Source organism: Pseudomonas sp. WS 5503 (assembly GCF_012985385.1).
In the GTDB taxonomy this organism is placed as follows: domain Bacteria; phylum Pseudomonadota; class Gammaproteobacteria; order Pseudomonadales; family Pseudomonadaceae; genus Aquipseudomonas; species Aquipseudomonas paracarnis.
This window is the reverse complement of sequence record NZ_JAAQWI010000009.1, coordinates 115,344-228,145: the sequence shown is the minus strand read 5'-3', so window position 1 is coordinate 228,145 and position 112,802 is coordinate 115,344. Positions and strand designations below refer to the sequence as shown.

Annotated in this window: 108 protein-coding genes, 2 tRNA genes and 6 pseudogenes (2 of these 116 cut by a window edge); 55 read left to right on the top strand and 61 right to left on the bottom strand. The window is 58.7% G+C overall.

From position 1 onward, the window contains the following. The 14 genes and pseudogenes from HBO10_RS22780 to HBO10_RS22715 all read right to left on the bottom strand — a co-directional run. On the bottom strand, positions 1-703 hold the 5' portion of the coding sequence (locus HBO10_RS22780; RefSeq protein WP_034127562.1) for a PIG-L family deacetylase. It extends 56 nt beyond the left edge of the window; the window shows 703 of its 759 coding nt (coding positions 1-703); the start codon lies at positions 701-703; its stop codon lies beyond the left edge, outside the window. Then, complete coding sequence (locus tag HBO10_RS22775) at positions 700-1,698, bottom strand: acyl-CoA dehydrogenase family protein (protein ID WP_034127561.1); 999 nt, start codon at positions 1,696-1,698, stop codon at positions 700-702. The genes HBO10_RS22780 and HBO10_RS22775 overlap by 4 nt, the downstream gene beginning before the upstream one ends. Position 1,699: 1 nt before the next feature. Then, a complete protein-coding gene (gene glgX / locus HBO10_RS22770) occupies positions 1,700-3,859 on the bottom strand; it encodes a glycogen debranching protein GlgX (RefSeq protein WP_034127560.1) in 2,160 nt (719 codons plus the stop codon). A 121-nt stretch (positions 3,860-3,980) separates the two neighbouring features. Continuing rightward, positions 3,981-4,250 (bottom strand): DUF2934 domain-containing protein, encoded by a 270-nt coding sequence (locus HBO10_RS22765; RefSeq protein ID WP_003191595.1) that lies wholly within the window; start codon positions 4,248-4,250, stop codon positions 3,981-3,983. 23 nt (positions 4,251-4,273) lie between these two features. Further along, complete coding sequence (locus HBO10_RS22760; protein WP_034127559.1) at positions 4,274-7,024, bottom strand: malto-oligosyltrehalose synthase; 2,751 nt, start codon at positions 7,022-7,024, stop codon at positions 4,274-4,276. Continuing rightward, positions 7,021-9,105: a 4-alpha-glucanotransferase gene (gene malQ / locus HBO10_RS22755; protein WP_034127558.1), complete on the bottom strand. Its 2,085-nt coding sequence runs from the start codon at positions 9,103-9,105 to the stop codon at positions 7,021-7,023. The genes HBO10_RS22760 and malQ overlap by 4 nt, the downstream gene beginning before the upstream one ends. Then, complete coding sequence (gene treZ, locus HBO10_RS22750) at positions 9,102-10,847, bottom strand: malto-oligosyltrehalose trehalohydrolase (RefSeq protein WP_034127557.1); 1,746 nt, start codon at positions 10,845-10,847, stop codon at positions 9,102-9,104. The genes malQ and treZ overlap by 4 nt, the downstream gene beginning before the upstream one ends. A 31-nt stretch (positions 10,848-10,878) precedes the next feature. After that, positions 10,879-12,435, bottom strand: a complete 1,557-nt coding sequence (gene glgA / locus HBO10_RS22745) for a glycogen synthase GlgA (RefSeq protein WP_073521523.1) — start codon at positions 12,433-12,435, stop codon at positions 10,879-10,881. Between the two features lie 456 nt (positions 12,436-12,891). Then, positions 12,892-13,845, bottom strand: coding sequence for a D-2-hydroxyacid dehydrogenase family protein (locus HBO10_RS22740; RefSeq protein ID WP_034127555.1), 954 nt, complete (start codon positions 13,843-13,845; stop codon positions 12,892-12,894). Between the two features lie 25 nt (positions 13,846-13,870). Next, positions 13,871-14,872 carry an alpha/beta hydrolase gene (locus HBO10_RS22735; protein WP_169922113.1) on the bottom strand — a complete coding sequence of 334 codons (1,002 nt, stop codon included), beginning with the start codon at positions 14,870-14,872 and terminating at the stop codon, positions 13,871-13,873. 45 nt (positions 14,873-14,917) lie between these two features. After that, positions 14,918-15,361, bottom strand: a complete 444-nt coding sequence (locus HBO10_RS22730) for a YqaA family protein (protein ID WP_034127553.1) — start codon at positions 15,359-15,361, stop codon at positions 14,918-14,920. Between the two features lie 3 nt (positions 15,362-15,364). Continuing rightward, a complete protein-coding gene (locus HBO10_RS22725) occupies positions 15,365-15,811 on the bottom strand; it encodes a DUF411 domain-containing protein (protein WP_034127552.1) in 447 nt (148 codons plus the stop codon). A 93-nt stretch (positions 15,812-15,904) separates the two neighbouring features. After that, positions 15,905-16,363, bottom strand: coding sequence for an SRPBCC family protein (locus HBO10_RS22720; RefSeq protein ID WP_034127551.1), 459 nt, complete (start codon positions 16,361-16,363; stop codon positions 15,905-15,907). Between the two features lie 133 nt (positions 16,364-16,496). Further along, a pseudogene (locus tag HBO10_RS22715) lies at positions 16,497-17,492 on the bottom strand (aldo/keto reductase). 116 nt (positions 17,493-17,608) lie between these two features. On the opposite strand from HBO10_RS22715, the gene HBO10_RS22710 reads away from it, so the two are divergent. After that, a complete protein-coding gene (locus tag HBO10_RS22710) occupies positions 17,609-18,520 on the top strand; it encodes a LysR family transcriptional regulator (RefSeq protein WP_034127550.1) in 912 nt (303 codons plus the stop codon). Here the strand turns inward: HBO10_RS22710 and HBO10_RS22705 are convergent. Further along, complete coding sequence (locus HBO10_RS22705) at positions 18,517-19,422, bottom strand: AraC family transcriptional regulator (RefSeq protein WP_034127549.1); 906 nt, start codon at positions 19,420-19,422, stop codon at positions 18,517-18,519. The genes HBO10_RS22710 and HBO10_RS22705 overlap by 4 nt on opposite strands. A 103-nt stretch (positions 19,423-19,525) precedes the next feature. Between HBO10_RS22705 and HBO10_RS22700 the strand changes: the two genes are divergently transcribed. The 5 genes and pseudogenes from HBO10_RS22700 to HBO10_RS22680 all read left to right on the top strand — a co-directional run bounded on the left by HBO10_RS22700 (position 19,526) and on the right by HBO10_RS22680 (position 23,930). Continuing rightward, a complete protein-coding gene (locus HBO10_RS22700; protein WP_034127548.1) occupies positions 19,526-20,086 on the top strand; it encodes a carboxymuconolactone decarboxylase family protein in 561 nt (186 codons plus the stop codon). A gap of 39 nt (positions 20,087-20,125) precedes the next feature. After that, a complete protein-coding gene (locus HBO10_RS22695) occupies positions 20,126-21,187 on the top strand; it encodes an acyl-CoA dehydrogenase family protein (protein WP_034127547.1) in 1,062 nt (353 codons plus the stop codon). Continuing rightward, on the top strand, positions 21,184-21,987 hold the full coding sequence (locus tag HBO10_RS22690) for an ABC transporter ATP-binding protein (RefSeq protein ID WP_034127546.1): 804 nt from the start codon (positions 21,184-21,186) through the stop codon (positions 21,985-21,987). Before HBO10_RS22695 ends, HBO10_RS22690 begins: the two co-directional genes overlap by 4 nt. After that, positions 21,974-23,173 carry an ABC transporter substrate-binding protein gene (locus HBO10_RS22685; protein ID WP_034127545.1) on the top strand — a complete coding sequence of 400 codons (1,200 nt, stop codon included), beginning with the start codon at positions 21,974-21,976 and terminating at the stop codon, positions 23,171-23,173. Before HBO10_RS22690 ends, HBO10_RS22685 begins: the two co-directional genes overlap by 14 nt. Continuing rightward, a pseudogene (locus tag HBO10_RS22680) lies at positions 23,170-23,930 on the top strand (ABC transporter permease). The gene HBO10_RS22685 and the pseudogene HBO10_RS22680 overlap by 4 nt, the downstream one beginning before the upstream one ends. A gap of 122 nt (positions 23,931-24,052) precedes the next feature. On the opposite strand, the gene HBO10_RS31430 reads toward HBO10_RS22680, so the two are convergent. Beyond that, positions 24,053-24,184, bottom strand: coding sequence for a hypothetical protein (locus HBO10_RS31430; RefSeq protein ID WP_254914091.1), 132 nt, complete (start codon positions 24,182-24,184; stop codon positions 24,053-24,055). 174 nt (positions 24,185-24,358) lie between these two features. Between HBO10_RS31430 and HBO10_RS22675 the strand changes: the two genes are divergently transcribed. Continuing rightward, positions 24,359-24,553: a hypothetical protein gene (locus tag HBO10_RS22675; RefSeq protein ID WP_014718591.1), complete on the top strand. Its 195-nt coding sequence runs from the start codon at positions 24,359-24,361 to the stop codon at positions 24,551-24,553. A gap of 10 nt (positions 24,554-24,563) precedes the next feature. Here HBO10_RS22675 and HBO10_RS22670 read toward each other — a convergent pair whose 3' ends face one another. After that, positions 24,564-24,944, bottom strand: coding sequence for a hypothetical protein (locus tag HBO10_RS22670; RefSeq protein ID WP_034127544.1), 381 nt, complete (start codon positions 24,942-24,944; stop codon positions 24,564-24,566). Between the two features lie 238 nt (positions 24,945-25,182). On the opposite strand from HBO10_RS22670, the gene HBO10_RS22665 reads away from it, so the two are divergent. The 3 genes from HBO10_RS22665 to HBO10_RS22655 all read left to right on the top strand — a co-directional run bounded on the left by HBO10_RS22665 (position 25,183) and on the right by HBO10_RS22655 (position 30,569). Next, a complete protein-coding gene (locus tag HBO10_RS22665; protein WP_034127543.1) occupies positions 25,183-27,462 on the top strand; it encodes an acylase in 2,280 nt (759 codons plus the stop codon). A 214-nt stretch (positions 27,463-27,676) separates the two neighbouring features. Beyond that, positions 27,677-27,750, top strand: a tRNA-Cys gene (locus HBO10_RS22660). A 392-nt stretch (positions 27,751-28,142) separates the two neighbouring features. Then, positions 28,143-30,569 carry a DUF4062 domain-containing protein gene (locus HBO10_RS22655; protein ID WP_161793217.1) on the top strand — a complete coding sequence of 809 codons (2,427 nt, stop codon included), beginning with the start codon at positions 28,143-28,145 and terminating at the stop codon, positions 30,567-30,569. A gap of 88 nt (positions 30,570-30,657) precedes the next feature. On the opposite strand, the pseudogene HBO10_RS31425 reads toward HBO10_RS22655, so the two are convergent. Both HBO10_RS31425 and HBO10_RS22650 read right to left on the bottom strand, forming a co-directional pair. Next, positions 30,658-30,882: pseudogene (locus tag HBO10_RS31425) on the bottom strand (integrase); the annotation flags it as partial. A 48-nt stretch (positions 30,883-30,930) separates the two neighbouring features. After that, positions 30,931-31,101: pseudogene (locus HBO10_RS22650) on the bottom strand (transposase domain-containing protein); the annotation flags it as partial. Between the two features lie 85 nt (positions 31,102-31,186). Between HBO10_RS22650 and tnpB the strand changes: the two are divergent. Together tnpB and HBO10_RS22640 are read left to right on the top strand one after the other, a co-directional pair. Beyond that, a complete protein-coding gene (tnpB, locus tag HBO10_RS22645; RefSeq protein ID WP_034127541.1) occupies positions 31,187-31,546 on the top strand; it encodes an IS66 family insertion sequence element accessory protein TnpB in 360 nt (119 codons plus the stop codon). Between the two features lie 18 nt (positions 31,547-31,564). Beyond that, on the top strand, positions 31,565-33,097 hold the full coding sequence (locus tag HBO10_RS22640) for an IS66 family transposase (RefSeq protein WP_034127540.1): 1,533 nt from the start codon (positions 31,565-31,567) through the stop codon (positions 33,095-33,097). 331 nt (positions 33,098-33,428) lie between these two features. Here HBO10_RS22640 and HBO10_RS22635 read toward each other — a convergent pair whose 3' ends face one another. Both HBO10_RS22635 and HBO10_RS22630 read right to left on the bottom strand, forming a co-directional pair. Next, the gene (locus HBO10_RS22635; RefSeq protein WP_169922112.1) at positions 33,429-36,875 is read right to left on the bottom strand and encodes a hypothetical protein; all 3,447 of its coding nucleotides are present in this window, start codon (positions 36,873-36,875) and stop codon (positions 33,429-33,431) included. A gap of 30 nt (positions 36,876-36,905) precedes the next feature. Beyond that, positions 36,906-37,094, bottom strand: a complete 189-nt coding sequence (locus HBO10_RS22630; protein ID WP_034127538.1) for a hypothetical protein — start codon at positions 37,092-37,094, stop codon at positions 36,906-36,908. Between the two features lie 496 nt (positions 37,095-37,590). Here HBO10_RS22630 and HBO10_RS22625 point away from each other — a divergent pair, with 496 nt between their 5' ends. Both HBO10_RS22625 and HBO10_RS22620 read left to right on the top strand, forming a co-directional pair. Further along, complete coding sequence (locus tag HBO10_RS22625; RefSeq protein WP_052199970.1) at positions 37,591-37,860, top strand: hypothetical protein; 270 nt, start codon at positions 37,591-37,593, stop codon at positions 37,858-37,860. A 76-nt stretch (positions 37,861-37,936) separates the two neighbouring features. After that, positions 37,937-38,197 (top strand): hypothetical protein, encoded by a 261-nt coding sequence (locus tag HBO10_RS22620; RefSeq protein ID WP_052199969.1) that lies wholly within the window; start codon positions 37,937-37,939, stop codon positions 38,195-38,197. A 225-nt stretch (positions 38,198-38,422) separates the two neighbouring features. Here the strand turns inward: HBO10_RS22620 and HBO10_RS22615 are convergent, their stop codons facing one another. Beyond that, the gene (locus HBO10_RS22615) at positions 38,423-38,935 is read right to left on the bottom strand and encodes a hypothetical protein (protein ID WP_034127537.1); all 513 of its coding nucleotides are present in this window, start codon (positions 38,933-38,935) and stop codon (positions 38,423-38,425) included. 429 nt (positions 38,936-39,364) lie between these two features. On the opposite strand from HBO10_RS22615, the gene HBO10_RS22610 reads away from it, so the two are divergent. Then, positions 39,365-39,970: a DUF4145 domain-containing protein gene (locus HBO10_RS22610; protein ID WP_034127536.1), complete on the top strand. Its 606-nt coding sequence runs from the start codon at positions 39,365-39,367 to the stop codon at positions 39,968-39,970. A gap of 740 nt (positions 39,971-40,710) precedes the next feature. Beyond that, a complete protein-coding gene (locus tag HBO10_RS22605; RefSeq protein ID WP_230633855.1) occupies positions 40,711-41,430 on the top strand; it encodes an META and DUF4377 domain-containing protein in 720 nt (239 codons plus the stop codon). A 437-nt stretch (positions 41,431-41,867) separates the two neighbouring features. Here the strand turns inward: HBO10_RS22605 and HBO10_RS22600 are convergent, their stop codons facing one another. After that, positions 41,868-42,809 (bottom strand): aromatic alcohol reductase, encoded by a 942-nt coding sequence (locus HBO10_RS22600; protein ID WP_034127534.1) that lies wholly within the window; start codon positions 42,807-42,809, stop codon positions 41,868-41,870. Between the two features lie 96 nt (positions 42,810-42,905). Here HBO10_RS22600 and HBO10_RS22595 point away from each other — a divergent pair, with 96 nt between their 5' ends. The 4 genes from HBO10_RS22595 (at position 42,906) to HBO10_RS22575 (ending at position 46,966) form a co-directional block, all read left to right on the top strand. Further along, positions 42,906-43,355: a helix-turn-helix domain-containing protein gene (locus HBO10_RS22595; protein WP_034127533.1), complete on the top strand. Its 450-nt coding sequence runs from the start codon at positions 42,906-42,908 to the stop codon at positions 43,353-43,355. Between the two features lie 122 nt (positions 43,356-43,477). Next, entirely contained in the window at positions 43,478-44,086 is a 609-nt protein-coding gene (locus tag HBO10_RS22590) for a LysE family translocator (protein ID WP_034127532.1), read from the top strand. A 944-nt stretch (positions 44,087-45,030) separates the two neighbouring features. After that, positions 45,031-46,014: a GlxA family transcriptional regulator gene (locus HBO10_RS22580; RefSeq protein ID WP_052199968.1), complete on the top strand. Its 984-nt coding sequence runs from the start codon at positions 45,031-45,033 to the stop codon at positions 46,012-46,014. A gap of 37 nt (positions 46,015-46,051) precedes the next feature. Next, positions 46,052-46,966, top strand: coding sequence for an ADP-ribosylglycohydrolase family protein (locus HBO10_RS22575; protein ID WP_034127530.1), 915 nt, complete (start codon positions 46,052-46,054; stop codon positions 46,964-46,966). Positions 46,967-46,969: 3 nt separating this feature from the next. Here the strand turns inward: HBO10_RS22575 and HBO10_RS22570 are convergent, their stop codons facing one another. The 5 genes from HBO10_RS22570 to HBO10_RS22550 all read right to left on the bottom strand — a co-directional run bounded on the left by HBO10_RS22570 (position 46,970) and on the right by HBO10_RS22550 (position 53,502). Further along, positions 46,970-48,217, bottom strand: coding sequence for an FAD-dependent oxidoreductase (locus HBO10_RS22570; RefSeq protein ID WP_034127617.1), 1,248 nt, complete (start codon positions 48,215-48,217; stop codon positions 46,970-46,972). A 2-nt stretch (positions 48,218-48,219) separates the two neighbouring features. Continuing rightward, positions 48,220-49,791 (bottom strand): aldehyde dehydrogenase (NADP(+)), encoded by a 1,572-nt coding sequence (locus tag HBO10_RS22565; RefSeq protein ID WP_034127529.1) that lies wholly within the window; start codon positions 49,789-49,791, stop codon positions 48,220-48,222. A 162-nt stretch (positions 49,792-49,953) separates the two neighbouring features. Next, positions 49,954-50,901, bottom strand: coding sequence for a dihydrodipicolinate synthase family protein (locus tag HBO10_RS22560; RefSeq protein WP_034127528.1), 948 nt, complete (start codon positions 50,899-50,901; stop codon positions 49,954-49,956). A 37-nt stretch (positions 50,902-50,938) separates the two neighbouring features. Then, positions 50,939-51,865 carry a 4-hydroxyproline epimerase gene (locus tag HBO10_RS22555; protein ID WP_034127527.1) on the bottom strand — a complete coding sequence of 309 codons (927 nt, stop codon included), beginning with the start codon at positions 51,863-51,865 and terminating at the stop codon, positions 50,939-50,941. An 11-nt stretch (positions 51,866-51,876) separates the two neighbouring features. Next, positions 51,877-53,502, bottom strand: a complete 1,626-nt coding sequence (locus tag HBO10_RS22550) for an APC family permease (protein ID WP_034127526.1) — start codon at positions 53,500-53,502, stop codon at positions 51,877-51,879. A 187-nt stretch (positions 53,503-53,689) separates the two neighbouring features. Here HBO10_RS22550 and HBO10_RS22545 point away from each other — a divergent pair, with 187 nt between their 5' ends. Then, the gene (locus HBO10_RS22545; RefSeq protein WP_034127525.1) at positions 53,690-54,499 is read left to right on the top strand and encodes an AraC family transcriptional regulator; all 810 of its coding nucleotides are present in this window, start codon (positions 53,690-53,692) and stop codon (positions 54,497-54,499) included. A gap of 153 nt (positions 54,500-54,652) precedes the next feature. Next, positions 54,653-56,716, top strand: a complete 2,064-nt coding sequence (gene treS / locus HBO10_RS22540; protein ID WP_034127524.1) for a maltose alpha-D-glucosyltransferase — start codon at positions 54,653-54,655, stop codon at positions 56,714-56,716. A gap of 163 nt (positions 56,717-56,879) precedes the next feature. Here treS and HBO10_RS22535 read toward each other — a convergent pair whose 3' ends face one another. Beyond that, positions 56,880-57,308: a glycine zipper domain-containing protein gene (locus tag HBO10_RS22535; RefSeq protein ID WP_034127523.1), complete on the bottom strand. Its 429-nt coding sequence runs from the start codon at positions 57,306-57,308 to the stop codon at positions 56,880-56,882. 227 nt (positions 57,309-57,535) lie between these two features. Here HBO10_RS22535 and HBO10_RS22530 point away from each other — a divergent pair, with 227 nt between their 5' ends. After that, the gene (locus HBO10_RS22530; RefSeq protein ID WP_003191546.1) at positions 57,536-57,994 is read left to right on the top strand and encodes an Hsp20 family protein; all 459 of its coding nucleotides are present in this window, start codon (positions 57,536-57,538) and stop codon (positions 57,992-57,994) included. Positions 57,995-58,060: 66 nt separating this feature from the next. Here HBO10_RS22530 and HBO10_RS22525 read toward each other — a convergent pair whose 3' ends face one another. Continuing rightward, positions 58,061-58,957: a LysR family transcriptional regulator gene (locus HBO10_RS22525; RefSeq protein WP_034127522.1), complete on the bottom strand. Its 897-nt coding sequence runs from the start codon at positions 58,955-58,957 to the stop codon at positions 58,061-58,063. 242 nt (positions 58,958-59,199) lie between these two features. Between HBO10_RS22525 and HBO10_RS22520 the strand changes: the two are divergent. The 9 genes and pseudogenes from HBO10_RS22520 to HBO10_RS22480 all read left to right on the top strand — a co-directional run. Continuing rightward, positions 59,200-59,286 (top strand): annotated as a pseudogene (locus HBO10_RS22520) (hydrolase); the annotation flags it as partial. A gap of 63 nt (positions 59,287-59,349) precedes the next feature. Next, a complete protein-coding gene (gene ycaC / locus HBO10_RS22515) occupies positions 59,350-59,976 on the top strand; it encodes an isochorismate family cysteine hydrolase YcaC (RefSeq protein WP_003191542.1) in 627 nt (208 codons plus the stop codon). A 423-nt stretch (positions 59,977-60,399) separates the two neighbouring features. Continuing rightward, complete coding sequence (gene pstS / locus HBO10_RS22510; RefSeq protein ID WP_034127521.1) at positions 60,400-61,431, top strand: phosphate ABC transporter substrate-binding protein PstS; 1,032 nt, start codon at positions 60,400-60,402, stop codon at positions 61,429-61,431. Between the two features lie 74 nt (positions 61,432-61,505). Beyond that, positions 61,506-62,471 carry a phosphate ABC transporter permease subunit PstC gene (gene pstC, locus HBO10_RS22505; RefSeq protein ID WP_003191517.1) on the top strand — a complete coding sequence of 322 codons (966 nt, stop codon included), beginning with the start codon at positions 61,506-61,508 and terminating at the stop codon, positions 62,469-62,471. Then, positions 62,471-63,364, top strand: coding sequence for a phosphate ABC transporter permease PstA (gene pstA, locus HBO10_RS22500; RefSeq protein WP_003191515.1), 894 nt, complete (start codon positions 62,471-62,473; stop codon positions 63,362-63,364). Before pstC ends, pstA begins: the two co-directional genes overlap by 1 nt. 76 nt (positions 63,365-63,440) lie before the next feature. After that, complete coding sequence (gene pstB, locus HBO10_RS22495) at positions 63,441-64,202, top strand: phosphate ABC transporter ATP-binding protein PstB (RefSeq protein ID WP_019817112.1); 762 nt, start codon at positions 63,441-63,443, stop codon at positions 64,200-64,202. A 56-nt stretch (positions 64,203-64,258) separates the two neighbouring features. Continuing rightward, the gene (locus HBO10_RS22490; RefSeq protein WP_034127520.1) at positions 64,259-64,957 is read left to right on the top strand and encodes a hypothetical protein; all 699 of its coding nucleotides are present in this window, start codon (positions 64,259-64,261) and stop codon (positions 64,955-64,957) included. After that, positions 64,957-65,574, top strand: a complete 618-nt coding sequence (locus HBO10_RS22485; protein ID WP_034127519.1) for a hypothetical protein — start codon at positions 64,957-64,959, stop codon at positions 65,572-65,574. The genes HBO10_RS22490 and HBO10_RS22485 overlap by 1 nt, the downstream gene beginning before the upstream one ends. Before the next feature lie 370 nt (positions 65,575-65,944). Beyond that, positions 65,945-67,804, top strand: a complete 1,860-nt coding sequence (locus tag HBO10_RS22480) for a calcium-binding protein (RefSeq protein WP_034127518.1) — start codon at positions 65,945-65,947, stop codon at positions 67,802-67,804. A gap of 154 nt (positions 67,805-67,958) precedes the next feature. On the opposite strand, the gene HBO10_RS22475 is transcribed toward HBO10_RS22480, so the two are convergent. Beyond that, positions 67,959-68,426: a MerR family transcriptional regulator gene (locus HBO10_RS22475; RefSeq protein WP_230633854.1), complete on the bottom strand. Its 468-nt coding sequence runs from the start codon at positions 68,424-68,426 to the stop codon at positions 67,959-67,961. Between the two features lie 94 nt (positions 68,427-68,520). On the opposite strand from HBO10_RS22475, the gene HBO10_RS22470 reads away from it, so the two are divergent. Further along, the gene (locus HBO10_RS22470) at positions 68,521-69,159 is read left to right on the top strand and encodes an NAD(P)H-dependent oxidoreductase (RefSeq protein WP_034127517.1); all 639 of its coding nucleotides are present in this window, start codon (positions 68,521-68,523) and stop codon (positions 69,157-69,159) included. Here the strand turns inward: HBO10_RS22470 and HBO10_RS31420 are convergent. Continuing rightward, positions 69,156-69,371, bottom strand: a pseudogene (locus HBO10_RS31420) (hypothetical protein); the annotation flags it as partial. The gene HBO10_RS22470 and the pseudogene HBO10_RS31420 overlap by 4 nt on opposite strands. A 136-nt stretch (positions 69,372-69,507) precedes the next feature. On the opposite strand from HBO10_RS31420, the gene HBO10_RS22460 reads away from it, so the two are divergent. Both HBO10_RS22460 and HBO10_RS22455 read left to right on the top strand, forming a co-directional pair. Continuing rightward, a complete protein-coding gene (locus tag HBO10_RS22460; RefSeq protein ID WP_230633853.1) occupies positions 69,508-69,879 on the top strand; it encodes a hypothetical protein in 372 nt (123 codons plus the stop codon). A gap of 176 nt (positions 69,880-70,055) precedes the next feature. Then, entirely contained in the window at positions 70,056-70,262 is a 207-nt protein-coding gene (locus HBO10_RS22455; RefSeq protein WP_034127516.1) for a hypothetical protein, read from the top strand. A gap of 7 nt (positions 70,263-70,269) precedes the next feature. Here the strand turns inward: HBO10_RS22455 and HBO10_RS22450 are convergent, their stop codons facing one another. Then, the gene (locus HBO10_RS22450; RefSeq protein WP_034127614.1) at positions 70,270-70,797 is read right to left on the bottom strand and encodes a GNAT family N-acetyltransferase; all 528 of its coding nucleotides are present in this window, start codon (positions 70,795-70,797) and stop codon (positions 70,270-70,272) included. Between the two features lie 248 nt (positions 70,798-71,045). After that, positions 71,046-71,132 (bottom strand) — tRNA-Leu (locus HBO10_RS22445). A gap of 223 nt (positions 71,133-71,355) precedes the next feature. Between HBO10_RS22445 and HBO10_RS22440 the strand changes: the two genes are divergently transcribed. Further along, positions 71,356-71,832: a hypothetical protein gene (locus HBO10_RS22440; RefSeq protein ID WP_034127515.1), complete on the top strand. Its 477-nt coding sequence runs from the start codon at positions 71,356-71,358 to the stop codon at positions 71,830-71,832. 136 nt (positions 71,833-71,968) lie between these two features. On the opposite strand, the gene HBO10_RS22435 is transcribed toward HBO10_RS22440, so the two are convergent. Beyond that, the gene (locus tag HBO10_RS22435; protein ID WP_034127514.1) at positions 71,969-72,496 is read right to left on the bottom strand and encodes a DinB family protein; all 528 of its coding nucleotides are present in this window, start codon (positions 72,494-72,496) and stop codon (positions 71,969-71,971) included. A 124-nt stretch (positions 72,497-72,620) separates the two neighbouring features. Here HBO10_RS22435 and HBO10_RS22430 point away from each other — a divergent pair, with 124 nt between their 5' ends. Next, positions 72,621-73,319 (top strand): tellurite resistance TerB family protein, encoded by a 699-nt coding sequence (locus tag HBO10_RS22430; RefSeq protein ID WP_034127613.1) that lies wholly within the window; start codon positions 72,621-72,623, stop codon positions 73,317-73,319. Here HBO10_RS22430 and HBO10_RS22425 read toward each other — a convergent pair. From HBO10_RS22425 to HBO10_RS22390, 8 genes are all read right to left on the bottom strand, one after another. Next, on the bottom strand, positions 73,316-74,128 hold the full coding sequence (locus HBO10_RS22425; protein WP_034127513.1) for a hypothetical protein: 813 nt from the start codon (positions 74,126-74,128) through the stop codon (positions 73,316-73,318). The two genes, HBO10_RS22430 and HBO10_RS22425, sit on opposite strands and share 4 nt — an antisense overlap. Before the next feature lie 18 nt (positions 74,129-74,146). Continuing rightward, positions 74,147-74,494, bottom strand: a complete 348-nt coding sequence (locus tag HBO10_RS22420) for a DUF2493 domain-containing protein (RefSeq protein WP_003191350.1) — start codon at positions 74,492-74,494, stop codon at positions 74,147-74,149. 64 nt (positions 74,495-74,558) lie between these two features. Further along, positions 74,559-77,273 carry a magnesium-translocating P-type ATPase gene (mgtA, locus tag HBO10_RS22415; RefSeq protein ID WP_034127512.1) on the bottom strand — a complete coding sequence of 905 codons (2,715 nt, stop codon included), beginning with the start codon at positions 77,271-77,273 and terminating at the stop codon, positions 74,559-74,561. A gap of 236 nt (positions 77,274-77,509) precedes the next feature. Then, positions 77,510-77,803, bottom strand: coding sequence for a hypothetical protein (locus HBO10_RS22410; protein WP_169922110.1), 294 nt, complete (start codon positions 77,801-77,803; stop codon positions 77,510-77,512). Between the two features lie 318 nt (positions 77,804-78,121). Next, positions 78,122-78,733: a LysE family transporter gene (locus HBO10_RS22405; protein WP_034127510.1), complete on the bottom strand. Its 612-nt coding sequence runs from the start codon at positions 78,731-78,733 to the stop codon at positions 78,122-78,124. A 284-nt stretch (positions 78,734-79,017) separates the two neighbouring features. Continuing rightward, entirely contained in the window at positions 79,018-79,500 is a 483-nt protein-coding gene (locus HBO10_RS22400; protein ID WP_034127509.1) for an arsenate reductase ArsC, read from the bottom strand. Positions 79,501-79,511: 11 nt separating this feature from the next. Beyond that, a complete protein-coding gene (locus HBO10_RS22395; RefSeq protein ID WP_034127508.1) occupies positions 79,512-80,795 on the bottom strand; it encodes an arsenic transporter in 1,284 nt (427 codons plus the stop codon). A gap of 19 nt (positions 80,796-80,814) precedes the next feature. After that, positions 80,815-81,171 carry a metalloregulator ArsR/SmtB family transcription factor gene (locus HBO10_RS22390; RefSeq protein ID WP_034127507.1) on the bottom strand — a complete coding sequence of 119 codons (357 nt, stop codon included), beginning with the start codon at positions 81,169-81,171 and terminating at the stop codon, positions 80,815-80,817. Positions 81,172-81,348: 177 nt separating this feature from the next. Between HBO10_RS22390 and HBO10_RS22385 the strand changes: the two genes are divergently transcribed. The 4 genes from HBO10_RS22385 to HBO10_RS22370 all read left to right on the top strand — a co-directional run bounded on the left by HBO10_RS22385 (position 81,349) and on the right by HBO10_RS22370 (position 83,165). Continuing rightward, positions 81,349-81,564 (top strand): hypothetical protein, encoded by a 216-nt coding sequence (locus HBO10_RS22385; protein WP_003191339.1) that lies wholly within the window; start codon positions 81,349-81,351, stop codon positions 81,562-81,564. 71 nt (positions 81,565-81,635) lie between these two features. Beyond that, positions 81,636-82,331, top strand: a complete 696-nt coding sequence (locus tag HBO10_RS22380; RefSeq protein ID WP_034127506.1) for an AzlC family ABC transporter permease — start codon at positions 81,636-81,638, stop codon at positions 82,329-82,331. Beyond that, the gene (locus HBO10_RS22375) at positions 82,328-82,639 is read left to right on the top strand and encodes an AzlD domain-containing protein (RefSeq protein WP_014718527.1); all 312 of its coding nucleotides are present in this window, start codon (positions 82,328-82,330) and stop codon (positions 82,637-82,639) included. The genes HBO10_RS22380 and HBO10_RS22375 overlap by 4 nt, the downstream gene beginning before the upstream one ends. Before the next feature lie 172 nt (positions 82,640-82,811). Continuing rightward, positions 82,812-83,165 (top strand): hypothetical protein, encoded by a 354-nt coding sequence (locus HBO10_RS22370; protein WP_003191336.1) that lies wholly within the window; start codon positions 82,812-82,814, stop codon positions 83,163-83,165. Between the two features lie 148 nt (positions 83,166-83,313). Here HBO10_RS22370 and HBO10_RS22365 read toward each other — a convergent pair whose 3' ends face one another. The 11 genes from HBO10_RS22365 to HBO10_RS22315 all read right to left on the bottom strand — a co-directional run bounded on the left by HBO10_RS22365 (position 83,314) and on the right by HBO10_RS22315 (position 93,051). After that, positions 83,314-84,018: a YoaK family protein gene (locus tag HBO10_RS22365; protein WP_034127505.1), complete on the bottom strand. Its 705-nt coding sequence runs from the start codon at positions 84,016-84,018 to the stop codon at positions 83,314-83,316. A 69-nt stretch (positions 84,019-84,087) separates the two neighbouring features. After that, positions 84,088-85,722 (bottom strand): ABC-F family ATP-binding cassette domain-containing protein, encoded by a 1,635-nt coding sequence (locus HBO10_RS22360; protein WP_034127612.1) that lies wholly within the window; start codon positions 85,720-85,722, stop codon positions 84,088-84,090. A gap of 123 nt (positions 85,723-85,845) precedes the next feature. After that, complete coding sequence (locus HBO10_RS22355) at positions 85,846-86,895, bottom strand: DNA topoisomerase IB (RefSeq protein ID WP_034127504.1); 1,050 nt, start codon at positions 86,893-86,895, stop codon at positions 85,846-85,848. A 74-nt stretch (positions 86,896-86,969) separates the two neighbouring features. Continuing rightward, positions 86,970-88,049 (bottom strand): molybdenum ABC transporter ATP-binding protein, encoded by a 1,080-nt coding sequence (gene modC / locus HBO10_RS22350; protein ID WP_034127503.1) that lies wholly within the window; start codon positions 88,047-88,049, stop codon positions 86,970-86,972. Between the two features lie 5 nt (positions 88,050-88,054). Further along, positions 88,055-88,735, bottom strand: a complete 681-nt coding sequence (gene modB, locus HBO10_RS22345) for a molybdate ABC transporter permease subunit (RefSeq protein WP_034127502.1) — start codon at positions 88,733-88,735, stop codon at positions 88,055-88,057. After that, positions 88,736-89,488 carry a molybdate ABC transporter substrate-binding protein gene (gene modA, locus HBO10_RS22340; RefSeq protein WP_034127501.1) on the bottom strand — a complete coding sequence of 251 codons (753 nt, stop codon included), beginning with the start codon at positions 89,486-89,488 and terminating at the stop codon, positions 88,736-88,738. A gap of 112 nt (positions 89,489-89,600) precedes the next feature. Beyond that, positions 89,601-90,665: a nitronate monooxygenase gene (locus HBO10_RS22335; protein WP_034127500.1), complete on the bottom strand. Its 1,065-nt coding sequence runs from the start codon at positions 90,663-90,665 to the stop codon at positions 89,601-89,603. Between the two features lie 71 nt (positions 90,666-90,736). Further along, a complete protein-coding gene (gene ada / locus HBO10_RS22330) occupies positions 90,737-91,810 on the bottom strand; it encodes a bifunctional DNA-binding transcriptional regulator/O6-methylguanine-DNA methyltransferase Ada (protein ID WP_034127499.1) in 1,074 nt (357 codons plus the stop codon). A gap of 75 nt (positions 91,811-91,885) precedes the next feature. Then, positions 91,886-92,551 (bottom strand): DNA oxidative demethylase AlkB, encoded by a 666-nt coding sequence (gene alkB / locus HBO10_RS22325; RefSeq protein ID WP_034127498.1) that lies wholly within the window; start codon positions 92,549-92,551, stop codon positions 91,886-91,888. Positions 92,552-92,554: 3 nt separating this feature from the next. After that, positions 92,555-92,722 carry a hypothetical protein gene (locus HBO10_RS22320; RefSeq protein ID WP_096144616.1) on the bottom strand — a complete coding sequence of 56 codons (168 nt, stop codon included), beginning with the start codon at positions 92,720-92,722 and terminating at the stop codon, positions 92,555-92,557. Positions 92,723-92,748: 26 nt separating this feature from the next. Then, on the bottom strand, positions 92,749-93,051 hold the full coding sequence (locus tag HBO10_RS22315; protein WP_003191319.1) for a DUF1883 domain-containing protein: 303 nt from the start codon (positions 93,049-93,051) through the stop codon (positions 92,749-92,751). Between the two features lie 212 nt (positions 93,052-93,263). Here HBO10_RS22315 and HBO10_RS22310 point away from each other — a divergent pair, with 212 nt between their 5' ends. Together HBO10_RS22310 and HBO10_RS22305 are read left to right on the top strand one after the other, a co-directional pair. Beyond that, entirely contained in the window at positions 93,264-93,614 is a 351-nt protein-coding gene (locus HBO10_RS22310; RefSeq protein WP_003191317.1) for a hypothetical protein, read from the top strand. 145 nt (positions 93,615-93,759) lie between these two features. After that, on the top strand, positions 93,760-93,990 hold the full coding sequence (locus tag HBO10_RS22305) for a hypothetical protein (RefSeq protein WP_034127497.1): 231 nt from the start codon (positions 93,760-93,762) through the stop codon (positions 93,988-93,990). A gap of 5 nt (positions 93,991-93,995) precedes the next feature. Here the strand turns inward: HBO10_RS22305 and HBO10_RS22300 are convergent, their stop codons facing one another. Then, a complete protein-coding gene (locus HBO10_RS22300; protein WP_054898427.1) occupies positions 93,996-94,277 on the bottom strand; it encodes a hypothetical protein in 282 nt (93 codons plus the stop codon). Between the two features lie 140 nt (positions 94,278-94,417). Next, positions 94,418-94,603 (bottom strand): hypothetical protein, encoded by a 186-nt coding sequence (locus HBO10_RS22295; RefSeq protein WP_034127495.1) that lies wholly within the window; start codon positions 94,601-94,603, stop codon positions 94,418-94,420. Between the two features lie 311 nt (positions 94,604-94,914). Between HBO10_RS22295 and galU the strand changes: the two genes are divergently transcribed. After that, positions 94,915-95,754: a UTP--glucose-1-phosphate uridylyltransferase GalU gene (galU, locus tag HBO10_RS22290; RefSeq protein WP_003173830.1), complete on the top strand. Its 840-nt coding sequence runs from the start codon at positions 94,915-94,917 to the stop codon at positions 95,752-95,754. Between the two features lie 105 nt (positions 95,755-95,859). Further along, positions 95,860-97,218: a glutathione-disulfide reductase gene (gorA, locus tag HBO10_RS22285; protein WP_034127494.1), complete on the top strand. Its 1,359-nt coding sequence runs from the start codon at positions 95,860-95,862 to the stop codon at positions 97,216-97,218. On the opposite strand, the gene HBO10_RS22280 is transcribed toward gorA, so the two are convergent. Beyond that, entirely contained in the window at positions 97,219-98,226 is a 1,008-nt protein-coding gene (locus HBO10_RS22280; RefSeq protein WP_034127493.1) for a DNA-binding protein, read from the bottom strand. It abuts the gene before it with no gap. 170 nt (positions 98,227-98,396) lie between these two features. Between HBO10_RS22280 and HBO10_RS22275 the strand changes: the two genes are divergently transcribed. From HBO10_RS22275 to ahpF, 3 genes are all read left to right on the top strand, one after another. After that, positions 98,397-99,329 carry a site-specific integrase gene (locus HBO10_RS22275; protein WP_034127492.1) on the top strand — a complete coding sequence of 311 codons (933 nt, stop codon included), beginning with the start codon at positions 98,397-98,399 and terminating at the stop codon, positions 99,327-99,329. A 133-nt stretch (positions 99,330-99,462) separates the two neighbouring features. Beyond that, entirely contained in the window at positions 99,463-100,026 is a 564-nt protein-coding gene (gene ahpC / locus HBO10_RS22270) for an alkyl hydroperoxide reductase subunit C (RefSeq protein WP_003191303.1), read from the top strand. A 130-nt stretch (positions 100,027-100,156) separates the two neighbouring features. Next, entirely contained in the window at positions 100,157-101,722 is a 1,566-nt protein-coding gene (gene ahpF, locus HBO10_RS22265; RefSeq protein WP_034127491.1) for an alkyl hydroperoxide reductase subunit F, read from the top strand. Between the two features lie 132 nt (positions 101,723-101,854). Here the strand turns inward: ahpF and gloA are convergent, their stop codons facing one another. Then, positions 101,855-102,376, bottom strand: a complete 522-nt coding sequence (gene gloA / locus HBO10_RS22260) for a lactoylglutathione lyase (protein ID WP_003191301.1) — start codon at positions 102,374-102,376, stop codon at positions 101,855-101,857. Between the two features lie 178 nt (positions 102,377-102,554). Here gloA and HBO10_RS22255 point away from each other — a divergent pair, with 178 nt between their 5' ends. After that, positions 102,555-103,091, top strand: coding sequence for a DUF4946 domain-containing protein (locus tag HBO10_RS22255; RefSeq protein ID WP_034127490.1), 537 nt, complete (start codon positions 102,555-102,557; stop codon positions 103,089-103,091). Between the two features lie 111 nt (positions 103,092-103,202). Here HBO10_RS22255 and HBO10_RS22250 read toward each other — a convergent pair whose 3' ends face one another. Then, entirely contained in the window at positions 103,203-103,568 is a 366-nt protein-coding gene (locus tag HBO10_RS22250) for a histone-like nucleoid-structuring protein, MvaT/MvaU family (RefSeq protein WP_014718508.1), read from the bottom strand. A gap of 194 nt (positions 103,569-103,762) precedes the next feature. Beyond that, positions 103,763-105,307, bottom strand: a complete 1,545-nt coding sequence (locus tag HBO10_RS22245) for an EAL domain-containing protein (protein WP_034127489.1) — start codon at positions 105,305-105,307, stop codon at positions 103,763-103,765. A 295-nt stretch (positions 105,308-105,602) separates the two neighbouring features. Between HBO10_RS22245 and HBO10_RS22240 the strand changes: the two genes are divergently transcribed. Genes HBO10_RS22240 through HBO10_RS22220 form a run of 5 tightly spaced genes read left to right on the top strand, consistent with a single transcriptional unit; the run spans position 105,603 to position 111,428 of the window. Beyond that, on the top strand, positions 105,603-106,163 hold the full coding sequence (locus tag HBO10_RS22240) for a fimbrial protein (protein ID WP_034127488.1): 561 nt from the start codon (positions 105,603-105,605) through the stop codon (positions 106,161-106,163). Positions 106,164-106,208: 45 nt separating this feature from the next. Further along, positions 106,209-106,991, top strand: coding sequence for a molecular chaperone (locus HBO10_RS22235; protein ID WP_034127487.1), 783 nt, complete (start codon positions 106,209-106,211; stop codon positions 106,989-106,991). 2 nt (positions 106,992-106,993) lie between these two features. Continuing rightward, positions 106,994-109,615 (top strand): fimbria/pilus outer membrane usher protein, encoded by a 2,622-nt coding sequence (locus HBO10_RS22230; RefSeq protein ID WP_052199967.1) that lies wholly within the window; start codon positions 106,994-106,996, stop codon positions 109,613-109,615. Next, positions 109,615-110,364: a fimbria/pilus periplasmic chaperone gene (locus HBO10_RS22225; protein WP_034127486.1), complete on the top strand. Its 750-nt coding sequence runs from the start codon at positions 109,615-109,617 to the stop codon at positions 110,362-110,364. Before HBO10_RS22230 ends, HBO10_RS22225 begins: the two co-directional genes overlap by 1 nt. Before the next feature lie 47 nt (positions 110,365-110,411). Continuing rightward, complete coding sequence (locus HBO10_RS22220) at positions 110,412-111,428, top strand: fimbrial protein (protein ID WP_152612722.1); 1,017 nt, start codon at positions 110,412-110,414, stop codon at positions 111,426-111,428. Here HBO10_RS22220 and HBO10_RS22215 read toward each other — a convergent pair. Continuing rightward, on the bottom strand, positions 111,419-112,306 hold the full coding sequence (locus HBO10_RS22215) for a LysR substrate-binding domain-containing protein (protein WP_034127485.1): 888 nt from the start codon (positions 112,304-112,306) through the stop codon (positions 111,419-111,421). The two genes, HBO10_RS22220 and HBO10_RS22215, sit on opposite strands and share 10 nt — an antisense overlap. A 77-nt stretch (positions 112,307-112,383) precedes the next feature. Between HBO10_RS22215 and HBO10_RS22210 the strand changes: the two genes are divergently transcribed. Then, positions 112,384-112,802, top strand: partial view of an EamA family transporter gene (locus HBO10_RS22210; protein WP_034127484.1) — the start only. Its footprint extends 502 nt past the window's final position; the window shows 419 of its 921 coding nt (coding positions 1-419); it begins with the start codon at positions 112,384-112,386; its stop codon lies off the right edge, out of view.

Sequence of the window (112,802 nt, the reverse complement as noted above, 5' to 3'; positions counted from 1 at the left end):
GCACCGGAGGCAGGCCGATTTGCGGGTCGCCCTCCAACTGGCTGGCGAAGGCGTGGATCGCATGGCGTTTGCGTGCCACTTGCTCGGCGGTCAGCGGGATCTTGCGCGCCCGATGCCAGGGCACCTTGTGGTCTTCGGCGGTGGCCCAGTGCCAGGTCCACACCGGTAGTTCACACAGCACTGCACCGACGGCCTTGGCTGCCTTGGCGCTGGCGCGGCCCACAGCTTCATGGTCGCAATGCCCATCCTCGCACCACGTGGCGAACACCACATCGTTAGGCTTGAGGTGGCGCTGGATAAATTCGCAGAGCTGGGCTTCGCGCTCGGCCACATGGCTGTCGGCAAACCCGCCGCGCAGCCATTTCAAACTGTGCAGCGGCAAGCCAAGGCGATGCAAAGCCTGGGCCGATTCCTGCGGACGCACCACACTCAGACGCTCCACTGGCCAGCGCCGGGAGCCAGGGTGGCTGGCGCTGCCATCGGTGACGGAGATCAACTGGATAGGGCGCTCCAGCGCAGCCAGCCCTTGCAGCAGACCACCACTGCCCAGCACCTCGTCATCCGGATGCGGGGCGACGATCACCGCTCGATGCCCTGGCGGCACCAACTGCGCCACACTGATGTGCTGCAATTCGGCCAATCGTGCGCTGTTTTGCCAGTGACTCAACGGCGTGCCCTGGCCAACAATCGGATTGGGCCTCATAGCGCCCACCTCCCTGTGGGCTCGCCGGCAACCTGCTCACCGAGGGCGGCCAAGTCGCGTTCGGCATGACTTTGCCGCACATATACCGGTAAATCGGCCATCAACTGGGCAAAGTGCGGGTCCTTGCAATACGGCCCGGCGCCGACCGCACGGCCCACATGCTGGATCACTTGCTCGACGGTGTCCTCGATACAGGCGCGCGTCTGTTGCGCCAGTTGTCGCGCATCGGCGCGAGGCTGGCGGTCGATCTGCGCGGCGCTGGCGCGTAACACGCAGGCGGCGCTGTTCAAGGCGCTGTCGACCGCGCCGAGGTGGGCCAGTGCATGGGGCTCCGCACGCTTGGCACATTGGGCGCGCAGCACTTCACCCAGGCGTTGCGCCGCGCCGTACCAGCACGCGGCAATGCCGATCCCACCGTGCCAGAAGCCCGGACGGGACAGATAGTCGCCCGGACCGCCCACGGCAATTCCCCTCGCGGCGCTGAACAGGATGTCGACGCTACCGGTCGCCGCCATGCCCACCGCCTTCCACCCCTCATCCGTCACCCTGATGCCCGGTTGATCCATCGCCACGGCCACCAATTGCTGGCGATCCTCCTCGTCCCAGGCCGTCAGCAAACCATGGCTGACCACCGCCGCACCGGAACACCAGGCTTTGCGCCCCTCGACGAGCAGCCGCTGGCCGTCGCGACGCACGCGCAACTTGGCCGTCGGCGGCTCGGCCGCCCACATGCCCCAGGTGCTGCCCAGCGGCGGCAAGGGGCTGTCGAGTTCGGCAATGATCGCCAGGGCATCGGTATGGCCTTCGAACAACTTGCACAGGCGCAGGTCATGCCCGGCCACCTGGGCCAATTGGCTCAAGCGGGACAGGGTCTGGCCGCTGCCCGGCAACGGCAGTTGATCAAGGCCTTCTTCTTGAAGGGCCCTCAGGGCATTACCCAGGGCTTGCGTGTCGGCATAGCCCCGGTAGCCCTGAAGGAAACCGTGCAACGCCATTTCACACCTCGCCTTCGTGCTGCAGTTCAAACAGCAGCAGCGAGCGAGCGGTGACCGCGTACTCATGCTCGAAATCAAAGCGTTCCTGGCCACGCACAGCCGGGTCGTTGGTGTCGAGCAGGCATGTCCAGAACTCGCCCTCCGGCACCGGCGGCAGGCGGAAATTGACCAGGTCGTGATGGGCGTTGACCACCAGCAGCAACGTGGCGTCGGCCCCGGCACGACGAATCCCGGTTTCCTGGGCGCGGCCATCCATCAACATGCCCAGGCAGCGGCCCTGGCTGTCTTCCCATTGCTCGGTAGTCATTTCGTTGCCATCCGGCGCCAGCCAGGTGACGTCCTTCACGCCGATGTCTTCGTTGTAGTCGCCCACCAGGAAGCGCCCACGCCGCAGGATCGGGTACGCCAGACGCAGCTTGATCAGGCGCTTGACGAACTTGAGCAGGGCCTTGCCGTCATCGTCCAGATCCCAGTTGACCCAGCCGATCTCGCTGTCCTGGCAATAGGCGTTGTTGTTGCCGTGCTGAGTGCGAGCGAACTCGTCCCCGGCGACGATCATTGGCGTGCCCTGGGCCAGCAGCAAAGTGGCGAAGAAGTTGCGCATCTGGCGCAGGCGCAGCGCGTTGATCTCCGGGTCGTCGGTAGGGCCTTCGACGCCGTGGTTCCAGGACAGGTTGTTATTGCTGCCGTCCTGGTTGTTCTCGTCGTTGGCCTCGTTGTGTTTGTCGTTGTACGACACCAGGTCGTGCAGGGTGAAGCCGTCGTGGGCGGTGATGAAGTTCACCGAGCTGTACGGTCTGCGCCCGCGGTGATTGAACATCTCGCCCGAGGCGGTCATGCGCCCGGCGAAGTCTGCGAGTTGGCCGTCGTCGCCTTTCCAGAACGCACGCACGGTGTCGCGGAAGCGGTCGTTCCATTCCACCCAGCCTGGTGGGAAGTTGCCCACCTGGTAGCCACCGGGGCCGCAATCCCAGGGTTCGGCGATGAGCTTCAACTGGCGCAGCACCGGGTCCTGGCGGCACGCCACGAGGAAACTGTGGCGCTCATCGAACCCGTCGCGGTATCGCCCGAGGATGGTCGCCAGGTCGAAGCGGAAGCCGTCCACGTGCATCTCGGTGGCCCAGTAACGCAGGGAGTCGGTGACCATTTGCAGCACGCACGGGTGGCTCAGATCCAGGGTATTGCCGGTGCCGGAATCGTTGATGTAGAAGCGCTTGTCGTCGGGCATCAGGCGATAGTAGGAGGCGTTGTCGATGCCGCGCATCGACAGGGTCGGGCCGCGCTCGTTGCCTTCGGCGGTGTGGTTGTAGACCACGTCCAGAATCACTTCCAGCTTCTGCTCATGCAGGTGCGCGACCATCTCCTTGAATTCGGCGATCTTGCCGCTGGCCAGGTAGCGTGGGTCGGGGGCAAAGAACGCAATGCTGTTGTAGCCCCAGTAGTTGGTCATGCCTTTTTCCAGCAGATGCTGGTCGTTGACGAAGGCGTGCACGGGCAACAGCTCGACCGAGGAAATGCCCAGTTGGCGAATATGCTTGAGCACGTCATCTTCCATCAGACCGGCGCAGGTGCCCCGCACCGACTCGCCGACCGAAGGATGACGCATGCTGATGCCGCGCAGGTGGGTTTCGTAGATGATCGTGCGGTCCCACGGCACTCGTACCGGTTGGTCGTTGCCCCAGGTGTGCGCCGGGTCGATGACCTTGCACTTGGGCACGAAGGGCGCACTGTCGCGTTCATCGAAACTGAGGTCGTCGTCCGGGTGGCCGATGGTGTAGCCAAACAGCGCTTCGGACCATTTGAGTTCGCCCACCAGTTGCTTGGCGTAGGGGTCAATCAGCAGCTTGTTGTGGTTGAAGCGATGACCATTGGCCGGGTCATACGGGCCGTAGACACGGTAGCCGTAAATCAGCCCGGGGTGGGCATCGGGCAGGTAACCATGAAAAATCTCGTCGGTGTATTCGGGCAGTTCGATGCGTTCCAGCTCGACCTCGCCGGTATCGTCAAACAGGCACAGCTCCACCTTGGTGGCGTTGGCGGAAAACAGCGCAAAATTCACACCCAGGCCATCCCAGGTGGCGCCGAGGGGGAAGGGCAAACCTTCACGGATCCGCGACGGCTCATGAACCGGCGTCGCTGTGGTGTTGTCGGGTTTGCTCATCGAGTTGCTCCTGCAAAAGGTCTTTTTTCGGGCCGAACGCCGCCGTACTGACGGTGCTTCAGCGCATGGCTTGGACGGAAAAGGGCCTGCAGCGCGCAATGCGTGCTGCAGGCCCGAGAAATCATGGGGCGGGCGGTTTGGGCTTCTTCGGGGCGGCGGGTTTCTTCGCCGCAGGTTTGGCGGCGGCAGGCGCAGCAGGTTTGGGCTTTGCCGCAGCCTTGGGCGCGGTTTTCGGCTTGGCGGCCGGTTTAGGCTTGCTCGGCGTCAGCGCCTCGGCTTCCGCCAGCTTGCGCGCCATCTCCCAGTGGCGATCGTGGGCGCCATCGGGCTTGCCTTCAGACTCCCAGATCTGATGCGCCAGTTCGCGAATGCGTTTGTCTTCTTTACTCATCACAAACTCCTCACAGAAAATTTTCAGCTTTCTTGATTATCAGGATTGATAAAGACATTGACCGGGAGATCCCCCAGGGCAGCGCTGATCAACAGCTCCTTGTTGGGTGTGACTACGCCCGTTTGAAAAAGTCCCTTCCAGTTTTGTGCAGGGGCGGCGAACGGTAATTTCACCCGAGTATCGCCCCAAACCTGCGCATTGATCTGGGGAAACATCCCGTTTTCAAGCAACGGATAAGACCAGCGCGGCACCACCACCAGTAACTGCTTGCCTTGATGTTCACGGTAGAACGCAACCACGCGCTCAGCGTGCTGGCCCACCACTTCCAAAGGCGTATAGCTGCCATGGCGCAGCAGCTCGGGGCAGGCTTTACGCAGGCCCAGTACCTGGGCGATCACTGCCTGTTTGATACGCCCGTCGCGCCAGTTGAACAACAGTTCGCCGATGTCCGGTGGTGCCTGCAATGCACGTTGCCGCGCAGCGAAGTCCACCGGGCGCCGGTTGTCGGGGTCGACCAGGCTGAAGTCCCAGAACTCATCGCCCTGGTAAATATCCGGCACACCCGGCACGGTCAGATGAAGCAAGGTTTGCGCCAGCCCATTCAGGGCGCCGGCGGGGGCGATGGCCTGCGCAGCACTGTCCAACGCACTGCGCAGCGGCGCACCGGCCTCACTGAGCAGCAAGCGCTTGAGGAACGCTTCCACCGCCTGTTCGTAAGCCTCGTTGGGCGCGCTCCAACTGCTCTGCAACTTGGCCTCGCGCAGGGCTTTTTGCTGCCACTGCCACAGGCGTTGCTGGTACGCCTCCAGATCGGGGTTGGGCTCCAGCGGCCAACTGCCCAGCAGCACCTGATAGAGAATCAGCTCATCACCCGCCGAGGGGGTATCGGCGCTCTCCCGCAAGGGCTCGGCCAGGCGGCGCCATTGCTCGACCTGTTCGGCATACCAGGGGGCGCACTCGCTGAGCACCGCCAGGCGCGCACGGGTGTCTTCGCCGCGTTTGTGGTCGTGGGTAGCGGTGGCCAGCAGGTTGCCGGGAAAGGTCTTCAGGCGCTGTTGATTTGCCGCATGGAAATCTGCCAACGGCGCACTGAATTGCTCGGTGCTGAAGCCCACATCGTTGCGCGACAACAACACCGCCGAACGGTAGAACGCGGTGTCTTCCACAGCCTTGGCGGCGGCGGGCGAGGTCAGTTGCTGGAAGCGCACGCAGGCATGCTTGAGCATCTTGCGCGCGCGGCCTACCGGGCGATTGCGCCAGGGCTGGCCACCCAACCATTGCTCCAGGTGGTCGAGCACCGGCCAGTCGCCTTCGTTGAGGGTACTGCGTGCACCCTCCATGGCATGCTGGAACACCTTGTCGTCGGCCGCACTGCGGCCCTTGGCGCTGATATAGGTGCGGTACACCGGGAAATGCACGATCAGTTCCTGCAAGGCCCGGCGGATGGCACCCAGGGTCAGGTCGCGGGTCATCACGTCATCGCGGGCCACTTGCAGTAGCGCCTGGGCTACGCTTTCGAAGTCGCCGCCCAACGAACCATTGAGGATCTGCTGGCGCGCCAGCCGCGCTTCTTCGCCGAAGGCTGAGGGCCGCTCGCTGTGACGCGTCCACATTTCGGCCAGCGGTGCAAAACCTTCGGGATGGTGTTGCAGCAATGACAACTGGTTCATGAACTCGTAGCCGGTGGTGCCATCTACCTGCCAGTCTTCACGCAGGGTTTCACCTTCGCCAAGGATCTTTTCGACAAAGATGGGCAAGTGGCGCTGGGGTGACAGCGCGTCTACGCGGCGGCGCAATTTGCGGCAATAACCACGCGGGTCGGCCAGGCCATCGATATGGTCGATGCGCAGCCCGTCGACCAGCCCCGCGCTGATCAGCTCGAAAATCTTGCCATGGGTGGCTTCGAACACCGCTGCGCGTTCGACCCGCAGGCCGCCCAGCTCATTGACGTCGAAGAAGCGCCGCCAGTTGATGTCGTCTGCGGCTGTGCGCCAACTGGCCAGGCGATAGGTCTGTTGTTCGAGCAGGTGATGCAGGCGCTCGAAACCCTCGGGCTGGCGACTGTCGAATGCGGTTAGGCGTTGTTCAATAGCGGATAGCAGCTCGCTGGCGCGTTCGGCCAGGGCTTGTTTGAGCTCGGTGGCTTCGGCGTAGGCGTCGTGCTGATAGGCGAGGGCGGCGAAACGTTCGGCCAGCGATTTGAGTAACTCGTCGCTACCCAGAATCAAGCCGTAGTCCCTGGGGCAAATCGGAAAACGGTGTTCGTAATGCTCGACGTAGAAACTCCCCTGAGTGGCATCGAACTTGAGCGCCAGCGTGCCGTTCTGCAAGGCTTCGCCGTAATCGCTGCCGAGGAAGGGCATCAGCAACTGGCCCTTGAGCAGCGGGTCGGGGGAGTGCCACTGGATGTCGAAGAACTCGCTATAGGGACTCAGGCGGCCCCATTCCAGCAGGTCCAGCCACCAAGGGTTATCCGCGCCGCCCACGGCCATATGGTTGGAGACGATATCGAGGATCAAACCCATGTCGTGCTCACGCAGCGCGGCGACCAGGCGACGCAAAGCCGCTTCGCCCCCCAGTTCCGGGTTGACCCGGGTCGGGTCGACCACATCGTAGCCGTGCATGGAGCCGGCGCGGGCGCTTAACAGTGGTGAAGCATACAGGTGGCTGATGCCCAGTTGGGCAAAGTACGGCACCAGTGGCACCGCGTCATCGAGGGTAAAATCTTTATGAAATTGCAGGCGCTGGGTGGCGCGCAGGGGCAGTGCGTTCATCGGTCACGCTCATAGGCTTGGTTGCGCGCCACGGCCAGCAGTTCGAGGCGACGCGCGGCGCTGTCATTGTCGAGCAGGCTGGCGGCTTCGCCGGGCAAGCGGCGGCGCCAATTGGGGTGGGTGTCGAGGGTGCCCGGCAGGTTGGCTTGCTCCTCGATGCCCAATGCATCTTCCAAGGGCAACAACACCAGTGGCGCACGGGTATGGCCCAGGTAGCGCACGCTGGCGTCGATCATATGGTCGGTGTCGTTGCGGATCTCATCGATGAAGTTCTGCGGGTCCTGGCTCAAGGCTTGGCGCAGTGCCTGGCGTTCGCGCAGGCGGTGTTCGCTCCATTGGTCCACGGTGGGCGCATCGATCAGGCCCAGCTGGATATTCCATTCGATATCGCGGCTGTGCCACCAGCCATTGAGGGTCGGCAAGTCGTGGGTACTGGTGGTGGCCAAGGCGTTGTCGGGCCAATCGAGGATGGGCTTGAACTGGCCGTCATGGTTCTGTTCGAACAGCAGCACACGCATGCCCAGGATCGAACGGGCGCTGAGCTTTTCGCGCAGGCCTTCGGGCACGGTGCCCAGGTCTTCACCGAGGACGATGGCCTGGTGGCGGTGCGATTCCAGGGCGAGCAAACGCAGCAGGTCGTCCACCGGGTAATACAAGTAGGCACCTTCGCGGGGGGACGCGCCCAGAGGGATCACCCACAGACGTTGCAGGCCCATCACATGGTCGATGCGCAAGCCGCCGGCATGGGCGAAGTTGGCCCGCAGCATTTCGATAAAGGCGCGATAGCCATTGCGCTTGAGGCCCTCAGGGGAAAAGGCAGAGATGCCCCAGCCTTGCCCTGCGCGGTTGAGAATGTCCGGTGGCGCGCCGACGGTGAGGTCGGCCAGCAGTTCATCCTGGCGACTCCAGGCCTGGCTGCCGCCGCCGTCGGCGCCCACCGCCAGGTCGGCGATCAGGCCGATGCCCATGCCGCTGCCACGGGCGGCCTGTTGTGCGCGCTCAAGGCTGCGGGCAATCAGCCATTGGGTGAAGGCGAAATAGCCGATTTCGTCGCGGTTGTCCTCAGCGAACTGCGCCAGGGCCGGGCTCTGTGGCGTACGCCAGGCTTCGGGCCATCGGCGCCAGTCCAGGTCCTCACCCGCGGCAGCGCGCTGGGCCTGTATAGCTTCGAAGCGGCAGTGGTTTTCCAGGGCTTCGCCGCCGGCCTGGCGGAAGCTTTGAAAGTCGGCATGCTGGGGATGCGCGCCGTGGCGGAAGTCTTCATACAGTGTGCGCAGCAGGCGTTGCTTGGCCTTGGCGGCGGCCGGCCAGTCGATCAGCGTGAGCTGTTCCAGGGCATGCAACTCCTCAGCCAACCCGGCAGCTTCGATGGCGTTGCGCACCTCACGTTCACCAAGGATGCACGCCGGCGAAGCATACAGGCTGTTGAGAAACAGGCGGCTGGAGGGTGAATAGGGGCTGAATCGCTCAGTGTCGGCGCTGAACATCGCGTGCATCGGGCTGATTGCCACGGCGTCGGCGCCGCGTTCGGCGGCGGAACGCACCAGGTGCTCCAGAGCCAGGGTGTCGCCAAAACCGCCATCGCCCAGGCGGCGCAAGGCATAGAGTTGGGCGCTGAGGCCCCAGGCGCGAGCGGGTTGGCTGTCGACCGCGTCGGCCACGCTGTAGCAGTGGCTGGGCGCGACGGCCAGGGTGAAGGTTTGCCCGTCGATATGCACCTGGTGGTAGCCGAGGGCAATCACGCCGGGCAATACGGCCTCGCCGTCCAGGCGCAGCTCCAGGGTTTCGCCGCCTTCCAGGTTGACGCGACACGAGGTGTCCGGGGCGAAATAGCGTGCCAGGTCCAGGCCCGCACCGCTGTCGGTGGTCATCAAGGGCGGCAGGTGCCGGTCCTGCTGCGCCTGCTCAAGTTGCAGCAGGCTCGCGTCGATTTCGGCATCGCTGTCGGCCGGGTGCCCCAGCCCTTTGAGGACGGCGCGCAGGGCATCAGGCTTTACATGTTGCGGGCGACCGTTGGCATCGATCCAATCGACGGCCAGGCCCGCGCGGCTGGCGAGAATTTCCAGGTTCGCTTCGCTCAAAGAATGTCTCCAACAGGGGATAAGCAAACGCGTGCGCTCAAGGGCGGTAAGTGCGCACCTTGCGGGGCAGGCGTTTGGAAAATAATCGGGTGGGGTGCCGGATGATCCAGGGGCTGTTCACTCAGGTTCAGGTCGATCTGCAGCACACGGCCGTTGCCCAGGCGCCAGCGCGCGGTGACGGCATGGTCAGCCAGCACGTGCGCGCCCAGGGCGACGGTGCCGGGCAAGTGTGGCACCACGTGCACGTGACGCAGGCTCAGCAGGTGGCGGTAGAGCTGGGTGTGGTCGTTCTCGACGAAAGAGGGCACCGACTGTAAAAAGGTTTGCAGCGCGTTGGGGTCGGGGATGCGCTGGCGTTGCTTGGGGTCGTGAAACGCCGCGAAGTCGGCAAATTCATTGCGCCGCCCCTCACGCACCGCCTCGGCCAGTTCGCCATGATGGTCGGTGAAAAACAGGAACGGCTCGGCGGCATTCACCTCGTCGCCCATGAACAACATCGGGATCATGGGGCACAGCAACAGTAGGGCGGTCGCGGCGCTCAGTGCCTGGGGCGAACACAGCTGGTGCAGGCGTTCGCCGAGGGCGCGGTTGCCGACCTGGTCGTGGTTCTGCAGGAACGCGACGAAGGCGCTGGGGGGCAGATCCGCACTGGGTTCGCCGCGCGCATGGCCATGGCGTGTCGTCTCGCCCTGGTAGATGAACCCCTCGGCCAGGCAGCGCGCCAGCTTGGCGGTAGGCTGCTCGGCAAAGTCGCTGTAGTAGGCGTCGGTTTCACCGGTGAGCAGCACGTGCAGCACGTTATGAAAGTCGTCATTCCATTGGGCGTCGAAATCGTGCTGCAACAGGCTGGCCTGGTTCAGTTCGTTTTCCAGCATCAGCCACACGTGGCGCCCGCCGTCCACCTGCTGGCGTACCCGTTGTGCCAGTTCCTGCAGAAACCCAGGGTTGTCGATGGCGTGCACGGCATCCAGGCGCAGGCCGTCGAAGCGGTATTCGAGCAGCCACATCAAGGCGTTGTCGAGGAAGAAATCCCGCACTTCACGACGCTCGAAATCAATGCCGGCGCCCCAGGGCGTGTGCACGTCCTCCTGGAAGAAACCCTGGGCGTACTGGCCCAGGTAATTGCCGTCGGGGCCGAAGTGGTTGTAGACCACATCGAGGATCACGGCCAAACCGTGGCCGTGGGCACTGTCGATCAGCTGCTTGAGTTGCTCGGGAGTGCCGTAGGTAGCGTGGGGCGCATAGGGCAGCACGCCGTCATAGCCCCAATTGCGTTCGCCGGGAAATTGCGCCAAAGGCATCAATTCAATCGCGGTGACGCCTAGTTCGGCCAGGCGGGGCAGGTGTTTCTCGACGGCAGCGTAGCCGCCCATGGCGCCGACGTGGAGCTCGTAGATCACCGCCGTGTGCCACGGGCGACCCTGCCACTGGCTGTGGCGCCATTCATAGGCGAGGGGGTCGACTACTCGGCTCCACCCATGCACGTCCAGCGCCTGGGCCCTGGAGGCGGGGTCGGGCACTGTGTTTTCGCCATCGATGTTAAAACGGTAAAGCGTGCCGGCAGGGCACGCGATTTCGACTTCAAACCAACCACCGGCCTGGGGCAGCATGACGATGGTTTTACCCTGTTCCAATTCAACGCTGACATAAAATGCGTCTGGCGCCCATAACGCAAAGCGCGTGCGGTGCGCGTCCAGCATGATTGCGCCGTGGGGCCAGGTTTCCAGAGTCCTTGACGGCATCTATGAAGACCTCCCTTAGTTGTTCCAGTCGCTACTTGTTCGATTTCCCCAGGGCCTTGGCCACCAGTTGTTCGTAGAGTTCGGCGTAGGGTTCCACGGCCTGGCACCAGTTGAACGGCTGGGTCATGGCACGGCTGCGCATGGCATTGAGCAGACCGGGGAAGGCGAACACCTTGAAGGCGCGGCGCAGCGCCTCTTCGTAGCTTTGCACCGTGGATTCATTGAACAGGAACCCGGTGACGCCATCCTCAATGGTGTCCGCCAGCCCGCCGGTGTTACGCGCCACCGGCAACGAGCCGAAGCGTTGCGCGTACATCTGGCTCAGCCCGCAGGGCTCATAGCGTGACGGCATCAGCAGGAAATCGCTGCCGGCGAACATGCGGCGCGCATCGGTCTCGTTGAAGCCAATGCGTACGCCCACCTGGCCCGGGAAGCGCAGTGCCAATTCGCGCATGGCCTGCTCTTCTTCCGGCTCGCCACGGCCGATGATCGCAATCTGGCCGCCGTTTTCGACGATGAAACCGGCGACGGCTTCGGTGAGGTCCAGGCCTTTCTGGTAGACCAGGCGCGAGACCACAGCAAACAGCGGACCACTGGATGGCTGCAGCTCAAACAGCTCGCGCACGTGCGCGGCGTTGATGGCTTTGCCTTCCCAATCGCCGATATTGAAGTTGTGGGTGAGGTGCGTGTCGGTGGAGGTTTCCCAGCTTTCGTCGATGCCGTTGGGAATGCCGCTGAGCAGGCCTTGCTGGGTCTTGCTGGCGAGGAAGCCATCCAGGCCACAACCGAATTCCGGGGTGGTGATCTCCTGGGCGTAAGTGGCGCTCACGGTGGTGATATGGCTGGAATACGCCATGCCCGCCTTGAGAAACGACATCTTGCCGTAGAACTCCATGCCTTCCTGTTGCAGGGCGTGGGGCGGAATGCCCAACTCAGGCGTCGAGGCCAGGCTGACCACACCCTGGTAGGCCAGGTTATGAATGGTGAACAGAGTTGGCGTACGTGACCCACGCCAGTGCATATACGCGGGGGCCAGGCCCGCAGGCCAGTCGTGGGCGTGCACCAGGTCTGGGCACCAGTGGATTTGTGCAAGGTTGGCGGCAATGTCCGCGGCAGCCAAGCCCAGGCGGGCAAAGCGAATATGGTTGTCCGGCCAGTCGCGGCCGTTGTTGGCGCCGTAGGGCGTGCCTTCGCGCTCATACAGTTCGGGGCAGATCAGCACATAGATGACCAGGCCGTCCTTGAGGTCCATGCGCCCGATCTTGCACGGTGGCAACGCGGCATGGCCACCCAGTTCACCGACGATATGAATCGGGTTATCGCTTTCCATCACTTGCGGGTAACCCGGAATCAGCACCCTCACGTCATGCAGGTGCGCCATGGCGCGGGGCAGGGCCGCGGAGACGTCGCCCAGGCCGCCGGTTTTCACCAAGTCCGCGAACTCGGAAGTGACAAACAAGACTTTCTTTCGATTCGGATTCTGACTCACGACCGGCCGCACAGTGTTGGGCAGGTCGGCCAAAGACTTTGGCCCTCCTGCCGGCTGACTAAAACGCTCTCCCTGAGTATCTACTGCGGCACTGATCATAATGCACTCCCATCTGTTGGTTGGCTAATGGCCCGCTGCCATCAGCTCCGAGTGACCGCATCCTGCGGCCAGGCACACAAGCGCTATACAAGCTGGCAAGGCGTATGCCAGTTGCAACGTCGGCTAAAAAAGATTGGATGAGCGGGCATTCGGCCTGAAGCGCGCGTGCTCGCCCTTACCTAAAACTTGACCAGCGGCAGGTTTCGAAAGTTTAGATTTTTTGCGGGGTTTTTGTTTTGGAACGGACCCATCGGTCATGAGTCTAGGACAGATCCCAGCGCCTGCTGGGTTTTCATGCAGATTTTGTAGGACAAAAAACTTTTAACGATATGCTCCTGTGGCGAGGGAGCTTGCTCCCGCTGGGGCGCGTAGCGGCCCCAAAATTTTGGGAGCGCTGCGCACTCCAGCGGGAGCAAGCTCCCTCGCCACAGGGGGGGGGTGCACTTTAATGGTGCGTCAGGCGAGCGCGCGAATGGGCACACCCTCGGCCCAGGCTTGGATATCTTCGATCATCTGCTGATAGAACTGCCGGTAATTCTGCTCGCTCACATACCCCACGTGTGGCGTAGCCAGCACATTGGGCAAGCGGCGAAACGGGTGGTAAGCCGGCAGCGGCTCCTCGGCAAACACATCCAGCGCCGCCCCGGCCAGGCGTCCGCTGCGCAATGCTTGCAGCAGTGCCTGCTCGTCCACAATCGGCCCGCGTGCGGTATTTACCAGGCGCGCTGTGGGCTTCATCCAGCCCAACGCTTGCGCATCCACCAGACCACGGCTGCGCTCGCTGAGCACCAGATGGATGGTCAGAATATCCGCCTGCTCAAACAGCTCGCGCTTGCTGACCCAGGTCACCCCCGATTCAGCCGCGCGCTCCGGTGTGAGGTTTTCACTCCAGGCAATCACCCGCATGCCAAACACCTGGGCGAACCTTGCGACTTTCTGGCCAATGCTGCCCAGCCCCAGGACGCCCAATGTCTTGCCGTGCAGGTCGCCGCCCAGGCCGACCTGCCATCCGCCCGCCCGCAGCGAGTTGGCTTCGGCGAGCAGGTTGCGTGTAGAGGCCATGATCAAGGCCCAGGTCAGCTCCGGAGCTGCGTGTTTATAGCTGTCGGTGCCGCATACCTGGATGCCCAGGGCCTTGGCTGCGGGAAGGTCGATGGCCGCATTGCGCATGCCGCCGGTCACCAGCAATTTGAGCTGGGGCAGCCCTTGCAGCAGGGCTTTGTCAAAGGTTGAGCGTTCGCGCATGAGGCAAATCACCTCGAATCCTTTCAAGCGCTCGATCATGGTGGCGGTATCGGCGGGGTAGTCGTGGAGAAAATGCACCTTGCCCACGCTGTCCAGCGCCGACCAATTTGCCACGTCGCTGGCCACGTTTTGCCAATCATCCATCACTGCGATCTGTATCGACATGCACGCGGGCCTCGAAAAGTGGCAATTAAAGGGCGTTCAACCCGTGCAACAGGGCTTTATGAAACTGTTCCGGCTCTTCCATCTGGGGCGCATGGCCCAGGCCGGGGAACTCCACCAACGTGGCGCGGGGAATCAGCTTGGCCACCTGCTTGCCCAGTACCTCGTAATGACCAATTTTGGCCTTGACCGCCGCCGGCGCCACATCTTTGCCGATGGCGGTAGTGTCGCTGGTGCCGATCAGCAGCAGGGTGGGCACCTGCAAGTCCTTGAACTCGTAGTACACCGGTTGGGTGAAGATCATGTCGTAAATCAGCGCCGAGTTCCAGGCAACCTGAAGATGCCCCGGGCCTTGGTTCAGGCCGGCGAGCATGTCTACCCAGCGCTCGTACTCGGGTTTCCAGCGCCCAACGTAATAGGTGTTTCGCTCGTAGTTGCGTACACCGTCGGCGCTCAGTTTCAGCTCGCGCTGGTACCACTGGTCGACGCTCTGGTAGGGCACGCCGAGGGCTTTCCAGTCTTCCAGGCCAATGGGGTTCACAAGCCCCAACTGTTCGGTTTGCTGGGGGGACATCAGCGCATAGCGTGTGGCGAGCATGCCGCCGGTGGAATGGCCGATCACCGTGGCCTTTTGAATGCCGAGCTTTTCCAACAGTTGATGGGTGTTGGTCGCCAGTTGCTGGAAGCTGTACTGGTAGTGGTCGGGCTTGCTGGAGGTGCAAAAACCAATCTGGTCCGGGGCGATGACGCGGTAACCTGCGTCACTGAGCGCCTTGATCGAACCCTCCCAGGTAGCGCCGCAAAAATTCTTGCCGTGCATCAGCACCACGCTGCGGCCGTTTGGAGTGCCGGAGGCGGGGACGTCCATGTAGCCCATTTGCAGGGATTTGCCCTGGGATTGGAAGGCAAAATGATTCAAAGGGTAGGGGTATGCAAAGCCCTGCAACTCAGGGCCGTAGGTGTCAGCTAACACGGGCGCCGTGCTGACCGAAAACAAACCGGCTACGCATAATGTACGGATAAAAGGCATGGGTTTTGGCTCCGAGACAGATGCCCGGATGCTCTTTGCCCGCGATTAACGGGGGATTAACGCCCACTGCAACGTCAGCGCTGCGATTACGCCATAGCGCAGGCTTTTCGCCAGGGTTACCAGCAGTAGAAAACGCCACAACGGCTCACGCATCACCCCAGCCACCAACGTCAGCGGATCACCAATGATTGGCACCCAACTGAGCAACAACGTCCAGTGCCCCCAGCGTGCGTAATGGCTGCGAGCCTTGTCCAGCTGATTGGCGCTCACCGGGAACCAGCGTCGCTCTTTGAAGCGCTCGACCGAGCGCCCCAGCAGCCAATTGACCAGCGAGCCCAGCACATTACCCAGGGTGGCGATGCCCAGCAGCAGCCAAAGGTTGTTATGCCCGCTGAGCAGCAGGCCGACCAGCACAGCTTCCGACTGCAGGGGCAATAACGTCGCGGCGCCAAATGCCGCGCCGAACAGCCCCAGGTACCCCATCAACACCGGTCAGTGAGCCGGGTAGTCCGCTACCACCACGTCTTCGCCGTCGCGGGTCAGGCCAATGATTTGATACGCCTCGCTGCGTCCGTCTACTTCCATGCCTGGCGAGCCCAATGGCATGCCCGGTGCGGCAAGGCCCAGCAGGTCGTTGCGCTTGCGCAGAGCCAGGACCTGCTCGGCGGGTACGTGGCCTTCGACGAACTTGCCGTCGATCACCGCGGTGTGGCAGGAGCCAAGGCGTGGCGCCACGCCCAAGCGTTGTTTCACCGCGCTCATGTCGGCTTCAACGTGATCGTTGACCTTGAAACCGTTGCTCTCCAAGTGGCTGATCCACTTCTTGCAGCAGCCGCAGTTGGCGTCGCGGTGTACATCGATGGGGATCAGTTCGGCGGCCTGGGCCAGGGTGGTGGTAAACAGGGCACTGAGCAGGGCCAGTCGCAATGGGGTTTTCATCGTGGGTCTCACTGAAGGCGCGGCAATAAGCCGGGCATTCTCCCTGCTTTTGCCGGCATGTTTGCAATGTGACGTCGTGGTAATGTTTCTAAATTATACGAACCCCGGATTGTCCAGCCGCTGCTTGAGCCGGTCCAACGCAATTGACGACAACGCGACCATGCGCTCATGCAAAGACGCCAGTTGCAGTTCAGTCTCGTAAGTCAGCACCCGTTTGAACAGGGTGCCGCCCTGATGAGCGCGCAAGCAGTAATGGATGCAACCGTCAACCGCCAGGGAGGTGAACACGGTCTTGAACTCGCTGGGGCGGCGGGCGATTTGTACGCGGTAACTCATGGGGACGCGTATGCCCAGCAGGTCGATGATTTCGGTAAAACGCGTGCCGACCGGTAATGAGCCGGTGGTGCCGGTATCGGCGCTGAGGGAGGTGGGGTGCCACTCGTGCCAGCGGTCGGGCTGGGTCACATAGTCATAAACCGCCTCGATCGGCGCCTGGATGAAGCGTTCCTGACTGATCTGCTCCAAGCGGACCGAATGCTCAGTCGCGTGCATGACACACCTCCTGTGTGGCGGTTTTTACACTAGGAGTTGTGAGAATAGTCTGACTCCCATGCTTTGCACGAGAGTCGGCAGAGCGTTGATCAATCCCGCTGAGAACGGCCCCCACAAGGGTTTCCAGCAGACGCTAGATATCCAGCATGGCCAGCACTTCCTTGGGGTAACGCAGGCCTGCGGTTGCATCGGCAGGGAAGATCGCATCCAGCGCAGCCAGTTCGTCAGCGCTGAGAGAAATCGACAGCGCCTCCACATTCTCTTGCAGATAGGTGCGCCGCTTGGTGCCGGGAATCGGGATGATGTAATCGCCTTGGGCCAATACCCAGGCCAGCGCCAGTTACCCGGCCGTGACACCTTTGTCTGCCGCCAGGCTCTTGACCTGTTCTACCAGCAGCAGGTTTTTCGCAAAGTTCTCCCCCTGAAAGCGCGGGCTGAAGCGTCGGTAATCATCGGCGCCGAAATCATCCGGGCTCTTCAAGGCGCCGGTGAGAAAACCTCGGCCCAACGGGCTGTACGGCACAAACGCGATGCCCAGGCGCTGGCAGGCAGCGAGGCAACCATTGTCTTGCTGGTCGCGGCTCCACAGCGAATATTCACTTTGCAGGGCGCTAATGGGATGGACCTTATGCGCCCGTTCCAGAGTAGCGGCGGACGCCTCGCTCAGGCCCAGATAGCGCACTTTGCCCTGTTTCACCAGGTCGGCCATGGCGCCGACCGTTTCTTCGATGGCCACGTCGGGGTCGATACGGTGCTGGTAGTACAGGTCCAGCGTATCCACCCCCAGGCGTTGCAAGGTGCCGTCGATGGCGTTGCGGATATACTCGGGCCGGCCATTCACCCCGCGCACTACGGGGTTGGCAGGGTCGCGCACAATCCCGAATTTACTGGCCAGGAACACTTGGTCGCGCTTGCCGGCAATAGCCTTGCCGATCAGTTGCTCATTGGTGTGCGGGCCGTACATGTCCGCGGTATCGAGAAAGTTGACGCCCAACTCCAGGGCGCGGTGCAAGGTTGCGGTGGCTTCGGTGGTATCGGTGCCGGGCGTGTAGAAATCGGTCATGCCCATGCAGCCAAGGCCGATGGCAGACACATGCGGGCCGTTTTTACCGAGTTGTCGAGTGTGCATAGGGAAGCTCCTTGTGATGAGGGGCCCATTGTTACCCTTGAAAAAATGCAGATAAACCCGCTAAAAGTGCTATCACTGTTCGTAATATCTAAACAATTCCCCGCGGGAGCATTTTCTTGGATCGTTTTAACGCCATGCGCGTGTTCACTCGGATTGTTGAATTGGGCGGGTTTGCCAAGGCCGCCGACAGCCTGCAATTGCCACGCGCCTCCGTGACGATCCTGATCAAGCAACTGGAGGCCCATCTCGGCGTGCAACTGTTGCAGCGCACCACGCGCCACGTCAGCCCGACCCTGGATGGCGCGGCGTACTACCAACGTTGCGTGCAATTGCTGACTGATCTTGAGGAAACCGAGGCGGTGTTCTCCACGCGGCGCCAGAACCCCCGGGGCACATTGAGCATCGATATGCCCTCAGGCATTGGGAGCTTGATTGTGATTCCGGCCTTGCCAACGTTCACCGCGCTGTACCCACAGATCGAGTTGGAGATCGGCCTCAATGACCGGCCAGTGGATCTGATTCGCGAAGGCGTCGATTGCGTGTTGCGCGGTGGTCCGGCCCTGGATGAATCGCTGGTGGCGCGCCCCTTGGCGATGATGGAACAACTGACCCTGGCCAGCCCCGCGTACCTTGAACGCATGGGCACGCCCACTTGCCTGGAGCAGTTGGCGGGTCACCAAATGGTCGAGTACGTGTCCAGCGCCAGCGGTAAACGTTTTGGCCTGGAATTTCTGCTGGGCAGCGAGTTGCATCCGATCAACCTGCCGAAAGTGGTTGCCGTGAACAGCTCTGCCGGTTACTTCGCTGCGTGCGAAGCCGGCTACGGGCTGATCCAGGCACCTCGTTATCACGCCCTGCGCCAACTGGCCGAGGGCACGCTGGTGCAGGTGCTCCCTGATGTGGCAGTGCCGAAGATGGCGCTGACTGCGTTGTACCCGCCTCATCGGCAGTTGTCGCAGCGGGTGAGGGTGTTCGTCGATTGGCTGGTGCAGTTGTGCGCTCGGCCCGGCACCGGCTTACAAGGCTAGGCTTGCGCCCTGCGATAGGCACCAGGCTGTTGCCCGGTGACTTTATGGAAGGCTCGGGTAAACGCCGCCACCGATTGATACCCGGCCGCCAGCGAAACCTCGGCCACGGTCTGGTCCGCCTTGAGCAACCCACAGGCGTGGCGCATGCGGATCATCAGCAGTACTTGCCCGGGCGACTGCCCACACAGTTCGCTGAAGCGCTTGAAAAACGCCGAGCGCGACAACCCGGTACAGGCCGCCATGCTTTCCAGGCTCCAGGGCTCGGCCGGGCGGGCGATCAATTGTTCCAGCAAATGCGCAAACGCCGGTGCCCGGCCCAGCGCCGCCAAGCCGCCAAGCTCGGTGTTGTCGAGTACTTGCTGGCGCAGCACATACAGGAACAGCAGGTGGCACAGGCGCTCAAGCAGCGCGGAAGAGGGCGCTGGGGTGCGTGCGCATTCTTGCAGGATCAATTCGAACAGGTTGCGTGCAGCCATCAGCGACGGGGCGCCGGCGCGCAGGATGATCCAGCTGGGCAGGGTGTCGACAATCAGCGTCGACAATCCGGATTGGAAGTGAAAGAAACCGCAGACTAATCCTACGCCGTCCGTGGCCGTGCTATCGAGAGGCAGCATGGAGCGGCGTGGGCACTGCTGGGCGCCGGCCGCCGTGGCTTGGCCGGAAAGCCTGAAGGCAAAGTCACGCAGCAGGAACACCGCGTCACCATTGTTCAGGTGTTGGGGCGTTGGATCACCGTCGATATGCAGCCAGCATTCGCCTTGCACAATCAAGTGGAAGCTCGCCTGCGCCAGGCCATGGGTGCTCGCGTGCCAGTCACCGCAATAACGGCCGACGTGAAACAGGCTGGTGTTGAGTTCGAGGCTATCTAATAACCAATCGACAAGTACATCGGACGAATTCATCTAATGGAAAGACTCAAGAGCAAGTAATCGCTACTTTAGCCTATTGAGCGCTTTTTTTAGAACCAACAGACTGGGGCATTCAAACCCAACAGGAGTCCACTTCATGTCCCGTGTACCGTTGCTCACGCCTGAAACCGCACCGGAAGCCGCCAAGCCCTTTCTGGAAAACGCGCTGAAAGGCTCGGGTTTTATCCCTAACCTACTGGGCGTACTGGCCAACGCACCGGCTGCGCTGGAAACCTACATCACCGTCTCCGGCTTGAATGCCAAGGCCGAGCTGAGCCTGGCCGACCGTGAAGTGGTGCAACTGATTTCCGCTACTACCCACGGTTGTGATTTCTGCGTCGCTGGCCACACGGCGGTTGCCCGCAACAAAGCCAAGTTGCCCGAGGAGGTGATCGAGGCCTTGCGCCGCCGGGGTGAGTTGCCTGACGCGCGCTATGAGACACTTGCCGCGTTTACCCGTGAAGTGATCGCCACCCGTGGGGATGTGAGTGACGCGGGCTTTGAGGCGTTCCGCGCCGCTGGCTACACCGACGGCCACGCGCTGGAAGTCATCCTGGGTGTCAGCCTGGCAACCCTGTGCAACTTCGCCAACGTGTTTGCCCGCACCCCGCTGAACCCGGAGCTGGCGCAATACCGTTGGGAAAAACCGGCCAACTGATTCGGCGTTGGCCCACCTGCTGTAAAAGGAGAGACATGAATGCTTGACCCAATCTTGAGCCGTTGGCTCGATGTTCAAGCGCAGGCCCTGGACGTGGGCAGTTGCGATCCACAGGAAGTGCTGCCACGGCTGGCAGAAGCCAATATTCTGAGAATCGGCGTGCCCACCCACCTGGGCGGCCTGGGCGGCGATGTGGCGGGTGCGGTCGAGGCCATCGCCAATGTGGCCAGCCATTCCCTGGCTGCGGCGTTTGTGTGCTGGGGCCAGCGCTCGTTTATCGAGTACCTGCTGCAGAGCCCCAATCAGCGCTTGCGCGAGCAACTGATGCCAGACCTGCTCAGCGGCAAGTTGGCCGGCGCCACCGGGCTGTCGAATGCGATGAAGTTCCTGTCGGGTATCGAGACGTTGCAGATCAGCGCCGAGCCCAACGACCACGGTTGGATCCTCAACGGTCGCCTGCACTGGGTGACCAACTTGCGCAAGAATGGCTTTGTCGCTGCGGCGGCCATCGAGCATGCCGGGGGCGGCGCGCCATTTATCCTGGCCATTCCGGATTCGGTGGCCGGGTTGCAGCGCTCCCGTGACCTGGAGCTGCTCGGGCTGCAATCGAGCAACACCGCAGCGCTGGGCCTGGAAGGCGTGGAGCTGAGTCGCGAGTGGTTGTTGCACGAGGATGCGCGCAAGTTTTTACCGGCGGTACGCCCGGCGTTTCTAGGCTTGCAGTGCGGTATGTCGATTGGTTTGGCACGGCGTTCCCTGGCTGAAGTAGCCCACCATTTGGGCGCCAGTCGTACCGTGTTGCGCGACGAGCTGGAAGCCCTGCGCGCAACGCTGGATCATCTGGTCAGCGAGCTTAAAAAGGGGCTGTTGGCCGGGCGCTTTACCGCCGAGCCCATACCGCTGTTCAAACTGCGTATCGCCTTGGCCGAAACCGCCGCCAGCGCTGTACAGCTTGAACTGCAAGCCAGTGGCGGAAAGGCCTACCTTACCGCCCACGGCAGCGGTTTTGCGCGGCGCTGGCGCGAGTCGGCCTTTGTGCCGATTGTGACGCCTAGCCTGGTGCAACTGCGTACCGAGCTGCACCGCCAGGCCAGTCTATGAGCCAGGCGGTATTGACGGCCCAGGGCATTTGCCTGGGGTACGGCAGCGGGCCGGTGTTGCAAGGCTTCGACTTGCACTTGCAACCGGGTGAAGTGGTGTCGATCCTGGGCCCCAGCGGCGTGGGCAAATCCAGCCTGCTGCGGGTGCTGGCTGGCTTGCAGGTACCTCAATCTGGCCGTGTGCAGGTATTGGGCGAGCCATTGAGCGGCCCGCATCCGCGCGTGGTGGTGGCCTTTCAGGACCCGAGCCTGCTGCCTTGGTTGACCCTGGAAAAGAACGTCGCCTTTGGTCTGGATTTCGCCCGCCAACCGCACTTGAGTGGTGAAGAGCGCCGCCGGCGTGTCGACCACGCCATTGCAGCGGTAGGGCTGGAACCTGCGCGCCAGCAGTTCCCGGCGCAATTGTCCGGTGGCATGGCCCAGCGCACGGCATTGGCTCGCTGCCTGGCGCGTCAGCCACAAGTGTTGCTGCTCGACGAACCCTTCGGCGCCCTGGACGAAGTGACCCGCGCCGACATGCAGCACCTGTTGCTCAAGGTCAATCGTGAGCAGGGCTCGGCGGCGGTATTGATCACCCATGACATCGACGAAGCGCTGCTGCTGTCGGACCGCATCCTGCTACTGGGTAACCGCCCGGCGCGGACGTTGGGCGAGTGGGCTATCGATTTGCCGCACCCTCGGGAAGAACAGGTCGAGGCCATCGGCGCGCTGCGTATCGAAATTTTGAAAACCTTACGGCAGGCGAGCCGCCCTCAACCCAACCCCCTTGAACAACAGGAGTTTACTTATGTGTCTGGATGACCTGGCCCACTCGCGCCGTGACTTTCTCAAACTCTCCGCCGTGCTCAGTGCCGCCGGCGCCTTGCCTCTGCTGAGCAGCCTGCAGGCGCGTGCCGCCAACGAGCCCGACGCGCCGGTGCGTATTGGCTATCTACCTATCACTGACGCCACGCCACTGCTGGTGGCCCACAACAACGGCCTGTTCGAAGCCGAAGGCATCAAGGCCGAGCGGCCAGTGTTGTTGCGCAGTTGGGCCCAGGTGATCGAGGCGTTTATCTCCGGCCAGGTCAACGTGATACACCTGCTGTCGCCAATGACCGTATGGGCGCGCTACGGCAGTAAAGTGCCGGCCAAAGTCGTGGCGTGGAACCATGTGGGCGGTTCGGGCTTGACCGTATCCCCAGGTATTACCGACGTGAAGCAACTGGGTGGCAAGTCGGTGGCGATTCCGTTCTGGTACTCGATTCATAACGTGGTGGTGCAGCAACTGTTCCGCGATAACGGCCTCACGCCGGTCACTCGTGCCACCGGCAGTTCGATTGCCGCCAATGAGGTCAACCTGATCGTGTTGCCGCCCTCGGACATGCCTCCGGCCCTGGCCAGCAAACGCATCGACGGCTACATCGTCGCCGAACCGTTCAATGCCCTGGCAGAAAACCTCAAGGTCGGTCGCGTGCAGCGCTTCACAGGTGACGTGTGGCGCAACCACGCGTGCTGCGTGGTGTTCATGCACGAGCACGACCTGGCCAACCGTCCGGAGTGGTCGCAGAAGGTGGTGAACGCCATCGTCAAGGCCCAGGTGTGGACCCGCAACAACCGTGAAGAGGCGGTGAAGCTGCTGTCCAAGGATGGCCCGAACCGTTACACGCCCCATGCCGAACCGGTGTTGAGCAAAGTCCTGGCGCCGGCGGCCAGCGACCGCGCCTCCTACGTGGCCGACGGCGCGATCCAGCACGCCAACTGGGACGAGCATCGCATCGACTTCCAACCGTACCCGTTCCCCAGCTACACCGAAGAACTGGTGCGGCGCTTGAAGGACACCCTGATCGAAGGCGACAAAAAGTTTCTCACGGACCTGGACCCAGCCTTCGTGGCCAAGGACCTGGTGGACGACCGCTTCGTGCGCAACGCGATCGAAGCCGTGGGTGGCATGCAGACCTTCGGTTTGCCGGATGGTTATGAGCGGCACGAGGAGATCGGCGTTTGAACAACAGCAGAATCCCCGGCTGGTGGCTGGGGCTGAGTGGCTTGGCGGGTTTGTTGGTGCTGTGGTGGTTGGGCGTGAAAGTGTTCGGCGAGGCCGATGGCCTGTCGGCGCGCTTTTCCCTGGCGGCCACCGCCAGCAGCTTGTGGGAATTGCTCGGGCGGGGTGAGTTGTACCTGCATATCGCCGTGAGCCTGAAGCGTATTTTCGTCGGGCTGTTTATCGCGTTGTTGGTAGGCGTACCCCTCGGGCTGCTGGTGGGCAGTTCGCGTAACCTGGAGGCGGCGACCACGCCAGCGTTCCAGTTTCTGCGGATGATTTCGCCGCTGTCCTGGATGCCGATCGTGGTGATGCTGATGGGCGTGGGCGACCAGCCAATCTATTTCCTGCTGGCCTTTGCCGCTGTCTGGCCGATCATGCTCAACACCGCAGCGGGCGTGCGTCAGCTCGACCCGCGCTGGTTACAGTTGAGCAAGAGCTTGAGCGCCACGCGTTGGGAAACCTTGCGCCGGGTGGTCATTCCTGGCGTGGTAGGGCATGTGCTGACCGGCGTGCGCCTGGCCATCGGCATCCTGTGGATCGTGCTGGTCCCTGCGAAATGCTCGGGGTCAGTGCGGGGCTGGGGTATTACATCCTCGACACCCGTGATCGGCTCGCGTATTCGGAGTTGATGGCGATGGTAGTGGTGATCGGGGTGCTGGGGTTCGCGCTGGATGCGTTTGCGCGTTGGTTGCATCGGCGGTGGGTGCATGGCGGCTAAGTGGTTGAAACCGGCGTCGAGGCTCCGAACCCGCCTGACGAGTAGGTAATGTCGATGCAGTAACGCGTGAAGCCCCCAAGCGTGCTGCACGCGTTGTGCACGAAGCGTTATCCGGATGCAGATCAGCGGCGCTGGTAACCGCCACCACCCTCATAGCGGTGATCATGCCAGCCCCCGCCGCGCGGGAAGAAGAAACAACCGCCCAGGCTCAGCATGATCATCAGTGGAACCAGCAGGATGAGTCGTCGCAGCATTTCACAGTTCTCCAAGGGGTATTCGCAAGGCCTGTCAGGCGGAGGGCAAGCCAAAACTTTTCATCGCCTGTAACATAAGACCCTGCCGAAACCGCGCCATCCCCGTGACTGGGTATGTGCTTGGCATGCACGGCGATACACAGTGGATACATTCTTCAGGTTCAGGAACTCGTCATGACCCAAAAGCAACGCTTGAAATACTCGCTTCTGATTGCCCTGGCTGTACTGGGCGCGATGTTCGGCCTGTCTTATCTGCAGAACACAGGCGTGATCAGTGAAAAAACCTTCCAGTACCTGGCCATCGCGATTGCCGTGGTCGTCGTCGTGATCAACGGCATCATGCGCCGCAAGGTCAAGCCTAACTTCTGACGGGCGTCAGTCAGGCACGACCTTCGAGTACCTTGGCAGCCTCTTCATGGAGGCTGTAGCTCTTGTCAGCGTTGAGGGTGATCACGCCCTCGCTGCATAGACGCTTGAGTACCTCGCGCACGCTGAGAAACGACAACGGTATGCCCAGCTCCAGCAAATGGCTGTGCACGCCGCGTACCCCGAGGGTGCGCTGGTTGTCGGCGGCAGTGAGGAGGGCGTCGATGACCTTCAGCCGGATCAGGCTGGTGCGCAAACCGAAACACTTGAGCAAATGGCGGATGCGCTGGTTGCCCTGCTGTTCGGGCGCGTTACCGAACGCCCGTGCGTCGTTGCCATAGTGGGTATCTGCGGCCTTTGAATGTCCATCCGTGGGCACTTGCGGGTTATACATGCAAAAACTCCTTTTCAGAGCCTGATCAGGAAAAAGATGGTGCTCTTGGGTAATAAGACGAACGAGTGACGCAAATCATGAAACGATGGATGTAGAAAATTTGTCGGTATCAGGTTTGTCACATCCCCTGCGCCGTCGATAGGCAACCTTGTGCGGTTAAATTTTGCCGGGCGATGTGCGTTCTTACGGTGGGGTAACCATCCCTCGTGAGGCTGTTCAATTTGACTGTGGAGTCGGCGTGATTATTTCCAAGGGGTTGTCCAGAGTGGGCACGGCAGGGCTGTTACTCGCCTTGAGCCTGGCCGTATCGGCACGCGAGCAAGTGACGCAAACGTCGGCGGATATACGGCGTACCAGTTATGGCGTGCCGCATATTCGCGCCTCTGATGAGCGGGGCCTGGGGGTAGGTATGGGTTACGCCTATGCCCAGGACAACCTGTGCCTGCTGGCCAATGAAATAGTCACGGTCAATGGCGAGCGGGCGAGGTTTTTCGGGCCGGACCAGGCGACCCTGGAAGAGCGCAACAACCTTGCCAGCGATGTATTCTTCAACTGGCTGAATACACCCGAGGCCGTTGCGGCATTCTGGAAAGCCCAGACGCCCGAGATGCAACAGCGCATCGAAGGGTACGTGGCCGGCTACAACCGTTATCTCAAGGATAAGGGCGCACCCGCACAGTGCCAGGCCGCGTGGGTACGGCCCTTGGTAGTGCAAGACCTGGTGAAGTTGACCCGCAGGCTATTGGTGGAAGGGGGCATCGGCCAATTCGCCGAAGCCTTGGTCGGGGCAGCACCGCCGCAGGCCACCGCCAGTGTGCAGTCCGGTGCCAAAGCCTTTGCCACGGCCGCCGCCAACCAGCAACGCTTCACGCTGGATCGAGGCAGCAATGCCGTTGCCGTGGGCCGTGACCGCTCATTCAATGGCCGTGGCATGCTGCTGGCCAACCCGCATTTCCCGTGGGTGGGCGGCATGCGTTTTTACGAGATGCACCTGACCATCCCGGGCCAGTTGGATGTGATGGGCGCCGCACTGCCAGGGCTGCCCGTGGTGAACATCGGTTTCAACCAGCATGTGGCGTGGACTCACACCGTGGACACGTCCAAACACTTCACCCTGTACCGCCTGACCCTCGACCCCAAGGACGCCACCCGTTACCTGCTGGACGGCAAGTCCATCCCCCTGGATAAAACCGCCGTAACGGTACAGGTCAAGCAAGCCGACGGCAGCCTCAAGGCCGTGACCCACACCGTCTACAGTTCGCAGTTCGGCCCCGTGGTGCAATGGCCGGGCAAGCTCGACTGGGACAACCACTACGCCTTCAGCCTGCGCGACGCCAACTTGGGCAACGACCGGGTGCTGCAACAGTGGTACGCCATGAACCGCGCCGGTAGCCTCAAGGAGCTGCAAACCTCGGTGCATACCCTGCAAGGCATCCCCTGGGTCAACACCCTGGCCGCCGATGACCAGGGCCAAAGCCTGTACATGAACCTGTCGGTAGTGCCCAACGTCAGCGCCGCCAAGCTGGCAAAATGCAGCGACCCACGGGCCGGCCTGCAAATGATCATGCTCGACGGCGCCCACAGCGCCTGCGCGTGGGACATCGACCCGCGCGCGGCCCAGCCGGGTATCTTCCCGGCCGACCAGTTGCCCCAGTTGCAACGCACCGACTACGTGCAACACTCCAACGATTCCGCCTGGATGGCCAACCCCAAGGCGCCGCTAAGTGGCTTTTCGCCGGTGATCAGCCAGGACAACATCGGCCTCGGCCCGCGTGCGCGCTTCGCGCTCCAGCGCCTGCAAACCCTCGAGCAGCAGCCGATCACCGTCACTGATCTGCAAGACATGGTCATGGACAACGAGGTGTACCTGGCGGGCCAAGTCATGCCCGACCTGCTCACGTTCTGCGCCAAACACCTGGGCGCTGACGCCGCTACGCTACAGCCGCTGTGCACCAGCCTGAAAAACTGGGACCAGCGCGCCAACCTCGACAGCGGCGTCGGCCTGGTGCACTTCATCAACCTGGTGCAGCACCTGCAGCAAATCCCTGACGCCTGGCGCGTGGCCTTCGACCCGGCCCATCCCCTGACCACCCCTAGCGGCCTCGCCATCTACCGCGCCCCGGTCGCCAAGGCCCTGCGCGCAGCCATGCTGGCCTCCAGCGCTGAGGTCAGCAAACTGGGGCAGACCCGCTGGGGCGATATCCAAGTCTCCGGCCAAACCCCCATCCACGGCGGCCCGCAAGAACTCGGTATCTACAACGCCATGCAAACCGTGCCCCGCGCCGACGGCAAACGCGAAGTCGTCAGCGGCACCAGCTACCTGCAAATCGTCAGCTTCGACGACAAAGGCCCCAATGCAGTCGGCGTACTCGCCTTCTCCGAGTCCAGCAACCCGGCGTCCGCCTATTCAAAGGACCAGACCCAAGCCTTCTCCGAGAAAAAGCTGCGCCCATTGCCCTTCACTGAGGCCCAGATCAAGGCCGACCCGCACTACCAAATCCACACGGTGAAGGAGTAGGGCAGAGGCGCAACCCCTTGATGCCAAGGCAGAATATTTTTTGAAATCAAGGGGTTGCAGGCATAGGCAAATGAGTACATAATGGCGCCCATCGAACGCAACGAAGCATTAAAAACTTCAATGTATTCAATGAGTTAGAGTAGAGGCAGGCTTCACGTAGCCCACTCAAGTTTGTATGCGGTGAATGTCAGCAACCAGGGCATTGATCGTTTGAGGCCGAGTAGCAAAATGGTTATGCAGCGGATTGCAAATCCGCCTACGCCGGTTCGATTCCGACCTCGGCCTCCACTCTTAGAAACCCCGTAGATTAACGTCTACGGGGTTTTTTATTGCCTGCGATTTAGGATCACTTCCGCAATATTTCCTACCCCTTCCGCAACTAGGCTTTCTTTGTCTGTTGTGGCTGGCAGCTTTCCGTTGCCGGTTAATTGGTTGGCATGCGCGCAGAAAGACCTTTGCTACGATCGGTTGCTGGTGGATGGACATGAAAAGCATTATTCACTGATGTTGAAGCGGCTTTCCTGCGTAGCCCTGAGCGCTCATTAGGTTGACGAATCAAAATCCTCACTCATCCCCGTGGACAGCCGGTCTGAAAGTTGTGATTATCCAGCCATGCCGAAACATTAAAATACAAATTTGGATTAGCTTGAGGATAGGTTGTGGCAGGGAACAGAAAGGTCGTGAGCTTTTTTTTAGCGTCTCCAGGAGATTTAATTCCTGAGCGTAAGGTTGCAAAAAAAGTCGTAGATGAATTAAACGCTATGTTTTCGCTAAAGCTAAACGTTCATATTGAGCTAGTTGGATGGGAGGACACGGTATCTAGCGCAGGAAGACCTCAAGAAATCATTAATCGTGACTTAGATCGGTGTGATGTCTTTATCGGACTAGTCTGGAAACGATGGGGAAGCGCTCCAGATAATGAAAGTAAATATCAATCGGGTTTTGAGGAAGAGTTTACTATAGCTACAGCCGGTCATGCAGAAAAAAGAAAACCTTTAATAAGTCTATTCTTCAAAAAAGTTGATGCGCCAGCAATGAGTGATCCTGGCGAGCAATTGCAAAGAGTTATAAAGTTCCGAAAAGGAATAATTGCGAATAAGTCATTGTTGTTTCAAGACTTCGAAAGTTTAGAAGATTTTGAAAGTCTAATTCGAAAATGTATTTCAAATTATGTTTTTGAGTATATAGAGTTAAATGATAATCACCTTCAGGCAACACACACACCTGAGGCTGGTGCGGGACATAGTGAAGGCGAAACAAATCAAGAAAATTTTGATCGAGCCCCTATTAGAGGTCAGAGTGCGAACTTTATCCAATCTATCCTGAGGCGTAACGGAGACTCTTCTAGTAATGCACGATTGGAACCATTTGAGGTTGCCCGGTTAAGATTGATTTCAATTGGGTTGGGTGACGGACAAAATGACAGTGTTTACCTAGGGCCGCATGATAGTAATTTAATTTACAAAAACAAGAATGGTTGCGTTTTTGATAATCATGAATTGCTTGGCTTGCTTCAATGTGGAGCTAAAAGTTTACAATACCAAAATGCTCCTCTGTGGTACTGGCTGAAGCATCCTAAAAGCGAACTATATCATTTGGCATTCTTGACGCTGACGATAAATGAAGGTGGTCATTCTATCGTAACGTCAATTCTGGATGTGATGACACTAACAGAAACTGTGATTAAGGAAGATGAATATCTAAAGAAAAAAAATTATCTTAATATATGGTTTTCTGAAAAAAGGAACTCCTCAGTAAAGAACGCTGCCCTACGCTATCTTTGTGTTATGGGGGGCGTGCAGGATTTAGATATCATACATGACGAGATTGTTAAAAGTGACTCTCAGACTATTGCGATGGCAAATGAGGCTTACATAACTATCAAGCTACGTGTTGGCGTTGGTTCTGCTTTGCAGGCAATTAAAGACCTACAGCCAGCTACGTTAAGTGAAGAGCTTGTTGGTCAAGTGTTTCTGAACCATAGTCATATTTCGTCTGAAGAGCTATACGAAGCTATGGGAAACAGAAATAAATTCGTTAGAGAACGATCAATTGAGTTGCTTATATTAAGAGAGCTTCTAACCTCTCCGCTTGTAGAAACTGTTCAGCAAGATCCTGAGCCTATTGTGAGAGGGCTTGCAGTTAAGTGTTTGCTAAAGCAGGGTGCGAGCTTAAGTGAAGATGAAGCGAAAGCGATAATTATGAAGGATCGATCTAAGTCCACCACTGAAGAAGATGGTGTTTGGGAAAAGTATCAGCCGATGGTTCTTGCTACTATTGACAGCGATGAGCTTGAAAGAAAGTCGGTTAGAAATTTGCCTCTGATTCCTGATTCTTATATTGAGCTTTGCCGAAGAAATGTTGATGCGTGGCGATCTGAATTAACGAATAATTTATTTGATAAATTTGAACGGTTTTACGCTGAAAAAATTGTTTCTTGGGGAGATGTTGCGAATGGTACTTCGGGCGACTTTATTAAGCAATTCGAATCAATAAAAGTTATCATCATGGAGCGTCTGGTTCGCAAAACTCTTACGGTGATAGTCGAGAATAAATCTAAGAAGGATATAGCGGTTGTGCGCTTTTCCCTTTCTGATTCAACTGTAATTCCCAAGGTCCAAGATCTTGAGTACTTATACTTGTTTGGAGAGTGGCAAGACATTCCACTCGTGATGGAGCTTGTTGATAGGTTTAGATTCTCTGAAAGTAAAACTCTTCTGGGGGGTTATGGGATACCCCGTGAGGCACAAGCCTTAGCTGTTCAAATTATATTGAAGCTCGGAAAGAATAGACTAGCAGATGTATTAAATATGGAGTGTCCTGTGAGGCTTAAGCGACATTTAATTTGTTCTATTAAGGATAAGGAATTTGTCAGTATTGGTAACGACACGATCCTAGGTGTGCTTCAGGATGTTGATGAGGAGGTTCGTAAGAATTGTTCACTTAAGTGTGCTAAAACATATTCAAAGGGCCGGTTATCATTGCTTCTCGAAATGTATAACGAGGAGGAGCAGTCGTTTTATAATGTTATTCATTGGCTTGATTTTGGATTATATGCTTCGAGAGAGCAAATCAGAAACGTATGCAAGAAGACGTTCATAGTGTAGCTTTTTTAATATCAAAAATACATTTGGTGCTAGCGTCCTTCGTTGAGTGGGTCAATGAAGGCATACTATAGGTTGTTTAAATGCTAGATTATTTAGTGGGTCGAACTATTTCTCCAACTCTCCGATACACTTTCTTGGTCATCTCTTCGCTTGAGTGACCAAGTAAGCGGCTTGCATGCGTGAGCTCGATTTCGCTTGCGGCTTTTTCTCGGGCTTCGTCCCAGCGGTTGCGCAACATCTGCTGGCTCATCCGTAGGCCACCGGTGTTGGTGATCAGGCGGGACGTTTTGATTCCGCTGAGCGACCTACGTTTTTGGTAAGCGCTCCATGAACCCCACCTATTCAAAAATAGGCGGCGCGCTTAGCAAGGCGATGCGAGCGAGCAGTTCCAAGGCAGCAAGGCCTCAAAGTCTTCTATCCTCGAGGCTTGTGGCAGGCGCTCAAGTGCGTGGCGCAGCCACGCATAGGGCTCTTGGCCGTTGGCTTTAGCCGTCTCGACCAAACTGTAAAGTTGAGCGCTGGCTGTCGCGCCGTAAGCGCTCCATGAACCCCACATTCAAAGCGTTTAGCTGATCCCGGATGCTGTGCTCCCGATTGCTTTCTGGAGCCCGTCCGCCATGATGCGACCCGATGCAAAAGTCGAAAAAGTGTATCTGTATCCCAAACCTGTCGACTTCCGGAAATCCATCGACGGCCTGGCTGCGCTGGTCGAGTTGGACATTAAGGTCGCGGTTTTTGACCCCGTGCTTTTCGTCTTCCTCAACAAACCCCGCAACCGAGTGAAGATTTTATATTGGGAGCGCAACGGCTTCTGTCTATGGCTCAAACGGCTGGAGTCTGAGCGGTTCAAAACATCGCCCGATGCCAGTGACGAGGCGATAGTCCTGACCGTTCAGGAACTCAACTGGATGCTTGATGGTTTTGACCTCTGGCGTAACCGTCCCCATCAGGTTTTGACGCCACGATTCGTGGCCTGATTCGGTATAATCCAGGGCATGATTTCGATGCCCAAAGACCTTCCTGACGACCCTGCGCTGCTCAAGCAATTGCTAGAGCAGATGCTGATTGAGCGCGAGTCTAACAAGGGCCGCATCGTTCATCTTGAAGAAGAAAACGCGCTGCTGCGCCAGCGCCTGTTCGGACGTAAGTCCGAGCAGACAACCGATCTGGCAACGCCTCAGCTAGCCCCTTTTAACGAGGCGGAAAGCATCGCCGAGCCTGTCGGCGAAGACGTTGAAGAAGAGGTTGTCGCTCCGGCCAAGCGTCGCGGCAAACGCAAGCCGCTGCCTGCCGACCTGCCACGTATCGAAGTCATCCACGAACTTCCCGAGCATGAACTGACGTGTGCCTGCGGCTGCCGCAAACACGTCATTGGCGAGGAAGTCAGCGAGCAGCTTGAAATCGTACCGATGCAGATCCGAGTGATCAAACACGTTCGTAAAGTTTACGGTTGCCGCGACTGCGAGACGGCCCCGGTCATTGCGGACAAGCCGGCTCAACTGATTGAAAAAAGCATGGCTAGCCCAAGTGTTCTGGCGATGCTGCTGACCACCAAATACGTGGACGGTTTGCCGCTCCACCGCTTTGAAAAAGTACTGGGCCGCCATGGCATCGATATTCCACGTCAGATCCTGGCTCGCTGGGTTATCCAATGCGGTGAGCACTTTCAGCCGTTGCTGAATTTAATGCGCGACAGCCTCTTGGCCAGTCGGGTCATTCACTGCGATGAAACACGCGTACAGGTGTTGAAAGAGCCTGACCGGGAGCCAAGCAGTCAGTCCTGGATGTGGGTGCAAACCGGCGGCCCGCCAGACAAACCAGTGATCCTTTTTGACTACTCCACCGGCCGCTCGCAGGAGGTTCCAACGCGCCTGCTCGATGGCTACTGCGGCTATCTCATGACCGATGATTACGCCGGTTACAACGCGCTTGGCACGCAGGACGGAGTCGAGCGTTTAGGGTGCTGGGCTCATGCACGCCGTAAGTTTGTCGAAGCGCAAAAAGTGCAACCCAAAGGCAAGACAGGCCGGGCGGATATAGCGCTGAAGCTGATCAGCAAGCTATACGGCATCGAGATCGCCTACAAAGAGAGTAGCGATGAGGGGCGGAAAAAAGGACGTCAGGATTTAAGTCTCAAGGTGATGAGTGAGCTGAAGGCCTGGGTGGAGAAAACGCTCCCATACATGACCACGCAGAATGCACTTGGCAAGGCTGTTACCTACCTGGCAAACAACTGGAGCAAACTGGAACGGTACGTCGAGCAAGGCTATTTGCCCATCGACAACAACACCGCCGAGCGTGCGATCCGGCCCTTCGTTATCGGAAGGAAGAGCTGGTTGTTCAGCGATACGCCCAAAGGCGCGACGGCGAGTGCTCAACTCTACAGCCTGGTCGAGACCGCCAAAGCCAACGGCCAAGAGCCTTATGCGTGGCTGCGCCACGCACTGGAGCGCCTGCCACAGGCATCCTCGGTTGAAGATTACGAAGCCTTGTTGCCGTGGAACTGCAAGCCTGGATCCCACGGCTAAACTCGCCGCCCATTTTTGACTAGGTGGGGTTTATGGAGCGCTTACGACTTTTCGACTTTTGCGTCGGGACGCATCATGAGGTGCTGGCTCCGTAAAGGAATCGGGAGCACAGCATCGGGGATCAGGTGACGGCTTTGAATGTGGGGTTTATGGAGCGCTTACTACCAAACTCGATCAACTATGGTCTGTAGCTTGTAAATAACGGAGCTAACGCGATGGAAGGACGCTTATGGGGTTCCGCTTTTTGTTTGAATAAGGCGAAAGTGGAGCATTTATTCTATGACGCCCAGCTGTGCTAGCAAGACGTCAGTTTTCTATTGTTTCTATTGATTTAATTGTAAAAGTGACCTTCCCACCAATCCCTAATGAAACCTCTCAGCCGTAATATTGGGAATCTTGCCAAGTCATGGAGGTGTCTTACGCCGTTGGGCATCAGTCGCATTCTCTCCAGCAATATACTCGTTGCTTTCTTCACTTTTGCCGAAGGAAAGGCATCTCCATGACTAATATGCAGAAGGTTCTCAATCACGTTGTCGTTGGTTGGGTTATATGCTAAAAACCAGTGTTTGATAATAAAGCGAAAAATTAGGTCGAAGTGACTTCTTTCTTCTGCGGACGGCCCACCTACATATTCTGCAATGATCTTAAATTCGTGTAAATTGAACGTTGAATCCCTTTCAAAAACTGAATCTAGAACGTATGTGCTTACGGATACTGATGTATGCTTTAAGCGACACAGTCCGAAAATCGCATCGACATATGCAGACGGCGTTATATCTCCATCCAATAAAGCCTCGTTGAGAAAAGCTTGCAGCCACACACTATCATTCAATTCATAAGCGTTTTTGGCGAAGCCTCTTGAAAAGCCATCATCCGAAATAAAAAGTGCGTTATTGCTCTTGGCTAAGAAGTAGGGTTCTATTGCTTCAGGACTAATTTCGAGCAAGGTTTCGGTAAGCTCGTCCATTCCGGTCGAAAAGTTAAAGTTGGTAATTTGGCACTGACTGCTTATGACCTCGGCATGCAAAGATATTCGCTTGACTTCGGCGCGAAGTTCGTCGTCGGTGTATTCGTTTTTTATGAAGGCGCCGTTCAACCATGCAATACTAAATCCAGCGCCACCTCGTTCTTCCACTTCTCTGGCAAGTTGATGTATAGAGTCTAATGAGGATTGGGCAAGCATAACTGTATCAAAATACGCAGATAATGGTTCCAATAGGTTCAGCTCGGCGGAAACCCAGGCGGAATAGGTATCTAAGACAATGGTTTTCTCTCTGTATTCGCGGACCAATTCAATCGCCCCGTCGCGTTCTTCCACAGTGCCTAAGCAAGTATAGATGTTCCCTTTGCTGCTCCTCATTAAGTCTGAAACTTGGACTACGTTTTTCTTCCACATTCCAGCTGCAACACCAAAGGGCATATTTTTCTCAGCTATTGTGGATATGAAATCTTCATCTCTTTCAGCTTGGCCTTTTATAAAGTCAAGAAGGGGTTGGACGTTTCCGTCTTCAACCTTTATTGACCACAATCCACCAGCTTCTGGGAATTCACTTTCATATGTGGAGCAAACTTTATGGAAGGCGTCGAGGTATTTGTGCTTGACCTCTTCTAGTCTCCAGGTTACCTGGCCTTGTAATTTTTCCTGTGTATACTCAAAGCCGATTTTTTCCCCAAGTACTTTCTTTACATATGGGTCTATATCTTGCGGGTTAAGAGAGAGGTCATCCTCGATGCTTTCAGAAACATCACGCTCGATAATAGAGTTGTCTGAGCAGATCAATTTGAAGTGACATCCGCCACTTACTGCTAAGCTATCAGTTAGAAGCGCATCTTTGTTGGCGTTGAGAAAAGCATGGAAGTAACCTAGGGCGATTTTCGAGAGTTTTGGGTTTTTGACGTATAAGTCATACGCTAGGTGTAATCCTTTTTTGGAATCGCCAATAATTATTAGCGCTCTTGCAACGTGCATCCATTGTTCAGGTGTTCCGTTAAAGTCTTCAGTGTTATATGTCGAGAAAAGTTCTAAGAGCGCTTGGTGGTCTCTTTCATACGTCGCCATGTCTATCAGAGCAAGGAAGCCATAGAGATCGGTTCCACCCGAGCTGTAATATTGGATAATGTACTGCCTGGCTTCTAGAAAAGCCTTCCTTTTAAAGTAATAAATTCCGAGCAATAATTCGAAGCCCTTGGGGGCTAACGCCAAGTCTTCATAAAAGCTAACAGCCTCCGCCCTCACTGGATGCTCATTTACAAAGGCAAGTGCTAACATATGTTTCAGATCGTAATTGTCAGCGACCTCGGGGTAAACACTGAGGCGTGAAATGATTTCTTTCCACATCATTAATGAACGGATAAGCTTCATATAATGGAAAAACTCAATCACATCTGTTTCGCTGTTGACTAGGTCGGCCCCGTAGGTATAAGCGATTTCAGCTATTGTCCTGATGTTAGATGCGGTTGAGAATTCGAAAAGTAATAAGCGAGCTCGGCTATTTAGCGGGGAAACAGAAAGCAGTTTCTCTAACTGGTGCTTTCCTTTAGAGTCTCCCTTACGAGCCCTGGCGATATAACATACCACTTTGGCTTGGCATAAGAATTCCCCATTAAAACTAGCCAGTTGATAGTCTTGATAGCTCGACAAAGCATCCCAGTCTTTCTGAGCAACCAAAAGCAAAAAATGAAGTTTTCTGGCATCCTCGTGGTCATCCAGTTTTTCAATAGCTTCTCTGCAAAGGTCTGGTTCGTCTAGATCCAGCAAGCATTTAGCTGTTGTATCAATTAATGCCTGGTCTTCGGATAACTCAGAAAGGCTGTAAATGCAAAGGTCTCTTAGTTTTTCCTTGTTTCGTGTTAGTTTGTAGGCGATGATTAGGCCTTGAATGACTTGTAGGTCCCAGCCATTCGCCAATTTGTCGCTTTTTTTAAAGTCTACCCAATAGTCGTTAAAGTATTCTGCAGCGACTTCAACTTTTTGTACGTCAGCAGCCGAAAAGTTGAAGCCGTTCTGGCCTTGCCGTTCATTAACGTATGATTGGATAATGCCTAAGGCGACTAGGCTTTTCGCTAATAAGTCATCCGGATTTTCACCAAGATATTCATCAGCTAAATCCCTCCAACCTTGGTGGTTTTGTGAGGCAAGCAGATGAATATGCGCTAGTCGAACGGATTTAGCTTGCTTGAGTTCGTCGCTGAATTGTTCGTAGGGATCAGGGTAAACCCCCTCATATTGGTAATGGATTCTGGTGGCTTGTAAAACGAATTCGGCCAGCGTTTCATTTTTAGAATCACGTTTTAGCTCTTTTAGGCCATATTGAATAGCTTCAAGAGTTTTACCTTGCAAGATATATGCAAATGTCTTAAAGGCGACGGCACGGGGATCATCCGGTGCGTAGGTGCACGCCTCAGTGAGCAGCTGCGCAGCTTTCTCTGGCAGGCCGAGCAGATGATTGCAAATGCCTAAGTTTGCTTTGATTCGAAAAATAGAAGTGGGTTGAAGATTTTTTGCCTGGTGAGTAAGTAACTCAGTATAAAGGTCGCGAGCCTCATTAACTCGGCCCGAGTTCATCAGGTCTCTATAGTGATCAATTTGCCGCCCAATCTCGCTCTGAAGTTCGCCCTCTACGCCAAGAGTCCGCATTTCGTCTTGGCGAGTTATCACTTCTATCAGTGCGGTTTTAATTGCTTCGCTATCATTGTTTATAATGGTGCCGTAGTTTGCACCGTTTAGAGCGATTCCCCCCTTCGTCGCTGTGATAGTTGTATCGCTGCGAGACTTCAAGAGACCTACATACTCCAGCAAGCTCCGCATTTACTTACCTTTTCGATATGAGGTCTTAATGGTTCCTTTGTTAGGTCCATTGACCACAATGCCGCCTTTGTCAGCTTTGAGCGAGGTTTTGCTTTTCCATATTAATTTAACTGTGATAATAAATACCAGACAAAATCCTATTGCTACCGCGATTAGCAATTGTGGGTTATCCATTAATGAGAAACTCATGTCCAGCCTCCATGACGAGATTCGTTGATAGCTTGATGCTACCGCAGCTCAGTGCGCCACGCTACGCCAATGCGCCTCGGCATGCGCGACTGGGCTGAATCTATGGTTTGATTTTGTTTTACGTGGCAGGCGGCTTAAAGCTGGAACGCGATCAGTATTTTTTTGGAATGGGGCAAACCATACGCCGGTCTATGCCATCAAATGCCCATTATGCATTTATGCACTCTGCTTTGGACGGGCACCACTGCCCGCAAGCACTGGCCAAACCCCATCCTCCCCCAAAATACCCCTACACAATCGGGACGTGCAGGAGTGCGCCAATTGCTTGTCGATACGGAGTGTGTGATGATCGAGGTAGGTGCTGATGGGCGCCTGCCTGCTTGCAATGGCATAGCACTGCACCATCGTTCAACTGCGTCATACCAATTTAGCACCTACCCAAGGCGCACCTGGTGAGCAAGCAATCAGCTAGAGCGTCGTTCTTGGAGAAAGTGCTATGTCTAATTATTCCTATGTAAGCATCCTCAAGCGTCGTGCTAAATCTCTGTCAAGGGACACATCGATATCTCTAGCAGTGGCTCAGGAGCGCGTGTCTCTGGCCGCTGGTTTTGCTCATTTTCATGAGTTGAACGTGATCGCGAAGCGGAAACCAGATGACCCACGTTTAATGAAGGCTGCTCTCGGGATTGTCGTTCTGGGTGATGCTATCTATGAAGATGATGTGTATTCCGCCTTCGAGAGCGAAATAGACGATTTGCATCTCTGATGCAGTTGGTGAAACCAACGCCACCGGATTCACGGTAAAAGGCCTGTCGACTAACGACTCTATTTACGATATTGAGGTGGGCGTTCTGACCCTGCGTGTGTCTTTTGCCTATGAAGGGGAGCAAGACCAAGACCGCATGTATCACGGTCGTGCGTTCTATCTTGATGCTCAGGTTCGATTGGTGCGTCGTGACTACGAGTGGCGGATTGCTGAAGAGGGTGTGGAGATTCTTGCCGGAGAGAGCGACAAGGACCGGGATCGCGAAATGGAGCTGGATGATCAATACGCCCAGTGGCTTGATGAACAGAATGGTAGCGACAGCTTAGGGAAAATTTAGGGCATAAGCTGGGCCGCTGTAGGCCGTTTCTGTCCTTGCAGCTTACCCATAACCCAATGTAATTGCGGCCTAGAGCGGGTTGGGGGGGGGGGCAGGTCGGGTTCGAATCCCTATCCAGACCTCAAGTTTGAAATGCTCAATAGTGGCTTACGAACCGTCGAAGCCTTCGGTATGAGCGGTGGCTTAAGGTTTGGTGTACTTTGGAAATTCGATCAGGTAGCGAGATCAATGTGTGCGGAATGTATTCCATCTGGCAGTATCGAAGTGCATGGCTGCCATTACCTCAAATAGATACAACTCCAAATCGTTACCGATTTCAATAAATGCTACCGACATCTCACGAAGACGGCCTTGAGCAGACAAGAAAACTTCACGAAATTTGTCATCCTTCATGGCTTGGTCGCGCTTCATTTCGTGCGGAAAATCCTCACTTGCTATCCGATAGACCAAGCTTGCGGTGTAATGCGACTGGAAATTCAAATGCTGGACCAGTCGGTTGACGACGCCTCGCGAGATACCAACGTAGATAGGCTTACCTGCATTGATGAAGACATAACAGCCGGGAAAATCTGTTGAACGACCAGCTCGGGATAGGGCCTCTTTAGTCGGACTCTTAAATCCGACGAACTTTTGCGCCGGTATCGGATGAGCAAGTGCCGTGGTCAGCCGAGTAAAGTGGCTCGGAAGAACGATTGAAGTAAGTTTTTCGAAAGTCTCTGTACAGTTGTCGATTGCCATACGTGCCCGCTGTGTCGAAGTATTTGGTGATTTTAGCCCTCGTCAGGATATGTTGGCAGCGAATCATCGCCAAGCATGCCTTCGATTTCCGTTCGAGAAAAACACAGGCCCGTACCGGCAGTGCCTCAATTAGGCCGTCCGTGAGTCTTGCTTAGAAACTACTACAAAACGCAGCGATTCGGAGATGAGGGCTAGGCTGGTCGGGGCTTTGGTGAATCGCTACATCCAATCCATCATCGGGGTCACGGAAAAGCGGCGTGGGCTGCTCAAGCAGATTTAAATTGATCATCCTGTTATCTAACGATTGCAAACGTACCTGCTATCCTCTAAATGGTTAATCCCGACGCGATGGGATTCGCTGTCAGTACTATTTCGTAGATTCATGTTCTAAAATAAAAATTATTTAATCTAAGAATGCGAAGGTTAATCATGATAATTGAATGTAATCACTGTGAGTCAAAAGTAGATGGAATAGAGAAAGGGGAGGTTTACGATAACGACCCGGATTATCCGTTTCCCTGTAAAAGAGTGTTGGTTCAATGCCCAGTATGTAAGTCGGCTCTGTTGGGGATTACGGAGAAGATACAAGTTGGGTACGATGATTGGGAGTGGGATAATTTACATCGATTATGGCCACCACAAGATGCGAGTGTTGATCGCGAGATTCCTGAAATAGCAAGTGTTTCACTTGTAGAAGCAAGGCTCTGCTTTAAGGCTAAAGCGTATAGCGCATGTGCAGTGATGTGTGGGAGGACTATAGAAGGTTTGTGTATGCACCATAAAACAAAAAATAAAACGTTAGCTGGTGGGTTGAAAGAGTTAAAGGAGGCTGAAGTAATTGATATAAGGTTGTTTGAATGGGGGGAGGCGTTGAGAAAGCACAGAAATATTGGAGCGCATGCTAGTAGTGAGAAGATATCCAAAGAGGATGCGAAAGATTTGCTGGATTTCAGTAGCGCTATATGTGAGTACGTGTTTGTATTGAATACTAAGTTCAATCGATTTGTCGAGCGCAGTGCGAAAAATAATAAATAATTGCGGTGTGGCTATTGGTTGGAATGAAAGTATGTGCATCTTCAAGCTGCTGGTGTGTGTTTCTATCTGTTCTGAGCGTTCTAGAGTCAGAAACAAGTATTCCACCCCTAGCGTGAGCTATATTGTCGATGCCTCCAAGGCGAGCTGATTTCTAATCCCTCTCTACGACCTTTGCACGTAAGGCGTGACTGGGCGAGTCGGGGCTACCCGACTTTAGGCGACAAAGCGTGGAAAATCCATTCCGCAACCGAAATAGATCTGCCCTATTTTAGAAGGCTCCAGCGACGTGTAAATACTGGCGATGCGGAATGGATTGTTATGTAGGTGCTTGATAAATAAAAAATATTTGTGGATTGTAAATCCGCCTACGCCGGTTCGATTCCGACCTCGGCCTCCACTCTTGAAAACCCCGTAGATTAACGTCTACGGGGTTTTTTATTGCCTGGGATTTGCCGGCACTTCCAACGCCCGTGAAACTGAACCAAACAAATGATGTCCGATTGCTATCGGCCAAGGAAGAGGTCCGCCAAGCGCGCATTGGGTCTACGCTCAGTAGAGCCTCAAGCGACCTCCTCATGCCGGTTTAGCCGCGCGCTTATCCTGCCTGCGCAGGATAACGCCCGCACTCATCAAAGCTGACAGAGTGACCCATGAAACAAAAAATTCTTCTTGTAGCCGTGTGTGCTGCACTCATCCAAGGCTGTGCCGCCCCTTCCAAAAGCCATGAAGAATCACCTTCAATGCCTATTACCTCAGCAGCTGTAGCCCAGCCAACCTTATCCGCTTACGACTGGAACCTGGTCTCGGCAACGGATGCGTCGGGCAAGCCTCTTGTGGCGATGAACAAAGGCATCGAGCGCAAGTTGCGCGTTGCCTTCGGTGACAAGAACCTGAGCATCAGCGGTGGCTGCAATCGTCAGTTCGGCGGCTTTCACTATCAGGACGGAGTTCTGAAGGTTCAGCCACTGGCCTCTACGCTGATGGCCTGTGACAAGAGCCTGATGGACCTTGATGCCCAAGTAGGGCGGCTGTTCAAGGGTGATCTGCGCGCTGTGATCACCGGCGATAACGTGGCGCCGATGCTGCAACTGACGAAAGCGGATGGCTCGGTGCTCAAGCTGCAAGGCGAGGCCACCCCGCAGACCCGCTACGGTAGCGAGGGTGAGGTCAAGTTTCTGGAAGTGGCGGCCAAGACGGTCAAGTGCAGCCATCCTTTGATCCCAGGTTATCAGTGCCTGCAAGTGCGCGAGCGTCGCTATGACGACGCGGGCCTGCAACTGGCGACCCAAGACACCTGGCATCCGCTGTACCAGCCTATCGAAGGCTTTGTGCATCATGACGGCGTGCGCACTGTGCTGCGGGTCAAACAGTACGAATGGAAGAATCCGCCAGCGGATGCGCCTTCGACGGTCTACGTGTTGGATATGGTGGTCGAGCAGGACGCTTCTGGCAGCAAGTAAGCGAACACAAACCCCGTAGATCAGCGTCTACGGGGTTTTTTATTGCCTGTGATTTATGCGTGTTTTCGACGAGTGACACGTCTAGATCAAGGGTCCTGGGTCGATCAGGGGTTGTCACGTGCGGATTTGCCGACTACCCTGAAAATGTTTGAATTATTACAAACAATTTCGGTGTGACTGTTTTTTAGGTCATACGGCTTCAGGACGAGGAACGAAAAATGTTTTCACATGAAGGTACTGCACTAGAGCTGTTGGTCTTGGTTTTTGGCGTCACTGGGTTATTGTTGATCGCCTGGTTTATTCACCATCAATACGAGCTAAAGTCGCGTAGGCATGTAAAAAAAACAACATGTTTCTGGCCAGCAGCGTGAAGCTCAGAGCCGCTGACTGTCCCTTCACCCGTGCCAGCCTTTACGGCTGGCTTCAGCATCCGGTTTTCAATGGACTGCAAGGTTTTCCCGAGCCCACTGCTCAGCAGTGGTGACAGGAATCGATTGTTGCTCGTTGAACGTGGCCGCCTTAGGCCAGGCCACACCTTTGCCTTGTGCGAATACAGCACGGTACTTCTTGATGTGGTGCGTGGGGTCTTTTTCCAGTGCCTGCATGAGATAGTCAACCGTCCACACGTTGCGTTTGAACGGGCGATCCAGAACGCGTTCCAGCATGCTCGCAACCTGCCCATACGTGACGGTGTCGCCGGCGAGATAGACAATCTGATTGCGCATGCGCGGTTCGAAGAACACGATTTGCGCTGTCAGCGTACCGATGTCGTCCGGTGTCGTGAGCGTCACGCTGTTCTCGAGGCTGCCCAGGGCGTTCACTGTGTTGTTGTCGAAGTCGACGACCTCGAACACCGGCTCGAACAGGAAGCTGGTGAACATGCCTGTCGAGATGATGACCCATTCAGTGTTGTCCTGGGCGCGCAGCAACTCACGCACATCCAGTTGGGCATCGAACAGATCCTGGGGGCTGCCCCGGCCAATCACTTCGAAATCCACGCCAAACTGCCAGGGGAAGTAGCGCTTCACGCCGGATTTGAGTGCGGCGGTTGCCAGCTTCATCGGGGTTTCTCGGCCCGCGATCATGCCCGCGCAGCCGATCACGGTATCGAAGCGTGCGAAGACCTTGGCAAGTTGATCGATTGAGTCGTTCACCAGATCTGCGGCGACCATCTGGATGCCCAGGCTGCGCAGCTCATCGATGTCTGCCTTTTTCTCGGGCGCTTGAGTGTTGATGGTCGATTCCCTGAGTAATACGCTGATGGTGGAACCGGGCGCGCGTTTGGCCTCCCGCGCCAGGTTGCGCAAAACCGGCAGGCCGAGTTCGCCGGCACCTAGAACGAGGATCGATTGAGGGGGAAGTGGGGTCATTTCAGGCATGATTTCTCCGCAGACCTGTTGGCGATAAGATGAGCCCATGCTGGCACGATTCGGCAGCGCTCATAAGAAGGCACACGTGTGATACCAGGGGTAGAAATGACCGATCAGGAAACGCTCAGCCAGGCAGAAGTTATCTGCCAGTCGCTCAGAGAGGAGGACGATGGCGTCAGGCGTGAAGTCCTTGCTCATGCCGGTAGCCGCTGGGCATTGGGCATCCTGCATGCCCTGGGTGTGTACGGTGCAATGCGTCATGCCGAGATAAAACGACAGATGACGGGTGTGACTCAGCGCATGTTGACCAAGACGCTTCGTGCCATGGAGCGCGATGGTTTGTTGGTTCGGCGCGAGTTCGGTGAAATTCCTCCCCGCGTCGAGTACGAGCTGACGCCGCTGGGCAGGGAGCTTTTGATTCGCATGTCGCCTATCTGGACCTGGGTGGTGGAAAACGTGGAGGACTTTCGCAAGGCTCGGCGTATTTTCGACAGTCAGGAAGGCAAAAAACCGGCATGGCAGGTTCCCACACCGGTTCCCGATGCGCCTCGGTAAGCGCTACTTCTCGATGAAGGCTTTGCAAGTGTATGCCTCGATCCATCCCTAGCTGTACGGGGCGCAGCGCGCCATAACCCCCTACTGTCGCAGGCACATCACCACCGCTTGGATGCCGCGCCATGATCATGTCTACCAGCCTGTTATCAGCTTTCGTGCTGTTCGCTTTTGTCTCTTCGATCACCCCTGGGCCCAACAACACCATGTTACTGGCCTCAGGCGTGAATTTCGGCTTTCGCCGTTCGATGCCTCATGCGCTGGGGATCAGCATTGGCTTCATGCTGTTGGTGATTTGTGTGGGGCTGGGCTTGGGCGAGGTGTTCAAGCTGTTTCCGTGGGCCTACACGCTATTGCGTTATGTCGGCGCCGCGTATTTGTTGTATCTGGCGTGGAAGATTGCCAATGCGGGCGGCATGTCTGATAACCCGGATGAACATGGCAAGCCGATGACCTTCCTCGGTGCGGCGGCCTTCCAGTGGGTCAACCCCAAGGCGTGGATCATGGCGCTGGGGGCGATCACTACCTATACGCCTGCCGAGGGTTATGTCACCAATGTGCTGGTGATCGCCCTGGTGTTTGCGGTAGTCAATTTGCCGAGCGTGTGTGTATGGGTGGGGTGTGGCAGCGGCTTGCGCAACTTGCTGCGTGAGCCGCGCTGGTTGCGGATGTTCAACTGGTCCATGGCCGGGCTGTTGGTGCTGTCGCTGTATCCGATGCTGTTTGTGGGCTGAGGTGGCGTAGGTAACGCGTTGACTGTCAGGCCGTCATCGCAGCATAGGTATCTACATAACTTCGGCACGACGCTAAATCTGTGGCGAGGGAGCTTGCTCCCGCGACGGCCTGGCAGCCGACACAGATATAACTGATGCGCCGCGATCCAATGTGGGAGCTGGCTTGCCTGCGATGACCATAGGTATCTATACAACTTTGCAAAGCACCCGTAGCAGCCGACGGTAACCACGATGCGAAGCGAGTCGCTCTTGATCTGCTTTTGATCTTAGGCGCCCCGTCAAACCACGCTGGAGGAGTACGGGCACACCCAGCCTAAGCGAGGTGCCGAGTGGTGGGGTAAGAGCCTTTTGCTTACTTTTTGGCTCTTTTCAAAAGTGAGCCGCTGTAAAAGCGGAACCCTAAGTGGCCGCTACCGCAGGAATGGATATGTACACGGTCCAACTGAGTTGACCGTCAGGCCGTCATCGCAGGCAAGCCAGCTCCCACATTTAGGTCTCGGGGCGTCAGGTAGATCACCGTCGGTTGGCAGGCCGTCACGGGAGCAAGCTCCCTCGCCACGATGCGGGATTAGACCGGCGAGATGGTCGCCAACATGCCGATGCCAATGGTCAATACCAAAAAGCCGAACAGGAAAATTGCCATCTTGGTCATAAGGCCTCCGAGGGGAAGGGGACGACAGGAGTGTCGGGATGGGGCTATTGTCCGCCTCAAGCGGTTTTCAATACAGGCGCAGATCGAAAAGAAAAAACCGTATCAGATCACCGCGCAGCGCCTGGGCCGTGGCTTTTCAAACGAACAGTTTTTATCAAGATCAGTGCAATGGCCGCTGCCAGCCTCGAGCGTCACCTGAGACAGGCACTGCATTTGCCCCTAAGATAGCCCCCACTGCACAACAATAAGCGTGGGCCGACCCTCGATGGAAAGACGCCAGTTCAGCGGTGGCATGCAAGGCAAGAACCTGCGCTACCTCAGTGATAATCCCCAGCAATCGACCTCGGTCACCCGTGTCGGTTTTTTGCTGCTCGAACACTTCTCCTTGCCGGCCTTTACCCAGACCCTCGACACGCTGGTGACCGCCAACCTGTTGCGCCCCGATCTGTTCGCTACGCGCACCTTCGGCTGGGGTGAGGGCGAAGTGATCAGCGACCTGGGCCTGGTCATTCGCCCGGATGCGAACCTGACGCTGGCGAGCTTGCAGGACTTGGACCTGTTGGTGATCTGCGGTGGTTTTCGCACCGAACTCAAGGCGAGCGAGCCATTTATCCAATGGCTGCGCAGTGCGGGTGAAGCGGGCGTGCGCCTTGCCGGTTTGTGGAACGGCTCGTGGTTCCTCGGGCGTGCGGGGCTGCTGCAGGGTTACCGCTGTGCCATCCACCCCGAACATCGCCCGGCGCTGGCCGAAGTGTCCAAGGCGGCGCAGGTCACCAGCGAGCCCTACGTGATCGACCGCGACCGCCTCACCGCGTCCAGCCCCTCGGGGGCTTTCCATATGGCCTTGGACTGGATCAAGAGCCTGCATGGCAAAGCCTTGGTCGAAGGCATCGAAGATATCCTGGCGTTCGAAGAGTCACGCTACCGCCGTATCAAACCCACTGAAAACATCTGTGTCAGCGCGCCGTTGCGCGAGGTGGTGAAGTTGATGGACGCCAACCTCGAAGAACCCCTGGAACTCGATCAACTCGCCGTCTACGCCGGCCGTTCCCGCCGCCAGTTGGAGCGCCTGTTCAAAGAACAGCTGGGTACCACGCCGCAGCGCTACTACATGGAACTGCGCGTCACTGAGGCGCGACGCCTGTTGCAGCACACCGAGTTATCCCAGGTGGATGTGCTGGTGGCGTGCGGGTTTGTCTCGCCGAGCCATTTCAGCAAATGCTACAGCGCGTATTTCGGCTATCGCCCCTCCAAGGAGAAGCGGTTGGTCAAGTAGCCTGGCGGGTGTAGCAAGATTTTCACGAGGAGTGGCAATGAATATCACGCTTTTGGATCGTTATCGCGGCAGCCTACTTGGGCTGGCGTGTGGCGATGCGGTAGGGACGACGGTTGAATTCATGCCCCGCGGCAGCTTTTCTCCCGTGACGGATATGCTAGGCGGCGGACCGTTTAGCCTCAAGCCTGGCCAATGGACTGACGATACCTCCATGGCTCTGTGTCTGGCCGAAAGCCTGTTGCGCAAAGGCGGTTTTGACGCGATGGACCAGATGGGACGTTATCTGAATTGGTGGAAGTGGGGTTACTTGAGTTCTACCGGAGAGTGCTTTGATATCGGCATGACGGTTCGCGAAGCGTTGGAGCAATTTCAGCAAAGTGGCAACGCTTTTGCGGGCTCAACGCATCCGTATTCGGCCGGCAATGGTTCGATGATGCGCCTCGCACCTGTCGTGTTGTTTTACTTTCCAGATAGGGCGGACATCCACCTGTTTGCCGAGCAAAGCTCGCGAACTACGCATGCCGCGCAGGAGGCTATCGAGTGCTGCCTGCTGCTGGCCGAGGCTATCAGCAATGCCCTGAGCGGTGTTCCAAAGAAGCAGGTGCTGAGTTTTTCCCACACCGCGCTGTTGGCCCCTAAGATCAAGGCTATCGCCTCTGGCGATTATCGCGATAAAACCTCTGCTCAAATCGTTGGCTCAGGTTATGCGGTGGCTTCGCTGGAGGCCGCATTCTGGTGTTTCGATCAGACCTCAAATTTTGCTGAAGCGATACTCGCTGCCGCCAACCTTGGGGATGACGCAGACACTACTGCCGCAATCGTTGGGCAACTGGCGGGGGCGTATTACGGCGTCCAGGCTATCCCTGTCGGTTGGTTGAACAAGCTATGGATGCGCGATGAAATCCAAGAAACGGCTGATGCGTTATTCAGCACTTCGCGCTTACCACGGTAAGGTTCAGAAACGATCTAGCCGATAAGGCTGTAGTTCTGGCACCCGCTCACCCGCAGCAAGTTGCCCAACCCACTCGGCCGTCACCGCCGCTTGTGTCAGTCCCAAATGCTGGTGACCAAATGCAAGCAGCACTTTGCCTTCGCACACCCGGTCAATGATCGGCAGCGAGTCGGGCAGGGAAGGGCGAAACCCCATCCAGGGCGTGGCTTCGCTGTCGCTCAAGTCGTGTTGGAACAGCCCTTTGCTCAACCGGTGCAACTGCCAGGCCCGTTGCATATTGGCTGGGCGGTCGAGGCCGGCGAATTCGACCGTGCCGGCCAGGCGCAGGCCACCGGTCATGGGCGTCATGATGAATTTGCGCTCCAGTGAAGTGACCGCGAAGGGCAGGCGCTGTTGTTCCTGGGGCAGCATCAGGTGGTAACCGCGTTCGGTGTCCAGCGGCACTTGTTTGCCGGTGAGAGCTGCGGTGAGTTTGGCCGAGTGGGCGCCGCAGGCAATCAGCACTTGCTGCGCTGTCAGTACGCCTTGGTCGGTCATCAGGGAAACGCCGCTAGCCTCCAGGCGTCCGTCCAGAACGCGCTGCTGAAGAAATTGCACCCCCTCAGCCTTGGCCGCGTTCACCAGTTCGCCAACCACCGTGTACGGGTCCAGAAAATGTCCGGTAGCGGGAAAGAACAAACCGCCTTGTATGGCGTCGCTCAGTTGCGGCGCAGCCTTGCGCACCGCATCGCCGCTCCAGAAGTCCACGACGACGCCTTGCTGCCGCATGCGTTGCTGCACTGCATCCAGTGCAGCGCGGGATTCGGCGCGCTCATACACCAACAGCGAACCGTCTTCACGCAGCAATGGCGCTTGCCCAATCGATTGCAGCAAGCGTTGCCACGCGCCCAGGCTGCCTTCGTTCAGCGCGCGAAGGCCGGCTACGGTGCGCTGATAACGCACTGGCCGCAGGTTCAGCAGCAGGCGAATAAACCAGGGCAGGGCGCGGGGCAGGTAGGTCCAGTCCAGGCGCAGCGGGCCCATGGGGTCCAGGAGCATGGCGGGCAAGCGCTTGAGGATCGACAGGTCGGCGATGGGGAACACCTGCTCCGTTGCCAGGTGGCCGGCGTTGCCGTAGGAGGCGCCCATGCCGGGTGCCTGCGGGTCGAGCACGACGACTCGGCGGCCTTGGCGTGCCAGCTGCAAGGCGCAGGCGACGCCGATAATGCCGGCGCCGACTACTACGATGTCTGCTTGCTTGGGATCGGCCATGATCATGCTTCTCGCTGGCCGTCGAGCAGGCGCCGCAACCGCAGCGGGTTGTCGTGCTGCAGCGCGGTGGGCAGCAAGGCGTCCGGGACGTCCTGGTAACACACCGGGCGCAGGAATCGCAGGATCGCCGCCGTGCCCACCGAGGTACTGCGCGCATCCGAAGTCGCCGGAAAGGGCCCGCCATGCACCATGGCGTCGCACACTTCTACGCCGGTCGGCCAGCCGTTCACCAGCAGGCGCCCAGCCTTGCGCTCCAGCACCGGCAGCAATGCCCGCGCCTGTGGCAGGTCGTGGTCATCCATGTGCAGGGTTGCGGTGAGTTGACCTTCCAGGTGCTCGGACACCTGGCGCATGTGCTCGACATCACGGCACTGCACCACCAGCGAGGCGGCGCCGAATACTTCGGCTTGCAGGTGTTGATTGTTCAGGAACGCCTCGGCCTGGGTCACGTACAGATGGGCCTGGCCCTGGTTCGGCCCGGTCGCTGGCAAGCCCTTGGCGGCGATGTGAGCGTGCTGGGCCAGGGTCTTCAGGCCGGTTTCGTAAGCGCTGAAGATGCCCGGTGTGAGCATGGTCTGGGACGGGCAACGCGAGAGCCGCTCACTGGCAGACTGAATAAAACGGTCCAGAGCGGCGCCTTGCAGGGCAATCATCAGGCCAGGGTTGGTACAGAACTGGCCGGCGCCTTGGGTCAGCGACGCGACGAATCCTTCGGCCAAGGCTTCGCTCCGAGCTTCAAGCGCAGCAGGAAACAGGTACACCGGGTTGATCGAGCTCATTTCCGCGTACACCGGGATCGGCTCCGGGCGTGCCTGCGCCGCTTGGCACAGGGCGATACCGCCACTGCGCGACCCCGTGAAGCCTACGGCCTTGATGCGCGGGTCGCGCACCAATGCGATACCCACCTCGTTACCCGCGCCGTAGAGCAGTGAAAACACACCCTCCGACAAGCCACAATCTTTGACCGCCTGGGCGATGGCGCGCCCCACCAGCTCGCTGGTGCCGGGGTGCGCGTTATGCGCCTTGACGATCACCGGGCAACCGGCGGCAAGGGCCGATGCGGTATCGCCGCCCGCCACGGAGAAGGCTAGAGGGAAGTTGCTGGCACCGAACACGGCTACCGGACCCAGGGCGATATGGCGCTGGCGCAGGTCGGCACGGGGCAGGGGTTGGCGCTGGGGCTGTGCGGTATCGACGCGCACGTCGAGCCATTCGCCCAGGCGCACGGTGCGGGCAAAAGCGCGCAGTTGCCCGCAGGTACGGCCGCGTTCACCTTCAATGCGTGCGCGAGGCAAGCCGGTTTCGGCGCAGGCGCGTTCGATCAACTCATCGCCCAGGGCTTCGATGTGGGTGGCGATGGTTTCAAGCAACGTGGCGCGATCTGCCAAGGTGGTTTCGCGGTAAGCGTCGAACGCGGCCCACGCCAGTGCGCAGGCCTGGTCGACGTGCTGCTCATCCCCGCCAGCGTAGGCGGGTTCCAGTGGGGTGTTGGTAGCGGGGTTGATGGCCCGGATCGCATCGCGATGGCCGCAAACCGATTGCTGACCGATCAGCATCTTGCCTGTCAGAGTCATGGGGACATCCTGGAAAAAAAAGAGGTGTTGTAGGCGCGAGCTTATGTGGCGAGCAAGCTTGCTTGCGCTGGGGTGCGAAGCGCCCCCAATAAAAGCCGGAGACTGCTGCGCAGTCAGCGGGAGCAAGCTCCCTCGCCACAGCAAGCTCGCGCCTACAGAAAATCAAACGACGTTCTGTTCGGCCGACCAGTTGGCATACCACTGACGGAACAGCGCGTACTGCTGCTCGGCATACCGGCGCTGGGCAGCGCTGAGCCCGTCGGTTTCGTTGAAGTGCAGGGCGTAACCCTGGTCGCCGTTGAGCACCATCAAATGCTTGTAATACAGCACCAGATCGCAACCCTCGTCGAACGAGGACAACACCGCCAGTGCAGCTTCCAGTTCGCGGGCCTGGCGACGCGCCTTGGCATCGCCCTTGGCGGCCTTTTTGCTCAGGGCCACCAGTTGCAGCACCTCGCGGGGCAGTGCATTGCCGATGCCGGTGATAGCGCCGGTGGCGTTGCAGTTGACGAAGCCGTGTACCACCTGGGTGTCGACGCCGACCATCAGGGTCACATCATCATCCTGGGAGGTGATGTTTTCGGCGGCGTAGCGCAGGTCGGCGGCGCCGCCGAACTCCTTGAAGCCGATCAGGTTCGGGTGTTCGCGGCGCAGTTCGAAGAACAGGTCGGCGCGGGTGGCGAAACCATAGTAGGGGCTGTTGTAGATCACCGCCGGCAGGTTGGGGGCGGCGTTGAGGATTGCTGCAAAGTGGGCCTTTTGCGCAGTGACCGAAGCCCCTCGGGACAGCACGCGGGGAATCACCATCAAACCATCGGCGCCGACTTTGGCGGCATGGGCTGCGTGGGATACGGCTTCACGGCTGTTCACCGCCCCCGTACCGACGATGGTCGGCACACCCGCAGCCACCAGGCGCGCCACGCCTTCCTGGCGCTGGGCCTCGGTGAGCAGCGGCCAGTCGCCCATGGAACCGCAATACACCACGGCACTCATGCCGATGTCGATCAGCTCGCGGCCCTTGGCCACCAGTGCGTCGAAGTCCGGTTGGCGCTCGGCGGTGCAAGGGGTCATCAGGGCGGGCATGCAGCCGGTGAAGATGTTGTCGCTCATGGTGCTAACTCCGGTTTCAGTTGAATGAATAATGGGCTCAGATGCCCCAGGCAAACGGGTCTTGTTCGTCGATCAGCAACGTGCTGTCGGCGGTCATGTAGGCGCGGCCGGTGATGAATGGACGTACGCGTTCGCCGTCCCACTCATAGCGGCCCAGGAACTGGCTGCCGGTGATGCTGGCTTGGACCCAGGGTTCTCCTGCGGCCAGTTTTGCGTCGGCGGCCAGGCAGGCGAGCTTGGCGCTGGTGCCGGTGCCGCAGGGGGAGCGGTCATAGGCTTTGCCGGGGCACATCACGAAGTTGCGGCTGTCGGCGTGGGCGTCGTCGGCGAACAGTTCGATATGGTCGATCAGCGCACCGTCTGCGCCACGGATGCCTTGGGCTTCGAGGGCGTTGAGCATGGCCCAGGTGTAGTCGGTCAGGGCCTCCACGTTGTCCATCTGCAACTCATGGCCGTGGTCCGACACCAGGAAGAACCAGTTGCCGCCCCAGGCGATGTCGCCCAGCACCACGCCATGCCCAGGCACATCAACCGGCACCTGCTTGCGGTAGCGGTAAGCGGGTACATTGCGCAGGGTCACGCTGCCGTCTTCGTGCAAGGTGGCCGCGACCGGGCCGACCGGCGTGTCAAGGCTGTGCACGCCCGGTTGGATCAGCCCCAGGTGATGCAGCGAGGCAACCAGGCCGATGGTGCCGTGGCCGCACATGCCGAGGTAGCCGGCGTTGTTGAAGAAGATCACCCCGCAGGTCGCCCCCGGCGTAACCGGCGCGCAGTACAGCGCGCCCACCAGCACATCGTTGCCCCGTGGCTCCAGCAGGCAGGCGCGGCGCCATTGATCGTGGTGGGTGCGCAGGTGGTCCAGTTGATCGGCGATCGAAGCACCCGCCAGTTCGGGAAAGCCGTTCATGACCAGGCGTGTAGGTTCACCGCCGGTGTGTGAGTCAATCACATGCAGTCGTTTCATAAGGCGCTCCATCAGTGGGTAGTCGGGGACAGTGGGGCGCTGTAGTGCGCGTCGCTGACGACTTCGCTTTCGTCCTCTTCCTGCTCCAGGCGTACCAAGTGGGCGGGTACGCCGGTGGCGGCGCCCCAGTAGTAAATGCCCAGGGCGCAGGCCGCCACCACCAGGGTGTCAAACGGGTGGCTGATCACACCAATACCGCCAAAGCTGCCGAGCTTGGAGAGCAGGATGGTCACGGCGTAGAAGCCGATCAGCCAGGCCGAGGAGCGTACTTGTTGCTTGAGGTTCAGGTGCGCGGTCGGCACCCAGCGCGCGCACAGCAGGTACACCACAAACATCAGAATTTGCAGGCCCAGCAGCCAGGACACGGTGTTCCAGCCCGACCAGTACACGATCAGCGCAGCGATGATAAACGACAGCGGCCCCAGCACCGCCATGCCCTTGACCCGAAATGGGCGCGCCATGTCGGGTGCATTGCGGCGCAGGGCGGCGACTGTCACCGGGGCCACGGCATAACTGAGGATCAGGGCGGCGGACACCACGTTGATCAGCGCTTCCCAGGACGGGAACGGCAAGGTCCAGAACACCGACAGGCCAAAGGTCAGCCACAGCGCCGGGCGCGGGATGCCGGACTTTTCATCGATGCGCGTGAATATCTTGAAGAAGGTGCCAGTCTGCGCCCAGCCATACACCACGCGCGGGGTGGCGTTCATGTAGATGTTGCCGCAGCCGCTGGGGGAGATCACTGCATCGGCCACCACCAGGTAGGCCAGCCAGCCCACGCCCAGCGCCAGGGCGATGTCGCGATAGGGCAGGGCCAGTTCCTTGCTGATGCCGGCCCAGCCATTGGCGAGCATTTCGGTAGGCACGCCGCCGAGGAACGCGGTTTGCAGCAGCACATAGATGGCCGTAGACAACAGTACCGAGAGGATCAGGGCGATGGGGATGGTGCGCTGTGGGTTTTTCACTTCGCTGGCCACCGAAATGATCGGCGTCAGGCCCAGGTAGGCAAAGATCACCCCGCCTGCCGACACGGCCATCTCGATGCCCGACAAGCCGAACGGTGCAAAGCCATGCACCTGGAAGTTCTCAGGCTTGAAGAAGGTGAACAGCACGCCGATCACCAGCAACGGCACGATGAACTTGAACACGCTCACCAGGTTATTGGCGATGGCAAAGGTCTTCACGCTGCGGTAATTGAGCACAAAGAACAGGCACAGCAAGGCAAATTGCACCAGCCAGCCCAGGGTGGTGGGGTCGCTGGAGCCGGCCTTGGTCAACTGGGGAAACCAGGCTGCCGCATATTGGCGCGAGGCGACCACTTCAATCGCCACCAGGCTGGAAAACGCGATCAGCGTGATAAAGCCCATCAGGTAGCCCAGCAGCGGGCCATGGGAGTACACCGGGTAGCGCACCACGCCGCCAGCGCGGGGCAGGGCGGCGCCCAGTTCGCAGTAGACAATGCCCAGCAACAGCACGGCGAAACCGCCCAGCAGCCAGGAAAAAATTCCCGCCGGGCCTGCGATGGCAGACACGTGACTGGCGGCGAACAACCAACCCGATCCGAAGATGGCTCCCAACCCGATAAAGGTGAGGTCCATCAGTGACAGCTGTTTCTTGAACTTGCCTTGGCCTGACATAGCGGCGCCTTCTTGTGAGTTATTGGATAGGCATGCAGTGGCGCTATCCTGAACCCATCAGGCAGACTGACGATTGATGTTTTGCGCAGGGATGGATGACGAATTCAGCACAATTTGCCGCGCTCGACAGCGCTCGCCTCATGCCTCAATCTGCTGGCTGTCGACGAATAAAGGGGCTGAGAAAGTCATGTTGCAAAGCGCGTTCGCGAGCCTTTTCCAAGGCAGCCGACCCCACAGCATCGAGCAGCTATTAAGCGGGGTAGAGCAGTTGCTGCCGATGCTTGATGTACTACCCAATGCTGCGATTTTCATCAAGGACATCGACGCTCGCTACGTGCTCGCCAACCGCACCCTGGTGCAACGCTGCGGCCTCAAACAACTGCAACCGCTGCTGGGCAAGACCAGCGCCGAAGTGTTTCCCGCACAATTGGGCCCTGGCTATACCGAACAGGACCGGCGCGTGCTGAAGCAAGGTCTGGTACTGGAGGATCAACTCGAACTGCACCTCTACGGCACCCGCGAACCGGGCTGGTGCCTGACCCACAAGTGGCCGCTGTACAACCAGCTCGGTGCGATCATCGGCCTGGCCGGGATCTCGGTAGACCTGCAATCAGCCAGTGAAACCCACCCGGCCTATCAGCGTCTGGCGGCGGTGGACGAACACATCCGCAGCCATTTCAACCGACGTGTCACCCTGGGCGAATTGACCCGCATCGCCGGGATTTCCGTGGCGCAACTGGAGCGCTACTGCAAGCGCGTGTTTCACCTCACGCCTCGGCAAATGATCCAGAAAGTCCGGCTGGAACATGCCCGGCGGTTGTTGCATACCGAGCTGCCGATTACCGAGGTGGCGCTGCAATGCGGGTACACCGATCACAGCGCGTTTACCCGGCAGTTCAAATCTTCAACCGGGTTCACCCCTAGGCAGTACCGGCAAGCGACGCAAGGCGGCAGGCCAGATGAAAATCTAATGTGGGAGGGGGCTTGCCCCCGATAGCAGTGTGTCAGTCAGGATATTTTTATCTGATCCACCGCCATCGGGGGCAAGCCCCCTCCCACATTTGGATGAAGCCAAGTCGATGCAACGAATGCCGCCCACGCCCCTCATATGCTTACACCGACCCTTTTCACCACGACAGGTACCGAGCTTATGACCGCGGCGAACAACGACCATGTGAACTGGCTGGTGCAACATTCCATGCTCCACGCAGCGCGCCAGCGAGCCAAGCTCTATTCGGGGCAAGGCCGCTTGTGGCAGCAGCCCTATGCACAGACACGGCCGCGTGACGCTTCAGCCTTGTCGTCGGTGTGGTTCACTGCCTACCCCGCGTCGATTGTCACCCGCGAAGGCGGCACCGTGCTGGAGGCGCTGGGGGACGAAACCCTGTGGCATACCCTGTCGAAGATCGGCATCCAGGGCATTCACAACGGCCCGCTGAAGAAGTCCGGTGGTTTGTCTGGCACCGAGCACACCCCGACCATCGACGGCAATTTTGACCGCATCAGCTTCGACATCGACCCGCAATTGGGCACCGAGGCGCAATTGCAGGCCTTGACGCGCATGGCTGCCGCGCACAATGCGGTGATCATCGACGATGTGATCCCGTCGCACACCGGCAAGGGCGCGGACTTTCGCCTGGCTGAAATGGCCTATGAGGACTATCCCGGCCTGTACCACATGGTCGAAATCCGCGAGGAAGACTGGCCGTTGCTGCCCGACGTGGCTGCCGGACGCGATGCACAAAACCTCAGCCCCTCCCAGGTAGACGCACTGCGCGACAAGCACTACATCGTCGGCCAATTGCAGCGGGTGATTTTCTTCGAGCCCGGCGTCAAAGAAACCGACTGGAGCGCCACCCCGGTGGTGCTCGGCGTAGATGGCAAGCCGCGGCGCTGGGTGTACCTGCATTACTTCAAGGAAGGCCAGCCGTCGCTCAACTGGCTCGACCCTTCGTTTGCTGCGCAGCAGATGATCATCGGTGATGCGCTGCACGCCATTGATGTGATGGGCGCGAAAATCCTGCGCCTGGATGCCAACGGCTTTCTCGGCGTGGAGCGCAAGCTCGATGGCACGGCCTGGTCCGAAAGCCATCCGCTGTCGATCACCGGCAATCAGTTACTCGGCGGCGCCATTCGCAAGGCGGGCGGGTTCAGTTTTCAGGAACTCAACCTCACCGTGGACGACATCGCGTCGATGTCCCACGGCGGCGCCGACCTGTCTTATGACTTCATCACCCGGCCTGCCTACCAGCATGCCTTGCTGATGGGCGACACGGAATTCCTGCGCCTGATGCTGCGCCAGATGCACAGCCTCGGCATCGACCCCGGCTCGCTGATTCACGCGCTACAGAACCACGATGAACTGACCCTGGAGCTGGTGCACTTCTGGACGCTACACGCCCATGACAGCTTCCTGTTCCAGGGCCAGACCTTCCCCGGCAACATCCTGCGCGAGCATATCCGCGAACAGATGTACGAACGCCTGACCGGTGAGCATGCGCCGTACAACCTCAAGTTCGTCACCAACGGCGTGTCCTGCACCACCGCCAGCATCATCACCGCAGCCCTGGGTATTCGTGACCTGGAGGCGATCACCCCGGCGGATATCCAGCAGATTCGCCAGATCCATTTGCTGCTGGTGATGTACAACGCCATGCAACCTGGGGTGTTTGCCTTATCCGGCTGGGACCTGGTGGGCGCGCTGCCGTTGGCGGCCGAAGACGTGGCGCACCTGATGGCCGATGGCGACACACGCTGGATTCACCGTGGCGCCTATGATCTGGTAGACCTGAACCCCGACGCCGAACTGTCAGCTGGGCAAATGCCGCGCTCCAAAAGCCTGTATGGCAGCCTGAACAGCCAACTGCAGGACCCGGAGTCCTTTGCCTCCCAACTGCAAAAAATCCTCGCCGTACGCCGCGCCTACGACATCGCCGCCAGCCGCCAGATCCTGGTGCCGGATGTCGAGCATCCCGGCTTGCTGATCATGGTGCACGAACTACCGGCGGGTAAGGGCACGCAAATCACCGCGCTGAACTTTGGCGCCACGCCGATCACCGAAACCCTGCACCTGCCCAACATCGCCCCGGGGCCGGTGGTGGATATCATCAATGAGCGGGTGGAAGGCGATTTGACCGAGGAGGGCGCGTTCACGATTACCCTGGACGCTTATGAAGGGCTGGCGTTGCGGGTGGTGAGCAGCACGCCGATGTAAAGGCGACGAAACGGTAACTGTGGCGAGGGAGCTTGCTCCCGTTGGACTGCGTAGCAGTCCCAGCCTCTTTGAACAAAAGAGCGGGGCGGCTTCGCGCCCCAACGGGAGCAAGCTCCCTCGCCACAGGTTAGTGTTTGTTGGCTAACAGCGCCGTACCACGCGATCAGTGGTGCTTGTTCTTGTGCTTATGTTTGTTGCCTTTGTGCTTGCCACCACCGGAACGATGACCGCTCTCGTCATCGGCCAGGTTGTTACCCAGCGCGCCACCGGCTGCGCCACCCACGCCGGCGCCGATGGTTGAACCGGTGGTGCCGCCCAGGCGATTGCCAATCAGCGAACCGCCTGCCGAGCCCAAACCGCCGCCAATCGCCGCTTCGGTCTTGTTGCCCTTTTGCGCACCCACTGCACTCCCGGCTGCGCCCCCCACGCCGGCGCCGATGGCCGCACCTGTCGAGCCACCAAGCTGCTGGCCCACCACGTTGCCCAATACACCGCCGACACCGCCTCCCAGCGCCGCCGTACCATCTCCAGCGGCCAAGGCCCCTTGGGAGATCAGGATGCCCAATGCCAGGGCCGGGAATGTCATTTTCATTTTTTTGTACCTCAAGGGCTGTCTCAGGCGCTCACGGGGTAAAGCACGCCTGGCATTTTGATTAGAGCACACGCCATAACACTTGGGCTTGGGTGATAGCCCCTTGCACAAGAAAATTTTTTTTCAGCCCTCTTGAATTCCTTTTACGCGTCCATAAATTTTTGATCACGCGATGCCGAATCCGGGTCGCGTACTAAATCACTTGGAGAAACTCAGGAGATTTTAAAATGGCTACTACCCTGTCGTTGGCCCCACTGTTCCGTCAATCGGTGGGCTTTGATCGCTTCAATGACCTGTTCGAGTCGGCGCTGCGCAGCGAGGCTCCGAATTCCTATCCACCTCACAACGTGGAAAAGCACGGTGACGACGCGTACCGCATCGTGATCGCCGTGGCTGGCCTGACCGAGGAGGATCTGGATATCCAGGTCGAGAGGGGTGTATTGACGGTTTCCGGCGGAAAACGCGAAACCGACGATAAGGTCGCTTACCTGCACCAGGGCATTGCCCAACGTGCGTTCCGGTTGTCGTTCCGCTTGGCCGACCATATCGAAGTACGTGGCGCATCTCTGACCAACGGTTTGCTCAACATCGACCTGCTGCGTGAAGTGCCTGAAGAGGCCAAGCCAAAACGCATCATGATTGGTGGTGAGGCCAAACCCGAGCTGCGTCAGGTCAGCTTGCAGTAAAACAATCGGCGGTAAAAAGGCGCTCTACGGAGCGCCTTTTTTGTGCGCGCTGCAAACGCAGGCCGGCTAAGCCTCGGTATTGGGTGCAAACAACCGCCTGGCCTCGGCAAAACACTTCTCTGCAATGACCGAGCGCGGTTCGGTCTTGCGCATCACCATGCCCAGGGGCGCAAGGACACTGGCGTCTGGCAGGTGGATAAATGCCAGGTTTTCGATGGGGTTTTCCAGGCCGCTGTCCAACGGCATGATTGCGCAACAGAAGCCTTCGTGGATGGCCTGGAACAGTTGATAGGTGGAGTCGCTTTCCAGAATCGGCTGGGGATCGAGACCGCGGCTGCGGAAACTCAAGTCGATGGATTTTCGGTAGTGCATGCCATTGCTGATCATCCCCAGGGGCAGTTGGGCGGCTTCTTCCCAGCTCATCTGTGTGCCTTCGAAGTGGAAGTGGCGGGTGTCGTACAGCAGGCCGACGCGGGTTTCGCCCAGCTCGAAAAACTCCAGGTAATTGGGGCTGACGTGGTCCAGGTAGCACACGCCCAGGTCCAGTTGGTTGGTGCCCAAGGCTTCGATGATTTTGTCCGAACTCATGGAGGTGAGGCTGAACTTGAGTTCCGGGAAGCTGTGGGACAAACCCTGGATAAAGCTGATCGGGTTGAAGCCGCTCAGGGGCACCAGGCCCAGGCGCAGGTTACCGACCAACTGGCCGCGACACGCAGCGGCTTCGGCGAACAGGCCGTCGTGGGCGGCGAGCAGGGTCCTGGCCCAGGCCAATACGCGTTCGCCGGCCTGGGTGAAACCTTCGAAGCGTTGGCCGCGGGTTACCAGCTCCAGGCCCAGTTCTTCCTCCAGGTTGCGCAGGCGCATCGACAGGGTGGGCTGGGTGATGTTGCAGCGCGCGGCGGCCTGGCCGAAATGGCGGGTCTGCTCCAGCGCGATCAGGAATTTAAGCTGCTTGATGTCCATGAAGGCACCTGCCTGGAAATAAGTGAACGGTCATGATTGGCGCAAGTGCCTGAAACCCACGGGGTGGAGCCGATGATCGCATTGTAACGACCGGCACGTCCAAGTGACCTTGCCACCGTGCGGCTGCATTGTTCCATTTTTGAGATGGAGCGGCCCGTTTCAGCCACTACCTAACCCTGAACGCGATGATTAAGGTGGTTCCACTGTTTTTTGGATGGGCCAACGTCTACACCCAGGCCGTGCCGCACTATCAGCTTCTCATCGAGAGCTACATCAAGGCTCAGGAAGTTGCAAACAACCACGAAGTACTAGACTCACAGCGCAAGTAAATACGCTGGGGTATTTTGCGGCGAGCCCATGTTGGGCGCTGCCTATTTATCAGGAGTATGAAGATGTCTACACCTTACGTTCGTTTGGACAAAGACAACGCCGCGGTACTGTTGGTCGACCATCAGGCCGGCTTACTGTCATTGGTCCGCGACATCGACCCGGACAAATTCAAGAACAACGTGCTGGCCCTGGCTGACCTGGCCAAGTACTTCAAGTTGCCGACCATCCTCACCACCAGTTTCGAAACCGGCCCCAACGGCCCGCTGGTGCCCGAGCTCAAGGCCCTGTTCCCGGATGCGCCGTACATTGCGCGCCCGGGCCAGATCAATGCCTGGGACAACGAAGACTTCGTCAAGGCCATCAAGGCCACCGGCAAGAAGCAATTGATCATTGCCGGCGTCGTGACCGAAGTGTGCGTGGCGTTCCCGGCGCTGTCGGCCCTGGCCGAAGGCTTTGAAGTGTTTGTGGTCACCGACGCCTCCGGCACTTTCAACGAACTGACCCAGCAGTCCGCCTGGGCCCGCATGTCGGCCAACGGCGCGCAACTGATGACCTGGTTTGGCCTGGCCTGTGAGCTGCACCGCGACTGGCGCAACGACATCGAGGGCTTGGGGACGTTGTTCTCCAACCACATTCCGGACTACCGCAACCTGTTCACCAGCTACAACGCGTTGACTGAAGGCAAGTAAGCCTGACGCGAGGCTGCCGCTAGCCTTGAGGGGGACGGTACAGCGCCTATTTCACTGACACCCCTAGGTCCACATGTGGGAGCTGGCTTGCCTGCGATAGCGGCATTGCGCCTGGCACCTATTTATCTGACACCGCGCGATCCAGCTGTGGGTGTCAGGTAAATAGGGGTTGGCTGTCGGGCCGTCATCGCAGGCAAGCCAGCTCCCACAGTTGGATCGGCGTCGACCGTCGCGGGAGCAAGATCAGTACCGCTAGAGGGATGACAGCACTTTAGTCGTAATTTGTTACTAACCAATGCCCTAAAAATACAACGCTGTGGCGGCAAAGCGGGACAAAACACCCTCTCGCCATTCAATTTTCATAAAAATGTAACAACCCTGCTTCACAGTTCGGGAGCCCGTCACCACAACGAGTTCCTTTTAATGAAAAGCTTGATGAAGTCCGCAGCACTCGCCGTTACGGTATCCCTGTGTGCCTCCTCCTTGACCTTCGCCGCCGAAAACGTGCGCCTCACCGGCTCCGGCGCCAGCTTCCCTGCACCGATCTACCTGACCTGGTTCAAGGATTTCAGCAAGAAGACCGCTGGTGTCACCGTGGATTACCAGTCCAAGGGCAGCGGCGCAGGTGTGCAGGACTTCCTGAATAAAACCGTCGACTTCGCCGCCAGTGACTCGGCCATGAAAGACGAAGACATCGCCAAGGTTGCCGAAGGCGTGCAGTTGCTGCCAATGACTGCCGGTGAAATCGTGCTGGCCTATAACCTGCCGGGCAATCCCAAGGGCCTCAAGCTGCCACGCGATGTTTACTCCAACATCTTCCTGGGCAAGATCACCAAGTGGAACGACCCACAGATCGTCGCCGCCAACCCGGACCTGAAGCTTGGCGACACGCCGATCACCGTGGTAGTGCGCGCAGACTCCAGCGGCACCACGGCGGTCTTCACCAAGCACCTGGCGACCATCAACCCTGAATTCAAAACGGCACTGGGGGAGGGCAACACCGTCAACTGGCCGGCCAGCGACAAATTCATCAAGTCGCCCAAGAACGATGGTGTGACCGCCACCGTACGCCAGACCCCAGGCGCCATCGGTTACATCGAGTACGGCTTCGCCAAACTGGCCAAGGTTGACTTCGCCCAGTTGCAGAACAAGGCCGGCCAGTACGTGGTGCCAAACGCCGAAAGCGGCGCCGAGGCCCTGGCCGCCGTGAAGATGCCGGAAAGCCTGGTGGCCTGGTTGCCGGACCCGGACGGTGCCAAGTCTTACCCGATCACCTCGTACACCTGGATGATCTTCCGCAAGGACAACGGCAACCCTGCCAAGGCCAAGGCCATGCGCGAAATGGTTGAGTACAGCCTGACCGAGGGGCAGAAAATCGCCGACTCCATGGGCTACATCCCGCTGCCGCCATCGGTGGTGGAGCAGGTTCGCAAAGCCTCCGCCAACATTCAGTAACACCCGTGAGGCCGCTCTCGGTGTGGGCTGTTTGCCGCGCCGGGGGCGTTTCCCCCCTGTTCCGGAATTAGCCAATGAACAAACCTTTCGTCGTACCGGTTAACCGGGATTCTGCCTGCCAACCTCCCTCGGCCAAAGACTTCCTGGTCGATCGCACCTTCCGTGGGCTCGCGCGAATCGGGGTGGTACTGATTCTGGCGTTGGTCGCAGCCTTGGTATTCGAGGTGGGACGCAAGGCCTTGCCGGGCATGGAAAAGCACGGGTTCGATGTGCTTTTTGGCAGTGTCTGGGACGTTAACCAGGGCAAGTACGGGATCTTGCCGGCCATTTGGGGCACGCTCTACAGCGCTTTCATCGCGCTGCTGATTGCAGGCTTTTTCGGTGTCAGCATGGCGATTTTCCTGACTCAGGATTTTCTGCCGGCCAAGCTGGCCGCTGTGTTTCGCACCATCGTTGAGCTGCTCGCGGCTATCCCCAGCGTGGTGTACGGCCTGTGGGGCATCTACGTGGTGATCCCGGCCATTCGGCCACTGACCACCTGGTTGAACAGCGAACTGGGTTGGATACCGTTTTTCGGCACGTCCCTGAGCGGGCCGGGGTTGCTGCCTGCGGCGCTGGTGTTGGCCATCATGATTCTGCCGACGATTGCCGCCGTATCCCAGGACGCGCTCACCAGCGTGCCGATGAAGACCAAGCAGGCCGCCTACGGCATGGGCACCACCCATTGGGAGGCGATTCTCAAGGTGATGGTGCCATCCGCCGCCACCGGTATTTTCGGCTCCCTGGTACTCGGCCTCGGCCGTGCGCTGGGCGAAACCATGGCGCTGGCGATGCTGGTGGGCAACGCCAACAACATTTCCCTCTCGCTGTTCGCGCCGGCCAATACCTTGGCAGCCTTGTTGGCGCTGAACTTCCCCGAAGCCGGGCCCAACGAGGTGGAGGTATTGATGTACGCCGCTCTCGTCTTGATGTTCATCACGCTGCTGGTGAATGTCATCGGTTCCATGATCATGCTCTACGCCCAACGGGGTAACCGATGATGACGAATCTCACATCCCCTATCACCGCTGTGCCGAGCCTGCAGCGCAAGTTCGAAGGCCGCGCCTTGCGCAGTCTGGTGTTGACCACATTGGTATGGCTGGGTGCGCTGCTGGCCAGCGTGCCGCTGATTTCCGTGCTCTACATGCTGATCACCCGTGGCGGCGCCCGCCTGAGCCTGGAGGTGTTCACCGAACTGCCGCCCACCGGCTTCGAAACAGGCGGCGGTTTCGGCAACGCCATGGCCGGCACATTTGTGATGGTCGGTATCGCTGCGGCGATTGCGGTGCCGGTCGGCATCATGGCCGCGATCTTCCTGGCTGAACTGGGGCCGGACAGCAAATTGGCCAACGCTGCACGCTTTGCCGCCAAGATGCTCACCGGCTTGCCTTCGATCCTGGCCGGCGTGTTTGCCTATGCCTTGGTGGTGATGACCACCGGCACCTACTCGGCACCGGCCGGCGGCGTGGCCCTGGCGGTACTGATGCTGCCCATCGTGGTGCTGACGGCTGAAGAGTCGATGCGCATGGTGCCCAAGATCATGAAGGACGCCGCCTATGGCATGGGCTGCACCCGCTCCCAAGTGATCTGGAAGATCATCTTGCCGACTGGCCTGCCAGCGATCCTCACCGGCGTAATGCTTGCAGTGGCACGTGCCGCAGGCGAAACCGCGCCGTTGTTGTTCACCGCGCTGTTCAGCAACTACTGGATCTACCACGACGGCGACCTAGCGGTGATGAACCCCACGGCCTCCCTTGCAGTGTTGATCTACAACTTTTCCGGCATGCCCTTCGACAACCAGCTGGAGCTCGCCTGGGCGGCCTCGTTGGTGTTGGTGATGATCGTGCTGGTCGTGAATATTGTGAGCCGTATCTTCGGCAAGCCTAAGTATTAAGAACGGGAGCATCTGAATCTTGAACGTCTCAACTGCGCAAATAGCCGCTCCGTTTGTTACCCAATCGCCTGTGGTCATGGACTGCAAGCTGGACAGGATTTTCTACGGCAACTTCATGGCAGTACGTGACAGCCATGTGCCGATCGAGAAAAACAAGATCACCGGTTTCATCGGCCCGTCCGGCTGCGGCAAAAGTACGGTACTGCGCAGCCTCAACCGCATGAACGACCTGGTGAAGGGCTTTCGTTTCGAAGGCCACGTGCATTTCCTGGGGCAGGACGTGTATGGCAAGGGTGTAGACCCGGTGGTGGTGCGCCGTTACATCGGCATGGTGTTCCAGCAGCCGAACCCGTTTTCCATGAGCATCTTCGACAACGTCGCCTTCGGCCTGCGCTTGAACCGCTACAAAGGCGACCTGGGCGACCGCGTCAAGCACGCCCTGCAAGGCGCTGCGCTGTGGGATGAAGTCAAGGACAAGCTCAAGGTCAGCGGCCTGTCGCTTTCCGGTGGACAGCAGCAACGGCTGTGTATTGCCCGTGCGATTGCCACCGAGCCGGAAGTGCTGTTGCTCGATGAGCCTTGCTCGGCACTCGACCCGATTGCGACTCGCCGGGTAGAGGAACTGATGGTGGAACTGAAGAAGGATTACACCATCGCCCTGGTCACCCACAACATGCAGCAGGCGATCCGCGTGGCGGACACCACGGCGTTTTTCTCGGTGGATATTTCCCAGGGCACGCGTACCGGCTACCTGGTGGAAATGGGCCCGACCGCGCAGATTTTTGGCAGCCCGCGTGAACAGATGACCGAGGATTACATCAGCGGCAAGTTCAGCTGAGTAACTCCATGTTCGATAGAAACCACACGTGCGCCACCGTCAGCCCAGGAACGCCAATGTCTGCAACGCATCGTCTTGATTTGTCAGCGATTGAACGCGCGCTCCGCAAAGTGCAGAGCCGCTTTGCCCAGCTCAGCACGCAATTTACCGAGCCGCGCGACCCCTTGACCGACGAAGTGCTGCACAACGTGCTTGAAGGCTATGCGTTGGTTGACGACTATGTCGCACGGGGCGTTGACCTGTTTGACCTTCATCATCTGGACCTGATGCTGGAGATCAACGCCACGGTGCTCTGCGGTAGCGACCCGGCGCGGCGCGTGGAATACGCGCAGCACCTGGCCGCCACCGAAGAGCACTTCTTCAACAACGTTGAAGGCGGTATCAAGGACTTGTTCAATTGGTATTGCGCGTATCGCAGTGAATCGGTGTGGAAGCGTGCGGCCGGTGTGTATGTGCGCATCCTCAGCAAGCCGCAGTTGTTCATCGAAGGCAACAACCGCAGTGGTTCGCTGATCGTCAGTTATCTGCTGATGCGGGCCGGGTTGCCACCGTTCGTGCTAACGCTGGAAAATGCCGAGGGCTATTTCAATCCTTCCTCGGTAATCCGCAACTCGGCCAAACATGGGGTCAAGGCGTTGTATGAATTGCCCAAAATCAAGAAAAAGTACGCCGCCTTTCTGGAGGAACAGGCCCCGGATCCCAAGGCGTTTTTCTTGAGCGACGCACCACAGCCTATTTATCAGGGAGGCCATTAATGCGCCGGTATCCAACACTCGCCAGCCGAGCCGTGCAAGCTATCCAGCAGGCGCTTCTCACGCGTGCCGCCAAGCGACCGCGTGTACGCATCTCCTTTGATATCGACGACACATTGGCTTGCCAGCTCCACCACGCTGATGTCGAAAGCAGCTGGCTACCGGCCTGCGCTCATCGTTGGTGGGGAGAACCGCTGCGTATTGGCACCCGTTCGTTGACGCGAGAGCTGCGGCGCCAGGGTTGCAGTATCTGGGTCTACACCTCATCGGGCAGGGCGCCTTCCTACATCAGGCGTTGGCTGATGCTGTACGGCATTCGTGTCGATGGCGTAGTCAACAGCGTGCGGCATAACCACGCCCTCACGGTGCATGGGCTGTCGAACACCCCCTCGAAATTTCCGCCGGCCTTCGACATTGATTTGCACGTGGATGATTCCGAGGGTGTGCGCCTTGAAGGTAACGACCACGGCTTTCGCGTGGTGGTGGTCGATCCGCAGGATGAGCACTGGGCGCAACGAGTGCTTGAAGCCGTCGCGGGCGTGCAGGCGCAACTGGCCCGGCAGCAATTACCCAGGTTCAAGCAGCCTGTCTGCCAAGGTGCTGAGGTTTATTCTTCCTGAGTTCCAGAGAAACCTGAACTTCTTGAGCCCTTATTGCAGTTCACAACTTGCTATAAGGGTTTGATTTTCTTTGACTCGCCAGTCACGAATAACACAGAACTTCACCTCTTGTTCGACAAACAGCGCTTATGGCGCTTTTGTCGTCTATCTCCCCAAGTACATACCTTTGTCATCCGATAGTCGGTCACTTTAACGCGGCACTTCTAGTGCTAGTGTTGACGAGCTTCCTTAATGGTCAACCTCGATATTAAGCAACGAAGCAGCCTGAACAGAATGCACAACAACAACTTCAATGCATATTGTTTAGCCCGACGCATCAGGTATTACCGTTGACTTTCGGTGTTGATCGCTGGGCTCAAGGAGTACTGACATGGCTATATTCGATTACAAGGGGCAAGACGCCCGCGTCCTGATTTCAGATGCCTGGACCCTCGCCACTTACACCAGTGGTGTAGCGACCGTCGGCGCGCTCTACAACATTCCGGGGCTTGTGCTGGGCGAGGGCAACACCTTCGCGCTGCCCAAGGGCTGGCGTGAGATCGGCGCGAGCGAACTGCAGGTTGATAGCAGCCACACCGACATCACTGGAAGTTTTACCGGCGACGGCGTCTTTGGTTCTCAAGCCAGGGTGTTTGGTCAATACGATGATAGCGGCCAATTAGTCAAAATGGGTTTTTCCATTGCCGGCACTAACTCGCCAATTGATCTGCTGGGTTGGCCGGCGATGATCGATAACTCTTATATCAACGGCTACGACTACCTGCTCAACTCAATCAAGGATTACGCCACCGGCCATAACCTGAGCGGCAAGGATGTTCTGGTCACCGGCTATAGCCAGGGTGGCTCCGTTACCAACAGCATGTATATCGGCAAGGACACTTTGGCCGACGGTTTTTTCAAGGATTCGGACTACTTTGGCATGGAGTCGCCCAAGTCCAGCAACAGCGACGGCATCTTCAACTTCGGTTTTGAAAACGATGTGGTCCACCGTCTCACGGGTCAAGAGACCAACGTGGGCAGCGCCATTATCGATGCGCTTCAAGGCAGTGATGCCAGTTACACCTCGACGACTGACAACATCGTGCTGTTCGACACAATCTACGCGCTGCCAACCTGGCCCAATGGTCCGTTCTCGATTGCCAACCTGTCAGGATGGGCCGCGCACCTGGAAGGCATTTTCATCAACCCTATCCAGCGTATCGCCCAATCGACCTTCTACGATTACATCGAGCGCGACAGCACCATCATCATCAGTAACCTTGACGCCATCAGCCGCAGCTTTACCTGGGTCAGCGACAAACAGACCGCCACCTCCAACCACTACGGCACACCGGCCTTCCTGCTGGGCACCGACAGTTCGGACAAGCTGCAGGACGGCCGCAGCGATGACTTCCTCGACGGGTTCAAGGGTGACGACAGTTTCCGGGTGAGTACCGGTACCGATATCGTCGCTGGCGGCGAAGGCAACGATAAAGTCTTCCTCAAAGGCACCGCGTCTTCCTACGAGGCGGTGAAACTCAGCGATGGCACGTTGTTTCTGAACGATAGCAGCGGCCAATATGGCCTGAAGGAATTGCACGGCGTAGAGCATGTAGAGTTCGAAACCGGCCTGGCCAACAGCCTCGGCCATGTGCCCGTGCTCGGCGGGCTCTTCGGTGGTATTGGCGAGGTCCTCACGCCGGCCTATACGGTGACCAGTGGCAAACTCGACTTCGAAGGCCTGTTCGGCGCCGATAAGGCGTATGCCAAATCCATCGAAGGCAGCCAGCTGGCCGACACCCTCAAAGGCACCGCCGCTCGCGACCTGATATTCGGCCAGAACGGCAATGACCGGCTCGACGGTGGCGCCGGCAATGACCTGCTGCACGGCGGTGAGGGCAACGACACACTGCTGGGCGGCACCGGTAACGACGCGCTGTATGGCGCCAACGGCAATGACGTCTTGATCGGCGGGCAGGGTAATGACCAACTCAGCGGTGGCGTGGGCAGCGACCTGTTTGTTTTCGACCAGCGCGGGTTCGGCCACGACGTGATCAGTGACTTCAACATTCATCAGAATGGGAAAGACCTGCTGGTGTTCGCCAAGTCGCTGTTTGCCAGCGCCGATGCTGTGCTCGGTGCGACTACCCAGCACGGCAGTGACAGCGTGATTCTGGCGGGGGACAGCAGTGTCACCCTGGTGGGGTTCAATGCGGCGCAGTTGAGTGCAGAGATGATCAGCGTGGTTTGATGCCGGATCGGTAAAGCTGGTGATAAAACCTCACAGGATCGTTGATGCTGTGGGGTTTTTTCTTGCTTATCGCTTTATAGTAATCTGTCAGTGCGAGAGGCAGCATCAGGTTTGTATTTGGTTGAGAACCAGATCTCGCAGTATTGCGCTTTCTTTACTTGCTGGTAGCCATCATGTGTTTGCTTCGCATGACTACGGCTCGATCAGGTCGTAATCGCTCCACGCTGCTTGGGCAATTCAATCCAGGTGCGATGCCCGTACGAAGGCTTTCTTCGAGGACTTCTTGCAGCATCAACAACTCCTCACGCTGCACTTTTAGCGTGGCTTCGATGTGCTGTATCTCCTCCAGGCGTACATTGATCTGTTCCAGAGTGAGGGATTTGGAGCAGCTACCGTCATGAAGGAAAAGGCCACGAATGGTGTCGAGGGAAAACCCCAGCCTTTGCGCGTGGATCACGACTTCCAAGCGTTTAATGGTGGTTTCGCTGTAATAGCGATAGTTGTTCACGTCACGCGTGGGAGCGTCCAGCAGGCCTTGCTCCTCGTAGTAGCGTATTGCTGAAGCAGCAAGGCCTGTGCGTCGCGAAATCTCGCCGATCTTCATTTTTTGCTTGACCTTCAAGTTGACTTTAATCCGCAGTATAAGCCGGAGCGCAATCCTGAAGGTATTCGGATTGGGCTGGATAAAGACCGTTGACCTGCGTGGAATATGAAGAATGAGCAAAATAACCGAGTTACTGAATTGGCGTTATGCGACGAAAAGTTATGACCCGTCCAAGACCGTGCCGGCTGAAAAGCTGGAGCGAATTCTGGAAGCGGTACGACTGACGGCGACCTCGAGCGGCCTCCAGCCATTTGAATTGCTGGTGGTGACTAATCCGCACATTCGCGAAAAGATCAAGGCGGTCAGCTGGAATCAGTCCCAGGTGACCGACTGCTCTCATTTACTGGTGTTCGCCGCCTGGGATGACATAACGCCTGAGCGCGTCAACATGATGTTCGACCTGACCAATACTGTAAGAGCCACTGTCAACCAGGGGTGGGAAGATTACCGTCAAATGCTCCTCGGCATAGTCGCCGAGCGTGGGCAGGAGGCCAATTATCAAGCGGCTGCGCGCCAAGCCTATATTGGACTGGGCTCGGCTTTAATCGCCGCGGCGTCCGAGCAAGTCGACGCAACGCCCATGGAAGGCTTCGATCCCTCGGCTGTCGATGAGATTCTGGGACTGGGGGCCAGGCATCTGCGCAGTGTGGTGCTCCTGCCGTTGGGGTATCGGGCAGCAGAGTCTGACTGGCTGGTAAACCTGAAAAAAGTACGGCGGTCTCGCGAAAACTTCGTCACTGAAATCAACTAGGGAGACCGTGCAGCCGCCCCGTGTTGCAGCCATAGTGGGGTGGCGCATGGCTTACAGCGTGTCCCGAGACTTTGCGGACTAAAGTGTTCTTTCCTGTCCAGTGTTCGTGCCGAATTGGCGTTGGCTGCACGCCCGCGCTGTTCGGCATCCACCAGGCCGTAGATCAGCGTGATGAACAGCTCGGTAAAAATCGCTGCGGTGATGTCGATGCGAATTGTCGATCTTGTGGATTGTGCGGTGAAGTACGGGCATTGCGTTTACCTCAGGTAGGCGCCGCCCTCATTGCACGCTAATGGCAATTTGGTTTGGGTTGGGGTATTAATGCCGAAATTTTTGAAGGATCAAATTATGCGTATTTGGATTGGCTCACTGATGATGCTTACCTCGGCTGCAGTGCTCGGTGATGAGGCACAGCTTAAGCAGTGGGAAAAGATGGATCGCTGCTCTAATGCAGCCTTTATCGCGATACAAATCCTGGAAGAAAGCGCAGACACGTCCAAACAGGCACTGGCCCTACACGGAGCCGTAGAAGGGCTAAAAACCAACACAAAGTTGAAAGAAGCGACACCGACTGGAAACGAAGTCATTGGCGCCTATAACTTTGCGCTTCGGATCTCTTATGAGATCCCTCGACCCTTCGCAAAGCGTGAGCATGATTGGCTCATTGCTCAGGCGGCGACAGCATGCACTTTATGGGTTCCAAGTGTTGGGACCCAGTAATCAAAGCGAGTGGATGGCCGGCGTTCATTTTTTTCGATGGCGGCACTGATCTGATCATGCCGCTACTTTACATTTACGGCTCTTCCAGTCCAGGCGGAGCCCTCCGATACCGGATGCAGCATGGCGGGCGATAGATGGTTGAGCGAGGACTTTCACTTTTTTCAAGGAGAGGCGCAATGAACAAGCTCAAGGCGGTGAATGCGGCGGTAGAGCATTTTTTCAGCCGATTTTCTCGTAAGCAGTTCTTCGTGGCTTTCGCCGTCATCAGTGCGGTCAACTACTGGCTGGCCTATAACGTCGCAGGCTACAAGTCGGTCTATCTGACCATGGTCGCAGGTTTTTTCTTCGGCCTGATGTTTGCGAAATCCGAGCCAAATAAGTAATCGCGAATCACGCCCGAGGGAAAAGGTCGCGGCACATCACGACCATTCCGATTTCGGCTACATCGGTACTGAAGGGAATTTCTCCCAACGCCCTGAATCCGAAGTTCCCATAGAAGCGCTGCGCGTTTGAATTGGTCTTCAGTACGTCTAGCCATAAGAAACCTTCATTGCGGTTTTGCGCTGTGTCTTGAATGAGTTGAAGAAGCTGCTTCCCATAGCCCTTACCCGCCTGAGACTTGAGGAAGTAAATTTTCTGGAGTTCGGCGCCAACATGATCAGCCATTGGGATTGGCTTGGACCAATTGACTTTTGAGAAGCCTACTGCCTGGCCTTTGTCGTCGAATGCAATGAGCCAGTAGTGATTGATAGGTGATCCGATAGATTTCTGCAGTTCAGAAGCTGAGAAGTCCTCGCTTAGAAAGTTCTGTAGTCCTGCGGCGGTCCAGATATCAGAAAAGTGCTCTTTGTAGGTCTTTATGCCGATGTCTCGGAGCGTTTGAAGGTCTTCAATCGTTGCCTCTCGAATCGTGATCACTGCTCTGCTCTCTGCGCCAAATGACTCCAACCAATACCGGCAACCCGCCACTATTTCAAGTCCTGCCTAAGCGAGGCACAAAAGTCTCAAGGAATCCCTATGGCGCTGACAGCAAAACAGCAGCGTTTCGTTGACGATATTCGTTCGACAGGACGCCGGAGATGGGGAATTGCGGAGCAGGCTCTGAAATAGCGGAGCAGAAAAGATAAGGGCCTGCCCAGGTTTCCCTGGCAAGCCCTTGATATCTATGGTGCCCGAACCCGGAATCGAACCGGGACGCCCTTACGAGCGGGGGATTTTAAGTCCCATGCGTCTACCAGTTTCGCCATTCGGGCGGTAGCGCGGTGTAACAGGGTTGGGAATATATAGATCCAGCCGCTTCAGCGCAACCTCCCAGCCGGTTTTCCCGCATAAAGATGCGCAGAAAAAAACGTGGCAGATCAGTGATCTACATGGCCTTTGTGCCAAGTCCTGATGAACGCTCGCAACCCAGGAACAAGCCCCATAAATGACAGTCATAGCGATATGCCATTTCGGCATTTCGCAGGGAGTCGTTTGATGCTCAGTATCCGTAAGCAGGCTTGGATCATGGCCGCAGGTGTAGCGGGGTTGTTGGGCACTGGCGCGTTCAGCTCGGCGCAGGCGGGGAGTACGGTGCAGTGGGGCGAATTTAGTGCGTCGTCTTCAGACAAGTTGACGGCCGGCTCGATGGACGTGGGCGGTGCCTATGTGTTGAAGCCGTCGGGTGTTTCCGTGGGGGATGTCGAGGCGCTGCAAGCTGGGCAAAAACAGAGTCAAAGCGAACTGCAAAGCTTGAAAAGCAAAGTAGAGGGGCAGGAGCGTGCGTTTGATGAGTTCAAGCGCAAGGACGGTTCGAGTGCCAGTAGCAGTGACAGTCAGCTGTCGAGTCTCAAGCGTACGGTGGATGAGCAGAAGAGCACGATAGAGCGGCAGAAAAGCGAGCTCGACGGTCTCAAGCGCAGCCTGGATGATTTGAAGCGCAGCGTGGAGACCTTGAGCAGCAAGGTGAAGTGACAGCACTGATGCTGTGGGCAATATAGGGCAACTGTGGGAGCTGGCTTGCCTGCGATAGCGATGTGTCAGTCACAGATTTGAATCTGTTACACCGCCATCGCAGGCAAGCCAGCTCCCACATTGACAGTGTCGGCCTTCAGTCAATCAGTGCCAGCAAGTCGGTGACCCCTACGTCCACACCCGCCTGGCTCAGCAGTGTCGTCACCTGGCCGCGGTGGTGAGTCTGGTGGTTGAAAAAGTGCACCAGCAAACCGAAGAAGGGTTTCTCGGCGGCCACGCCGCGCATGTTGTGATAGCGCAGGCGTTGATCAAGGTGGGGCTCGTGCAGGCTGTGCGTCCAATCGATGATCAGTTGGTCCAGCCAGGCGCGATGGGCCGATAATTCAGCAAGGTTGGCGAAGGCCAATTGCTTGAGGTCGTTGGGCGTGGCAATGCCGTCGAGTGGCGCCAAGGCCGCAAAGTTGGCCGGATGTTCGGCAAAGCGTTTGAGCCAGACGGTGTCGCCCAGCATCAGGTGGTTCAAGGTGCCGAAGATCGAACCGAAAAACGCTTGGCGGTCCAGGGTCAACTGCGCGTGCGTCAGGGCGGCGGCGGCGTCGTAGACCTTGCGGTTCATCCATTGGTTGTAGGTGGCCATCAACGCAATGTGCTCGATGCGATTCACCGCGGTTCTCCCTTGTCGGCGTGATGGCGTCATCATAAAGCTTGCCCGCCCGACGGTCATGGTGTTCCATCAGGGGAGGACTATGTTTGATCAATGCCACTATTGCGCCCCGGAGGGCGACACCATGAATACCAGCGATCTACTGGAACAACTGTTGCGTGCAGGGCAGCAAGGCGGCGGGGCTTCGGGCGGCGGCCTGGGCGGGTTGCTTGGAGGGTTGTTGAAGGGCGCCGGCACCGGCAATGCGTCTGCGGCGGGTGGCGGTTTGGGTGGTTTATTAGGTGGCCTGGGCGGCTTGTTGGGCGGCGCTCCGGCAGGTGGTACTACCCAGACGCGCAGCGGCGGTGGGATGAACTACGCGGCGCTGGCGTCCCTGGGGATGGCGGCCTTCCAGGCGTATCAAGCCTGGCAACGCCAACAGGCTTCGGCACCGCAGCAAGCTATCCAGACCGTTGACCAGCTTGAAGGGCCTGAAGCCGAAGCCCATAGCCACGGCGTACTGCGTGCGTTGATCGCGGCGGCCAAGGCCGATGGCAAAATCGATGCGCAAGAGCAGCAGATGATTTCTGCCGAGATCGGCCGTCATACCGACGACCCACAACTGCAGCAGTGGCTCGACGCCGAAGTCGCCAAGCCCCTGGATGCCGCCGATTTTGCCGAGTATGCCAATGACCCCGCACTCGCTGCGGAGATTTACCTGGCGAGCGTGATGCTGGTCAATGATCAGCAGGACGCCGAGCGCAATTACCTCGACGACCTGGCCGGTCAGTTGCAAATCGATCCGCAATTGCAGCTGCATCTGGAGCAGCAGGCCAAAGCCTAGAACCTCAGCGTCGCCCCAGTGGTCAGCCACTGGGCGCGATCGCCAATCAGGCTGCGCCCGACCAGCAGGTCCACGTCAACAAATTCACCAATGTGCAAACGCGGCCCAGCCTGCCAGGCCTGTTCGCCGCCTTCCTGGCCATACCGCTCGCCAATCAGCGTGAGCTTCTCTGCCAACTGATATTCGAACCCCGTGCCCCAGGTCAGGCGATGTTGTTGATCACCGTCGTTGTAGGCGTGGCTCCAGCCGGCGTTCAGGTTCAGGCGCAATGCATCCAGGGGTTGCCATGTCAGGGGGATGTTCAGGTCTGCGCCGTCAAGCCCGTGATGGCGGTCCAGCGCGACATGCGCCCCGACAGCAATCGCCAGTTCCAAGCCCACGTCTTGCCGTGACAGCACCTGCACCTTGGCTTGCGGGCTGATCTGCGTCTCACCTTTGCCTGCATCCACGGCCCGTGACAACGCGGCGCCCCATTGCACGGCTGGCATGGCGCTGAACGTGCAGGCGGGCGACAAGGTGCCGTTATGGGTACTGCCCGCGTGCCGCTGGGCGCTGTACCAGGCGTCGACATTGCATTCACCCGGCGTGTTGATCGCGCCGTCGTCAACCACATAAGCGCCGCCTGCGGCTTGCGCTTTTGAAATCAACGCGGCCACCAGGACAACGCCCAGGGTCACGCCGATAAAGATCAGGTTGCGCTGCAATGCACGGCGCTTTGCTGGCGGCAGTAACAGCAGGGTGTGGCGAGAGTGGCGTGCGCGATATTTGGCAAACCCGTCGCGGCGTGCCGGCGTGTGTTTTTTGTGCATGATGCACCTCGCTTGAGTTCAGCTTTCTACGGTCAGCACCGAAATGCCGCTGGCTTTGGCCTGGCAAACCAGCTCCGAGGTATCGTCACCGCCCGGCAGGGCGATGATCAGATCGGGGCGGCTGTCGGCCAGCATGAAGTGATTGCGCTGGCGTTCCGCCTGTTTGCCATGGCGCTGCCAATTGGGTGGATAACGCACCACGTCGATACCGATTTCCCGGGCCCATTCCTCGATCTCACTGCCCAGGAACTGGTTGCCGCCGTGGATCAGTACCTGCACCGGGCGCAGGCGGTGGTAAGCGTCCAGCACATGGCGGGACTTTTTGGTGTCGGCGTAATGACGACCTGCACAGATCAACACGCGCATGAGCAAATCCTTGTATTGCACGCAGGCGACCGGGCGGCCGCCTGCGTTTGAACGGCGGGGAGGGTCAGTACCACTGTTTGAAGCGGCGGATGTAGATCGTCTTCATCAGTTGGGCGACGCAGCAGTAAGCCAGCAAGGTGCCCACCAGCCATGGGAAGTACGCCAGCGGCAGCGGTTGCAGGCCCACCAGGGTGCCCAGCGGTGAGAACGGCACGTAGATGCCCAGGGCGATCACGATGCAGGTCATCATCAACACCGGCCAGGCGGCCGTGCTCTGGAAGAACGGGATCTTGCGGGTGCGCAGCATATGCACCACCAGGGTTTGCGAGAGCAGCCCTTCGATAAACCAGCCGGACTGGAACAGCGTCTGCATTTCCACACTGTTGGCCGAGAACACGTACCACATCAGCGCAAAGGTGGTGATGTCGAAGATCGACGAGGTCGGCCCGATCCAGATCATGAAGCGGCCGATGTTTTTCGCATCCCACTTGCGTGGCTTGGCCAGGTATTCCTTGTCCATCTTGTCCCACGGCAGGGCCAGTTGGGAGATGTCGTACATCAGGTTCTGCAGCAGCAGATGGATCGCCAGCATCGGCATGAACGGGATGAACGCACTGGCCACCAGCACCGAGAACACGTTGCCGAAGTTGGAGCTGGCAGTCATGTTCAGGTACTTCATGATATTGCCGAAGGTTTCGCGGCCCTTGAGCACGCCTTCTTCCAGCACCATCAGGCTCTTTTCCAGCAGGATGATGTCGGCCGATTCCTTGGCGATGTCGGTGCCGCTGTCCACCGAAATACCCACATCGGCATCCCGCAGCGCCGGTGCATCGTTGATACCGTCACCGAGGAAGCCGACGGTGTGCCCGTTGGTTTGCAGCGCCTTGAGCACGCGGGATTTTTGCAGCGGCGTGAGCTTGGCGAATACGGTGCGCTCTTCTACGCGGCGCAGCAGGGTGGCGTCGTCCATGGCTTCGATTTCCACACCCAGCAGCGGCTGGCCGGGTTCCAGGCCAACCTGGCGGCAGATCTTGCTGGTGACCACGGCGTTGTCGCCGGTCAACACCTTGATCGCCACGCCAATCTGTTGCAGCGCCGCAATGGCCGGGCCTGCGGTTTCCTTCGGTGGGTCCAGGAACGTCAGGAAGCCCTGGATCACCAGGTTGCGTTCGTCGCTGGTGGTGTACTGCTGGCGTGCCAGCGCTTTAGGGATATTGCGGGTCGCTACCACCAGCACGCGGAAACCGTCTTCGTTGTAATCATTGGCGAGCGCCAGTAGCGCCTCACGACGGCGGTCATCCAGGGGCAAGGCTTCGCCGGCCTCCATGACATGGGTAGAAATGCTCAGCATCTCTTCCACCGCTCCCTTGCATACCAGCAACTGATCACCGGCGGCATCCTTGACCACGATCGACAGGCGACGACGGACAAAGTCGAACGGCAATTCATCGACCTTGCTGTAGGCAAACGGCACCTGGAACTTGGGGTTCTGTTCCGAGAACTGCACCACCGCCTGGTCCATCAGGTTTTTCATGCCGCTCTGGTGAAAGCTGTTGAGCCACGCCAGGGACAGCACGGCGTCATCGCGCTGGCCAAAGGCATTGACGTGATGCTCGAGGATGATCTTGTCCTGGGTGAGGGTGCCGGTCTTGTCAGTGCACAGCACATCCATCGAGCCGAAGTTCTGGATCGCATTGAGGCGCTTGACCACCACTTTGCGCTTGGCCATGGCCGTAGCCCCCTTGGCCAGGTTGGCGCTGACGATCATCGGCAGCATTTCCGGGGTAAGGCCGACGGCTACCGCCAGGGCAAACAGGAAGGCATCGCCCCAATCGCCCTTGGAGAAGCCATTGAGGAAAAACACGATGGGTACCATCACCAGCATGAAGCGGATCAGCAGCCAGCTGACACTGTTCACGCCCCGGTCGAAGGCGGTTTGCACCCGCGAGCCGACAATCGCCTTGGCCAGGGAGCCAAAGTAAGTGCGCGGCCCTGTTGCCACCACCACTGCTTTAGCGCGGCCGCTGACCACGTTGGTGCCCATGAAGCAGATGTTCGGCAAGTCCAGCAGGTTGCCCTGGTCGGCGGCCAGCGTAGAGGCGGACTTTTGCGTGACATCGCCCAGGGTGTCGTACTTCTCCACCGGCAAGGCTTCGCCGGTCAGCACGGCCTGGCTGATAAACAGGTCGCGGGACTCGATCAGGCGGATATCGGCGGGGATCATGTCGCCGGCTGACAGCTGCACGATGTCGCCGGCCACCAGGTCGCGCATCGGCACTTCGCGCAAGACCGGCTGGGCGCCAACCTGCTCGCGGCGCAGCACGGTGGCGGTGGTGCGTACCATGGCCTTGAGGGCTTCTGCGGATTTGGCCGAGCGGTGTTCTTGCCAGAAACGCAGCAGGCTGCTGAGCAACACCATGGTCATGATGATGATGACTTTGGTCAGGTCGACTTCTTCACCTGCCTGAAGTGGCAACCAATAGTCGGTGACAAAGCTGATACCGCCCAGGGTCAACAGCACGTAGATGAAGGGGTTGTTCAGTGCCTGCAGGAACTGGACGATAGCGTGTGGCGGCTTGTCATGGGCCACTTCGTTATAGCCTTCGCGTTGCAGGCGCGCCGAGGCGTCCAGTTCGGTCAGGCCGTCCTGGGTGGCCCGTACATTGGCGAGGGTGGCCGCCAGGCCATTGTGGGCTTCGCGGGCGGCACGCATCGACAGCCTGGTGTCGGCAGCGGTGCCATTTTTTTTGTGCAGAGGCGTGTTTTTTACGGCGCTCATTGTCTGTACTCCTGTCGCCAATTCTCGACAAAACATACCCTCTACTTACCTGCAGACAGGCGAGCGAAAGCATGCCGAGCCGCGGACTTCGCGATCGGTTCAAATAAAGTATTCACATAACTTCTGAAGGGCCCGCTAACAGCAAGTTAGTTAACTAGCGTGCAGCAGGCTACTACTGGACGTGTTCATAAAGAACTCCAGGGTCATCAATAAGAAAGTTGCTGTTTCCAGCGAGGTCAGGCGGCGTGAGTACTCAGGTAGAAACCGAGCATCAAGCGCGCTTGCGCCAGGCAGGAAACCTGGGGTCTCTGCGGGTCTTGAGGGTCGGCATGATCCCAGCGCTGCACCAGGTGGCCGCTTTCAGGGCAGATACGCCAGTGCGCCAGCGGCGGGGCTGGGCGCACTTGAGGGGAGGGTGTGACAAAGGTCGAGCGGCTTGGCGAAAAGCCCGCCGGCGCTCGGCACAGCTTGGCGCGCAGGGCTGCGACCAGTGTGCGCGTATCAGGCAAAACAAGGAGTTGGAAGGTCATAACACACCTCGGGACCGGACGGGCGACCGGTGAGGCAGTTACGGTGGAGCATCAAGCTCTAGCGCAGCTTACCGGACCTGGAACGCGAGTCCTGTCATATTCTGGGTTTGGCGCCCGATGCCCGCAAAGGCGGTGCTCGGACAGCGACTAGATACTGTGTCCATTGGCTTCTTTTGTGAGGTTTAAAAAAGGCCCCAGTTGCGGGCACGGGCAATCTACTCAGGGCGTCACAGAATGTCAACGCATGATTAATTAAATTAACCAGTGTTCAGAGTTTGTTCAGACAAGAGGCGCGCTTAAGTTGTGGGTTGAATAACTTCATACACCTTGCGCGGCGAGGAGTGCCAGATAGATCAATACTAAACCGCAGGCCGCATAACTCGCACGCTGCCAAGTCGGTGATGCGTTCTTGCGTAGCAGGTTCACCAAGGCGGCGGTAAGAAAACACGAGAGTACCGACGCCAGCATGAAGCCGGCAAAAAACATCAGGGTCTGCCCGTGACTGGGGGTGGCGCCGACAATCCCCGACAGTGCGCTGCCCAAGGCGCCCCAGTAGACGATGTTTTTCGGATTAGCCAAGGAAATCGCCGCGCCCACCGCCAACGCATTTTTGCCTGAGGTGGCAGGGGCATTGTCCATTGCCGGTAACTGCCAGGCATCAATCAGGCTGCGAATGCCCAGCCAGGCCAGGTACAGCGCGCAGACGATTGTAAGTGGAACCCGCACTGCATCATGCTGGATCAGCAGTGCGATACCGGTGAGGCCAATCACGGCCCAGACGGCGTCGCCCACCAGTGAGCCGAACTGCACCAGCAACGCCGGCGTGAAGCCATGGAGCAAGCCGCGGCGCAGAGTCTCTGCCAGCACGGCGCCGGGGGAAAGGCAAAATACAAAACCGAATACCAGCGCATAGACAAAGATCGACAGCATGCTCAGTTCCCTTCGAGAAAGTGCCAGAGCATACGTCAGTCCGAGAGAGGGATGCCACGCCCTCTGTAGGAACGCCCGCGATGGCGGCGTGTCAGCCACTGAATCTTCAACTGAACCACCGCTATCGCAGGCAAGCCAGCTCCCACTGGCCATGTATTGCCCACAGATTCAGCGCCCGGCGCCGGTCCCTGTGGGAGCGGGCTTGCTCGCGAAAAACTTCAACGATAACGCGTGTTGCCTGAATGACCGCGGTGCCTATGAGTTTTTCGCCAGCAAGCTCGCTCCTACACAGGCTGCGGCGTTGAGGCAATGCGGTGGAGTTCAGCCTTCAATTCATCCAGCGATAGACGTGCAAAGGGCAGCGCAAAAAACGCCTCGCAGCGTGCGGTGATAATGTCGAGGGTGGCCTTGAATGCTGCCTCTACTTGCGCCTCGTCACCCTGCACTTCGGAAGGGTCCTCCAAGCCCCAATGCGTCTTCACCGCTGGGCCGAAATATACGGGGCACGCTTCACCGGCTGCTTTATCGCACACGGTGATGACCACATCCGGCGGGCTGCCTTCGAAGGCGTCATTGCCCTTGCTGTACAAACCTTCGATGCTGATGCCCGCTGCCTGCAGCGTGCTCAGGCTACGTGGCAACACCTGGCCCTTGGGAAAACTGCCGGCGCTGATCGCTTCAAAGCCCGGCGGCGCCAGGTGGTTGAACATCGCTTCGGACAAGATGCTGCGGCAGCTGTTGGCGGTACACATGAACAGCACTTTCATTGCAGTCTCCTTTAGATGCTCAGGCGCAACGCGAGGGCGGCGAGGGTGATCAGCAGCACGGGCAGGGTCAGCACGATCCCGACCTTGAAATAGTAACCCCAGGTGATGGTGATGCCTTTGCGTGCCAGGATATGCAACCACAACAAGGTGGCCAGGCTGCCGATGGGGGTGATTTTCGGGCCCAGGTCGCTGCCGATCACATTGGCGTAGATCATCGCGTCCTTGACCACGCCCACGGCATGGCTGGACTCGATGGACAACGCGCCAATCAGCACGGTCGGCAGGTTATTCATGGCTGACGAGAGCAGCGCTGTCAGCACCCCGGTGCCCATGGCCGCGCCCCACACACCATAGGTGGCGAAGGTGTCGAGCCAGGTGGCCAGGTAGTCGGTCAGGCCGGCGTTACGCAGGCCATAGACCACCAGGTACATGCCCAGGGAAAAAATCACGATCTGCCACGGGGCTTCCTTGAGGACTTTACGCGTGGAAATCTGATGACCTTTGGCTGCAATCACCAGCAGCAGTACCGCACAGAACGCGGAGATCGCACTGATGGGAATGCCCAATGGTTCCAGAGCGAAACAGCCGACCAGCAGAATACCGAGTACCCACCAGCCGGCACGAAAGGTCGCACGGTCATGGATGGCACTGGCGGGATCTTCCAGGTCGGACGGGTTGTAGGTCTGCGGAATATCCCGGCGGAAAAACCACAGCAGCACCGCGAGCGTGGCGGCGACACTGACCAGGTTCACCGGCACCATCACCGCGGCGTATTCGTTGAAGCCAATCTTGAAATAGTCCGCCGAGACGATATTCACCAGGTTCGACACCACCAGCGGCAGGCTCGCCGTGTCGGCGATAAACCCTGCGCCCATGACGAAGGCCAGGGTCGCCGCCGGGGAAAAGCGCAAGGCCAGCAGCATCGACATCACGATAGGCGTCAGGATCAACGCCGCACCGTCGTTGGCAAACAGCGCCGATACCAGCGCACCCAGCAACACCATATAGGCAAACAACCGCCGGCCGCGGCCACGGCCCCAGCGCGCCACATGCAGCGCCGTCCAGGCGAAGAAACCGGCTTCGTCCAGCAACAGGCTGATGATGATCAGCGCGACGAAGGTGCCGGTGGCGTTCCAGATGATGTGCCACACCGCCGGGATGTCCGCCAGGCTGATCACTCCGCAGGCCAGCGCCAGGATCGCGCCCAGTGTGGCACTCCAGCCGACGCCCAGCCCCTTGGGTTGCCAGATGACCAGCACGATGGTGACGAGGAAAATCGCAATTGCGACAAGCATGAATAAACGCTCCGATGGCTCAGCAGCAGGTGCTGGCCCGTTGTGGTCTGTCGCCCATTGCATTCAGACGCAGTGCGTCATCCTGCAACCATGGCTGGTTGGCTTGCAGAGTGGTATCCAGCACCTGAGTAACCCAGGCGGGCAGTGCCGGATTGATGCGGTAGTAGATCCATTGCCCTTGACGTCGGTCCACCAGTAGCCCGCAACTGCGCAATTGCGCGAGATGGCGGGAGATTTTTGGCTGGCTGTCGTCCAAGGCATGGATCAACTCACACACGCAAAGTTCGCCCTCGCGCAGGATCAGTAAGGTCACCCGTGCACGGGTGGCATCGGCCAGGCACTTGAACAGGGTGGGAGGAGAGAAGAGGTCTGACATGGTCAAGGACTTTTCAAGTAGAGATATTCGAATATACGTATTTGCATATATATAGGTCAAATCTTGTTTCAATTGATATGGATCAAAACCCTTTGAAAGCGCCACAACTGTTTGAAATTAAAATGAAACACAAATGTCCTAACGTGCCTGCCCATTGCTGATGAAGGAAGACCCCGCGTGACCCGAGCCACCCGCAACCTGCGCAAGACCCTGGATTCCGTCGCGGAAAATAACGAAACCGCGGCCTTTGACCTGATGCGCGCCGTGGAAAAACTCGGCGATGAAGTGCTGCGCCAGCGCCTGCTCAATACCATCCACCGGCTGAACCAGGATGCGTATGAATTGCGCGAAGCCCGGGATTCGGTGGAGCAGGTTTCGGTAAAGCTCGCCTGAGCAAGATCGTTCAAGACAAGCTTTCGTTCGTGCTGGCATGCTTGTCGACTGTCTGTCGATGAGCCGCTTCCATGCCCACTGCATTACCTCATTACGCCTTCACCCGCGGCGCCATCGCCGTCATTCCCTTATCCCTGGCCTGTGCGCCCTGGGGGTTGCTGGCCGGCTCCATGGCCATCGACGCGCAATTTACCCCGCTGCAAGCCCAAGGCTTGTCTGCCATTGTGTTTGCCGGTGCCGCACAACTGGTGGCCATCGGCATGGTCAAGAGCGGTGCCAGCCTGATTTCCATCGTGCTGACCACCTTGCTGCTCACATCCCAGCATCTGCTCTATGGCATGCACATGCGTCCTACGCTGTCTTCGCTCAACACCCGTTGGCGCATGAGCCTGGGGTTCTTGTTGACCGATGAATTCTTTGCCCTGGTCAACCACTACGACCGCGAGACCTTCAATCGCTGGTACGCCTTGGGCGTCGGCCTGACGTTTTACCTGATCTGGAACCTCGTCACCCTCGCCGGCATTGTGCTGGGCAAAAGCATTCCCGGCCTTGATCAATTGGGGCTGGAGTTCTCGATTGCCGCGACCTTTATTGCCTTGATCACCCCCGTGGTGCGCGACGTGCCCACGGTGGTATGCGTTGCCGTGGCACTGCTGAGCTCGGTCTGGTTGAGTTATCTGCACTGGGAGTCGGCGGTGGTGGTCTCGGGTGTGTTGGGGATGAGCGCGGGGTTTGCCTGTAAACGGCTGGGAGTGGGGCAACGATGATTTACCTGATGATTGTGGCCATGGGCCTGGTGGTGTTCTTCAACCGTTACCTGTTTATCGAGCCGCGCTTGCCGGTACGGCTCAATCGCGGCGCGCGTGAATTTCTGGGCTTCGCCGTGCCGGGCATGCTCACCGCGATCTGCGGGCCGATTATTTTCCTGGCTGACCATCGGCTCAACCTGAGCCCGAGCAACCCTTATCTGCTGGCCGGCATCTGTGCCGTGGCGTTGATGTACTGGACGCGCAGCGTGTTGACCACGGTGCTATTGAGCATGGCGCTGTTCTATCTGTTCCGTTGGTGGTTTTGACACCCGGGCAAAAAAAAGCCCGCGGGGTGGCGGGCAGAAGGGAGACTTCTAAAAAATGAGCCTGGCCACTATAGACGGCGTGTTTGCCCTTCACAGTGAAACAAAGTTCATGGGCGCGTCAGTTGGCAGACGCACAGTGGTAGAGTCACGGTTTTTCCAAGGAAGCAATGGCATGCACAAAGTGGTAATGGGCGCACTGATACTGGCGGTACTGACCGGTTGCGCCGGTTCGAAAATGAAAGAAGCGCGCGCAGGCAGCCCCTACAAGACCTTGGCATCAGACAAGGCCACTCTGGTCGTTGCCCAGTGCATCCAGTTCGGCTGGCAGGATGAAAGCGTGTTCGGCGTCGATGCTGGCGGCTTCAAGGAAGCGACCGAGGCGGGTGGTTTTACGGTGTATACCACCGGTGGCGATTACTTTGTCGATGTACTCAGCACCGGCGCGGGTTCTACGGTCAACTACTATGCAGCACAGGACAATATGCCGGCCAAACGTCGCCTGGCAGCACTGGCCACTTGTCTGTAAGTCGGTTGCCTTAGCCATATTCCGAAATGCCTGGCGGGACAGCCGCTGGGCATTGGCCTATGATTCACGTGCTCGTTCGACGTGATGGCTCTTTACCGGTACACGGATGTCGAGGCTTAAACGTCGAACGAGCTCCTCCACCCCAACCTCACCGGGGCATGAAACCCAAGTGCCAGCGTCGCGGAATCAACAGTGTCGCCACCCCCAAGGCCGCAGCCAACGCACCACTGACCCACAATGCGCGCAGGCCCATCTGCTGTTCCAGCAGTGCACCGATCACAGCGCCAATGAACATTCCGCCCCACGGAATCAATTGCACGCGCCAGCCATTGCGGCGCTCCCCCAATAACCAACGGCCGAGCCCGCGACCAAAGCGTGACAGCGCTCCGGTGACGTAGGTCAGCCCCACCGGCAGCCCGTTCACTTCCTCGACGGCCGCGTTGAGCATGCCCATGGCAATGATAGCCGCGAGCAACGCGGGCAAGGTGCCGGTCGATGGCCACAACGCCGCAGCGCAGAGCAAGGCGCCGATGCACAGTAATAAGGGCAACGCATGGCGCTTGCTGAAACGGCTGACCAGCACGCCCAAGGCATTGCCGACCACGAAGGTGGCGACCAGCAATACCAGGCGCCCGGTGAGCCCCAGGTCGCCCGCACTGATGGCCACCGCCAGGCGCGTGGTGTTACCACTCATGAACGAGACGAAATCGCCGCTGGCCATAAAACCGATCGCATCGGTCATGCCCGCCAGCACCGACAGGCAGGCCACCAGCATCAAGCCCACGCGCCCGCGCCAGCGCCGACGACGGGCGAGCGTGGCATTGGTGTAAGGCTTGCGGGACGAAGGCAGCATGGGGCTGGTTTCCTCGGTGAGATTATCCGGCCACTACCGTAGGGTGCTTTGCCTGTCCGCGCAATGACCTCAGACACGCTCCAGTTGCCAGCCGGTGGCGTGCCACGTCAGATGGTGAGTCGGCTCGATCGCCTGCAAGAATGCCTCGTCGTGTGATACGGCCAGCAGCGCGCCGGTAAACCCCTTCAAAGGCTGCTCAAACGCTAGCACTGACTCCAGGTCCAGGTGATTGGTGGGTTCATCCAACAACAGTAATTGCGCCGGTGTATCACGCCACAAGGCTAGGGCCATCGCGGCTTTCAAGCGCTCGCCGCCGCTGAGTTGCCCTGCCGGCTGCGTAACCCGCAGCGCGTCCAACTGCAAAAACGCCAGACGTGTGCGCAGTTCGGCTTCGGCCAGCGGCGTGTCGAGCAGGTTGAGTTGCTCGACAAGGCTGCGCCGGTCGTCCAGCAGCGCCAGGTGCTGATCAATGTACGCACTGGGCACCGCTACGCTGCACTTGCCACTGACCGCCTGCCAGTGGCCGGCCAGCAGTTTGAGCAAGGTCGATTTGCCGCAACCGTTCGGCCCACGCACGGCAACGCGAGCCGGGCCCGCCAGGTTGAGCGTCAGGTAGCTGACGGGTGCCAGGGGATCAAGCCAGGGCAATTGCGCCTGCTCCAGCACCAGTACCTGGCGGCCATTGGGGACTGTCGAGCCTGATAATGCGAGCAGTGTGGGCGTCTCATCCGCCACGCGCTCGTAAGCCTGGCGCACCTGGGCGTCGAGTTGGTTTTTGCACGCATGATGGGCGCTACGCACGCTGCTGACGATCTCCTTTGCTGCGCTTTTCCAGCGCGCCTTGGTAAAACGGTCGACGTTGGCGGTCTCGGCCTGTTTACGTGCGCGTGCGGCATGGCGCTGCAGGTCGTCGTGGTCTTTTTGCAGACGCCGACGCTCACGGCTGCGGGCCAGACGCGCCTGTTCCCACGCAGCAATCGCGGCCTGCTGGTGAGTATCGCGTTGCTGGCGATAGGCGTCGTAGTTGCCGCCGTAGACCTGAATGCCAAGGGGCGAAAGCTCAATGATGCGACCCATGACGTTGAGCAACTGTCGATCATGGCTGACCACCACCAGGCCACCTCGCCAATCGCGCAACACACGCAACAGCCAATCGCGCCCGGCAGCATCAAGGTGGTTACTGGGCTCATCCAGAATCAGCAACTGCGGCGCAGCCAACAACGCCCCGATCAGCGCGACCCTGGCGAGTTGGCCACCGCTGAGTTGATCGGCCGGGGTACTGGCACTGAGGGTCTGCAAACCCGCTGCATCCAGTGCCTGGCGCAGGCGCTCGGCGAGGTCCCAGCGATCGTCGATCAGCTCCAGGTCACCGAGGCGTGCATCGCCCTGGGCCATACGTGCAAGGGCAGCCAAGGCTGCGGCAGTTGCGGTGATATCGGCGATGGTTTGCCCTGGTTGAGCCGTGATGGCCTGGGGCACATAGGCAACATGGGCCGGTTTTTTCAACGTGCCGGAGGAGGGCAGCAGCACGCCGGCCATCAACTTGGCCAGGATACTTTTGCCCCGTCCATTGCGCCCGACGATACCGGTAGGCGTTTGATCAATGGACAGGTTCACGTCGGCCAGCAAGGTTTCGCCATTGGCGAACTGGAAAGACAGGTGTTGCAGGGAAACAAGAGCGGGCAGCCGTTTGACGTCAGTCATCAGCACCTCCAAAAAAATGTCGAACAGGCCAACAAGCGCGCCAGCGGCTCGTTGCAGATACATTTTGGAAGGCTTAGATGTTCACGTCGGCGGTCATCCCGTGAGTCAGAAGGGAGGCAGAGCCTAACCCACCTTAACTTTGTGCGGCAAGTCTTCGGCCAGTTTTTCCAGGAACATCGCCAGCGCGACTTCTTCGGCTTTCAAGCCTTTGCGCACCCGCGGCTTGGGCAACTTCGACAATTCGCCGAGGCTGAAATGCTCGAGCACCGCCGGGTGGATATAGCACTTGCGGCACACCGCCGGCGTATTGCCCAACTGCCGGGAGACATCCTTGACCATCGCCACCACATGCCGCTTGGCGTCGGATTCGGGCTGCCACGCCAACTCGCGCAACACTGCCAGCGCCATTGCTGTACCAGCCCAGGTGCGGTAGTCCTTGGCGGTAAAGTCTTCGCCGGTCAGGCTGTGCAGGTAGTCGTTGACGTCCTGGGAGCTGACGGTATGCCGCTCACCGTCTTCGTCCAGGTACTGGAACAGGTTTTGCCCTGGCAATTCCATGCAACGCTTGACCACCCGGGCCAGGCGCCGATCCTTGACGCTGACTTGGTGCTCCACGCCACTCTTGCCACGAAACTGGAACTGGATCTCACTGCCCTTGATGTCCACATGGCGGTTGCGCAAGGTGGTCAGCCCGTAGGATTTGTTTTCACGGGCATATTGGGTATTGCCGACGCGGATCAGCGTGGCGTCCAGCAACATCACCACCGTGGCCAACACCTTTTCGCGGGTAAACCCCGGCTCGGCGATTTGAGCTTCGAGCTGTTTGCGCAATTTGGGCAACGCGGCGCCAAAAGCCTGCAAGCGCGAGTACTTGTCGCTGTCGCGCACCTCGCGCCAGCGTGGGTGGTAACGGTATTGCTTGCGGCCACGGGCGTCGCGGCCGGTGGCTTGCAGGTGGCCGCGAGGGTCGGCACAGATCCACACGTCGGTGTAGGCGGGCGGCACCGCCAAGGCGTTCAGGCGTTTTATTTCGTCCGCGTCGGTAATGCGCTCGCCCTTGGCGTTCAGATACTGGAACTTGCCTCGCACTTTTTTACGGCGGATGCCGGGCTGGGTGTCATCCACATAATGCAGGTCGCGGGGCAGGTCGGCGGGTAGCGAAGAGTCAGGCATGGGGCGGGTTCCTTGGCAACAAATCAGGCCGGTATGTCTGATTGACCGCAGCACCCTGCGGTCGTGCCAAATGGTTAAGCCAGCACCGCCACCGCCTTGATTTGCGCCCACAGTGTCTGGCCCGGATGCAGTTGCAACTGGTCGTGTGAGAAGCGCGTGATGCGTGCCAGCAAGGGCGTGCCGCCGGCGTCGAGGCGCACCAGCACGTGGGCGCTGTTGTCCGCGCCAATAGTCTGGGTGACGGTCACCGGCAAGCGGTTGAGGATGCTGCTGTGTTCCTGGGCCTGCAGGCTCAGGCTTACATCCCGTGCCTGGACCTTGACCCGCAGCGGGTTGCCCACCGCCAGCGGGACATGGGCCACGCGCATCTGCAACGGGCAATCGGGCAACTGCAGAGTGAGCAACTGATAGTGCGCGTCGTAGGCAACGACGCTGCCGGCGATCACCACGCCGGCATCGTCGCCCAGCGCCAAGGGCAGGTCGAGGCGCGCCAGGGTCTCGCCGATCGGGCCGCTGGCCAGGGCCTTGCCGTCGCTGAGCAAGACGATATGATCGGCCAGTCGCGCCACTTCGTCCTGGGCATGGCTGACGTACAGCACCGGGATATCCAGCTCGTCGTGCAGGCGTTCCAGGTAAGGCAATATCTCGCTTTTGCGCTGGCTGTCCAGGGCCGCCAGCGGTTCATCCATCAACAACAACTTGGGGCTGGTGAGCAAGGCGCGGGCGATGCCGATGCGCTGGCGCTCGCCGCCGGACAAGTGTTGCGGGTGACGCTCAAGCAAGTGTCCGATGCCCAACAGTTCGGTGGCCTGGGCCATGTCCACGCGCCGTTGCAGACGAGGGATACGTTTGAGGCCGAACTCCAGATTGGCGCGCACCGACAGGTGCGCAAACAGGCTCGCCTCCTGGAACACATAGCCCAGGGCGCGTTTATGCGGCGGTACAAACAGCCCTTTGCTGCTGTCTTGCCAGACCTCGCCGTTGACTTGTACAAAACCGTGTTCGGCGCGTTCCAATCCGGCGATGCAGCGCAGGCACGTGGTCTTGCCGGAGCCAGAATGCCCGTACAGCGCGCTCACGCCACGGCCGGGCAATTGCAGGTCAACATCCAGTGTGAAGGCGCAATACTTCAGGTGCAGGCGTATATCCATCATCGCGATCAGCTCCAGCCCATCTTGGTTTTACGGCTGGCATAGAGCGCCAGCAACACGAGGAAGGCGAACACCACCATGGCCCCGGCCAGCCAATGGGCCTGGGCATATTCCATGGCTTCGACGTGGTCGTAGATCTGCACCGAGACGACACGGGTCTTGTCCGGGATATTGCCGCCGATCATCAGCACCACGCCGAACTCACCGACGGTATGGGCAAAGCCCAGGATCGAGGCGGTGATAAACCCAGGGCGTGCCAGCGGCAGGATCACCGTGAAAAACGTGTCCCACGGGTTGGCGCGCAAGGTCGCGGCCACTTCCAGCGGGCGCGTGCCGATGCTAGAAAACGCATTCTGCAACGGCTGCACCACGAAGGGCATGGAGTAGATCACCGAGCCAATCACCAGCCCGGCGAAACTGAAGGTGAGGGGGCCCAGGCCCAGCCACTGGGTGAACTGGCCGACGTACCCGTTGGGCCCCATGGCCAACAGCAAGTAAAAGCCGATGACCGTTGGCGGCAACACCAACGGCAGTGCGACCACTGCGCCGATGGGGCCACGCCACTTGGAACGGGTGCGCGACAGCCACAGGGCGATCGGTGTGCCGATGATCAACAGGATCAGGGTGGTCAGTGAGGCCAGTTTGAGGGTCAACCAGATCGCAGAAAAATCAGCACTCGTCAGGGGCATTTACAGCTCGTAACCGTAGGATTTGATAACGGCAGCCGCTTTCGGGCCTTTGAGGTAGTCAACCAGAGCCTTGGCGGCGGCGCTGTCCTTACCCTTATTGAGGATTACGGCGTCCTGTTTGATCGGGTCATGCAGGGAGGCCGGAACAATCCACGCCGAACCGCCGGTGACTTTGCCGTCTTTGTAGATCTGCGACAAGGCCACAAAACCCAGCTCGGCGTTGCCGGTAGACACAAACTGATAAGCCTGGGTGATGTTCTGGCCCTCGACGAGCTTGTCCTTGACCTTGTCGCTCAAGCCTTCCCTGGCCAGCAATTGGGTGGCGGCCAGGCCGTAGGGCGCTGTTTTGGGGTTGGCGATGGACAAGTGCTTGAATTGGTTTTTCTTCAGCACATCACCCTTGGCATCCACATAGCCTTCTTTGGCCGACCACAGCGCCAGGGTGCCGACCGCGTAGGTGAAGCGTGAACCCTTGACGGTAGCGCCTTCGCTTTCGAGTTTTTGCGGGGTGGTGTCATCGGCGCTGAGGAACACCTCAAATGGCGCGCCGTTCTTGATCTGGGTGTAGAACTGCCCGGTGGCACCGTAAGCCGCGACCAGTTTATGGCCGGTGTCTTTCTCGAAATCGGCGGCAATCGCCTGGATCGGGGCGGTGAAGTTGGCGGCCACGGCCACCTGCACTTCATCGGCATGGGCCGTACCCAAGGCAAAGGCGGCAAGCAGGGGGGCCAGGCGCGAAACGCGGGTCATCATGAAGCAACTCCTTGAAGGTGTACGGCAGGTTGTAGGTAAAGAGGCTTACCGCTATGTATGGGAATATATAGCGGTAGGCTATTGCCGGTACAGCACCAAGTTGCTGCGCAGGTCAGTCGCGGGTGAATCGGGCTATCGCGTGCTCGGCCAATTCGCGGGTCAGGTCATAGGTGGACAGGTCTTTGCCCAGCCTCAGGGCCTGGCCTGCCCACAGGTTGCTGAAACCGGCTTCATCCTTGGCCTTGAGCGGCATTAATGCGCCTCCGGCTTTGGGGAACGCGGGCGCCGTCGGGTTGATTGCGCCGAGTTCACGCATCACGCGGTTGACGATGCCCCGCGCCGGGCGGCCGGTAAACAGGTTGGTCAGCGCGGTTTCGCTGGCTTGGGCATGGCGCAGCGCATGGTGATGGGAGGCGCTTACCGTAGCTTCGGGTGTGAACAGGTATGCCGTGCCGACCTGCACTGCCGAAGCGCCCAGCGCAAAGGCGGCGACGATGCCGCGCGCATCGCCGATTCCGCCCGCAGCAATCACCGGCACGCTGACCGCGTCGACAATCTGCGGTAGCAGTGCCATCAAGCCGATCTGGCTGTTGAGGTCATCGCTAAGAAACAGGCCACGATGCCCACCAGCTTCGATGCCCATGGCGATAATCGCGTCGCAGCCTTGCTGTTCCAGCCACACGGCCTCCTGGACGGTGGTGGCCGATGACAGCACCTTGGCACCGGTGGCTTTTACCCGGTCCAGCAAAGACTTCTCTGGCAGGCCAAAATGAAAGCTCACCACTTCTGGCCGAAACGCTTCCACTACCTGGCAGGCTGCGTCATTGAACGGCGCGCGGTTGGACACCGGGGTTGGCGCATCGAAGTCGGCGCCCAGCTCATGGTAGTAAGGTTGCAGCAAGGCCTTCCAAGCCTGGTCCCGCGCGTCATCGGCATCGGGGGGTTGATGGCAGAAGAAGTTGATGTTCAGCGGCGCATGACTGGCCTGGCGAATGAGAGCCAAGGCATCGCGCAGTTGCTCCAGGCTCAGCGCCGCCGCAGGCATCGAGCCCAGGGCTCCGGCTTGCTGGGCGGCGATGACCATGGCGGTGGTCGTCGCGCCAGCCATCGGCGCCTGGATAATCGGCACCTCAATGCCCAACAGGTCAAGAATGCGGGTGTCTGGCCAGGTGCTCATGGGGTGCTTCTCCAGCGTTAGTAGGGCTTTTCGCTGTTTTAGCAGGGCAATCAGCACCCGGCCAGTCTGTTTTATTCACTGGACGGAAGCGGCGTTTTGTGGGGCTGGGTTTCGCGCTTGAGTAACTGGCGCTTGCGCTCCACGCCCCAGCGGTAGCCCGACAGCTCGCCATTGCTGCGCACCACGCGATGACAGGGAATCGCCACCGCGAGGTGGTTGGCACCGCAAGCCTGGGCCACGGCGCGAAAGGAGGAAGGTGCACCGATACGCTCGGCAATCTGCGCATAGCTGGCGGTGCTGCCCGCAGGGATTTCGCGCAACGCCTGCCACACCCGTTCCTGAAAGGCTGTGCCGCGCAGGTCCAAGGGCAAATCCAGGCCCAAGGCAGGGGCCTCGACAAAACCGACGACGTGGGCCACCAGTTGTTCGAAACCCTGATCCGCGCCGATCAACTCAGCCTTGGGAAACTGGTCTTGCAGGTCGCGCACCAGTTTGTCCGGATCATCACCCAATAAAATCGCACACACGCCACGTTGGCTTTGCGCCACCAGAATCGCCCCCAGCGAGCACTGGCCAACGGCAAAGCGGATGGTGTTATTGGCGCCGCCGCCTTTGTAGTCTCCAGGTCTCATGCCGAGCACTTGGTCGGCGGCTTCATAAAAGCGGCTATTGGAATTAAAGCCCGCGTCATACAGGGTGTCCGTCACCGAATGCTGGCCCTTGAGGCCGTCGCGCACTCTGCGCGAACGCAGGGCGCTGGCGTAACCCTTGGGGGTCAACCCGGTGTTGGCTTTGAATACGCGGTGGAAGTGAAAGGGACTCAGCCCCGCGCATCGGGCCAGCACATCCAGGCTAGGCGGAGTTTCGGCCTGCTCGATTTGCCGGCAGGCCTCGGCCACCAGTTGCCCATGGTGAGCGGCCAACTGGGTCTGGTCGCCGGCAGCGCGTTTACTGGGACGATAACCGGCGGCTTCGGCCTGCGCCGGCGTGTCGAAAAACTCGACATTCTCCGGGCGCGGCAAACGCGAAGCGCTGCTGGGGCGGCAATACACGCCGGTGGTTTTCACGCCGTAGACAAACAAGGCGTCGGCCTTGGCATCACGGGCAATAATGGCAGCCCAGCGCGGATCGTGTTCGTTGTTCATGGCCTGCACTCTTGACGGTTCAGGAGCAGATTAAGCCTGCCGCTCGCAATCGACACTCCGAAGCTTGCGGTCAAATTAACCGGCGGTGCGAAAGGTCAGGTTGATGCGCTGCGGGCCCATGACCGGATGCACGCCGTCCTTGATCGGCATCACGCCATGAAAGCGCAGGCGATCAACGCCGCCCCACACCACCACATCACCATGAAACAGCGAGACCTTTTGGGTTTTGTCGCTGCGCGCATGGCCACCGAACAGGAAAATCGCCGGCAGCCCAAGGGACACCGACACCACGGGCGCGCTGTAGCTGCGCTCGTTCTTATCCTGATGCAGGGACATCTTCGCCCCCGGTACGTAACGGTTGATCAAGCAGGCATCGGGTTGAAAACCGCCAAAGCCGGCCTCGATAGCCGCAGCCACCGCCAGTTGGCGCAATGTGTCGGGCATGACGGGCCAAGGTTGCTGGCTGCGCGGGTCGAGTGGGCTGTAGCGATAGCCATGGGCGTCGGTGGTCCAGCCCAGCTCGCCGCAACTGCTCAGTGCCGCCGACATGGTAAAGCCGCCGGGAGTGACCATCTGCCGAAACGGTGATTGAGCCAGGACACGCCGCAGTTCAGGCAATAACCGCTCGATCCAGGGCAGGGCATAGCCCCTTAGTACATAGGACTCTTCGCCAATTTGCTCGCGCCCGGCAGGCTGTTGCAGGGCCTCGTCGGCAAACAAATCGGCGGTAGGGCCAGGCATGGCTTACAGCGCCTTGCTCACGTTGATGTCGGTGATTTCGTCGCTGGGATCATGAATTTTTGCCAAGGCTTGCTTGGCTTCTTCGATGCTGTTGTTGTGCAACTGGGCAAATTCAAAGCGGCGTTCGCCGTTGAGCTTGTACTTGATGACGTATTTGGTTGTGGTGGTCACAGCTTTTTTCCTGTCAGGTGTTCAGGTCAGCTCAGCTTGCTGCTGGTACGACGAACGATACGGATCTTGTGGGACAACGCAGGCTTACGGGTCACGCTGATGGCGCGACGGGTCACCACATCCAGGGTGATGTTCCAGAACCCGGTGCTGGGCGCGGTGATCTTGGCCGGGAATTTATCAAATGCGCCGCCGTGGTAGGTATGGCGGCCGCCATTTTTGAAGCTGCGAAAGTTCGCATCGCTCATCAGGCGAATATTGCAGGTCTGCGAGCATTCGATGACGACAATGTCTCCCTCGTTGAGGTGCTCACGCTGGTGGATGAATTTCATGGGGTGTCTCCAGAAGGGCTTTTTCTGAAAAATCAGAACGATACGTAGGTTAAGATGGAGTTTATCAGCCCCAGCGCGTTTATTATCGGGCCGTCGTCGACGACTTCGACAATTTAAAACAGTTATTTACCGAGTTATCACAGATAAATCCTACGTTGGCGGGAGAAAATTACCATCCCCGCTGTCGTAGGGTCTTTATCGGAGGTTTTTGTATGAAGTGGAGTGTGTTGGTGCTGGCCTTGGCAATAGGTGGGTGTGCTTCGGTTGCAGATATCAAGCAGACCCCGCCAACATTGGTGGTCATCTCAGGGAAGAAGCCGCAGGAATATGCGGCGTGTGTAGTGCGCAAATTGGAGGCGACCCGTCGGCCGCCGCAGATCGAGCCCCATAAAGACGGCATTCAGGTGATCGTGCCGCAGAAGTTCTCGGCAGACCCGTCGGCGATCTTTGAAATCGAAGACCGCTCCAGCGGTAGCAGCATCAAGCTTTATGAAAGCATGTCCAATGTGCCGATCCGCCCGGGCGACGTGAAGAAGGCTGGGGAAGAATGCATTTCCGGTTGAGCTCCAGACTCATCCCTCACACCCGATAAAAAAAGCCCTTACCCTGCAGGGACGGTATGCATCCGTTAAACTGTCGGGCATTCACTATAAAGATGCCGCTCAAACCCGGGGTTTGAGCGGCATTTGTTTTTCTGGAAAGCCGGTTATGAAACGAGAACACGTCAAAGCCCGCCATGCCGAAGGGCAGATCTCGGCCACCCATGTCATCCAGAACCCCGCCGATCTGGGCGAGTGGATCGTATTTTTCAAGAAGAGCGGCGGGCGCAGCTACTTCTTGGTGGACGAGCAGGATGAGGTCGAATCATTTGCTCGCCTGGATGACCTGATCGAAATCCTGCGGGGCCTGGGGATCAAGTTCGCTGAAGTGCACCTGTAGCAACGTTACTTGCAGACCACCACCACGCTGCGGCCTTTGAAGTTGCCCACGTCCTGGCCCAGGGTCTTGTCGCTTTCCTTGAGTGCCGGCGTGCCATTGGTGCCGACGATGCGGTAACCGGTGCCCGCGCAGGAGGCGTCCGCCTTCTCGTAGCAACTGGCCCATGAATTGGCCTCGCCCGAGCAGTCGATGGTTAGGCCTTGCTCGCCATTTTTCAGCAGGGTGTCGGAGGCGGTGGTGCAGCCGGCGATTGCCAGTACCGCGGTCAGTGCCAGGATTTTTTTCATAGAGGGGTCGTCATCGAGGGTATTGGAAGGGCACGCTGACACTGTCGTGGCGTTGTTGAAGATTATAGCGAACTGCCATCTAGGTACAGACAAACAAAAAAGCCCCGTTTAACGGGGCTTTCAAAGCAGTGCAAAGAGGCTTACTTGGTTTTCGGCCGCTTGCTCGATGCATGGCCTGCCTCATCCACAAACACTTCGGCGACGGCGATCGCCATGCTTTCGGACTCGAATACGCCGGCAACGCTGTCACCGTGAAAATTGATCAAGTGCCAGCCGTCTGCTCGCTTAGTGATCAGGTAGCCGTTTACACCTTTTGGTTCTGACATCTGTTGGCAATCTCGTGGTCTTGGTTCAAGGCGCCCATGATAGCGCCAAATGCCGGGGCAGGGCGCAAGTTGTTGCGGGTCAGTGCCAGGGGGGCAAAAGCGTGCTAAAACCATTGCAGCCCTTTCAAACAAGGGGGCGACGCGAGTTCTGACCAACCGTTGGTGACACCCATTGCAGGATCAGCGGAACTTACGCCGACATTTTTTCTCTATGATGACATCGCAACGCCAGCAGGACCCCATTGTAAGGTGACTGCGGCCTGATTAGACTGCGCCGAATTCCGTACGCACAGCCCTTTGTAAGGACTCATATGATCAAGAAATGCTTGTTCCCAGCAGCCGGTTACGGCACTCGCTTCTTGCCAGCGACCAAAGCCATGCCCAAAGAAATGCTGCCAGTGGTGAACAAGCCACTGATTCAGTACGGTGTGGAAGAGGCTCTGGATGCCGGTTTGAACGAGATCTCCATCGTCACGGGTCGTGGCAAGCGCGCGCTGGAAGACCACTTCGACATCAGCTATGAGCTGGAAAACCAGATCAAGGGCACCGACAAGGAAAAATACCTGGTCGGTATCCGCAAGTTGCTCGACGAGTGCTCGTTCTCCTACACCCGTCAGACTCAGATGAAAGGTCTCGGCCACGCCATCCTTACCGGTCGCCCGCTGATTGGTGACGAACCCTTCGCCGTGGTCCTGGCGGATGACTTGTGCGTCAACCTGGAAGGCGACGGTGTGCTGACCCAGATGGTCAAGCTCTACCAGAAATACCGTTGCACCATCGTTGCGGTGATGGAAGTCAACCCAACCGAAACCAATAAGTACGGTGTTATCGCCGGTGACGATATTGGCGATGGCCTGATCCGCGTACGCGACATGGTCGAGAAACCAGCGCCGGAAGACGCGCCATCGAACCTGGCGATCATCGGTCGTTACATCCTCACGCCGGACATCTTCAAGCTGATCGAAGAAACCGAGCCAGGCAAGGGTGGCGAGATCCAGATCACCGACGCTCTGCTCAAGCAAGCCAAAGACGGCTGCGTGATTGCCTACAAGTTCAAGGGCCAGCGTTTCGACTGCGGCGGCGCTGAGGGCTACATCGAAGCGACCAACTTCTGCTACGAGCATTTCTACAAGACGGGCAAGGCTTACTGATCCACGCTTGCCGGCACGTTTTAAGCGAAAGCCACCTTCGGGTGGCTTTTTCGTTTTTCAGCCCCATGTAAGTCGGTATGCTGGTGTACTGCCGAGGAGAGTGAAATGGCCTACGATTTTGACCTGTATGTAATTGGCGCCGGTTCCGGCGGTGTTCGCGCGGCGCGCTTTGCCGCGGGCTTTGGCGCCAAGGTGGCTGTGGCCGAGAGCCGCTACCTGGGCGGCACCTGTGTGAACGTCGGCTGCGTGCCAAAGAAGCTGTTGGTGTACGGCGCGCATTTTGCCGAAGATTTTGAACAGGCCAGCGGCTTTGGCTGGTCCCTGGGCGAGGCGAACTTTGATTGGGCGACCCTGATCGCCAACAAGGATCGTGAGATCAACCGCCTCAACGGTATCTATCGCAACCTGTTGGTCAACAGCGGCGTGACCCTGCATGAAGGGCATGCACAACTGGTCGATGCCCATCAGGTGGAGATCAACGGTGAGCGCTTCACTGCCAGGCACATCCTGATCGCCACCGGCGGCTGGCCGCAGATCCCTGAGATTCCAGGGCGCGAGCACGCCATTGGCTCCAATGAGGCGTTCTTCCTTAAAGAGCTGCCCAAGCGCGTGCTGGTAGTGGGTGGTGGTTATATCGCCGTTGAGTTCGCGGGCATCTTCCACGGCTTGGGCGCGCAAACCTCATTGCTGTATCGCGGTGACTTGTTCTTGCGCGGCTTTGACGGTGCGGTGCGCAAACACCTGCAAGAAGAGCTGACCAAGCGCGGCCTGGACTTGCAGTTCAATGCCGACATTGAGCGCATCGACAAACAGGCCGACGGCAGCCTCAAGGCCACTTTGAAGGATGGCCGCGTGCTGGAAGCCGATTGCGTGTTCTACGCCACTGGCCGCCGTCCAATGCTGGATAACCTGGGCCTGGAAAATACCGGGGTCAAACTGGACGAGCGCGGTTTCGTCGCGGTGGATGATCTCTATCAGACCGCCGAGCCGTCGATCCTGGCGATTGGCGATGTGATTGGTCGTGTGCAGCTGACGCCGGTGGCCCTGGCTGAAGGCATGGCCGTGGCGCGGCGGTTGTTCAAGCCCGAGCAGTACCGCCCGGTGGATTACGCCAATATCGCGACGGCGGTATTCAGCCTGCCGAATATCGGCACAGTCGGCCTGACAGAAGAGGATGCACGCAAAAATGGCCACAACGTGCAGATCTTTGAAAGCCGGTTCCGGCCGATGAAGCTGACCCTGACCGATTGCCAGGAAAAGACCTTGATGAAGCTGGTGGTCGACGCCGACACCGACAAAGTACTGGGTTGCCACATGGTCGGCCCGGATGCGGGTGAGATCGTGCAAGGGCTGGCGATCGCGCTCAAGGCGGGCGCGACCAAGCAGCATTTCGATGAAACTATCGGCGTGCATCCTACGGCGGCGGAAGAATTCGTCACCATGCGCACGCCTGTAGCGGACTGATCAGGTTGGCTCTGCTGCCTCTGGCGCCGTTGCAACGACGGTCGCCAGGCGCAGGGCTTCGATGCTTGCCTGGGCCTTGACCAGGTCCAGCTCAAGCGCCTTGTTGTGCTGCTGATACTCCAGCAGTGAGGCTTGGCACGATTGGCTGTCCAGCACGGCAACCCGCAGGCGTTCCTGGAGCAGGGTGCGCTCGCTGTCGATCTGGCTGAGCTGCTCCTTGAGTTTCAGCTGTAGCGCCTGGTCCTGGCGAGCTTGCTCCTGCAGCGTATTCAATTCCTTGGTTGTCACTCGCTGCTCACTCAGCAGGCGCTCGTTGTCGCGATGCAGTTGGGTGATTTCGTCCTGGCGCACCAGAGCGCTTTGCTGTGCCTGACGCAATTCGGCCTGTACCTGTTGCAACTGGCCCTCATGGCGACGCTGTTCCTGTTCACGCTGCTCCTTGATGGCAGTGCGGTAATGCTCAAGCGCATCGCGGGCGTGCAGGTGTTTTTCTTCCAGTGAGCGAATCTGCTCGTCTTTGTCGTTGAGCCTTAGCTCGTAGTCGCTGCACGCCTGGCTCAGCCCTGCGTTACGGGTTTGCTCGGTCTGCAGGCTGGTGCTGGCGGTTTGCAGCGCCGCGCTTTCTTCAGCGAGGGCAGCGGCCTGGATATCAAATTGCTGTTTGAGTTGGGTATGCGCTTCTTCCAGTGTTTCTACCTGGGCGAGCAGGGCGGCTTTTTGTTGCTCGAATTGCGCCAGGGCCAGGTCGATCGGCTCTTGGGCCTTCTCTTTCAGGCGTTGGGACAGGCGTGCAACTAGCTCGCCCAGCTCATCATCAATCGGTGCTTGGGTGATGGTCTGGCGCGTCTCGCTTTCGTCCAGCTCTTTCAAATAGCGATGAATGGTGGTTTTCGAGCCGGTATTGCCCATTTCGATACGCACCGCATCGATGCTGGGGTTTTCGCCACGGGCGAGGATCGCCAGGCGTGCCGTTTGCACTACTGCTTTGTTTATGCCGCCGCGAGCCATGGGGTCTCCGTCGATTTAGTACTGTGGTACATAGTATGTATATACATACTATATCATGATTGAAATCTGGTTGAAATTCATGATTTAACAGATGGGATATTGGCGTATTATCCCGTGTCATAAGCATTTTCATCAGCCATCCACCCCTTCAGCAGTACGAAAACACGCCAATGAGCGACCTCGACCGATATCTCAACGCCGCCACTCGCGACAACACGCGCCGCAGCTACCGCGCGGCCATCGAGCATTTCGAAGTCAGTTGGGAAGGGTTCCTGCCAGCCACCAGCGAGAGTGTGGCGCGCTACCTCGTGGCGCATGCCGGGGTATTGGCAGTCAACACCTTGAAATTGCGGCTCTCGGCCTTGGCGCAATGGCATACCAGCCAAGGGTTTGCCGACCCGACGAAGGCGCCGGTGGTACGCAAGGTGCTCAAGGGCATCCGCGCTGTGCACCCGGCGCGGGAGCGGCAGGCCGAGCCTTTGCAGCTCACGCAGTTGGAGCAAGTAATCGCTGCCCTGGACATTGAAGCCAAACAGGCCAGCGAGCGTCACGACCAGCCGCGCTTGCTGCGGGCCAAGCGCGACGCTGCGCTGATTCTGCTGGGCTTCTGGCGCGGCTTTCGCAGTGATGAGCTGTGCCGATTAAGCATTGAGCACGTGCAAGCCGTGCCAGGCGCAGGCATCAGCCTGTACTTGCCACGCAGTAAAAGTGACCGTGACAACCTCGGCAAAACCTACCAGACCCCAGCGTTGCTGCGGCTGTGCCCGGTGCAGGCTTATAGCGAGTGGCTCAGCGCCTCGGCGCTGGTGCGCGGCCCGGTGTTTCGCGGCATTGACCGCTGGGGCAACCTGGGTGAGGAGGGCTTGCACCCCAACAGTGTGATCCCGTTATTGCGCCAGGCCCTTGAGCGCGCAGGCATCCCCGCCGATCAATACACCAGCCACTCCCTGCGTCGGGGTTTCGCCACTTGGGCGCATCGAAGTGGTTGGGATTTGAAGTCGCTGATGAGTTACGTCGGCTGGAACGACATGAAATCTGCGATGCGCTATGTTGAAGCGACGCCGTTTCTAGGCATGACCCTGGCAACCCAAGCGCTGATTTGAGATTTTTTCTATTAATAGCGTCACCTGATAGAGAAACCCAATCGTCAGCATCAGGTTTGCCAATGAGCCATCGACCGAAAGAGCCGGTAGGATTCACCTCATCAACTTCTTAACCCCTGACGGAGAGTCAACGATGCCTATCATCAACAGCCAAGTAAAACCGTTTAAAGCCACCGCTTTCAAAAACGGCAGCTTCGTCGATGTGACCGACGCTGACCTGAAAGGCAAGTGGTCGGTTGTCTTCTTCTACCCAGCCGATTTCACCTTCGTCTGCCCGACCGAACTGGAAGACCTGGCTGACAACTACGCCGAATTCCAGAAGCTGGGCGTCGAAATCTACAGCGTTTCCACCGACACCCACTTCGCCCACGCTGCCTGGCACAACACTTCGCCAGCCATCGGCAAAATCCAGTACACCATGATCGGCGACCCAACCCTGACCATCTCCCGCAACTTCGACGTACTGATCGAAGAAGCTGGCCTGGCAGACCGCGGCACCTTCGTGATCAACCCAGAAGGTCAGATCAAGATCGTTGAACTGAACGACGGTGGTGTAGGCCGTGACGCTTCCGAGTTGCTGCGCAAGATCAAGGCTGCTCAGTACGTTGCCGCCCACCCGGGTGAAGTGTGCCCAGCCAAGTGGAAAGAAGGCGAGGCCACTCTGGCGCCGTCTCTGGACCTGGTCGGCAAGATCTAAGTCTGTGAACGCGTATCAAGGGCGGGTATCCGCACTTAAGTAAGCTGCATCCGCCCTCAAAACGCCCGGGAGAGATTCGCTCGGGCGTTTTTTTGTCTGCAATAAACCGAATGAACAGGAAATCGCCCGTATGTTGGACGCCAATCTTAAAGCTCAGTTGAAGTCATACCTGGAACGGGTCACCCAGCCGATCGAGATCGTCGCCTCCCTCGACGACGGTGCGAAATCCCAGGAAATGCTTGCTCTTTTGCAGGACGTAACCAGCCTCTCCACGCTGATTACTCTGAACACCGATGGCAATGATGCGCGCAAGCCATCGTTCTCCATCAACCGCCCGGGTGCCGAGATCAGCCTGCGTTTCGCCGGTATCCCCATGGGCCATGAATTCACTTCGCTGGTGCTGGCCCTGCTGCAAGTCGGTGGCCACCCGTCGAAGGCCAGTGTCGAAGTGATTGAACAGATCCGCGCCCTCAAAGGCGAGTTCAGCTTCGAGACTTACTTCTCGCTGTCGTGCCAGAACTGCCCGGACGTGGTCCAGGCGCTGAACCTGATGGCCGTGCTGAACCCGAACATCCGCCACGTTGCGATTGATGGCGCGCTGTTCCAGGCTGAAGTCGATGAGCGCCAGATCATGGCGGTCCCGAGTGTCTACTTGAACGGGGTCAACTTTGGCCAGGGCCGTATGGGCCTGGAAGAAATCCTCGCCAAGCTCGACACCAGCGGTATCGAGAAAGCCGCGGAGAAAATCAGCGCCAAGGATGCCTTCGACGTCCTGGTAGTTGGCGGTGGCCCGGCCGGGTCTTCGGCTGCCATCTATGCGGCACGTAAAGGTATTCGTACCGGTGTGGCGGCTGAACGCTTTGGTGGCCAGGTGCTGGACACCATGTCCATCGAGAACTTTATCTCGGTACAGGAAACCGAAGGGCCGAAACTGGCCAGCGCACTGGAAGCCCATGTGCGTCAGTACGACGTGGACATCATGAACCTGCAACGCGCCAGTAGCTTGATTCCGGCAAAAAATGCCGGTGAGCTGCACGAAATTCGCTTCGAAAGCGGTGCGACCCTCAAGTCCAAGACCGTGATCCTGGCCACAGGCGCCCGCTGGAGAGAGATGGGTGTGCCCGGCGAGCAGGAATACAAGGCCAAGGGCGTATGCTTCTGTCCGCATTGCGATGGCCCGCTGTTCAAGGGCAAGCGTGTGGCGGTGATCGGCGGCGGTAACTCCGGCGTAGAAGCGGCCATTGACCTTGCCGGTATCGTCAGCCATGTCACCTTGCTTGAATTCGACAGCAAGCTGCGCGCCGATGCCGTGTTGCAACGCAAGCTCTACAGCCTGCCGAACGTGGATGTGATCACCAGCGCGCTGACCAGTGAGGTCAAAGGCGATGGTCAGAAAGTCACCGGCCTTGCCTACAAGGACCGCGACACTGGTGAGTTCAAGACCATCGACCTGGAAGGCATCTTTGTGCAGATTGGCTTGCTGCCCAACACCGACTGGCTCAAAGGCAGCGTAGAGCTGTCGCCGCGTGGCGAGATCATTGTCGATGCCCGTGGCGAGACTTCACTGCCTGGCGTGTTCGCCGCCGGAGACGTAACGACTGTGCCGTATAAGCAGATCGTGATTGCAGTAGGCGAGGGCGCCAAGGCTTCGTTGAGCGCGTTCGATCACTTGATCCGCACCTCTGCTCCGGCGTAATCCTGGGCTGCAAATAAAAAACCCCATGAGCGATCATGGGGTTTTTCTCGTTCCCACGCTCGGCGCGGGATTCTCGTTCCCACGCTCCGCATGGGAATGCATCCGGTGACGCTTCGCGTCACGCAGTGCGTATTACATCGGCGCCGGCTGGATGATCTCCACCCAATAAGCATCCGGGTCTTTGATGAACGCGAGGCTCTTCATGCGGCCATCCGTCAGGCGTTTCTGGAAGTCGCAACCCAAGGCTTCGAAACGTTCGCACGCCGCGACAATGTCCGGCACCGAGATGCAGATATGACCAAAACCACGCGGGTCGGTGTTGCCGTTGTGGTAGGCAAAGTCGGCATCGTTTTCGGTGCCGTGGTTGTGGGTCAGTTCGAGAATGCCCGGAATCGACTTCATCCACTGAGTGCGCTCGGCCGCGTCGGCCGGGATCTGGGCCTTGTCCACCAGGGCCAGGAAGTACAGGCTGAATTCGGCTTCCGGGAAGTCACGTTTCTCGACCAGGGAGAAACCCAGGATGCGCGTGTAGAAGTCCAGCGACTTGGTGATGTCCTTGACCCGCAACATGGTGTGGTTGAACACAAAGTTCGCCGTGGCGTTGTCGGGTTGGGCAGTGACGCCCGGGAAGGTGTTCAATTCGTGCAGGCTCATGGGCCCTCCAGAAAAAATGTAAGATGAGCGGTCCATTGGCTTGCGGCCTGCGTCCATGCAGGCGGGCCATGATACGCAAGCCGCACCGGCTGCGCCAAATGAAAAAGCGCGCCCAACCCTTGCAGTCAGCGCGTGCCGGGCCGCACACTTTGCAGCTGGAACCTTGGGTGTTTTTGCAATGATCGAGTTTCGTAGGCCACTGTTGAGTGCTGTGTGCGTGTTGTTGGGCAGCTCGTTTGTGTTGGCAGCCGAGCCGGAAGTCCATTGGCCCAGCGGTTGGCAGGTCGAAGAAGTCGTGCCTGACGGCGAACTCCCTGTCAAACCCCAAGCAGTGTCCCGGCAGCGAGCGATCAAGAATGATGAAAATGGCGCCACGTTGATGGTGATGGAGTTGACCGGAACGCCGATTGAGGCCGGCCATAAAGTTAATCTTCCCGGCGTGTTGCTAGAGATGCGCAAGTCGATCCAGAAAGACTTTGCCCGTGGCGGTTATCAAAGCGTGTGCAGCAAAATGCACCCCACGACATTGAGTCGTCTTGATGCGCTGGAAACTACCTGCGTGATTACCGAGAACGGTCGACACGTATTGTCGCAAACATTAGTCGGTGCGCTGGATGTCGACAAAGCCTATGTTTTTTCATACGCAGGCCAGGCGCAAGCGTACGAGGCGAGCAAGGAGGAAGTCAGTCTGGTGCGCAACAGTCTGAAACTTTGACAGGTTCAAGCTGAGCGAATTTGAACAATACGAACCCTGAGTTAAGTTCGATTCCGAACCGTTAGAGCAAAAAAAGCCCCGCGTATGCGGGGCTATTTTTTAGTACATGTTTCAGCCACGAAGCCAGGAGTCTACAGTGGCGGCGCCGTACTGCTCTTTCCAGGCTTTGAGGCCGCGGTGGTTGCCACCTTTGGTCTCGATCAGCTCGCCGGTGTGCGGGTTGTGGTAAACCTTGACCACCCGTGCGCGGCGCTGTTTTGGCGCCGCGGCGGCCGGTGCGCCGCCTTTGCGTGGCGCTGGATCGAGGATGGCGATCACATCGCGCAGGCTTTTGTCGTATTTGCCCATCAGCGTCTTGAGCTTTTCTTCGAATTCGATTTCTTTCTTCAGGCCAGCGTCGTTCTTCAAGGATTCCAGCTGGGCAAGCTGCTCTTGAAGGGCTTTTTCTGCTGCGCGAAATTCGGCGAGTCTGGACAAAATATATACTCCAATAATGTAGTTGCTGATATCAACTGCAGACAAAGCTATAAGCCAAGAACGTTAAGCCACGTCAACGAAAAAGACCCTTCTGCGAGTTCTGCACAGGCAGAAAAAATTGTAGTAGTTAATTCATCTCGAGTAAATCATGTCTTTTAAAGAAAGACCAATCTTTCATGGTAGGTGGTACGCGGCTATTCAACGATACCCAACGATTTAATGAATTCATCGCAGGGTAATGGTCGACCAAACAGGTAACCCTGTAGGAAATCCACGCCCTGGGCAACGAGGTATTCACACTGTTGGGCTGTTTCCACGCCTTCGGCAACAATGCCTAGATCCAGCTTGACCGACAACTCTATGATGCTGTCTAGAATATGCCGCGACAGCGCATCCGCACCGATCATGGCGACAAAGCTTTGATCGATCTTCAAGTAGTCGACATTGAAATTGCGCAAATATCCCAAGCTGGAGTGGCCGGTGCCGAAGTCATCAATGGCGATCATGACCCCCATTTGATGCAGCGCCTCGAACAGGCGGCGGGTGGTCTCGGTGGGTTCGATCAGTTCCCGCTCGGTCAACTCCAGCACCAGGGTGACCTGGCCGGGTGGGAACGCGGCGAGGAATTCCCGACAGTCCTGCACCAGCGCCATGTCCTGGCAATGGCGCGCTGTGATGTTCACGCCAATATGAAAGCCAGGGCTGAAGCGTGCGGCATGGGGCGCCAATTGCACGGCGGTCTGGCGCAGCAGGGCACGGGTCATCGGCACGATCAGGCCAGAGTCTTCGGCCAGGGGAATAAACAAGTCCGGGCGTACCAGGCCTTCTTTGGGATGCTTCCAGCGCATCAGGACCTCACAGCCGGCCCATTGGCGTGTGTCACCCCGTACCACCGGTTGGAAATACGGGATGAACTCATTGGCTCCCAAGGCGCGTTGTAACTCGTGGGTCGGCGCGGACGAGCGTTTTTGCAGCCAGTGAGCGAGCAGCCCCGCCAATATCCCGAAGAACACCACCAGGCTGAACAGCGCTGGATACCGCGCCTGCATGTAGCGCCAGACTTCACCCTCGGGCATCCCGGCCTCGACACTGTATTGATAGCGCTCGGAAGCCAGGCGTTGTGGCGCCACGGCAAATACCGGCAGCGCGCCTTGATGCACCTTGCCGTCGGCACCCAGCCAGTTCGGGCCGACGTGCAGTACCAAGTGCGCGTAACGGCTGATCAGGCGCAAGGCGTTAGTGAGGTGGTAACCGTCAACCGAGGCAAACGCGCCTTGATCGCCTTCCACCAGGCGATACACCAATAGCGCGGTATCGGGTGTAACGGGGTTGCCATTCATCAACCACAGGCGCCCATCGACATAGTCGTCCGGGTTGACGGGCGATTGGTAGCGACCGCCAAACAACGAACTGCAATAGATGTTTTTCTGCCAGGACAGCGTCGTGGCCCGCACAAACGGCCGGCGCGTGACTTGTTCACGTAGCGCCAACTTGGCGACGCTGTCACAAGGTTTACCGGCCAGCGGCAGCAAAGCCTGGGCAGCGATGGCGGTATTGTCCAGCATCAGGTCGAACTGGCGCACCGCTTCTTGAGCGGTTTGCGCTGTGCTTTGCTCGAGCGTGCGTTCGGCTTGCCAGTAAAGAATTACCACCCCCAACAGAATGGGCAGCAGCCCGCACAGGGTGCTGATGAAATAGCGTGCGGCTCGGCTTCGTGGGCCTTTGACGGTCAGGGGCATGGGAGCAGTCAATCGTGAAAAAGAGAGTGGGCTCTGCCGATGATAGATGGCATTGCACGGGGCTGCTCACTTGTTTAACGCCAACTGACCTAGCCGTTCGGTCAGTTGTGGCGGGCACTTCAACTTGGCAACATAAACTTCATTGCAAAACGTAAGAGACTTGGTAGCCCTTAATCCCTACAGCCTCTTTCATAGCCGCTCAGCCCAATTTTGGCGGGAGGGCCGCGTCTCGCCCTTCGATTGATGAGTCATGGCTTGCAACTCTTTCACTGACATTCACGAGGAAGTATCTGTAATGAAAACTATCGCATTGGCCGTTGTATTTCTGGCGGTCACCGGCGTTGCCGCTTTGCCTGTTGTCGCCGCAGACGGCAAGATCACCTTGACCGGTGAAATCACCGGCACCACTTGCAGCATCAGCGGTGGCACGGGCTCTGCGCCCGGCACCAGCCCGGACTTTTCGGTGCCACTCAACAAGGTCCAGGCCAGCGCGCTCAAGGCGCCAGGCCAGACTGCCGGGGCGAAACCCTATTACATCCATGTCGGTTCCTGCCCGAAGGATACGACCGTCGCCGTGATGTATGAGAGCAGCAGCCCGGCGATCAACCCGGCGACCGGGAACCTGGTCAACCAGGCACCCGCCAAGCCGGCGCCTGCCACCCTCGTTGAGGTGCAACTTGTGGATGGCGTCACCCACCAGCCCATGGATTTGCGCCTGGGCCAGAACTCCAGCCCCGCGAAAGTCCCGGCAAGCGGCGAGGTGTCGCTGCCCTTTGCTGCCCAATACATTGCCACGGGCACTGCTACGCCAGGCCCGGTCAGTACGCAAGTGCTGTATTCGGTGACGTTCCCCTGATCGAGGCCCCGTTGCCTGGCCGTGCGCCAGGCAAGGACAGACGAAATGCTTGCCCGGACATTGCTAGTGACCCCCCTGCTGAGCGCACTGCTGACCAGTGTCGGGTTGCTGTCCGCCGCTCACGCCGGCGTAGTGATCGACGGCACGCGGCACATCTATCCGCAGCAGCGTCGAGAAATCACGCTGCGCCTGACCAATGACGATCAGCGAGCGCCGCGCCTGGTCCAAGTGTGGCTGGACCAAGGCGACCCGGCGCAAGACCCCACCGGCAGCGACGTGCCGTTCAGCCTGTCGCCACCTGTGTTTCGCATGGACGCGGGCAAAAGCCAGGTAGTGCGACTGGTGTATACCCAGGACCCACTGCCGGATGACCGCGAATCGTTGTTCTGGCTCAACGCCTTGGAGATACCGCCCAAGGTCAACGTGGCACCGGGCAGCCCGCAAGAGGCCCCTTCGAACCACCTGCAGTTCGCTTTTCGTATCCGCACCAAAGTGTTTTTCCGCCCGGCCCAATTGCCGGGCTCCGCGGACGAGGCGCCCACCCACTTACGCTGGACCCTGCACCGGAGTGCCCAGGGACCGCTACTGGAAGTGCACAACCCATCGGCTTATCACGTGACCTTCAATGAGGTTGCCTTGGCCATGGGCTCGGGCCCGGGTGCTCGCCTGTTACCGGCGGGAGAGGGCATGGTGCCCCCCGGCGGCAGCCTGAAGCTGCCCGTCAAGGATGTCGCACAAGCAATACCCGCCGACGCCCAGGTGCATTTCAAATACATCAATGATTACGGCGCATTCTCCGTGCCGCAGCGTGCTCCCCTGAAGTTCTGATCATGTATGCCTTATTGCAAATACCCGTTCACCGCTTTACGGCCTGGCTGTTTGCCAACCCCAACTTACTGCTGTGGCTGGGCCTGCTCAGTACCTTATTGATGTCGGCAGAAGCCGCGCCACTGGTGTTTGACATCGAGGCGTTCGCCAGCGGCCTGTCCTCTTCGGCAGATATCTCACGCTTCAATACCAGCAACGTGTTGGCGCCAGGTGTTTACCGCGTAGATGTGATGCTCAACGGGCAATCGATGGGGCGCCGCGAGATCACCTTCGCCCCCCTTGCCGGACAGGACGACGCCCAGCCTTGCCTGAACGCTGCCGAGCTTGGCCAACTGGGGGTTTCTGTGCAGGCGCCGACGGATAACACCGAGCATGCCTGCCGGGATTTTGCCGAGTGGATACCCATGGCCAGCAGCCGCGTCGATATCGAGACCCTGACCCTGGATGTCAGCATCCCGCAGATCTATATCAACCGTTCCGCGCGCGGCTCCATTGACCCGTCTGAATGGGACAATGGCATTGACGCCGCGCTGCTCAACTACAACTTCAGTGCCGCGACGGCGACAGCGGGCGCCGGTGAGGATCGTGGCTACCTGGGCCTCAACGGCGGCCTCAACCTGGGCGACTGGCGGCTGCGCCATCAGGGTGGGCAGGCATGGGCATCCGGTAGCGGCCTGGCGCGTTATCAACACACCGCCACCTACTTGCAACGGTCCCTTGCCGCCTGGCGTTCACAACTGACCGTCGGCGACAGCTTCAGCAGTGGCCAGATCCTCGACGGTGTGCGTATACGCGGCATCACCCTGGCCACCGATGACCGCATGCTTGCCCAGTCGCAACAAGGCTATGCGCCTCAGGTGCGAGGCATTGCCGACAGCAATGCAACGGTGACAGTGCGCCAGAACGGCTACACCCTTTACGAAACCACAGTGGCCCCGGGGCCGTTTGTCATCGATGACCTGTACCCCACCGGGTATGGCGGCGACCTGCACGTCAGCGTCACCGAAGTCGACGGCCGGCGCAGCAGCTTCGTGGTGCCTTACTCCGTGGTGCCTTACCTGCTGCGTGACGGTGCCAGCCACTACAGCGTGACCTTGGGGCAGTTGCAGCAATACGGCGTCAGCGATGCCAACCCGCTGATCTTACAGGGTACGCTGCAGCATGGCCTGGGCGATCGTATTAGCGCCTATGGTGGCAGTACGCTTTCCCAAGGCTACGGCCAGGCCAAGGCCGGCCTGGCGATGAGCACTCCGATTGGCGCGTTCTCCCTCGACAGCACCTACTCGCGCACTCAGGTTCGGGGGCTGGGCGTAGTCGGCGGGCAAAGCTGGGGCCTGGCCTATAACAAGAACCTGCCGTTCTCGGGAACGCACTTTGCGCTGGGCGCCTATCGTTTCTCCACGGCCGGGTACCTGAACCTGCCTGATGCGCTCAATGTGCGGGAACTGGCCCGCCAAGGCGGGAGTATCAACAGTTACGCCAGGCAGAAAAGCCGCCTCGACCTGACAATCAGCCAGCAGTTGGGCGCAGGCTCGCTGAGCCTGTATGGCAGCTCCATCGACTACTGGGCGGGCCGCCAAGGGCGCCAGACATCCTTCACTCTCAGTTATGCGGCTAATTGGAAGTCACTCAACTGGAACCTTTCGGCGCAGCGCTCGCGTGTCAGTGAAACCCATCAATTGAACGATCACGAGCGCAGCGACGAAATCTTTTTTGGCCGGTCGGCGCAAGCCGGGCGCGTGGATAATCACCTGGTTCTGACACTGTCCATGCCATTGGGCGCAGGAACGCGTGCGCCAACCCTGAGCAGCAGCCTGTCGCACGATGCTGGCGATTCACGCGGCAGCCAGCATCAGGTGGGAATCAATGGTTTGCTGGGTGACACCGGTGAAGCCAGCTACGGGCTGACTGGCAGCCGTGGCACGGGCCACCAGCAAGGCTCCAGCTTCAATGCCTACGCGGGCTATCGCAGCCGGGCTGCGAGCCTGCGGGCCGGCTACGCCCAGGCCCGCGACAGTTCGCAACTATCCATGAGTGCCGATGGCGGGCTGATAGCCCACGAGGGTGGCGTGACCTTCGCGCAAAACCTCGGTGAAGCCTCGGCACTGGTGTATGCGCCGGATGCACAAGGTGCCCGGCTCGGCAGCAGCGGGGCGCGTATCGATAAGCAGGGTTATGCGGTGCTGCCAGCCCTCAGGGCTTATCAGCGCAATGAAGTAGATATCGATCCCGAGGGCATGCCCATGGATGTCGAACTCAAGGAATCGAGTCACGCCGTGGTGCCGACGCTGGGAGCCGTCTCACTGGTCAGGTTCGAGACCGTCAGTGGCCGTGCCGTGGTGATCAAGGCCACTCATATGGGTGGCAAGCCGTTGCCATTTGCCGCGCAAGTGTTTGACGAGCGCGGCGTCGAAATCGGCGTGATCGGCCAGGCTGGCAAGGCTTTTGTGCGCGGGGTTGCCGACCAAGGGCGGTTGACGGTGCGCTGGAATGCAGGGGCGGCTGACCAGTGCTTCATCCATTACCGTTTGCCGCCGCGCAGGCCCGAGCAACGCCAGGAAAACGCGGACCAGTTGGTCAGTCAATGTGCCGACCATGGTGATGCGGACGAGGAGCGCAGTTGATGACTCATCGATTGCTCCGCGCGCTGCTTGGCCTGGCCCTGGCGGTGCAGACAGTATTGGCCCATGGGGAAATCGTCATTGACCGCACGCGCATCATTTACCCGGCCAGCGCCGCTGGGGTAACGGTCAACCTGCACAATGAGGCCGACGGCCCGCGATTGGCCCAGGTGTGGATCGATGCGGGCGACCCGCAGGTCGCGCCCGAGTCCAGTGATGTGCCCTTTACGGTGACGCCGCCGATCCTGCGCCTGGATGCCGGCAAGCACCGCGCATTGCGGGTGATGTACCACGCGACCCAAGACAAGGCCATGGCCGTGCCTCAGGAGTTGGTGTACTGGCTGAATGTGCTGGGGATCCGCCCGTCTGTCGATACCGGCAACCAGCTGCAATTTGCCTTTCGCACACGGATCAAGCTCTTCCTGCGCCCGGACGCGTTGCCAGGCCAAGCGCAGCAGGCGGTGGATACGTTGCAGTGGCGCCTGGCAGGCGACGGTCCGGTCCTGCAGGTGCGCAATCCCAGTGCCTTTCATGTGACGCTTTCCAGCGTGTTGCTGACCGTCGATGGCGTCGAGTACCACAGTGAGGCCCCGCCGATGCTGTTGCCGCGTTCGGTTGCCCGCATCGTGCTGGAGGGCCCGGCGTCGCGGGGGCAGGGTACGGTCGCGCTGCGATTTACCACCCTGGATGACCATGGCATGACGCGTACGCACACAGTGTCTTTGGGGCACACGAAGGATTTGGCGATATGAACGGTGTCCGGCAATTTATGTTCAGGTTTTTACAGATTGGCGTGTGCTTGAGTATTTGCGCAGTCGCGATGGACGCACAGGCGCATTTCAATGCAGGCGTCTGTACCCCCCAAGCCCCGGTGACGCTGTTCGTCCCGCCCATCACCCTGCCTAACAACCTGCAGGTGGGCGAGGCGATTGGCTACCCAAGTGGCTATGACTTCGCCGGCAATGGCTTTGTCATGCGGTGCCGCTACACCGACTGGCCATTGTCGCAGCCGGTGTCGGCCAACATCAGCGTGGTCAATTCGCCGGCGACCGGCATGACGTTCAACGCAAATGGGCTGACGTTGCCGGTCTATGCGACCAGCTACCCTGGCGTCGGGTTCGTCATGATGGCCGGGGATCCGTCCCAGCATTTGAAGGTCATCACCCACACCGGCGTCACGCTGTTGGACACCAAGCACAACAAACCCAATGGCTGGGGCCTGCAAGGGCGCGTGTATCTGGTGGCGACGGGCCCGATCACCTCGGGCACCATCCCTGGGAACACAGTCGCCAGGTATATGCTCACCAATGTCAATATCGAAAGCCCCGGCGCTGCCTCGGTCAACTTTGCCGATACGGTGATATTGCCGCCGCAAAAGCCAACTTGCCGGGTGACCACGCCGTCGCTTGCAATGCCGCTGGGGCAGGTGCCCAGCCGTGATTTCAAGGGAGTCGGCAGCAGCGCCGGCAGCGTTAGTCGCGACATAACCCTGGACTGTGCCGGCGGCACCGGCGGCATCCTGGATGTATGGATCACCGTGACTGACCAGACGGAACCCGGCAACCGCAGTAACCAGTTGTCCTTGACCCGCAACTCGCACGCCCGCGGCGTCGCCCTGCAATTGCTCAGTGGCGATCGGTTGGTAAGCTATGGGCCCGATTCCTCCGGCGTGGGCAACCCGAACCAATGGCAGGTCGCAAACACGGGCAACGGCGCCCTGACGATTCCCTTGACCGCCCGTTACGTTCAAACCGCGTCGACCATCAAGCCTGGGACCGCCAACGGCCTGGCCTCGTTTACCCTGAGTTACCGGTGAGCCCCGGGATCAGGGTACAGCGTTTGCGCCAGTGCGATAAACGCCAGGGTTGCGGGAGAGGCCTGGCGGCGATCCAGCACCGCCAGGCCTATGCGGCGCGGTACGCCCGGCGACAACGGGCGGGCAACGTAGCGCTGGTCGGCATCGGCCGGCAGTGAGCCCTGGGCCACGATACTCAGGCCGTCGCCGCGGCTGACAGCTTCCAGGGTAGTGAGTAGCTGAGTGCAGCGATAACGCACTTTAGGTTGCAACTGCGCGTCACCAAACAAACGCGTGACCAGCTCTGCTGAGCCTGCCTCGGTCAGGATGAACGGGTCATCGCACAACGCTTTCAAAGGTACCGCCATGCTTGCCGCCAAGGCATGGCCGACCGGTATCAGCGCCACCAGTTGGTCTTCGAGCAGGGCCACGGTGTCGAAGCGTTCCTGCTCCAGTACCACGAAGCCCACATCCACCCGGCGCTGATCCAGCCATTGAATGACCTGCCGGTCCGGCCCTTCGTCTATATGTACCTCGATACCCGGATAGTCCCTTCGAAAGTGGCTGAGAATGGTTGGTAGCAAATGGTTCGAAGCGGTGGGGCCGAACGACCCTATACGCAATGTACCGCGCTTCATCCCGCGGGCATCGGCGGCTTCCTGCTGCAAGGTGTTGGCCAGGCCCAGCATGCCCCGTGCGCGCCCAAGTAACTGCGCGCCGATATCGCTCAGTTCCACCAGGGTCTGGTGCCGGCGAAACAACTCTACCCCCAGTTCCTGCTCCAGGGCCTTGATCGCATGGGACACCGCCGATTGGCTGATGCCCAGGCGATGCGCCGCACTGGTGAAGCCTCGGAGTTCGGCGACCAGGGAGAAGATTTCCAGCTGGGTCAGGGTCATGAGTAAAGCCTTGTTTTACGATGACTGATCATTAGTAAAAGAATAGTCCCATCCTTTCTCATGTTGAGCACATTCTTATGCATGCCCGCGAAGGCCTCACTTACCTGAAGCTGGCCGCTGTCACCATGATCTGGGGCGGGACCTTCGTCGCCGGGCGCTTTCTGGCCGATCACGTGGACCCGCTGCTCGCGGCCTGCCTGCGGTTTATCCTGGCCAGCCTCGCGTTGCTGCTGTTCCTGGCCTGCGCGCGCATCCCACTGGCGCGCCCAACTACAGGGCAAATGGCACGGCTGGTACTGCTGGGCCTATGCGGCATCTTTTTCTACAACCTGTGTTTTTTCTATGGCCTTCACTACATCAATGCGTCGCGGGCGTCCTTGATCGTGGCATTGAACCCGGCAGTGATCGGCCTGGCGTCCTGGTTGTTGTTCAAGGAGCGCCTGGGCCGGGCCAAGTGGCTGGGTATCGGGCTGTGCCTGGTGGGGGCTGCTGTGGT

Bases quoted from the DNA above. Each gene is read 5' to 3' on its own strand.
- HBO10_RS22545 (WP_034127525.1), top strand. From the start codon at position 53,690: ATGTTGCAAAGCGCGTTCGCGAGCCTTTTCCAAGGCAGCCGACCCCAC.
- HBO10_RS22215 (WP_034127485.1), bottom strand. From the start codon at position 112,306: ATGACCCTGACCCAGCTGGAAATCTTCTCCCTGGTCGCCGAACTCCGA.
- HBO10_RS22390 (WP_034127507.1), bottom strand. From the start codon at position 81,171: ATGTCAGACCTCTTCTCTCCTCCCACCCTGTTCAAGTGCCTGGCCGAT.
- HBO10_RS22410 (WP_169922110.1), bottom strand. From the start codon at position 77,803: ATGACCTTCCAACTCCTTGTTTTGCCTGATACGCGCACACTGGTCGCA.
- HBO10_RS22240 (WP_034127488.1), top strand. From the start codon at position 105,603: ATGAAAACTATCGCATTGGCCGTTGTATTTCTGGCGGTCACCGGCGTT.
- HBO10_RS22480 (WP_034127518.1), top strand. From the start codon at position 65,945: ATGGCTATATTCGATTACAAGGGGCAAGACGCCCGCGTCCTGATTTCA.
- HBO10_RS22705 (WP_034127549.1), bottom strand. From the start codon at position 19,422: ATGAATTCGTCCGATGTACTTGTCGATTGGTTATTAGATAGCCTCGAA.
- pstC (WP_003191517.1), top strand. From the start codon at position 61,506: ATGAACAAACCTTTCGTCGTACCGGTTAACCGGGATTCTGCCTGCCAA.
- HBO10_RS22560 (WP_034127528.1), bottom strand. From the start codon at position 50,901: ATGAGCGACAACATCTTCACCGGCTGCATGCCCGCCCTGATGACCCCT.
- HBO10_RS22485 (WP_034127519.1), top strand. From the start codon at position 64,957: ATGCGCCGGTATCCAACACTCGCCAGCCGAGCCGTGCAAGCTATCCAG.
- HBO10_RS22575 (WP_034127530.1), top strand. From the start codon at position 46,052: ATGAATATCACGCTTTTGGATCGTTATCGCGGCAGCCTACTTGGGCTG.
- HBO10_RS22245 (WP_034127489.1), bottom strand. From the start codon at position 105,307: ATGCCCCTGACCGTCAAAGGCCCACGAAGCCGAGCCGCACGCTATTTC.
- ada (WP_034127499.1), bottom strand. From the start codon at position 91,810: ATGAACAACGAACACGATCCGCGCTGGGCTGCCATTATTGCCCGTGAT.
- HBO10_RS22370 (WP_003191336.1), top strand. From the start codon at position 82,812: ATGCACAAAGTGGTAATGGGCGCACTGATACTGGCGGTACTGACCGGT.
- pstA (WP_003191515.1), top strand. From the start codon at position 62,471: ATGACGAATCTCACATCCCCTATCACCGCTGTGCCGAGCCTGCAGCGC.
- HBO10_RS22335 (WP_034127500.1), bottom strand. From the start codon at position 90,665: ATGAGCACCTGGCCAGACACCCGCATTCTTGACCTGTTGGGCATTGAG.
- HBO10_RS22315 (WP_003191319.1), bottom strand. From the start codon at position 93,051: ATGAAATTCATCCACCAGCGTGAGCACCTCAACGAGGGAGACATTGTC.
- HBO10_RS22615 (WP_034127537.1), bottom strand. From the start codon at position 38,935: ATGGCAATCGACAACTGTACAGAGACTTTCGAAAAACTTACTTCAATC.
- HBO10_RS31430 (WP_254914091.1), bottom strand. From the start codon at position 24,184: ATGCTGCGACGACTCATCCTGCTGGTTCCACTGATGATCATGCTGAGC.
- HBO10_RS22525 (WP_034127522.1), bottom strand. From the start codon at position 58,957: ATGGACATCAAGCAGCTTAAATTCCTGATCGCGCTGGAGCAGACCCGC.
- HBO10_RS22230 (WP_052199967.1), top strand. From the start codon at position 106,994: ATGTATGCCTTATTGCAAATACCCGTTCACCGCTTTACGGCCTGGCTG.
- HBO10_RS22735 (WP_169922113.1), bottom strand. From the start codon at position 14,872: ATGCCTTTTATCCGTACATTATGCGTAGCCGGTTTGTTTTCGGTCAGC.
- HBO10_RS22590 (WP_034127532.1), top strand. From the start codon at position 43,478: ATGATCATGTCTACCAGCCTGTTATCAGCTTTCGTGCTGTTCGCTTTT.
- HBO10_RS22425 (WP_034127513.1), bottom strand. From the start codon at position 74,128: ATGCACAAAAAACACACGCCGGCACGCCGCGACGGGTTTGCCAAATAT.
- treZ (WP_034127557.1), bottom strand. From the start codon at position 10,847: ATGCCGTCAAGGACTCTGGAAACCTGGCCCCACGGCGCAATCATGCTG.
- HBO10_RS22460 (WP_230633853.1), top strand. From the start codon at position 69,508: ATGCGTATTTGGATTGGCTCACTGATGATGCTTACCTCGGCTGCAGTG.
- alkB (WP_034127498.1), bottom strand. From the start codon at position 92,551: ATGCCTGGCCCTACCGCCGATTTGTTTGCCGACGAGGCCCTGCAACAG.
- HBO10_RS22275 (WP_034127492.1), top strand. From the start codon at position 98,397: ATGAGCGACCTCGACCGATATCTCAACGCCGCCACTCGCGACAACACG.
- HBO10_RS22380 (WP_034127506.1), top strand. From the start codon at position 81,636: ATGCCCACTGCATTACCTCATTACGCCTTCACCCGCGGCGCCATCGCC.
- modB (WP_034127502.1), bottom strand. From the start codon at position 88,735: ATGCCCCTGACGAGTGCTGATTTTTCTGCGATCTGGTTGACCCTCAAA.
- HBO10_RS22675 (WP_014718591.1), top strand. From the start codon at position 24,359: ATGACCCAAAAGCAACGCTTGAAATACTCGCTTCTGATTGCCCTGGCT.
- HBO10_RS22310 (WP_003191317.1), top strand. From the start codon at position 93,264: ATGAAGTGGAGTGTGTTGGTGCTGGCCTTGGCAATAGGTGGGTGTGCT.
- HBO10_RS22725 (WP_034127552.1), bottom strand. From the start codon at position 15,811: ATGAAAACCCCATTGCGACTGGCCCTGCTCAGTGCCCTGTTTACCACC.
- pstB (WP_019817112.1), top strand. From the start codon at position 63,441: ATGGACTGCAAGCTGGACAGGATTTTCTACGGCAACTTCATGGCAGTA.
- HBO10_RS22550 (WP_034127526.1), bottom strand. From the start codon at position 53,502: ATGTCAGGCCAAGGCAAGTTCAAGAAACAGCTGTCACTGATGGACCTC.
- HBO10_RS22255 (WP_034127490.1), top strand. From the start codon at position 102,555: ATGATCGAGTTTCGTAGGCCACTGTTGAGTGCTGTGTGCGTGTTGTTG.
- tnpB (WP_034127541.1), top strand. From the start codon at position 31,187: ATGATGCGACCCGATGCAAAAGTCGAAAAAGTGTATCTGTATCCCAAA.
- ahpC (WP_003191303.1), top strand. From the start codon at position 99,463: ATGCCTATCATCAACAGCCAAGTAAAACCGTTTAAAGCCACCGCTTTC.
- glgA (WP_073521523.1), bottom strand. From the start codon at position 12,435: ATGATCAGTGCCGCAGTAGATACTCAGGGAGAGCGTTTTAGTCAGCCG.
- HBO10_RS22570 (WP_034127617.1), bottom strand. From the start codon at position 48,217: ATGGCCGATCCCAAGCAAGCAGACATCGTAGTAGTCGGCGCCGGCATT.
- HBO10_RS22375 (WP_014718527.1), top strand. From the start codon at position 82,328: ATGATTTACCTGATGATTGTGGCCATGGGCCTGGTGGTGTTCTTCAAC.
- HBO10_RS22555 (WP_034127527.1), bottom strand. From the start codon at position 51,865: ATGAAACGACTGCATGTGATTGACTCACACACCGGCGGTGAACCTACA.
- HBO10_RS22430 (WP_034127613.1), top strand. From the start codon at position 72,621: ATGAATACCAGCGATCTACTGGAACAACTGTTGCGTGCAGGGCAGCAA.
- galU (WP_003173830.1), top strand. From the start codon at position 94,915: ATGATCAAGAAATGCTTGTTCCCAGCAGCCGGTTACGGCACTCGCTTC.
- mgtA (WP_034127512.1), bottom strand. From the start codon at position 77,273: ATGAGCGCCGTAAAAAACACGCCTCTGCACAAAAAAAATGGCACCGCT.
- HBO10_RS22605 (WP_230633855.1), top strand. From the start codon at position 40,711: ATGCCTATTACCTCAGCAGCTGTAGCCCAGCCAACCTTATCCGCTTAC.
- HBO10_RS22765 (WP_003191595.1), bottom strand. From the start codon at position 4,250: ATGAGTAAAGAAGACAAACGCATTCGCGAACTGGCGCATCAGATCTGG.
- ycaC (WP_003191542.1), top strand. From the start codon at position 59,350: ATGTCTACACCTTACGTTCGTTTGGACAAAGACAACGCCGCGGTACTG.
- HBO10_RS22775 (WP_034127561.1), bottom strand. From the start codon at position 1,698: ATGGCGTTGCACGGTTTCCTTCAGGGCTACCGGGGCTATGCCGACACG.
- HBO10_RS22565 (WP_034127529.1), bottom strand. From the start codon at position 49,791: ATGACTCTGACAGGCAAGATGCTGATCGGTCAGCAATCGGTTTGCGGC.
- HBO10_RS22405 (WP_034127510.1), bottom strand. From the start codon at position 78,733: ATGCTGTCGATCTTTGTCTATGCGCTGGTATTCGGTTTTGTATTTTGC.
- HBO10_RS22695 (WP_034127547.1), top strand. From the start codon at position 20,126: ATGCTTGACCCAATCTTGAGCCGTTGGCTCGATGTTCAAGCGCAGGCC.
- gloA (WP_003191301.1), bottom strand. From the start codon at position 102,376: ATGAGCCTGCACGAATTGAACACCTTCCCGGGCGTCACTGCCCAACCC.
- HBO10_RS22580 (WP_052199968.1), top strand. From the start codon at position 45,031: ATGCAAGGCAAGAACCTGCGCTACCTCAGTGATAATCCCCAGCAATCG.
- treS (WP_034127524.1), top strand. From the start codon at position 54,653: ATGACCGCGGCGAACAACGACCATGTGAACTGGCTGGTGCAACATTCC.
- glgX (WP_034127560.1), bottom strand. From the start codon at position 3,859: ATGAGCAAACCCGACAACACCACAGCGACGCCGGTTCATGAGCCGTCG.
- ahpF (WP_034127491.1), top strand. From the start codon at position 100,157: ATGTTGGACGCCAATCTTAAAGCTCAGTTGAAGTCATACCTGGAACGG.
- HBO10_RS22640 (WP_034127540.1), top strand. From the start codon at position 31,565: ATGATTTCGATGCCCAAAGACCTTCCTGACGACCCTGCGCTGCTCAAG.
- HBO10_RS22595 (WP_034127533.1), top strand. From the start codon at position 42,906: ATGACCGATCAGGAAACGCTCAGCCAGGCAGAAGTTATCTGCCAGTCG.
- HBO10_RS22760 (WP_034127559.1), bottom strand. From the start codon at position 7,024: ATGAACGCACTGCCCCTGCGCGCCACCCAGCGCCTGCAATTTCATAAA.
- HBO10_RS22530 (WP_003191546.1), top strand. From the start codon at position 57,536: ATGGCTACTACCCTGTCGTTGGCCCCACTGTTCCGTCAATCGGTGGGC.
- HBO10_RS22600 (WP_034127534.1), bottom strand. From the start codon at position 42,809: ATGCCTGAAATGACCCCACTTCCCCCTCAATCGATCCTCGTTCTAGGT.
- HBO10_RS22360 (WP_034127612.1), bottom strand. From the start codon at position 85,722: ATGACTGACGTCAAACGGCTGCCCGCTCTTGTTTCCCTGCAACACCTG.
- HBO10_RS22470 (WP_034127517.1), top strand. From the start codon at position 68,521: ATGAGCAAAATAACCGAGTTACTGAATTGGCGTTATGCGACGAAAAGT.
- pstS (WP_034127521.1), top strand. From the start codon at position 60,400: ATGAAAAGCTTGATGAAGTCCGCAGCACTCGCCGTTACGGTATCCCTG.
- HBO10_RS22535 (WP_034127523.1), bottom strand. From the start codon at position 57,308: ATGAAAATGACATTCCCGGCCCTGGCATTGGGCATCCTGATCTCCCAA.
- HBO10_RS22295 (WP_034127495.1), bottom strand. From the start codon at position 94,603: ATGTCAGAACCAAAAGGTGTAAACGGCTACCTGATCACTAAGCGAGCA.
- HBO10_RS22280 (WP_034127493.1), bottom strand. From the start codon at position 98,226: ATGGCTCGCGGCGGCATAAACAAAGCAGTAGTGCAAACGGCACGCCTG.
- HBO10_RS22690 (WP_034127546.1), top strand. From the start codon at position 21,184: ATGAGCCAGGCGGTATTGACGGCCCAGGGCATTTGCCTGGGGTACGGC.
- HBO10_RS22420 (WP_003191350.1), bottom strand. From the start codon at position 74,494: ATGCGCGTGTTGATCTGTGCAGGTCGTCATTACGCCGACACCAAAAAG.
- HBO10_RS22395 (WP_034127508.1), bottom strand. From the start codon at position 80,795: ATGCTTGTCGCAATTGCGATTTTCCTCGTCACCATCGTGCTGGTCATC.
- HBO10_RS22610 (WP_034127536.1), top strand. From the start codon at position 39,365: ATGATAATTGAATGTAATCACTGTGAGTCAAAAGTAGATGGAATAGAG.
- HBO10_RS22355 (WP_034127504.1), bottom strand. From the start codon at position 86,895: ATGCCTGACTCTTCGCTACCCGCCGACCTGCCCCGCGACCTGCATTAT.
- HBO10_RS22700 (WP_034127548.1), top strand. From the start codon at position 19,526: ATGTCCCGTGTACCGTTGCTCACGCCTGAAACCGCACCGGAAGCCGCC.
- HBO10_RS22365 (WP_034127505.1), bottom strand. From the start codon at position 84,018: ATGCTGCCTTCGTCCCGCAAGCCTTACACCAATGCCACGCTCGCCCGT.
- HBO10_RS22740 (WP_034127555.1), bottom strand. From the start codon at position 13,845: ATGTCGATACAGATCGCAGTGATGGATGATTGGCAAAACGTGGCCAGC.
- HBO10_RS22685 (WP_034127545.1), top strand. From the start codon at position 21,974: ATGTGTCTGGATGACCTGGCCCACTCGCGCCGTGACTTTCTCAAACTC.
- HBO10_RS22625 (WP_052199970.1), top strand. From the start codon at position 37,591: ATGTCTAATTATTCCTATGTAAGCATCCTCAAGCGTCGTGCTAAATCT.
- HBO10_RS22490 (WP_034127520.1), top strand. From the start codon at position 64,259: ATGTCTGCAACGCATCGTCTTGATTTGTCAGCGATTGAACGCGCGCTC.
- modC (WP_034127503.1), bottom strand. From the start codon at position 88,049: ATGATGGATATACGCCTGCACCTGAAGTATTGCGCCTTCACACTGGAT.
- HBO10_RS22720 (WP_034127551.1), bottom strand. From the start codon at position 16,363: ATGCACGCGACTGAGCATTCGGTCCGCTTGGAGCAGATCAGTCAGGAA.
- HBO10_RS22455 (WP_034127516.1), top strand. From the start codon at position 70,056: ATGAACAAGCTCAAGGCGGTGAATGCGGCGGTAGAGCATTTTTTCAGC.
- HBO10_RS22440 (WP_034127515.1), top strand. From the start codon at position 71,356: ATGCTCAGTATCCGTAAGCAGGCTTGGATCATGGCCGCAGGTGTAGCG.
- HBO10_RS22670 (WP_034127544.1), bottom strand. From the start codon at position 24,944: ATGTATAACCCGCAAGTGCCCACGGATGGACATTCAAAGGCCGCAGAT.
- modA (WP_034127501.1), bottom strand. From the start codon at position 89,488: ATGATGACCCGCGTTTCGCGCCTGGCCCCCCTGCTTGCCGCCTTTGCC.
- HBO10_RS22225 (WP_034127486.1), top strand. From the start codon at position 109,615: ATGACTCATCGATTGCTCCGCGCGCTGCTTGGCCTGGCCCTGGCGGTG.
- HBO10_RS22235 (WP_034127487.1), top strand. From the start codon at position 106,209: ATGCTTGCCCGGACATTGCTAGTGACCCCCCTGCTGAGCGCACTGCTG.
- HBO10_RS22305 (WP_034127497.1), top strand. From the start codon at position 93,760: ATGAAACGAGAACACGTCAAAGCCCGCCATGCCGAAGGGCAGATCTCG.
- HBO10_RS22300 (WP_054898427.1), bottom strand. From the start codon at position 94,277: ATGAAAAAAATCCTGGCACTGACCGCGGTACTGGCAATCGCCGGCTGC.
- HBO10_RS22400 (WP_034127509.1), bottom strand. From the start codon at position 79,500: ATGAAAGTGCTGTTCATGTGTACCGCCAACAGCTGCCGCAGCATCTTG.
- gorA (WP_034127494.1), top strand. From the start codon at position 95,860: ATGGCCTACGATTTTGACCTGTATGTAATTGGCGCCGGTTCCGGCGGT.
- HBO10_RS22630 (WP_034127538.1), bottom strand. From the start codon at position 37,094: ATGAGTTTCTCATTAATGGATAACCCACAATTGCTAATCGCGGTAGCA.